Origin of the sequence: Roseibium sp. MMSF_3412, assembly GCF_030733265.1 — a bacterium.
In the GTDB taxonomy this organism is placed as follows: Bacteria; Pseudomonadota; Alphaproteobacteria; order Rhizobiales; family Stappiaceae; genus Roseibium.
In genome coordinates this window covers 56,677-140,111 of the sequence record NZ_JASHJI010000019.1, presented here as the reverse complement: position 1 = coordinate 140,111, position 83,435 = coordinate 56,677, and the positions used below count along the sequence as shown (strand labels likewise).

The 83,435-nt window shown below is 61.2% G+C and carries 71 protein-coding genes (1 of these 71 running past the window's edge); 40 read left to right on the top strand and 31 right to left on the bottom strand.

Going from position 1 to position 83,435, the window contains the following annotated elements:
* Window positions 1-375 precede the first annotated feature (375 nt).
* From RBB49_RS24760 to RBB49_RS24745, 4 genes are all read left to right on the top strand, one after another.
* Entirely contained in the window at window positions 376-1,359 is a 984-nt protein-coding gene (locus RBB49_RS24760; RefSeq protein WP_306145590.1) for a LysR family transcriptional regulator, read from the top strand.
* A 429-nt stretch (window positions 1,360-1,788) separates the two neighbouring features.
* The gene (locus RBB49_RS24755; protein WP_306145589.1) at window positions 1,789-4,968 is read left to right on the top strand and encodes an S-layer family protein; all 3,180 of its coding nucleotides are present in this window, start codon (window positions 1,789-1,791) and stop codon (window positions 4,966-4,968) included.
* Window positions 4,969-5,057: 89 nt separating this feature from the next.
* The gene (locus tag RBB49_RS24750) at window positions 5,058-6,797 is read left to right on the top strand and encodes a type I secretion system permease/ATPase (protein WP_306145588.1); all 1,740 of its coding nucleotides are present in this window, start codon (window positions 5,058-5,060) and stop codon (window positions 6,795-6,797) included.
* Window positions 6,794-8,164: an HlyD family type I secretion periplasmic adaptor subunit gene (locus RBB49_RS24745; RefSeq protein WP_306145587.1), complete on the top strand. Its 1,371-nt coding sequence runs from the start codon at window positions 6,794-6,796 to the stop codon at window positions 8,162-8,164. The genes RBB49_RS24750 and RBB49_RS24745 overlap by 4 nt, the downstream gene beginning before the upstream one ends.
* Window positions 8,165-8,508: 344 nt before the next feature.
* Here the strand turns inward: RBB49_RS24745 and RBB49_RS24740 are convergent, their stop codons facing one another.
* From RBB49_RS24740 to ltnD, 4 genes are read right to left on the bottom strand one after another with little or no spacing between them, the layout of a single operon-like run.
* Entirely contained in the window at window positions 8,509-9,270 is a 762-nt protein-coding gene (locus RBB49_RS24740) for a hydroxypyruvate isomerase family protein (RefSeq protein ID WP_306145586.1), read from the bottom strand.
* Window positions 9,267-9,914: an aldolase gene (locus RBB49_RS24735; protein WP_306145585.1), complete on the bottom strand. Its 648-nt coding sequence runs from the start codon at window positions 9,912-9,914 to the stop codon at window positions 9,267-9,269. The genes RBB49_RS24740 and RBB49_RS24735 overlap by 4 nt, the downstream gene beginning before the upstream one ends.
* A complete protein-coding gene (gene otnK / locus RBB49_RS24730) occupies window positions 9,911-11,149 on the bottom strand; it encodes a 3-oxo-tetronate kinase (RefSeq protein WP_306145584.1) in 1,239 nt (412 codons plus the stop codon). The genes RBB49_RS24735 and otnK overlap by 4 nt, the downstream gene beginning before the upstream one ends.
* Window positions 11,149-12,078 carry an L-threonate dehydrogenase gene (ltnD, locus tag RBB49_RS24725; RefSeq protein ID WP_336623439.1) on the bottom strand — a complete coding sequence of 310 codons (930 nt, stop codon included), beginning with the start codon at window positions 12,076-12,078 and terminating at the stop codon, window positions 11,149-11,151. The genes otnK and ltnD overlap by 1 nt, the downstream gene beginning before the upstream one ends.
* A gap of 144 nt (window positions 12,079-12,222) precedes the next feature.
* Between ltnD and RBB49_RS24720 the strand changes: the two genes are divergently transcribed.
* The 11 genes from RBB49_RS24720 to RBB49_RS24670 all read left to right on the top strand — a co-directional run bounded on the left by RBB49_RS24720 (window position 12,223) and on the right by RBB49_RS24670 (window position 25,593).
* The gene (locus RBB49_RS24720) at window positions 12,223-13,227 is read left to right on the top strand and encodes a LacI family DNA-binding transcriptional regulator (protein ID WP_306145583.1); all 1,005 of its coding nucleotides are present in this window, start codon (window positions 12,223-12,225) and stop codon (window positions 13,225-13,227) included.
* Between the two features lie 246 nt (window positions 13,228-13,473).
* Window positions 13,474-14,748 carry a hydroxymethylglutaryl-CoA reductase gene (locus RBB49_RS24715; protein ID WP_306145582.1) on the top strand — a complete coding sequence of 425 codons (1,275 nt, stop codon included), beginning with the start codon at window positions 13,474-13,476 and terminating at the stop codon, window positions 14,746-14,748.
* Window positions 14,745-15,677 (top strand): UbiA family prenyltransferase, encoded by a 933-nt coding sequence (locus RBB49_RS24710; protein WP_306145581.1) that lies wholly within the window; start codon window positions 14,745-14,747, stop codon window positions 15,675-15,677. The genes RBB49_RS24715 and RBB49_RS24710 overlap by 4 nt, the downstream gene beginning before the upstream one ends.
* Window positions 15,674-18,136: a PEP/pyruvate-binding domain-containing protein gene (locus RBB49_RS24705; protein WP_306145580.1), complete on the top strand. Its 2,463-nt coding sequence runs from the start codon at window positions 15,674-15,676 to the stop codon at window positions 18,134-18,136. Before RBB49_RS24710 ends, RBB49_RS24705 begins: the two co-directional genes overlap by 4 nt.
* The gene (locus RBB49_RS24700; protein ID WP_306145579.1) at window positions 18,133-19,224 is read left to right on the top strand and encodes a DUF3419 family protein; all 1,092 of its coding nucleotides are present in this window, start codon (window positions 18,133-18,135) and stop codon (window positions 19,222-19,224) included. The genes RBB49_RS24705 and RBB49_RS24700 overlap by 4 nt, the downstream gene beginning before the upstream one ends.
* Window positions 19,221-20,522, top strand: a complete 1,302-nt coding sequence (locus tag RBB49_RS24695) for a hypothetical protein (RefSeq protein ID WP_306145578.1) — start codon at window positions 19,221-19,223, stop codon at window positions 20,520-20,522. The genes RBB49_RS24700 and RBB49_RS24695 overlap by 4 nt, the downstream gene beginning before the upstream one ends.
* On the top strand, window positions 20,519-21,319 hold the full coding sequence (locus tag RBB49_RS24690) for a hypothetical protein (protein WP_306145577.1): 801 nt from the start codon (window positions 20,519-20,521) through the stop codon (window positions 21,317-21,319). Before RBB49_RS24695 ends, RBB49_RS24690 begins: the two co-directional genes overlap by 4 nt.
* Complete coding sequence (locus RBB49_RS24685; protein ID WP_306145576.1) at window positions 21,316-22,755, top strand: AMP-binding protein; 1,440 nt, start codon at window positions 21,316-21,318, stop codon at window positions 22,753-22,755. Before RBB49_RS24690 ends, RBB49_RS24685 begins: the two co-directional genes overlap by 4 nt.
* 130 nt (window positions 22,756-22,885) lie before the next feature.
* Window positions 22,886-23,782 (top strand): DUF5996 family protein, encoded by an 897-nt coding sequence (locus tag RBB49_RS24680; protein WP_306145575.1) that lies wholly within the window; start codon window positions 22,886-22,888, stop codon window positions 23,780-23,782.
* A gap of 24 nt (window positions 23,783-23,806) precedes the next feature.
* Complete coding sequence (locus RBB49_RS24675; RefSeq protein ID WP_306145574.1) at window positions 23,807-24,892, top strand: enolase C-terminal domain-like protein; 1,086 nt, start codon at window positions 23,807-23,809, stop codon at window positions 24,890-24,892.
* Between the two features lie 53 nt (window positions 24,893-24,945).
* Window positions 24,946-25,593, top strand: a complete 648-nt coding sequence (locus tag RBB49_RS24670) for an RraA family protein (RefSeq protein WP_306145573.1) — start codon at window positions 24,946-24,948, stop codon at window positions 25,591-25,593.
* 12 nt (window positions 25,594-25,605) lie between these two features.
* Here the strand turns inward: RBB49_RS24670 and RBB49_RS24665 are convergent, their stop codons facing one another.
* Complete coding sequence (locus RBB49_RS24665; protein ID WP_306145572.1) at window positions 25,606-28,041, bottom strand: FAD-dependent oxidoreductase; 2,436 nt, start codon at window positions 28,039-28,041, stop codon at window positions 25,606-25,608.
* A gap of 188 nt (window positions 28,042-28,229) precedes the next feature.
* On the opposite strand from RBB49_RS24665, the gene RBB49_RS24660 reads away from it, so the two are divergent.
* Window positions 28,230-29,747: a trimethylamine methyltransferase family protein gene (locus RBB49_RS24660; protein ID WP_306145571.1), complete on the top strand. Its 1,518-nt coding sequence runs from the start codon at window positions 28,230-28,232 to the stop codon at window positions 29,745-29,747.
* A 22-nt stretch (window positions 29,748-29,769) separates the two neighbouring features.
* On the opposite strand, the gene RBB49_RS24655 is transcribed toward RBB49_RS24660, so the two are convergent.
* On the bottom strand, window positions 29,770-30,744 hold the full coding sequence (locus RBB49_RS24655; RefSeq protein ID WP_306145570.1) for a LysR family transcriptional regulator: 975 nt from the start codon (window positions 30,742-30,744) through the stop codon (window positions 29,770-29,772).
* A 308-nt stretch (window positions 30,745-31,052) separates the two neighbouring features.
* Between RBB49_RS24655 and RBB49_RS24650 the strand changes: the two genes are divergently transcribed.
* Window positions 31,053-32,600 (top strand): ABC transporter substrate-binding protein, encoded by a 1,548-nt coding sequence (locus RBB49_RS24650; protein WP_306145569.1) that lies wholly within the window; start codon window positions 31,053-31,055, stop codon window positions 32,598-32,600.
* A gap of 324 nt (window positions 32,601-32,924) precedes the next feature.
* Here RBB49_RS24650 and RBB49_RS24645 read toward each other — a convergent pair whose 3' ends face one another.
* The 6 genes from RBB49_RS24645 to RBB49_RS24620 all read right to left on the bottom strand — a co-directional run bounded on the left by RBB49_RS24645 (window position 32,925) and on the right by RBB49_RS24620 (window position 38,718).
* Entirely contained in the window at window positions 32,925-34,232 is a 1,308-nt protein-coding gene (locus RBB49_RS24645) for a TRAP transporter large permease (protein ID WP_306145568.1), read from the bottom strand.
* Window positions 34,232-34,738 carry a TRAP transporter small permease gene (locus RBB49_RS24640; RefSeq protein WP_306145567.1) on the bottom strand — a complete coding sequence of 169 codons (507 nt, stop codon included), beginning with the start codon at window positions 34,736-34,738 and terminating at the stop codon, window positions 34,232-34,234. Before RBB49_RS24640 ends, RBB49_RS24645 begins: the two co-directional genes overlap by 1 nt.
* A gap of 57 nt (window positions 34,739-34,795) precedes the next feature.
* Entirely contained in the window at window positions 34,796-35,809 is a 1,014-nt protein-coding gene (gene dctP, locus RBB49_RS24635; protein WP_306145566.1) for a TRAP transporter substrate-binding protein DctP, read from the bottom strand.
* Window positions 35,810-35,894: 85 nt separating this feature from the next.
* Window positions 35,895-36,515 (bottom strand): 3-isopropylmalate dehydratase small subunit, encoded by a 621-nt coding sequence (leuD, locus tag RBB49_RS24630; RefSeq protein WP_306145565.1) that lies wholly within the window; start codon window positions 36,513-36,515, stop codon window positions 35,895-35,897.
* Window positions 36,512-37,918, bottom strand: coding sequence for a 3-isopropylmalate dehydratase large subunit (gene leuC / locus RBB49_RS24625; RefSeq protein ID WP_306145564.1), 1,407 nt, complete (start codon window positions 37,916-37,918; stop codon window positions 36,512-36,514). Before leuC ends, leuD begins: the two co-directional genes overlap by 4 nt.
* Window positions 37,915-38,718: a GntR family transcriptional regulator gene (locus RBB49_RS24620; protein WP_306145563.1), complete on the bottom strand. Its 804-nt coding sequence runs from the start codon at window positions 38,716-38,718 to the stop codon at window positions 37,915-37,917. Before RBB49_RS24620 ends, leuC begins: the two co-directional genes overlap by 4 nt.
* A gap of 146 nt (window positions 38,719-38,864) precedes the next feature.
* On the opposite strand from RBB49_RS24620, the gene RBB49_RS24615 reads away from it, so the two are divergent.
* Genes RBB49_RS24615 through RBB49_RS24590 form a run of 6 tightly spaced genes read left to right on the top strand, consistent with a single transcriptional unit; the run spans window position 38,865 to window position 46,022 of the window.
* Window positions 38,865-39,431 (top strand): nuclear transport factor 2 family protein, encoded by a 567-nt coding sequence (locus tag RBB49_RS24615; RefSeq protein WP_306145562.1) that lies wholly within the window; start codon window positions 38,865-38,867, stop codon window positions 39,429-39,431.
* Window positions 39,428-41,122 (top strand): hydantoinase B/oxoprolinase family protein, encoded by a 1,695-nt coding sequence (locus RBB49_RS24610; RefSeq protein WP_306145561.1) that lies wholly within the window; start codon window positions 39,428-39,430, stop codon window positions 41,120-41,122. The genes RBB49_RS24615 and RBB49_RS24610 overlap by 4 nt, the downstream gene beginning before the upstream one ends.
* Window positions 41,119-43,182: a hydantoinase/oxoprolinase family protein gene (locus RBB49_RS24605; protein WP_306145560.1), complete on the top strand. Its 2,064-nt coding sequence runs from the start codon at window positions 41,119-41,121 to the stop codon at window positions 43,180-43,182. The genes RBB49_RS24610 and RBB49_RS24605 overlap by 4 nt, the downstream gene beginning before the upstream one ends.
* Window positions 43,179-43,799: a cysteine hydrolase family protein gene (locus RBB49_RS24600; RefSeq protein ID WP_306145559.1), complete on the top strand. Its 621-nt coding sequence runs from the start codon at window positions 43,179-43,181 to the stop codon at window positions 43,797-43,799. Before RBB49_RS24605 ends, RBB49_RS24600 begins: the two co-directional genes overlap by 4 nt.
* Window positions 43,796-44,662 carry an oxaloacetate decarboxylase gene (locus tag RBB49_RS24595; protein WP_306145558.1) on the top strand — a complete coding sequence of 289 codons (867 nt, stop codon included), beginning with the start codon at window positions 43,796-43,798 and terminating at the stop codon, window positions 44,660-44,662. The genes RBB49_RS24600 and RBB49_RS24595 overlap by 4 nt, the downstream gene beginning before the upstream one ends.
* Window positions 44,643-46,022: an FAD-dependent oxidoreductase gene (locus tag RBB49_RS24590; RefSeq protein WP_306145557.1), complete on the top strand. Its 1,380-nt coding sequence runs from the start codon at window positions 44,643-44,645 to the stop codon at window positions 46,020-46,022. The genes RBB49_RS24595 and RBB49_RS24590 overlap by 20 nt, the downstream gene beginning before the upstream one ends.
* Before the next feature lie 34 nt (window positions 46,023-46,056).
* Here RBB49_RS24590 and RBB49_RS24585 read toward each other — a convergent pair whose 3' ends face one another.
* The gene (locus RBB49_RS24585; protein WP_306145556.1) at window positions 46,057-47,523 is read right to left on the bottom strand and encodes an aldo/keto reductase; all 1,467 of its coding nucleotides are present in this window, start codon (window positions 47,521-47,523) and stop codon (window positions 46,057-46,059) included.
* A gap of 9 nt (window positions 47,524-47,532) precedes the next feature.
* Window positions 47,533-48,183, bottom strand: coding sequence for a GntR family transcriptional regulator (locus tag RBB49_RS24580; RefSeq protein ID WP_306145555.1), 651 nt, complete (start codon window positions 48,181-48,183; stop codon window positions 47,533-47,535).
* Window positions 48,184-48,329: 146 nt separating this feature from the next.
* Here RBB49_RS24580 and RBB49_RS24575 point away from each other — a divergent pair, with 146 nt between their 5' ends.
* Genes RBB49_RS24575 through RBB49_RS24545 form a run of 7 tightly spaced genes read left to right on the top strand, consistent with a single transcriptional unit; the run spans window position 48,330 to window position 54,411 of the window.
* Window positions 48,330-48,707, top strand: coding sequence for a TIGR04076 family protein (locus RBB49_RS24575; protein ID WP_306145595.1), 378 nt, complete (start codon window positions 48,330-48,332; stop codon window positions 48,705-48,707).
* Complete coding sequence (locus tag RBB49_RS24570) at window positions 48,704-49,786, top strand: aldo/keto reductase (RefSeq protein WP_306145554.1); 1,083 nt, start codon at window positions 48,704-48,706, stop codon at window positions 49,784-49,786. The genes RBB49_RS24575 and RBB49_RS24570 overlap by 4 nt, the downstream gene beginning before the upstream one ends.
* A complete protein-coding gene (locus RBB49_RS24565; protein ID WP_306145553.1) occupies window positions 49,779-50,552 on the top strand; it encodes an ABC transporter ATP-binding protein in 774 nt (257 codons plus the stop codon). The genes RBB49_RS24570 and RBB49_RS24565 overlap by 8 nt, the downstream gene beginning before the upstream one ends.
* Window positions 50,545-51,273 carry an ABC transporter ATP-binding protein gene (locus tag RBB49_RS24560; RefSeq protein WP_306145552.1) on the top strand — a complete coding sequence of 243 codons (729 nt, stop codon included), beginning with the start codon at window positions 50,545-50,547 and terminating at the stop codon, window positions 51,271-51,273. The genes RBB49_RS24565 and RBB49_RS24560 overlap by 8 nt, the downstream gene beginning before the upstream one ends.
* Complete coding sequence (locus tag RBB49_RS24555) at window positions 51,270-52,184, top strand: branched-chain amino acid ABC transporter permease (protein WP_306145551.1); 915 nt, start codon at window positions 51,270-51,272, stop codon at window positions 52,182-52,184. The genes RBB49_RS24560 and RBB49_RS24555 overlap by 4 nt, the downstream gene beginning before the upstream one ends.
* Window positions 52,181-53,158: a branched-chain amino acid ABC transporter permease gene (locus RBB49_RS24550; protein ID WP_306145550.1), complete on the top strand. Its 978-nt coding sequence runs from the start codon at window positions 52,181-52,183 to the stop codon at window positions 53,156-53,158. The genes RBB49_RS24555 and RBB49_RS24550 overlap by 4 nt, the downstream gene beginning before the upstream one ends.
* On the top strand, window positions 53,155-54,411 hold the full coding sequence (locus tag RBB49_RS24545) for an ABC transporter substrate-binding protein (protein ID WP_306145549.1): 1,257 nt from the start codon (window positions 53,155-53,157) through the stop codon (window positions 54,409-54,411). The genes RBB49_RS24550 and RBB49_RS24545 overlap by 4 nt, the downstream gene beginning before the upstream one ends.
* Before the next feature lie 51 nt (window positions 54,412-54,462).
* On the opposite strand, the gene RBB49_RS24540 is transcribed toward RBB49_RS24545, so the two are convergent.
* The 3 genes from RBB49_RS24540 to RBB49_RS24530 all read right to left on the bottom strand — a co-directional run bounded on the left by RBB49_RS24540 (window position 54,463) and on the right by RBB49_RS24530 (window position 57,252).
* Window positions 54,463-55,356, bottom strand: coding sequence for an MBL fold metallo-hydrolase (locus RBB49_RS24540; protein ID WP_306145548.1), 894 nt, complete (start codon window positions 55,354-55,356; stop codon window positions 54,463-54,465).
* 154 nt (window positions 55,357-55,510) lie between these two features.
* Complete coding sequence (locus RBB49_RS24535; RefSeq protein WP_306145547.1) at window positions 55,511-56,173, bottom strand: aspartate/glutamate racemase family protein; 663 nt, start codon at window positions 56,171-56,173, stop codon at window positions 55,511-55,513.
* 65 nt (window positions 56,174-56,238) lie between these two features.
* The gene (locus RBB49_RS24530) at window positions 56,239-57,252 is read right to left on the bottom strand and encodes an NAD(P)-dependent oxidoreductase (protein ID WP_306145546.1); all 1,014 of its coding nucleotides are present in this window, start codon (window positions 57,250-57,252) and stop codon (window positions 56,239-56,241) included.
* Window positions 57,253-57,326: 74 nt separating this feature from the next.
* Here RBB49_RS24530 and RBB49_RS24525 point away from each other — a divergent pair, with 74 nt between their 5' ends.
* The 6 genes from RBB49_RS24525 (at window position 57,327) to RBB49_RS24500 (ending at window position 62,717) form a co-directional block, all read left to right on the top strand.
* On the top strand, window positions 57,327-58,391 hold the full coding sequence (locus RBB49_RS24525) for a LacI family DNA-binding transcriptional regulator (protein ID WP_306145545.1): 1,065 nt from the start codon (window positions 57,327-57,329) through the stop codon (window positions 58,389-58,391).
* 70 nt (window positions 58,392-58,461) lie between these two features.
* Window positions 58,462-59,409 (top strand): substrate-binding domain-containing protein, encoded by a 948-nt coding sequence (locus RBB49_RS24520; RefSeq protein WP_306145544.1) that lies wholly within the window; start codon window positions 58,462-58,464, stop codon window positions 59,407-59,409.
* Between the two features lie 97 nt (window positions 59,410-59,506).
* Window positions 59,507-60,478 (top strand): ABC transporter permease, encoded by a 972-nt coding sequence (locus RBB49_RS24515; protein WP_306145543.1) that lies wholly within the window; start codon window positions 59,507-59,509, stop codon window positions 60,476-60,478.
* Window positions 60,475-61,218 carry an ATP-binding cassette domain-containing protein gene (locus RBB49_RS24510; RefSeq protein ID WP_306145542.1) on the top strand — a complete coding sequence of 248 codons (744 nt, stop codon included), beginning with the start codon at window positions 60,475-60,477 and terminating at the stop codon, window positions 61,216-61,218. Before RBB49_RS24515 ends, RBB49_RS24510 begins: the two co-directional genes overlap by 4 nt.
* 9 nt (window positions 61,219-61,227) lie before the next feature.
* Window positions 61,228-62,082 (top strand): sugar phosphate isomerase/epimerase, encoded by an 855-nt coding sequence (locus RBB49_RS24505; protein WP_306145541.1) that lies wholly within the window; start codon window positions 61,228-61,230, stop codon window positions 62,080-62,082.
* Window positions 62,079-62,717, top strand: a complete 639-nt coding sequence (locus tag RBB49_RS24500; protein ID WP_306145540.1) for an AAA family ATPase — start codon at window positions 62,079-62,081, stop codon at window positions 62,715-62,717. Before RBB49_RS24505 ends, RBB49_RS24500 begins: the two co-directional genes overlap by 4 nt.
* 27 nt (window positions 62,718-62,744) lie before the next feature.
* Here RBB49_RS24500 and RBB49_RS24495 read toward each other — a convergent pair whose 3' ends face one another.
* The 8 genes from RBB49_RS24495 to RBB49_RS24460 form a co-directional block, all read right to left on the bottom strand.
* Window positions 62,745-63,509, bottom strand: a complete 765-nt coding sequence (locus RBB49_RS24495) for an SDR family oxidoreductase (protein ID WP_306145594.1) — start codon at window positions 63,507-63,509, stop codon at window positions 62,745-62,747.
* A gap of 5 nt (window positions 63,510-63,514) precedes the next feature.
* Window positions 63,515-64,546 carry a zinc-binding dehydrogenase gene (locus RBB49_RS24490; RefSeq protein ID WP_306145539.1) on the bottom strand — a complete coding sequence of 344 codons (1,032 nt, stop codon included), beginning with the start codon at window positions 64,544-64,546 and terminating at the stop codon, window positions 63,515-63,517.
* 8 nt (window positions 64,547-64,554) lie between these two features.
* On the bottom strand, window positions 64,555-65,652 hold the full coding sequence (locus tag RBB49_RS24485; RefSeq protein WP_306145538.1) for a mandelate racemase/muconate lactonizing enzyme family protein: 1,098 nt from the start codon (window positions 65,650-65,652) through the stop codon (window positions 64,555-64,557).
* Entirely contained in the window at window positions 65,649-66,626 is a 978-nt protein-coding gene (locus tag RBB49_RS24480; protein ID WP_306145593.1) for an ABC transporter permease, read from the bottom strand. The genes RBB49_RS24485 and RBB49_RS24480 overlap by 4 nt, the downstream gene beginning before the upstream one ends.
* Before the next feature lie 28 nt (window positions 66,627-66,654).
* Window positions 66,655-67,611, bottom strand: coding sequence for an ABC transporter permease (locus RBB49_RS24475; protein ID WP_306145592.1), 957 nt, complete (start codon window positions 67,609-67,611; stop codon window positions 66,655-66,657).
* A gap of 23 nt (window positions 67,612-67,634) precedes the next feature.
* Complete coding sequence (locus RBB49_RS24470; protein ID WP_306145537.1) at window positions 67,635-69,155, bottom strand: sugar ABC transporter ATP-binding protein; 1,521 nt, start codon at window positions 69,153-69,155, stop codon at window positions 67,635-67,637.
* Between the two features lie 161 nt (window positions 69,156-69,316).
* On the bottom strand, window positions 69,317-70,288 hold the full coding sequence (locus tag RBB49_RS24465; protein WP_306145536.1) for an ABC transporter substrate-binding protein: 972 nt from the start codon (window positions 70,286-70,288) through the stop codon (window positions 69,317-69,319).
* 55 nt (window positions 70,289-70,343) lie between these two features.
* A complete protein-coding gene (locus tag RBB49_RS24460) occupies window positions 70,344-71,816 on the bottom strand; it encodes an aldehyde dehydrogenase family protein (protein WP_306145535.1) in 1,473 nt (490 codons plus the stop codon).
* Window positions 71,817-72,042: 226 nt separating this feature from the next.
* Between RBB49_RS24460 and RBB49_RS24455 the strand changes: the two genes are divergently transcribed.
* The 4 genes from RBB49_RS24455 (at window position 72,043) to RBB49_RS24440 (ending at window position 77,125) form a co-directional block, all read left to right on the top strand.
* The gene (locus tag RBB49_RS24455) at window positions 72,043-72,756 is read left to right on the top strand and encodes an FCD domain-containing protein (RefSeq protein WP_306145534.1); all 714 of its coding nucleotides are present in this window, start codon (window positions 72,043-72,045) and stop codon (window positions 72,754-72,756) included.
* Entirely contained in the window at window positions 72,753-74,372 is a 1,620-nt protein-coding gene (locus tag RBB49_RS24450; protein ID WP_306145533.1) for a GMC family oxidoreductase, read from the top strand. Before RBB49_RS24455 ends, RBB49_RS24450 begins: the two co-directional genes overlap by 4 nt.
* Before the next feature lie 126 nt (window positions 74,373-74,498).
* Window positions 74,499-75,959, top strand: coding sequence for an NAD-dependent succinate-semialdehyde dehydrogenase (locus RBB49_RS24445; protein ID WP_306145532.1), 1,461 nt, complete (start codon window positions 74,499-74,501; stop codon window positions 75,957-75,959).
* Window positions 75,956-77,125: a mandelate racemase/muconate lactonizing enzyme family protein gene (locus RBB49_RS24440; protein ID WP_306145531.1), complete on the top strand. Its 1,170-nt coding sequence runs from the start codon at window positions 75,956-75,958 to the stop codon at window positions 77,123-77,125. The genes RBB49_RS24445 and RBB49_RS24440 overlap by 4 nt, the downstream gene beginning before the upstream one ends.
* A 5-nt stretch (window positions 77,126-77,130) precedes the next feature.
* Here RBB49_RS24440 and RBB49_RS24435 read toward each other — a convergent pair whose 3' ends face one another.
* The 6 genes from RBB49_RS24435 to RBB49_RS24410 form a co-directional block, all read right to left on the bottom strand.
* Window positions 77,131-77,934 (bottom strand): ABC transporter ATP-binding protein, encoded by an 804-nt coding sequence (locus RBB49_RS24435; RefSeq protein ID WP_306145530.1) that lies wholly within the window; start codon window positions 77,932-77,934, stop codon window positions 77,131-77,133.
* A gap of 8 nt (window positions 77,935-77,942) precedes the next feature.
* Complete coding sequence (locus RBB49_RS24430) at window positions 77,943-78,809, bottom strand: ABC transporter ATP-binding protein (RefSeq protein WP_306145529.1); 867 nt, start codon at window positions 78,807-78,809, stop codon at window positions 77,943-77,945.
* Entirely contained in the window at window positions 78,806-79,657 is an 852-nt protein-coding gene (locus tag RBB49_RS24425) for an ABC transporter permease (protein ID WP_306145528.1), read from the bottom strand. Before RBB49_RS24425 ends, RBB49_RS24430 begins: the two co-directional genes overlap by 4 nt.
* Entirely contained in the window at window positions 79,650-80,660 is a 1,011-nt protein-coding gene (locus tag RBB49_RS24420) for an ABC transporter permease (protein WP_306145527.1), read from the bottom strand. Before RBB49_RS24420 ends, RBB49_RS24425 begins: the two co-directional genes overlap by 8 nt.
* 103 nt (window positions 80,661-80,763) lie before the next feature.
* Window positions 80,764-82,290: an ABC transporter substrate-binding protein gene (locus RBB49_RS24415; protein WP_306145526.1), complete on the bottom strand. Its 1,527-nt coding sequence runs from the start codon at window positions 82,288-82,290 to the stop codon at window positions 80,764-80,766.
* 47 nt (window positions 82,291-82,337) lie between these two features.
* Window positions 82,338-83,435: the 3' portion of an NAD(P)/FAD-dependent oxidoreductase gene (locus RBB49_RS24410; RefSeq protein ID WP_306145525.1), read on the bottom strand. It continues 471 nt past the right edge of the window; 1,098 of the gene's 1,569 nt are visible here — the last part of the coding sequence; its start codon lies beyond the right edge, outside the window; the stop codon is at window positions 82,338-82,340.

Genomic DNA, 83,435 nt, shown 5'->3' with positions numbered 1-83,435 from the left:
GTTGGTAATGGATACAGATTTTAACATGACCGGGGTCCCCGGAAGGAGGACAAAGTCCGACGCAACGGGGCAGAAAAACACCAAATCCTGCGCACGAAACCAAAATCAGCCCGCACGCCAAATGCCTGCGGACTTTTTTTTAGAAATCAGCTAACGCCAGGACTGCCGCCAGCTCACGTTTGGGACACACACGGGTGATCGCCTGTCAGGGCGCGAAACCTCAAGATGTCCGGCCCTGCGACCACGTTTGGTGTTGCCGGCGTGGTTATGCGCAACTCACCAGGTTACAAGTTCTGTCAAAACATTGTCACTTTACCAAAGAGAGCGTGCAAAACACATTGGGGTCCAACGGCAACGGGGAAACTCTGAAAACCTATGAACCTTCGGGACCTGCAATATGTCGCCGCCGTCGCGCACCATAGGAATTTTACCCGTGCCTCGCGCGCCATTCATGTCAGCCAGCCGGCCCTTTCAAACCAGATCAAGAAGCTTGAGGCAGAGCTTGGCGTTCAGATTTTCGAGCGCACCCGCACCGAAGTCCTGCTGACGAAATTCGGCGAGCAGATCGTTGATATGGCGCTTGAGATCAACGGTCTGGTCGACCGGATCGCTGAGACCGCGCAGGAGCACCGAAAGCTTGAGGCCACACCCTTCCGTCTTGGGATGACACCGACGCTGGCCGCCTATCTCTCCGGTTATTTTCTCGACATGACGGCCGAACTCTTTCCGGACCTGAAGCTGGTGATCGTCGAGGAGAAGCCGCTCGAATTGTCCCGGATGGTCGAGCAGATGCAACTGGATGCCGCGCTGATTTCACGGAACAGCCACACGATGATCTTTGGTGACGGCGGTGAGGAGGCTCCTCGGTTCACCCCGCTCTGGCAGGAGCCGCTCTATCTCGGCATGCGGAAGGACCACGTTCTCGCAAAGCGGGACGGAATACGCGCCAAAGAGGTCCCGGCGGAATACCTTATCCGCTTCGATGTGCCCTTCGGATACGATCTTGAAAAAGACCTGCCGGCCTCTTCGCCTGATGCCGCAGAGCGTCTCGGTATCGATGTCAGGTCCGCGCGCTTTGAAACGCTTTGCCGCCACCTCGTGCACACCGATGCCTGCACGATCATCAATGCGATCGCGGCGGAGCAGTTCAAACGTGACAATCTTGACCTGACCTTCGTCCCGTTCGATGACGTGGGCAGGCTGCGCGAACTCGGCGCGATCACGCGGCAGAACTATTCCCGTTTCGGTGTCATTTCATCGATCAGGGAGTTCATCTCCCAGACGCCGCCGACCGGAACGATTGGTGCGGACCTTCGCGCCGTACGCGTGCCCGTCGAAAGCAGCGCTGCCATTTTGTGAAAGCTGCCCGGATCCGCCATCTTTCATCCGGTTCCCGAAATCAGCTCCTGAATTCTGCATTTTCCTCAAAACCAGGCAGTGTCCGCTGCGTCTGCGAGACCAAAATCCGCCAGCTGTCCTCGGTCCGCTGAAGGCGGTGCACCGCGACAAGGCCACTTGCACCTGTCTGCAAGTGCGAAATCACTTCACGTTTTTTCCATCTCAGTTGAACAAATAAAATCAGGGTTTCATCGATAGGCGCGCAACACATTGTAAGAAATAAAGAAAACGTCGAATGACAGTCACATGACCCGTGATTATTTCGAATGGTTATGGCGCGTATTGGCAATATGAATTTCAAGAAAGGGAGCGCTCACAACAGATCCATGAGCACCGGGCGCCATCGTGCAGAGGGTGTACCCGGGCCACAAAACTCATGGAGATTTCCAAATGGTATCTGGGATGCTTGCCGGTATTCGGGCGCGATTGCTCACGACGTCCACACTGGCCCAAGAAACTGCTCGTGATGGCCAGTCGCTGACGAACGGCGTTTTCAACAACGTGGTGGTCGACAACACACCGGCCTTCGTTCTCGACAACGATTTCACCCGTTTTCTGAACTTCGGTCAGGTGACCACCAACAATGCCGCCGCCGCTGTTGCCGTCGGTGGTGACGATGCGCAGGTGTTCAATTTCCGCAACGCCCGCATCGAAGCCAATAGCGGTCCGGACGCGCTCGCGACCGGCATCCAGGTCAGTGGCAGTGCCGACATCAGGAACTTCGGCATCGTTGACGGAGAGTTCAACGGCGTTCAGTTCGCCGGTGCACTGTCTTCCGGAAGGCTGGACAATTTCAGCGGCGGGGTGATCTCCTCCGACAGCCGCGCTGTCGACATCCAGGGCGAAGGCGTCAGCGTTCGTAACTTTGGCGACATTGTCGGCACAGGCGACCAGCGCAACGGCACGATCTACACCAACAGCACAGCGGAAGACTTTTCGATCAGCAACTTCACAGGCGGCACGATCGACGCCGGTGAAGGCAACCAGGGCGCCGGTATCTCGCTCCAGGTTGGCGATGAGCTGAACGATGTCGTTGAAGGCGCCATCTTCAATGGCTTTGGCGCCGTCATTCAGGGTCGCGGTGATGCAGCTGCCTCCAACACGCCGCTCGCCGGCGACGGCATCCGCATTGACGATGGCGCGGAGGGCGCCGTTCTGGAGACCGATATCTTCAACAGCGGCCTCATCAGCACGGAAAGCAATCAGGGCACGACAGCCGGCATTCGGATTGCCGATGGCGTTGCTGCCGAAGGCCGGATCTTCAACGCCAGCACCGGCACGATCGAGGGTCCGCGCAACGGCCTTTACATTGGCGATGCCGAGCACGATCTCAGTGTTCAGAACTTCGGCACGATCCAGTCCGGCAGCCGGGCGGTGAACATTGACGGGTCCGGTGTCGATCTGCTCAACGGTGGCGACATTCTCGGTACGGGCGACCAGCGCAACGGCACGATCTATGCTGATGACACGGCGCGTGACTATTCGATCACCAACCTGCCGACCGGTGTCATTGACGCAGGTGAACACAATGATGGCGCCGGTATCTCGCTGTCGCTGGCAGCAGACGGCAACGGCGACGTGGAAGTCGATAACGCCGGCACGATCAATGGCCGCGGTCAGGCGTCTGCCGGTGCAGGTACTGCCGGCGACGGCATCCGCCTGGAAGGCGTGCGCCTGAATGAAGGCGGATTTGCCGCTGCACTCTTTGAAGGTTCGATCACCAACTCCGGGACTGTCACGGCAGAAAGCCAGCAAGGGACTGCCGGCGCATTCCGTGCGGTCAACGGTGTGGACTTCCAGGGATCCCTGGTCAACGAAGAAGGCGGCGTATTTGCCGGTGCGCAAAACGGTGTCTATTTCGGCACAGGTGATCATTCCGGCGGCTCCTTCATCAACCAGGGTCTGGTTTCGTCCGACAGCCGGGCACTGAACATCGACGGCGAAGGCCTGGATGTCATCAACCAGGGGGCAATCTTGGCAACCGGCGCACAGCGCAACGGAACCGTCTATGCCGATGGGACAGCCGACAACTACACCTTTACCAACCAGGGAACCGTCGACGCAAACGGCAACGATGCCTCCGGTGTCTCGCTCCAGACCGGTGATGTCGACGGTGACATCGTCTCTGCCTCGATCCTCAACCAGGGCGCTATCTTTGGAGGCGGTGACGCAACCGAAGGAAACACGGTCGGCGATGGCTTGCGTCTGTTCTCGAACGTGGAAGATGCCGGGTTTGCCGGTCTTGTCGAAAACGAGGGTGTCATCGCCGGTTCGGATGAGTCTGATGCCGCTGCGGGTATCCGGATCGACGGTGGTCTTGATATCCTGGGAGCCATCATCAACGAGGGCGAGATTTCCGGCAAGGTCAACGCCATTGATGCGCGCGATGCCGGTGATGTCACAATCGTCAATGACGGTGGTATCATCGACGGCAATGTTCTGCTCGGTGACGGGGATGACATCTTTGTCGACCTCGGTCTTGTCGACGGCGTTCTCGATGGCGGGGCCGGACGTGATACGCTGATTGCCGGTGACGGCGACAATGTTCTCGTCGGCGGTCTCGGCAACGACTTCCTGGACGGCGGCGAGGGCACCGACACGGCTGACTTCTCTGATCTGGACGTCGCGGTCAACGTCAACCTCGGTGCAAACGGCAATGGAACGGCAACCCGGGATACCGGCTTCACCGTCCGTGTCGACAACGCCGTGGTTGCCGCACCTGCCCAGTTCGGATCTGCCATTGCCGACGGTGCTGCATTCGTTGATCAGGCGACCGCCGGAAACCTCTACTACAACATCCACACGTCGGACTTTCCTGGCGGAGAGATCAGGGGTCAGCTCCTCGTCGACAGCGATGTTACCGAGCACGGTATTCGCACGATCGAGCTTTCCGGCGGGCTTGATGCCGCGCAGGAGCCTGGACCGCTTTCCGACAGTGAGGCAACGGGCGAGGCAAGCGTGACAATCGTGCAGAACCTGGCGACGGGTGAAGTCACCTATTCGAGCGTTCTCGATGTTTCTGGCCTCAACGAAGCCGATCTGCAGACGCCGATCCCGGGTGTTGTTTCGGCCATCCATCTGCACAACGCACCTGCCGGCCAGAACGGTCCGGTCGTCCAGGATACGCTCGTGGATGCCGGGGCGACCGTCGATGCCGTGGAGCCGATCACCAACACAGGCGTCTTCGGGGAAGACGTTATCGAAAACCGCGTAGAGACGGATGTCCTCAACTCGATCGAAAACGTCATCGGTTCCAACGATGGCGACGTCATCACCGGCAGCGGTTTTGACAACGTCCTGAACGGTGCCGGTGGTGACGACCTGCTCGAAGGTGGCGATGGCTCCGACATCTTCGTTGCCAGCCTCGGTGCAGACACCGTTAGCGACTTCGAACTCGGCTCGGATCTGATTTCAGGGGGCGATTTCGCGCCTGACTTCGATGTGGCTGAAGTTCTTTCCGGCGCGATCCAAGATGGCTCGGATGCAGTCCTGTCCTTTGGGTCAGACAGCACACTGCGCCTTGTCAACGTCGACGCGTCGCAACTGAGCGAAGACGACTTCCTCGTCTAAGCCGGTTGCTCAGGGTGGCGGTGCCCGTCGTCGCCACCCTGTGCCTTTCCAAGTTTTTTGACCCAAACCCCGTGAATTGGAGCAAGCAAATGTTCCGCAAAACCTCTCCCGTCCGGCATGCCTGGTCTTCCCTCAGTGCCGGTTTCCTCGCAATCGCGCTCTTCAGCATGGCGCTGAACATTCTGGCCCTTGCCGCGCCGCTCTACATGCTTCAGGTCTATGATCGCGTTCTGACCAGCCAGAACATGGATACGCTCATCGCACTCACGCTGCTGCTGGGTGGTGTCTTTGTGGTCACCGGTCTGCTCGACTGGATCCGCCAGCGTATGCTGAACAGGCTGGGTGCCAAGTTCGAATTGAAGGTCGGCGTGCCGGTTCTCAATGCAGCCATGCGCCGGAAAGTCGACGGGAACCTCGCTTCGAGCGACAACTCGATTGAAGATGTCAATGGTTTCAGGGACTTCCTGTCCGGAATCACGCTGCTAGCCTTTTTCGACGCTCCCTGGATCCCGGTCTATATCGGCGTCCTTTACATCCTTCATCCCTATCTTGGTCACCTGGGACTGGCGGGGGCGATCGTCCTGACGGTCCTTGCGCTTATCAACAATGCGCGTAGCCACACCACGATGATGGAGGCCGCTGAAGCCCGCCGGCGCAGCGATACGCTCTACCGGGCGGGCGAGGCAAATGCGGAAATCGTTCATGCGATGGGCATGCGCAGCGATCTGGCGCACCGTTGGAGGGATCTTCAGTTTGAAGCGCATCGGCTGAAGACGCTTGTGAATGACCGCATCTCGACGTTTTCGGTCACGTCCAAAACCCTGCGCACCGGGCTGCAGTCGGCTATCCTCGGTCTTGGTGCGGCGCTTGCGATTAGCGGTGAAAGTTCCGCCGGCATCATGATTGCGGCGACGATTGTTCTCGGCCGCGCACTTGCGCCGATCGATCAGCTCATCGGGCAATGGCGAAGTTTTCTCGCCGCAACGGGATCCTATGGAAAGCTGAAACAACTTGTCCATGAGTACCCGGTCGAGCCGAAACGTCTTCGTCTGCCAAGACCGCAGGTTTCCGTAAGTGTCGCAATTCAAAAGGCAGGGCCACCCACGGCGCAAAACGCGACGCTTTCCGATATCCGCATGAACCTCCAGGCCGGAGATGCCGTTGCTGTGATCGGTCCGAGCGCTTCGGGGAAATCAACGCTCGCCAAGATGCTGGCCGGTGTCTGGGCACCCCAGCGCGGGACCGTGCGCCTCGACGGTAACCCGACCGCGAAATGGGATCCGGAAGAATTGGGCGGTCATATCGGCTACCTGCCCCAGGAAATCGCCCTCTTCGACGGCACCATCCGGGAAAACATCGCGCGGTTCGCCGCCGAGATCGACGATGAACTTGTTCTGGAAGCAGCACTTGCCGCCGATGTCCACGATCTGATCTCCAATCTGCCTGATGGCTACGAGACCAGGATCGGCAACGGTTTCTTCTTGTCCGGCGGACAGAGGCAGCGCATCGCTCTTGCCCGCGCACTTTACGGGAACCCGTTCCTGCTGGTTCTGGACGAGCCGAATTCGGATCTGGATTCCGCCGGAGAGGCCGCGCTTCACAAAGCCATCCGGTCCATGCAGGAGCGCGGCAGCATCGTTGTCATGATGACCCACCGTCCCAGCACGCTGCAGGTCGTCGACAAGGTACTGGTTCTCAATCACGGCGTTCAGACAGCCTTCGGAAACCGGGACGACGTCTTGCGTGACACGAAACGCAACGTTCTCCCGGCCAGCCGTCAACATGGCGGCAATATCGACAAACCTGCTCAGGAAAGGGCAGTCCAATGAAAGAACTGACACTTTCTCATCAAAACCGCCACGTCTCGCACCTTTCCCAGAAGAACCATGATGTGAAGGGGACGGCCGAACCGCGGATCGGTTTCCTCGTCTTCCTCGGGTTGATGGTGCTGGGCCTGTTCGTTGGAGGGGCTGCCTACTGGTCGCTGCAGACGAAACTGGACGGGGCGGTGATCGCCCAGGCGTCATTTGTTGTCGATGGAAATCGCAAGACTGTGCAGCATCTCGACGGCGGCATCGTGCGCGAGTTGTTCGTCTCCGACGGCGACGTCGTGGAAGCGGGCCAGCCTCTTGTTGTTTTCGACAGCACGGAAGCAGATGTCGACCTGACCGTTTTGAGCAGTCAGGTCGGCGAGCTCACCGCGCGGCGCGCGCGACTTCTTGCACAGATCAGCCAGGCGGAGACTTTTCGCCGAAGCGATGTTGAAGCCCTCATTGTGGCAGACGTTCCGGAGGTTCTTTGGGAAAGCGCTTACCTTACGCAGAAAAGGGTATTCGACACGGAGGCGCGCGCCCGGGCCAGCGAAAGGAATGTCCTGAAGCGGCGCATGACCGCGCTACGGGATGAAATTGCGGGCCTGGAAGAACAGCGCCGGTCCAACGAGCGCCAGCATGCGATCTCCAGCAGTGAACTGGAGTCCCTGCAAACCCTTTTTCAAAAAGGGCTCGTGACGGCGGCCAGGATCAATTCCATCCGCCTGGAAATTGAACGTCTGGTCGGCCTTGAGGCAGCACTGAGAACAGACCAGGCGCGGGCGCGCAACGAAATTGGCGAGCTGGAACTCAATGACGTCAGCGCGCAGCAGCAGCGACTGGAAGCGGCAACGGAGGGACTTGCTGCGGTCGAGGGACAACTCGCGGCCGTGGAACCACAATTCAAGGGCGCGGTGGAACGTCGGAAGCGTGTGGTCGTGAGCGCGCCTGTCAGCGGTACGGTCGTCAACATGGCGCTGCATACACTCGGCGGTGTGGTCAGGCCGGGACAGGATATTCTTGAACTGGTGCCACAGAGCGAAGAACTGGTTGTCGAAGCACGCATCAACACGGCGGACATCGAGAAGCTGGCAATAGGTCAGGCGTCCCGTATTCGTCTCAGTGCGTTTGACCGGGAAGAGATCCCCGAAGCAAAGGGGCGCATTTTCGACATCTCGGCTGATGCGGTCACGGATGAGCGGACAGGAGACGCCTTCTATGTGGCGCGGATCAGGCTCGACGCGAAACAGTCTGCCGATGTCGACAAACTGGAGCTTGTTCCGGGCATGCCGGCGGACCTCTTCATCAGAACGGGAGAGCGGACGGCACTCAGCTACCTCGCTCAACCACTCAGCGAAAGACTGTCGCGCACCTTCATCGAATAAAAGTGACCCGCCAGGGTCTGGCGAAAGGGCAGCGCAAGCTGCCCTTTCGCGTTCTGTTTGGACACCGTCGTGCTGCGGCTGTCACGTATTGATGCCATCCGGCAAGCTCGTGCTTCCGGCGCAAATCCACCGGGACCCTGTATTCCATAAATCTTCGACCGCAACCAAAAACAGCCCGCACGGCAAAAGCTTGCGGGCTTTTTCTATGGTGAACCAAAACAAGAACCGAAACCAACGGTCAATAGATGCGGAGGACTTGAGTCTGGTGGTGGCAAGACTGATAAGCGCAGGAGCGCCGAAGTGTGCGCAGTCTCGGACCCTAATGCAAAAGTAGCTTGCACGTCTCAGGTCGACTGCAGCCAGCCGAGCGTGTCTTCGGTCGCTTTCGCTGGCTTGTATTCCGCGCCAAGGGGCTTCGTCCAGCCCAGAGCCCTGATTTCCGAAAACACGGTCCGATAGTCGAGTTCGCCGCTGTCCGGGGTTCCCCGATCCGGGACCGAGGCGAACTGGATATGCCCGATGATCGGCAACAAGGTGCGCAACCGGGTGATCACGTCGCCTTCGGTCCGGCCCACATGGTAGCAGTCGAACATCAGCTTCAGATTGGATGCGCCGACATCTTGGATCAGATCTGCCGCCTGCTCGGTTGTTCGCAGGAAATATCCTGGAGCGTCATGCTCATTGAGCGGTTCAATCAGCATGGTCAGACCGTGTCTGGCGCCCCGGGTGCACGCATAATCAAGGTTGTCGATGAAGGTATGGCCGCCTGCGATGCTCTGGTCGAACCCAGCCATGACGTGGACACCATGTGCTCCGATTGCCGCCGCGTAGTCGATGGCTTCGTCGATTGCCGCGCGGGCTTCGGCTTCCCTGCCCGGAATGGCCGACAAGCCGTTGTCTCCGCGCGCCACATCACCGCGCCGCGTGTTCAGTCCCAGCATTTCAAGACCGGTTTCGGCAAGCGCCTGCTTAACCTCCCGTGCCGGGGTATCGTAGGGCCAGTGACATTCGACGGCGTGGAAGCCGGAGGCACCCGCCGCGCGGATAGCATCCGGCAGGGGCCGGTCCGCAAACAGGAAACCGAGATTGGCGGAGAACCTGATCATTCATCCCACTCCACATCGAACTTCGTGACAATCTTCCGGACCTGCCCGCCGCTGAGCGCCCGTGCTTCGACACCGCGCAGCATCATGGCCAGTCTCGCGGTTTCCTCAAGTTCCTCGATCGCGTTACAGGCGGCCGCGACATCTTTGCCGGCCACCACGGGACCGTGGTTCGCCAGCATGACGGCGCTCCGCTTTCCGGCCAGTCCGCGAACCGCCGCACCCATTGCGGGGTCGCCGGGCAGGAAGAAGGGCAACAGCTTGACCTTGCCGAGCAGCATGATCGCATAAGGTGTCAGCGGCGGCAGAAAATTGTCTTCGTCAACATCCGGCATCATCGACAAGGCGACGGAATGGCAGGAGTGAAGGTGAACCACGGCACCGGCCTTGCTGCGCGTATCGTAAAACGCGGTGTGAAGCGGCATTTCCTTGGTCGGCGGGTCGCCGGCAATCAACACGCCTTTTGCATCGAAGCGGCTGAGACGGCCGGGGTCGAGACGGCCAAAGCTGGTGCCGGTCGGAGACACCAGCAGGCCGCCGTCGCCGGTCCGGGCCGAGATGTTGCCAGTGCTGCCATGTGTCAGCCCCCGGTCGAACAGGGACCTGGCCAAAAGGCAAATCTGTTCACGAAGTCCGGCCTCGTTCATGTGTCACCCGCGAGCAGCCTGTCGGCCTTTTCGAAGAAACCCTCGGAGCCGAAATTCCCGGATTTCAGGGCAACCACCAGGTCGGGCCGGGCTCTGAGCGCAGGAACCCCGGGGTCGATTTCAGGTCCGATTTCGAGGCTGTTGAGACCAAGCCCCTCGACAACGGCTCCGGAAGTTTCGCCCCCGGCGGTAATGATGCGGCACACACCTGCCTGCACGGCCAGCCGGGCAATTTCGGCGAAAAAGGTCTCAAGCGCCTCGGACGACGTCTCGCGGCCGTACTTTTCCTGGACCCGGGCGACCTTGTCCGGATCGGCTGAGCTGTAGGCCAGTGGCAGTCCTTCTGTGCCGAGGAGCCAGTCGGCGATATCCCGCGGAGCGAGGCGTCCCTCGATGACATCGGCTGCAACGATTTCGCGGGCGGGATGCCGGGCGGCGTGGTGGGCGACCTGCGCCCGTGTTGCAACGGAGCACGATCCGGAGAGCACGATCGATTTTCCCCGCTGCGCATGCCAAGGGGGCGCGGAGGCCATGCAACCGAAATTGGCCGGAAGACCCAGAGCGACGCCGGATCCGCCTGTGATCAGCGGCAAGTCCCTTGCGGCACTTCCGATTTCAATCAGGTCTTCGTCGCGAATCGCATCGACGACGATATGCCGGTGGCCTTCACTGTGCTGCGCCTCAAGCGACTGCCTGATCTGCGCGGCTCCCGCGAAGACGTCTTCAGCGGAAACGTGCCCGACCGTATGCCGCGTCTGCGGTGCAAGCCAACGCCGGATATCCGGGTCGCTCATGGGCGTCAGCGGATGATTCTGCATACCGGATTCACTGAGAAGCCGGTCTTTCACGAACAGGTGTCCCTGATAGAGAGACCGGCCAGTCCCGGGGAATGCCGGACAAACGATGACAGGGGCAGCACCAAGGGCATCTGCCAAGGCATCGGCCACGGGTCCGATATTGCCGTCAGCCGTTGAGTCGAACGTCGAGCAGTATTTGAAGAAGAACTGCCCGCACCCCTGTTGCCTCAGCCATTCCAGAGCGGCCAGCGACTGCGCGACGGCCTTGCCGGGATCGATGGAACGGGACTTCAGCGCGACAACGCCGGCTTGAACATCATCCCCGGCAGGCGTGTCCGGAATGCCGGTATATTGAACCGTGCGCATGCCGCCCTTGGCTAATGTATTGGCCAGGTCGCTCGACCCGGTGAAGTCGTCGCCGATGCATCCCAACAGCATTATGCGTCTCCCGGCAGCGTGAGCCCGGCGTTGCGGGCATAGACCTTGGCCACCGCCGCGTCGTCCTCGCCGCCAAGCCCCATCCCGGCCGCCGCGAGAAATTGCTGAAGGGCCGCGGCCGTAATCGGAGCGCTGAAGCTGGCCGATTTTGCGATGTCCAGCACGATGCCCAGATCCTTCGGCCAGATATTCACCTGGCTCAGCGGCGTGTAGTCGCCGGTCACGATATGGGGCGCCCGGTTCTCCAGCATCCAGCTTGAGCCGGCACACTGGCTGATGACCTCAACGAATTTCTCCGGCGGCACACCCTGGGTCATCCCGAAGGTCAGCGCCTCGGCCATTGTTGCGATGTGCACGCCTGCCAGCAACTGATTGACGGCTTTCATCGCCGAACCGGCTCCGGCTTCCGTTCCAAGCTCGAAAACTGTCTCGGCTGCAGCGTCCAGAACCGGACGTGCGGCAGAAAACGCGTCCTGCGACCCGGCGGCCATGACTGAGAGCTGGCCCCTTGCCGCCTTGGCCGCCCCGCCGGAAATCGGTGCGTCGAGATAGTGGATGCCCCTTGCGTTGCATCTGTCCGCCATGTTGCGGGCAAAGTCCGGTGGGACCGTGGCACAGGCAAGAATGACTGAACCCTCGCGCATTTTGGGCACGACGCCATTGTCACCGAACAGGACATCCTCGGTCTGCGCGGCGTTCAAAACGACAATGACGGCGGCATCCAGCAGGCCGGCGATCTCGGCCAGCGACCCTGTGGCCCCGCCTTCCGACCGGAATTTCTCAACCTGCGCCGGGACAACGTCAAACCCGTGAGTGACCAGACCAGCCAGCAGGCAGGACTGGGCAATTCCGTACCCCATCGAGCCGAGGCCAACGACAGCTGTTCGGAACGTACCCGTCATTTCGAGAACCTCATTCAGCGTGAACATTTACATTTCAATCGGTCGCTGGTATCGGTACCGGTATCGATACCAGTTGTCAATCAACGATGATTGCACGAGCCTGTCGATTGTGCCCGGAGCTCCGGGACGGTAGACCCTGCAGGGGCAGAACCCATCGAGGGGGAACAGTCTTTGGACCAAAAGAACCGTATCACGCTGGCGGAAGTCGCCGTGGCGGCGGGTGTCAGCAAGATGACCGCATCGCGCGCGCTGCGCGGGGCAGGCGATGTGTCCCGGAGCAATATTGACAAGGTTCGGCAAGCGGCGAGGCAGATGGGCTATGTCGGCAATCATCTGGCCTCATCGCTATCGGGTCAGAGATCCAGCCTGATCGGCGTGATCGTTCCCAGCACGGCAAATATAGTCTTTGCGGAGGTCCTTGCCGGGATCGCCGAGGGCATTGAGGGCAGCGGTCTGCAGCCTGTTTTCGGGGTCACCGACTACGATCTTGAAAAAGAATACGAAGTGATCCGGAACATGCTGTCCTGGAACCCGGCCGGCCTGATTGTCACCGGGCTCGATCAATCGCGCGACGCGCGTTTGCTGCTGGAGAATGCGAAGATACCCGTTGTGCAGATCATGGACATGGACGGTGTTCCGGTCGATGCCTGTGTCGGCTTTTCCCAGCGTGCGGCCGGCGGGGCGATGGCGGAAGCCCTGCTGGGAACCGGCCGTAAGCGATTTGGTTATGTCGGTTGCGGTCTTGATGCCGACTTTCGCGCCAAAAAGCGGTTTGAGGGCTTCCAGGAAGCGCTTTCGCGGGCTGGCCGGACTTTCGAAACCACCCGGATCGCAGAAGGCTTTTCGACCGTGAAGGCCGGACGTGAGCTCACATCGAAAATACTCGAAGCTAATCCCGACCTGGACTGCATCTGCTATTCAAATGACGATCTCGCCGCCGGTGGCGCGTTTCACTGTATCTCGGCGGGGCTGTCTGTCCCGGAGGCGTTGACGCTCGCAGGGTTCAACGGGCTCGAATTCGTGAAAAGCCTCCCGGTCACGATCGCGACGACTTTGACCCCGCGCCGGGAAATCGGACATGCCGCCGCCAGGATCGTGCTTGGATCGAACCGGGACGAGCAGGTGGAAAAGCCCGCCCGGATCGAGTTTGAGCCCAAAATCGACCTCGGTGTCTGAAGTCGGGAGCAAATCGGCCCGGCCACGGGAGTGACCTGCTGTGTCACCGGATTGAGCCGGCCGTTGGAACGGGTCTCGCTTTTGCAATGAACGGATGACGGAGGTAATGCCTGAACTCCCTTATGGTCATCAGTTCTTTTGCTTTGGGGAATTTTTACAAAGATCCCCTAGGGTCGCAAACGAGTGACGATGCCCGTTATGGTATCGGTCAGCCGCCGACCAACCGATGGGAACACCTAGCGGAAAATGCCGATACCACCCAAGACCCAGCACTTTCTGAAAAAGCTGAAGGCAACTGCCGACCCAGTCGATATTGCCGCGCGCCTGGAACCGCGTGCCGACACGCCGCCGCCGCTGATGACATTGCCGAAGCCGTCCCGGTCTGCAATCGCCAGGATCTGGTCCCGCCTGATCAGGGCCGGCGTGCCGGAGACCGCCAGGACGATCCTCGCGGACGAGCAGACACTGACCGGGGCCGGGCACTATGTCGGCAATATCGAGAACATGATCGGGACCGTGAAGGTCCCCGTCGGCATTGTGGGGCCGCTTCGGGTCAACGGGGTCTTCGCACAGAAGGATTACTTCGTGCCGCTCGCAACGACGGAGGCCGCGCTCGTGGCATCCTATGCCCGTGGCGCCAAGGCGGTCGGCAAGTCGGGCGGGGTCAGTGTGGCGACATTGGGTGAAGGCGTTTTGCGTTCGCCGGCCTTCCGTTTCGCGTCGATCGCCGAGGCCGGTCTGTTCGTGGAATGGGTGATCGGGTCCGCGGAAAAACTTGTCGCCGCAGCCGAAAGCACGACCCGTCACGGCAGGCTTTTGTCGATCGACCCTGTGATCGACGGTGAACTTGTTTTCCTGATGTGCCGCTATGAGACGGGCGACGCTGCCGGCCAGAACATGGTGACGTTTGCAACGGAAGCCTTGTGCGAATACGCGCTGAAGTCCTCTCCTGTCGCACCGCGCTCCTGGTTTCTGGAAGCAAATTTCTCAGGTGACAAGAAGGCGAGTTTTCTCGGGGTCATGCTCGGCCGGGGACGCCGTGTCACGGCACAGGCCGACATTCCGGAGGATGTCGTTGAAGCGACGCTCGGGTCTCCAATCGACCTGATCCTGGAATATGGCCGTGTCGCCAATCTCGGTTCGCTCATGACGGGTCAGGTCGGGGCGCAGGCGCATTTCGCCAACGGACTGGCAGCTCTTTATCTGGCGACGGGACAGGACGTTGCCTGTGTTGCCGAATCCGCCGTCGGTTTCACCCGAATGGAGCGCAGCAGCACGGGTCTTCTTGTGACGGTGACCCTTCCCAATCTGATCCTCGGTACGGTCGGTGGGGGCACACAACTGCCGTCGCAATCCGCAGGCCTCGACATTCTCGGTCTGAAAGGGTCGGGCCACGCGCCGGCTCTGGCTGAAGTTGCAGCGGCCCTGTGTCTTTGCGGGGAGCTGTCGCTTACGGCTGCCGTGGCGGGCGGCCAGTTCGGCAGCGCACACAAACGCCTGGCGCGCGGAAAGACGCCATGACAGGCAGTCCCGAACGGGATGCGCCCCTTCTGGCGCGCTTGTGGATCTACCAGGGGGAGCGCTTTCCCCTGATCCAGACGGTTCCGCTCCTGGGCGCTTTTTCCGCAGCCTCCGTAACGGCATCGGCAAGGCTGGCCGGGCGGCCGCTGCCCGATATCGCAACCTATCTGGCCGCTTTCCTGATTGTCATGGTGTTTTTCTGGCAGATGCGGGCGCTGGACGAGGTCAAGGATGCGGAAATCGACCGGCGCTACCGGCCGGAGCGGCCGATACCGCGCGGCCTGGTGTCGCTGCGCCTGATCCTGTGGCTCGCTGCTCTGGCGGCAATACCTGCGGCCGCGGCCGCCTATGCGATGTCCCCGGGCGTGCTGATCCTGGTGATCATCGCCTGGGCATGGCTGGCTCTTATGGGGGTCGAGTTCTTTGTTCCGGCGTTCTTGAAAAAGAGCCCGGCGCTTTACCTGATTTCGCACATGGCGATCATGCCGTTGATCGATCTTGTTCTGACAGGATGCGAATGGGTGCCGGCGGGATCGGTGCCGGACGGCATCTGGACGTTTCTCCTGATGAGCTTCTGCAATGGCTGCGTTGTTGAATTCGGGCGCAAGATCTGGGCACCGGAGCAGGAGCGCGAGGGGGTCGAGACCTACAGTTCATCCTGGGGAATTCCCCGGTCTCTCACGGCCCTGGCGGCAATGACCGGGCTGGCGTTCCTGTCGCTCGTGATTTGCGGTTTCTATCTTGACCGGCCGTTGCTCACCACGCTTTGCGGACTGGTGTTTCTGTTGCCTTTCCTGTTTGTATTGGCCGACTTTTGGAAGACACCTGACAGCAGGCGGCAAAAACGGCTGGAGACCCTTTCCGGGGTTTGGGTGCTGGCATGCTATCTGATTGCTGCTTTCACACCGGTGCTTGGGGGGCAATCGTGACCGCTCTCGTCAGTTCGAAAGAGGCGCGCACAAAATCGTCGCAGGCCATTGGCGGCAAGGCTCTGGCCCTGGCCGAACTCGTCAGCGAAGGCTTCCGCGTGCCGCCTTTCTTCGTCATCCCCTCGGATCATTTCCAGGAAGGCGTTCTCGGCGAGGATCTGAAGTCCGCGATTGGCGATGCATGTGCCACGCTGGCTGGTTCGCGTTTTGCCGTCCGGTCCTCCGGTGCTGCCGAGGACGGGGTAGCCGAATCCCATGCGGGCCAGTTCCTGTCGCGCCTCGACATATCCGCCGCCGATGTTCCGGCCACAGCCGAGGAGGTTTTTGCATCCGGGCTTGGCGACGGCGTGACGGCCTATCGCGCCGCGCGCGGGATAACGGACAAAAACATGCCGTCGGTGATCGTGCAGGCGATGGTCGATGCCCGGGCGGCCGGGGTCGCATTTGCCGCCGACCCGGTGTCGGGCCGGCGCGACCAGATCCTTGTCACCGCCACCGAAGGCCTTGGCGATGCTCTCGTCTCCGGTGAAGTGAGCGGCGAGGTCTGGCGGTTTTCCTTTCCCCGGATGGAAACGCTCCATCGCCCAGGTGGCACAAGTGCCCTGTCGGAGGACGACGCACGCGAGATCGCCCGGCTCTGCGTCGCGGTGAGCGAGTTAAAGAACACGCCGCAGGACATCGAGTGGGCGTATGCGAAGGAAACGCAGGAGCCATACCTGCTTCAGGCCCGTCCGATCACGACCCGCATCCTGCCTGCCGGGGTTCCGGAAACGCGCCTGCTTGTCTTCGACAATTCCAACATCGTCGAAAGCTATCCCGGGATCGTGTCGCCGCTGACCTACAGTTTTGCGGTCGCGGCCTATGCGCGCGTCTACCGATCCTTCCTTCAACTGATCGGAACGCGTGCCACCGTGATCAGGGACCATGCCACGGAGCTGGACAACATGCTCGCCCGCATCGACGGGCGCATGTACTACAATCTGGGCAACTGGTACCGGCTGTTGTCGCTGCTGCCGTTCTTCTCCAGCAACCGCCAGCACATGGAAACGATGATGGGGGTCGCCGAGCCGCTGCCGGAAGAAGTCATGGCCGGCATCGCGCCTACGACGGGTCTGGCATCAGGGGCAAAGATGGTCGGGAAGCTGGCTCTGTCCGCTCTTCGCCTGAACGCGATAAAGTCCCGTTTCATGAGCCGGGTGACCAGTACGGTGCCGCCGCGCCGGCAGTGGACGGCATTGAAACAGCGCCCGCTCTCTGAACTCGCTGCGGAATACAGAAGGGTTGAAGCTGCACTTCTGGACGACTGGGACGCGCCCATCGTCAACGACTTTCTCTGCATGATGGCCTTCGGCGGATCGCGGTCGCTCCTGCTCCGGTGGGCGGGAGAGCCGGGTCTCGCTCTGCACAACGATGTCATGATCGGCCAGGGGGATATCGTGTCCGCCGAACCGGCCCGCCTTATCCGGCAGATGGGCGAGCGTGTACGCGCAACACCGGGCACTGCAGATATCCTGGCATCGGGCGACGGAGACGCGATCTTTGCCCTTCCAGAGATCGGAACGCTCCTGAAGGACTATCTGGACAAGTTTGGCGACCGGCGCATCGGCGAGCTGAAACTCGAGGAACCGACGCTTGATGAAGCACCCCTGCCTTTGTTCCGTGCAGTGACGGCGGCCGCGACCCGGTCCGGAGCGGAACCGGAACGGACGCAAGCGGATGCCGAACTGGACCGGCTGTTCAAGGGCCGTCCGCTGAAACGCCGTCTGGCGCGATGGGTGCTGGCTTATGCCAAGGCGCGGGTAAGGGACCGCGAGAACCTGCGTTTTGAACGGACACGGATTTTTGGCTATGCGCGCCGCGTGTTTCTTTCCATGGGAGATTGCCTGGCAGCAACCGGCCATCTGGAAGCGCCGGAGGACGTCTTTTTCCTGACGGTCGATGAACTGCTGGCCGCGGTCGAGGGTTCTGCCGTAAATTCAGGGATCGCCGATCTCGTCGCATTGCGGCGCAAGGATCAGGAAAATGCGGCCCGCCTGCCGGATCCGCCTGAACGTATTCTCGTTCGCGGATCGGTGCTCGATAGCGCGGGCCGATTGGCAGTGGTGACCGGTACCGGTGAGACGGGGATTGACGCGAATGACCGTCAGCGCAAGGGAACCGCTTGCGGGGGCGGCATTGTCCAGGGAACGGCGCGGGTCGTGCACGATCCGGCCGAGGAGCAGGTTCAGCCGGGAGAAATTCTTGTTGCACGCCACACGGACCCGGGCTGGATCTCCCATTTCGCCAATGCCGCCGCCGTAATCGGAGAACGCGGCAGTGTCCTGTCCCATTCTGCAATTGTCTCACGAGAGCTGGGTATTCCCTGCGTCGTCGCGGTGCCGGGCGCCTGCGACTGGATAAAAACCGGAGATCGTCTCGAAGTGGACGGTTCCGCAGGCTGGGTGACAAAGATCTCATGACCGCATCCATTGACCAGCGTGCCAGTTTCGAGGCGATCCGCTACGCCCAGGCGTGGGAAGATGCGGATGTTCTGCTTGGTGCCTTCCATAACCGGCCGGGGCAGCGCTTCCTCTCGATCTGCGCGGCCGGAGACAATGTTCTGGCGCTGCTGCTCATGGACCCGCGCGAAGTTGTGGCAGCGGATCTTTCCGACGCGCAGATTGCCTGCCTGCGCTTGCGCATCGCCGCCTGCCGAACGCTCCCGCATGAGGCGTTTCTGGAACTTTTCGGGGCGCGTCCGTCCTCGCGCAGGCGGGAAATGCTGAGCGACGTGCTGGCGGCATGCGACGCGCAGACCCGGGCCTTCTGGCAGGCGCTGGAGCCACAGGTCGTGGAACATGGTGCGGGCAATGTCGGCAAGTTCGAAAACTATTTTCGCCTCTTCCGCCGCTATGTTCTGCCGCTGATCCACGCAAGGTCGACTGTCGAGAGCGTGTTCGAAAAACGCGACAGGGCCGCACGCGTCCGGTTTTTCGAGGATCGCTGGAACAATCGCCGCTGGAACCTGTGTACCAGCGTGTTCTTTTCCAGGACCGTCATGGGGTGGCTCGGCCGCGATCCGGCTTTTTTCGATCATGTGGAGGGCAGTGCCGGCGCGCATGTCCGCAGCAAGGTCCGTTTTGCCGCCGTCGATCAGGATCCGAGCGAAAACCCCTATATGCGCACCGTCCTGACCGGCCGCAGCGCCGATGTCCTGCCGACGGCATGGCGCGGAGAAAACTATAAGGCGATCGCCGGTCGGGTCGACAGGATATCCGTCGTGAAGGGTCCTGTGCAGACAGCCGCCGACGGGCCCTTCGACGGCTTCAATCTGTCCGATATCTTTGAATACATGTCCGTCGACGAGACAGCGACGATTTACGCGGAGCTGTTCGAACAGGCAGCGCCTGACGCACGGTTTGTCTACTGGAACATGATGGCGCCGCGTTCCGCGCCATCGGCACTTGCGGGCCGTGTGGCAAGGCTCCCGGATCTGGAAGCGGAGCTCAAGCAGATCGACAAGGCCTTCTTTTATGCCGACCTGATTGTCGAGGAGAGGATGTCTTGACGGCTCAGGTCCTGATCGCCATTGCCTCCGTCGTCGCACTCTTCGCGCTGGCAACGGGCATTCGGCGGATTGCCGGCCGGTTTGTCATCGGCGCTGAAAGCCAGCGCAAGGCGGTTCATGTCGGCGTCGGCCTTCATGCCATGCTTTTGCCGCTTCTGCTCAATCGGGAGGGGTTTCTGGTCTTTGCCGCACTGGCTGCTGCAGCCCTGCTGGTGCTGCGCATGCCGGGGGTTGCGACGGACGGTATTGGAGCATCGCTCCATTCCGTGCAGCGCCGCTCCTGGGGTGACTTTCTGTTCCTCGTCGCCGTGACGCTGCTTTTTGTCCTGTCAGCCGGACACCCCGCTCTCTACACGCTGCCCATTGCCGTGCTCACCCTGTCGGATGCCGCCGCCGCTCTGGTCGGCACCAAATACGGCCAGCTCAGGTTTGGCGGCGACGACCGGATCAAGAGTGTCGAGGGCAGTGTCACTTTCCTGGTCGTGACCTGGATCGTCGCCGTTGTCATCTTGCAGTTCGGCACCGGGATCCCGCGTGCGAACGTCATCTGGCTCGCGACCCTCGTGGCGCTGTTCGCCACCTATGTCGAGGCCGACAGCTGGCGTGGACTGGACAACCTGTTCGTTCCCGTCGGCATCTTTGTGCTCCTGAGAACCTGGTCGGAGTCTGCCCCGGTCATGCTGGCGGTCATCACGCTTGTCTGGCTGTCACTTCTTGTGGCCGCACACGTTTATGCGCCGCGTGTCGGCATGACACCGCACGCGGCCAGAATTGCTCTGGTTGCGTTGATCCTGTCAACGATTGCCGCGTCCCCGATCAATTCCGTTTTGCCGGTCATGGCCTTCTTTGCGGCAATGATGGCAAGATCTGCCGTCGAGGACACCGAACCGGTTCTGGATTTCGTGGCGACGCTGGTTCTGACCGGTGTCATCTGGCTTTTGACTGGCAATGTCTTCGGGGATAATGCGGCCGCCTATTACTCGGCCACGTTCGCGGCGGTCGGGTCAGGTTATGTCGCATTTGCGCTAAGGGGTACCCGTTTTCGAATTCCGGGCGGAGCTGCAGCCGCTGCTGTGTTTCTTTGTGTTTTTTGGTTCCTGCTGCCCCACATCATCAACTTCATCGGCTGGGAACCCGAGATCCCCTTGCTGCTGGTTGCCGGAATTGTCACGATCGTCACGCTTTTGAGCGAAGTCCTTCGGCCGAAGTCCCTGGGCAATCGGAACCCGGGCCTTCGGCTGGCCATCACCGCACTGGTGATGCTTCTTCCCGTTTATGTCTATGAGGTCCTGTCATGACGACGCAGCCAGAGATCTACCGTGATGTGCCTGCCTGGAAAGACATGCGTACAGCCGCAATCGGAACGGGGGCATTTGCCGATGCTGAAAGCGGGGCCGCCTATTTGCAGGAGACCTGCGAGACGCTGCGCGCCGAGGGGTTCGAGGCGGTCGTCGGTCCCATGGACGGATCGACCTGGGGGACCTACCGCCTTCAGACCTGGTCGGACGGCAGCCCGGCATTCCTGATGGAACCCGCCGGTGGTCCCGATGATCTCATCGCATACGAAAAGGCGGGCTTCGAAATCGCCGAGCTGCATGTTTCAGCGACGGCAACGCCCGGGTCGCGTGGTTTCGAGGACAAGGTTCCCGGCGTCTCGGTCGAGAACTGGAACGGCAAGGATCCCGAAGCGCTGCTTGCCGGTGCGCATGCACTTGTGATGGAAGGCTTTCGGTCGACGCCTTTTTTCACACCTGTGCCGCAGACCATGTTCCTGGAGCGCTACGGGCCGCTGCTGGCGCATGCCGATCCGCGCTTTATCCTGCGTGCCCTCGACAAGGACGGAACCCTGCGCGGGCTGACCCTCGCGTTTCCCGATCCGATGCGACAGGGCGCGATCGTGTTGAAAACCTATGTCGGAACCGTTCCGGGCGCCGGGCGCGCCATGGCGGATCGTATTCACGCCCTGTCAGGTGAACTCGGCTTCACGGAAGTTGTCCATGCATTGATGCGCTCCGGGATCGCATCGGAAGCGCAAAGCCGGAAATTCGGCGGCACCGTGTTTCGCCGCTATGCCCTGATGGGCCGCCTGCTGTGAATCTCATTACCGACTTCCTGCGTGAGGCGCGGCACCATCCCGAACGCATCGCGATCATCGACAGGTCGGGCACGGCGATCAGCTACGCAGACCTTGAAAGAAGATCGTCGCGCCTGGCGGCAGCTTTTGCCGCAAAGGGTATCGGCAAGGGAGACAGGGTGCTCGTCGGAACCTTTCCCGGCATCGGTCTTTATGCAGGCCTCGCCGCACTCTGGCGGCTGGGTGCGGTGGCGGTCTTTCCGGAACCGGCAATGGGTCTTGCAGGTTTCCGGCATGCCGCAAGCGCCGCGCAACCGGTGGCACTCTTTGCGAACTGGAAAATCGGCCTGCTGTCTCGCCTCCTGCCGGAGACCCGGCGCATTCCGCAGAGACTGTCCCCCGATGCTCTCAATGCCGGCTCTCTTGACCACTGCGAAACACTTGAGCCGCCGGAGCCTGCGCTTATCTCCTTTACCAGCGGCAGCACGGGCCTGCCCAAGGCGATCGAGCGCTCCCATGGCCTCATGCGGGCACAGCACACGGCCCTGGCACCGCTGATTGCCCCTGGTGATGGTATCGAGACCGACATCGTCGCCTTCCCTGCCTTTGTCCTGACATGTATCGGGCATGGCGGCACTGCGGTGATGCCGAACTGGAACCTGCGCCGACATGACAGGACGCCTGCGGACACGGTCTTACGGCTGGCGGAAGAAACCGGGGCAACACGGCTTCTGGTTCCGCCGGTTGTCGTCGAGCGGTTGCTCCGGACCCGGTTGCCAAAATCCGTCAAGCGGGTGATGACCGGCGGCGGGCCGCTTTATCCGGACGTTGCGCGCCGCTTTCTCGATGCCAACCCGCACATGGGTCTGACGGTGGTCTACGGATCGACGGAAGCTGAACCCATTTCCCATGTGCATCTGGAAGAGCTGAGCGATGCCGACTGGGATACCGCAGCGTCCGGCAAGGGCCTGCCGGTCGGAACACCTGTTGACGAAGTGTCACTGAAATTCGTCGACAACGAGATCCTGGTCGCCGGCCCGCATGTCAATCGCGGTTATCTCGACCCGGCCCGGGACCGCGAAACCAAACGTGTCGAAGGCCAGACTGTCTGGCACCGCACAGGCGATGCCGGCCATCTGGACGAGCAGGGCCGCCTCTGGCTGCTCGGAAGACACAGCGCGTCGAACGAGGACTATTCCGCCTTTGCGATCGAAATCGCGGCACGCCTCTGGCCGGGCGTTTCCGGGGCGGCCTTTGCCGTTGATCCGGACGGAGCGCCGGTCCTGTTTCTGGCAGGAGAGGCGCATCATCAGGAGCTGTGGCGTGAGCGCCTCCAGCAGCTTGGAGACATCAAGTTGCAGATCGTCGGCAAGATACCCATGGATCGCCGGCACCGGTCCAAGCCGGATACGGCGAAGTTGCTCGCGCACCATTCACCGCGCTCCGGTCGGACCTGATCCTCTCCCGGTTGTCGCGTCAAAACACCTTGTCAAAAGTCTTCCATGATCTGGACCCGGGCAGATGACAATCTAGATGTGCATGGAAGACATGTTTCTATCGCGCCCTGAACGGCAGGAGATCCGCTCGATGATCACGCTTCCACCGCTTCCCTATGCTGACTGGTCCGATACCAGGGATACGCTCCATCTGTTTCTGCAAATCATCGGGAAAATCAGGCTGAAAGCCCATCCCAAGCTGAACCACTGGTGGCATGTCACTCTCTATCCGCATGTGCGCGGCCTGACGACGGGACGGGTTCCTTATGAGGACAGCGGATTTGAAATTCTCTATGACATGTTCGACCACGAGGTCATCGTCAGCCGGAACGACGGACGGCGATCCTCTTTTGCGGTTCCGGGCCTGACGGTGTCGCAATTCTACGAGACACTGTTTTCGCATCTGGGTGAACTCGGGATTACCGTCAGCATTGTCGCGGTTCCCTATGACAACAAGTCGAAGATCCCGTTCAGGGAAGATGACGCGCCACGTGCGTATGATGCGGCGGCGGTGTCCGCCTTCTGGCGTGCGCTGTGCGCGATCTCGGGCGTGTTTGAGGGCTACCGGTCCCGCTTCGTCGGCAAGCAGACCCCGGTCCAGCTCTACTGGCATTCCTTCGATCTGGTGGTGACGCGCTTTTCCGGGCGCGCCCATCCGCTCGAAGGCGGGACACAGTCGGACAGGGAAGCCTATTCGCACGAGGTCATATCAATCGGTTTCTGGCCGGGTGATGACAGCTTCCCCGAAGCCGCGTTCTACGGCTACGCCTATCCGGAGCCGGAGGGAATGAACGCGGCACCGCTCGAACCTGCAAACGCCTTCTGGGCGGACAAGAACGGTGGCGCACTCGCAATCCTCAAATATGACGACGCCCGCAGCGCAGCGGACCCGGACGAGGCAATCGCCGCATTCCTTGAAAGCCTCTACGACGGCGCGGCGCATAAGGCGCACTGGCCCGTTGAGGAGTTGAACCACATTTACCGCTGAAGCGCCTGATCATAGGATAACCCGATGAGCGAATCGCATCCCGTCATTTCGAGTTTCCGCGTCAGACCTGTGCTGGCACCGCTTGCAATTCCGCACAAGACCGCGTCCGGAACCCTGGAAGCCGCGCCCCTGGTGCTGATTGACATCACGTCAAATGATGACGTGACCGGCTCGGCCTACATCTTCGCCTATACGCCTGCGGCGCTTGAGCCTCTTGCGGTTCTGACACGGAACATCATCGACGGGTTGTCTGGTCAATCCGGTGTCCCGGCAGCCGCGAACACCCTGCTGGATGCACGGTTCCGCCTGATCGGCAATCAGGGCCTGGTTGCCATGGCGATTGCCGGGATCGACATGGCCCTGTGGGACGCAGAAGCGAAACGCGCCGGAAAGCCGCTGTCATTGCTGCTCGGGGGCAGCCATGATCCCGTGCGTGTTTATGACAGCCTCGGTCAAATGCCGCCGGACGAAACCGCACGGGAAGTGGAAACCTCATTGGAGCGCGGCTTTCGCGCTTTCAAGATCAAGGCGGGGCATCCCGACGTCGGTGTCGATGTTGCCGTGATCCGCGCGATCCGCAAGGTTGCTGGGCCGGAGGTCTGGGTCGCGGCCGACTTCAATCAGGCGTTCGGGGTGGACGAGGCGGTGCGCCGCATGAAGACGCTCGACGACGAGGGCCTTGCGTGGATCGAGGAACCCGTTCACGCGACCGACCACGACGGACATGCCGCCGTGCGCGCAGCGATCCGGACACCCGTTCAGACGGGCGAAAACTGGTGGGGTTTCCCGGATATGCGGAAATCGCTCGCCGCAGAGGCGTCTGATTTAGCCATGCCGGATGTCATGAAAATCGGCGGCGTCACCGGCTGGCAGGCAGCGGCCCGACTTGCGCAGGAGAAATCCGTTCCTGTCGCGAGCCATCTTTTCCTGGAGATTTCCGCCCATCTTCTGAATGCGACACCGACCGCCATGATCCTGGAATGGTTCGACGTTGCAGGAACCCTCCTCTCCAGCACACCGGCCGTGAAAGACGGTCATACCGTTCCGTGGAGCGAGCCGGGCATTGGCATCGTCTGGAATGAAAATGCGATTTCGAAACTGACCGGGTGATCCCACACCCGGCAAAAAATTGCCGCCGCGCGCGGCGCATCAGGAAAACCGGCATGAGCGTGACAATCAACACCGCAGCGGCGACGCTGACCTCCGAAGAAATCGAAGCCTGGCGGGAGATCGCCGTCAGCATTGCCGTTGATCTTTTGCCCGACTGTCAGATCGATCCGGCAATCCGCCCGCAAACATTCGGCGGCCAACCCTTGCGCCTTTTGGGAACGGCCCTGACCGTGGCCGTTTCACCGCCGGACTTTGGAGCCGTCATTCATGCGCTTGATCACGTGTGCCCGGGCGACGTTCTGGTGATCGCAGCCGGCGGCCAGACGGACAATGCGATGATCGGTGAAATTCTCGGAGGTCACCTGAGGGAAAAAGGGTGCGCCGGCATCGTGGTCGATGGCGCGGTACGCGACATAGATGTTCTGGGGAACTGGCCTGATTTTCCCGTCTTTTCGCGCAGCATCACGCCGCGCGGTCCGGTCGGGGCGGAGGCAGGTGAAGTCAACGGTTCCGTCAGTTTCGGCGGGTGCACGATCAACCCGGGTACCCTTGTCATGGGGGACCGCGACGGCCTGATTGCCATACCGCCGGAGCATGCGCGCGCACGCCTTGACGATGCCCGTGCGAAACTGGCTCTTGAAGACAACTGGATCAAGGGCCTCAGGAGCGGCACACCGGCAACGGAGGTTTTCGGGCTGTAGAATCTGCAGGCGTCAGCTCCGCAGGCGCGAGAAATCCGGATCGTAAGGGCTGGCAGGAATGACGGTCGCATCTGTCAGGTCGCCGCACAGATCGAGCTGCAACCGTGTTCCCGCCTCGGCCAGATCCGGATCCACAAAGGCATAAGCGAGGTTCATGCCCACCCGGTGCCCCCAGTCGCCGGACGTGACTGTGCCCACCACCTTGCCGTTCCGCATCAGCGAGGCGCCGCCCGGCGCAGGTGCGCGGGCCGTCTCCACCTGCAGCGTAACCATCTTCTTCGTCGGCCCCTTTGCCGCCAGAGCCTCCAGGGCAGACTTGCCGACAAAATCGCCTTTCGACATTTTGACGAAGCGGTCGAGACCGTTCTCGAACGGATCGAACTCTGTCAAGAGGTCCGCCTTCCAGTGGAAGAAGCCCTTTTCCATGCGCATGGACTCGACCGCTCGAGCGCCGAAGAGAGACAACTTGAACGGTTTTCCCGCTTCGCGGATCGCAAGATAGGCCGCGTAAAGCGATGCATTCGGGACGTGAATTTCGTAGGCAAGCTCGCCGGAAAAACTCACGGACATCACGGTTGCCGGCGCAATTCCGATGAAACATTCCCGCACGCTGAGCCAGGGGAACGCCTCCCTGGACCAGTCGCCGCGCGTGCAGGCTGACAGGACCTTGCGCGCATTCGGACCGGCGAGAACAAGGATCGTCTGATCGTTGGTCAGGCTCCGGATTGCAACGTCCTCGCCGTCGCGCAGGTGCGCCGTCAGCCAGTCCATATCGTGGGATTCGCTGGCGGCGGCCGACCCGTACCACACCCGGGCCGGGCCGCGGTCACTGGCGGGCAGATTGGCAAATGTTGCCTCGCATTTGATCCGGCCATGATGATTGAGCAGGTATCCAAGCCCGACCCGACCGTCGCGTTTCGGCACGGCGCCGCAGGCAAGCCTGTCAAGGAAGGCATGCCGGTCGGCTCCGGTGATCTCGAACCGGTTGAAGCCATTGACCTCGCACAGGCCGACATTGTCCCGAACGTTTTCCACTTCGCGTTTCACCATGTCGAACGCCTCGTCGAAATCGAAGCTCAAGCTGGGGTGAAAGTCGGCGCCGGGCTTGATGTAGTCGACGCGTTCCCAGCCATTCACCACCGTGAACTCCGCGCCTTCGGCGGCCAGCACCGGCGTAAGGGGTGTTGTTTTGGCCGGCCGGCCTGCCGGGCGATGCTCGTGGGGAAAGTGGAAACGGAATTCGTTCTGATAATCCTCGATCGCCTTGAGAGCGGTCAGCTCCACATTGGCGTGGCCGGTGAACCTGCGCGGGTCCAGGCACCACGTGTCGTAGCAGGCTTCGCCGTGGACGATCTGCTGGGCCAGCAGCCAGCCGTGACCGCCGCCTTCGCCGAGCCCGGCGCGCAGCCCGATGATGCAAAAGGCATTGCGCTTGCCCGGGATGGGTCCGACCAGCGGAGCGCCGTCGATCGTATAGGTGATCGGACCGTTGATCACCGACCGGATACCGGCCTCCATCAGCGCAGGCATGCGGGCAAAAGCCCCTTCCAGGACATCCGTGATGCGATCGAGATCGTCCGGGCAGAGCGCATTGACGAAATTCGGATCGATGCCGTCCATGCCCCAGGTCTTGCAGCCCTGCTCGTAGAAACCGATCAGCAGGCCGTTTTTCTCCTGTCTGCAGTAATAGTCGCTGATCGGGCAGCGGATGAGCGGCATGCGGTGCCCCGCCTGAACGATCTCCGGGATGTCCTCCGTCAGGAAATACTGGTGTTCCATGGACGCCACCGGATGATGAACCTGCATCATCGCCGCGACCTCGTTGACCCGGTAGCCACAGGCGTTCACCACGATGTCGCAGTCTATGTCGCCATGTTCGGTATGCACGGTCCAGGTGTCGTCCCGATGCTGTGTCAGTGCGGTAACGGGTGTGTTCCTGTAGACTTCGGCGCCGGCTTTTCTGGCGTGAAACGCCAGTGCCTGGCACAGTTGCGCCGGATCGATGTCGCCATCGAGCGGGTCCCAAAGCCCGCCCAGAAGGTTGTCCGTGGAGACCAATGGATGCCGCCTTGCGCATTCCTCGGCATTGATCACTTCGAAGTGCACATCCATCCCGCGGGCCATGGAGGCAAAGTGCCGGTAGCCCTGCATCTGCGCTTCCGTGTTGGCCATGCGGATGCCGCCGTCGCCGTGATGGTAGTTGATCGGGTATTCCGGGTTCTCGGCGAGTTCCTTGTAAAGCCGGATGGAATGCGATTTCAGGCCGACCATAGTCTGGTTCATTCCGAAATTCGTCACCTGGGCTGCGGAGTGCCAGGTCGTGCCGCTGGTGAGTTCGTTGCGCTCCACAAGAACGACGTCGTTCCAGCCTTCGCGGGTCAGGTGATAGAGGGTCGAACAACCGGCTATGCCACCGCCGATGACAACGACTTTGGTGCGGGATTTCATGAAACGTCACTCCGGGCTTTCAGTGAAGTCGCATAGAGCCCAAGACCGGGTCAGGTCACAATACGGTTTTCATCAAATTCGAAAATTTCGAAATATAGCGCTCAATTATTTGAAGTGACGCTATTTCTGTTGCGCGAAATCGGAGCATCACCTTCAGTGGCGCAGCAACTGATTTGGGAGAATGTCACATGAGCGGTGCCCGCGCGAAACGGGGAGGCAGGAAGGAACGCCTGGCGATGCGGGCCGCCAAGCCCCTGGTTGATCCGTGCCCGCCTGGCCAGGCGGGGGGCAGATACAAACCGCTTCTGGAAGATGAGCTGCAACAGGTCTACCGCACGGCTCTGGATCTCTTGAGCCGGCTCGGCATGGGTGAGGTTCCCGGTCGTCTGAAAACGGACCTCCTCGCGGCAGGGGCTCAAGAGGCAGGACATGACCGCGTCGTGATCCCGGTTGACCTTGTTAAAGACGCCGTCGCTTCGGCTGCCAGGACCTTTACGTTTCACGGCCGAGACCCGGAAAGGTCCATCACCGTCGGCGGCAGCAAGGTCTATTTCGGCACGGGCGGTGCGGCGGTCCAGACACTCGACATGGAGAGCGGTCTTTACCGACCGTCGACGCTTGAAGACCTGCACAATTTCACCCGGCTTCAGGACGTGCTGCAGAATGTCAGCTGGTTCACGCGCTGCTGCGTGGCAACGGACGTGCCCGACACCTACGATCTGGACGTGAACACGGTCTATGCGCTTCTCAAGAACACGACCAAGCCGGTCGCAACCTCGTTTACGCTTCCCGAGCATGTCGAGCCGATTGTCGGCATGCTCGACATTGCGGCGGGTGGCGACGGCGAATTTGCCAAGCGTCCCTTTTTGAAGGCGCATATCAGTCCGGTCATCTCGCCCTTGCGCTATGGCGAGGATGCCGTCGGTGTCGTCTACGAGTGCATAAAGCACAACATTCCGATGTCCTGTATCACCGCCGCACAGGCCGGGGCGACTGCGCCCGCAACGCTGGCCGGATTTCTGGCGCAATCGCTTGCTGAAACGCTTGCAAGCCTCGTGATGGTTCATGCAATCAGGCCCGGCTTTCCGATGATCTTTTCCAACTGGCCGCTTGTGATCGATCTGAGAACCGGCGCGTTTTCGGGCGGGGGCGGCGAGACCGCCGTTCTGAACGCGGCGTCTGCCCAGTTGACCAACTGGCTGGGTCTGCCTTCAGGCGTTGCCTCGTCAATGACCGACGCCAAGGCAATCGATGCGCAGGCCGGGGTGGAAAAGGGCATCACATCGCTCGCTGCCGCGCTGGCCGGGGGCAATCTCATCTATGAGAGCTCCGGCATGACGGCATCGCTTCTGGGGGCCAGCTTCGAGGCATTCGTGCTGGATGACGAGATGCATTCCCTGACCTATCGCGCCCTCAGGGGCATCGAGGTAAGCCAGGAGACGCTCGCCTTTGACGCGATCTGCGAGGCGGTGCTGGGCGAAGGCCATTTTCTCGGCGGGCAGAACACCTATCAGGCCATGGAGCGCGATTATTTCTATCCCTCGCTGGCTGACCGGGACGAACCGAGGACCTGGGCTCAAAATGGTGCACAGGACGCATGGTCGCGCGCGCGCATTCGCGCCGGCAAGATCCTGGCAAGACACCGCCCGGCCTACCTGTCGCCTGAGCAGGACAGAACCATACGGGACCGTTTCAACATCCTCTGACACCGTGAGACCGCTTGAGCGGTCAGTCGATCAGCTTCAGGCTGTCGTGCAGCCAGGGCGTCCTCTGGAAAAAGGGTTGCAGCAACGTGTCGTCGATGAGGGTCCTGATGCTCTCGTCGACAAGATTGAGCACCGATCTGGAGCAGTCGGCATTGGCGAGGATCGCCAGCGTGCGGGCAAATCCCTTTCCCGGAAACCGGTGCATCTCGACATCGGGGTGGAAGCGCCGGGCCCGTGAGAAAAGCAGCGGCGTGGTGATCGTCCAGCCCGTTCCTGCCGCCACCATCGCCAGCAGTGTCTGATTGTTGCCGCATTCGAAGCGGTGCGGCGGTGAAATATCCATGCGTCTCAGCTGGGCTTCGATATGCTTGGCCATGACAAGGTTGCTGGTGAACCTCAGAAACGGCAGATCTGCCTTGCCGTGAATGACGTCGGTCGGTGTCCTGTCCAGACCCTTGGGCACGACCATGACGTAAGGATCGCGCAAAAGCGGCCGTTCGATGAAATCGCGCAGGCGTTCGCTCGACGTTGCCGCGACACCGATGTCGAGCTGCCGGTTGCGCAGCATCTGCACGATCATGTGGCTGGAATCGGTGTGATAAAGGAAGTCGCAATTCGGCATCGCCTCGAACAGTGAAACCGCGAGTGCCGGAATGATGTCGCTGTCGAAGTCTTCGATGGTGCCAAGCCGCAGGTAGCTCGCCTCGGCCATGTTCCCGCCGGCAGCTTCCGCCCTCGCCCGGCGCAGCGCGTGCAATGCATCGTCAATGTCACGCAGGAAAATCTTGCCTTTCGGCGTCAGCACAAGGGGCCGCCGGGAGTGGTCGAACAGCTCTACGCGCAGCGTTTCTTCCAGATTGCGCAGATGGTGGGAAACAGTGCTCGCCGACAGGCCGGTCTCTGCCGCAACCGACTGAAGAGAGCCGCTGCGTGCGCACATCTGGAAAAGCTCCAGTCCCTTGAGACTGAGGTCCTTGATGTCAGGGCGTTGCGGCATGGGTGTTCCGGGCGCTCATCATTACAAAAATTTATGCTGATTTTTTCGAATTTGTACTGCAAACTTTTCGAAAATTCTTGGCGTTCCTGTTTTTGTTGGAGAAAATGGGGAAGCGTTGTAGGAATTATATTCACAGGGCCGAAAAGGTCTGAGCGAAAATCAGAGGTGAGAAAACAACAAGCAAAAAACAAATACGTTCGTCCTGTGATCAATCAGCAAAATGTCTGGGCGCGATTGGACTGGATAACGTCAGCAATAAGATCAAGTTCCGAGAGGGGAGCCATAATATGAGTGATGGAAAGTTTTCAATGAGTTCAATGAACCGCCGCCGGTTCCTGCAGACAACCGGCGCTGCCACCGTGATGGCCGGCAGCACGCTGTCGCTGACAGGCACCGCGAAGGCCGCACCCAAACGCGGCGGCACGCTGCGCGTCGCCAAGGGGCACGGACAGACCACTGACACGCTGGATCCGGGCACATGGGAACATGGCTTCGTGATCGCGCTGGGCTATGGTTATTGCGGTTACCTGACCGGCGTTGCGCCTGACGGTTCGGTCGAGCCGCAGCTTGCCGAAAGCTGGGAAGCGGACGATGAAGCAAAGGTCTGGCGCTTCAAGCTGCGCCCGGGCATCACCTTCCATTCCGGCAAGTCCGTCACGCCGGAAGACGTGATCGCGTCGATCAATTTCCACCGTGGCGAAGATTCGACATCTGCCGCCAAGCCGTTGCTGGCCGCCATTGACGATATCACCGCCGACGGTGACACGGTCGTCTTCTCGCTGTCGTCCGGCAGCGCCGACTTCCCGTTCACCTTCACCGACTACCATCTGCCGATCCAGCCGGCAAAAGACGGCTCCGTTGACTGGAAGTCCGGCGATGGCGCAGGCCCCTACAAGCTGACGAATTTCACGCCGGGTGTCTCCGCGACGCTCACGCGAAATGAAAACGACTGGAACAGCGATCGCGGTTACTTCGATAAGATTGAACTGCTGGCCATCGTTGACCTGAACGCGCGCACGACCGCTCTGATCTCCGGCGACGTGCATGTCATCGACAAGCTGGACCTGAAGACAATCGGTCTGATGGGGCGTCGCCCCGGCCTGACGATCCACGAGGTTGCCGGCAATCAGCACTACACGTTCGCCATGTCCACCAACAAGGACCCGTACACGGACAGAAACGTGCGCCTTGCGCTGAAGCATGCCGTCAATCGTCAGGAAATGGTCGACAAGATCCTCTTCGGTTACGGCGCGGTTGGTAACGACCACCCGATCGGACAGGGCCAGCAATACTTCAACAGCGAGCTGGAGCAGCGCACCTACGATCCGGACAAGGCCAAGTTCTACCTGAAGGAAGCCGGTCTCGACAGCCTGTCGGTAACCCTGTCTTCAGCCGACGCAGCTTTCCCGGGTGCGGTCGATGCAGCTGTTCTGTTCCAGCAATCGGCAAAGGATGCGGGGATCAATCTGGAAATCAACCGCGTGCCGAATGACGGCTACTGGTCGGATGTCTGGATGAAAGATCCGTTCACCGCTGTTTATTGGGGTGGCCGTCCGGTCGAGGATGCCATGTTCTCGACAGCTTACGCCAAGGGCGTCGCCTGGAACGACACCTTCTGGGACAATGACCGGTTCAACGAACTGCTGGTCACAGCACGCGCCGAGCTCGACCCGGACAAGCGCCGCACGATGTACTACGAAATGCAGTCTATCGTGAACGAGGACGGCGGCGTGATCATTCCGATGTTCGCGAACTACGTCTTTGCGACGTCGAACGACATCGTTGTCAGCGACAGCATGGCCTCGAACTGGGACATGGACGGCGAGCGCTGGATGGAGCGCTGGTCCTTCGCCTGAACCTGACAGCTTTGAATGAGAATGGGGCGGGATTTCCCGCCCCATTTTTTTGTCTTCGTCTAGGTGCTGGACTCATAAATGAGGCCGAAATGGTTTGAGGTGGCTTGCTTCTCGTCAAGGAGCGGAAGCGCAGGAAATGTGGAGGATTTTCAAGCCTTTCGCAACGCGGAGGAGGCGCAAGCCGGTCAAATCCGAAGGACATGGAAATGGCTTCCGCCCGTGGCGTCAGCGTGCTTGACCGGGCAAAAGCCCGCTCCGCACACCCTTCCTGACGGGATTTCGCCATTTCGCATGCCATTTCAGTCTCATTTATGGGTCCAACACCTAAAGCCCCGGCAGCCAAAGCGCGATTTGCGGGAACAGCACCAGAAGCGCGACGAGCAGCAGCGAACAGCCGATAAACGGGAATGCGGACGTATAGATCTCGCGCATGGTCGTTCCGGGTGGCGCCACGCCCTTCATCACAAACAGCAGCAACCCGAACGGCGGCGTCGTGAAGCTGATTTCCAGCGCGAGCAGCATGATCAGTCCGAACCAGATCGGGTCGTAACCGAGATTCATCGCCAGCGGGAAGAAGATCGGCACGGTCAGGAGCATCATGGAAATTTGCTCCATGAACATGCCGAGAAGCAAGAGCACCGCAAACATCACCAGCAGCATGGCAATCGGGGCCAGTTCGAAGGATATGGCCCAGTTCACCAGGCCGCGCGATGCCCCGGAGAACGCCAGCAACTGGCTGAATGTCGCCGAGCCGAACACGATCAGGTACGCCATCAGCGTCACCTTGAGCGCACCGGTCACGGACTTGCGCATCGCCTCCCATGTCAGGCACCGGAACACCGCCGCAAGGATCAGAACGCCGAGCGCGCCGAAAGCGGCCGCTTCCGACGGCGTTACGAAGCCATTGATCATCAGGATGATGATGACGACCATGACGCCGACCATCGGGACGACTTCACGCAGAAGCAGCGCAATCTTGCTCGCGAAGGACATCGGCTCGACGTCATAAGCGGGTGCCGCGGTCGGATCGAGTTTCGTCTGCAGCCAGATCGTGCCGATATAGAACCCGGCAAGGATCAGCCCGGGTATGACCCCGGCAATGAGCAGGGCGCCGACATCGATCTGCGCCAGCGTGGCGAGCAGGACCGCAAGCGCCGAAGGAGGAATGATGATCGCAAGGCCGCCCGTACCGAGGATCGGGCCGATGCTCATATGCGATTTGTAGCCGCGCTGGCTCATCTCCGGAACCATCAGCGACCCGAGCAGGGCCGTGGAGCCCATGGACGAGCCGGACAGGGTTGAAAAGGCCGTGCCGCCGAGCACGGTGACATAGCTCAGCCGGCCCGACAGCCGTCCGAGCAGCTTGTCGATGGCGTTGAACATGCGCCCGCCCAGGCCGGTATGAAAGAAGATCTCGCCCATCAGCAGGAAAAGGGGGATCGGAACAAGCGCGAATTTGGTCAGCGATCCGAGACCGTTGTTCAGGAGCTGACCGATCCCGCGTTCGCCGCCCATGAACACCCAGGCTCCAACGATATTGGCGGCCAGGAACGCAAGCGCGACCGGCATGCCCATCGCCATCAGAAAAACGATGACACCGAGCAGGAGGGCGAGAGCCTCGTACCATTCCATTATTCGTGTATCCCCGCTTCACCGGTATGCATCAGCTCAGAACCGACGACGAAGCGCATGAACTCGACCGCCATCAGGCCGAAGCTCAGCGGAAAGGTGACCGTCAGCAGCCAGCGCGGGTAGTAGTAGGCGCGGGTGTCGTAGTCGCCGCGCTCGATGTTCTTCAAAAACAGTTCCAGGCCCTTCCAGGCCAGGATGACGCAAACGAGCACGCAGGCCAGCGCGACGAGGCGGCTGACGACATGGCGGGGGCCTTCCGGCAGGGCGGAAGTAACCAGCTCGATATGCACGTGGCCCTTTTCGCGCACCAGCCACGGGGCGCCGAGCATGGTCATGTAAAGGAGTCCGTATTCGGACGATGTGAACAGCCATGCGAAGGGCTGCAGCCCGAGATTGCGCATCAGAACGGAGATGACGACGGACACCATCAGCCAAACCAGCGTTGCGCCTGCAAACACCGCCATGGCGTCAATCACATGCCCGTAAATCCTGGAAACAGCCTTCATGCATCAGCCCCGGGGTCACGCGTGATCAGGCCCGCCGGAGGCGGGCCTTTCATTTCCTTATTTTGCTGAATCGAGATCGTAGAAGAGTTCGATCAGCGTGTCGTAATTGTCGGTCCCGCCCGGCTGTTCCGCCATGAGGCCCTTCATGCGTTCCCAGGTCTTCTCACGCGCGGCGGCCAGGTAATTGGCTTTCGCCTCGCCTTCCAGGGAGACGACCGTCATGCCGGCGGCTTCCAGAGCGGCGAAATCCTCGTCGCGCTTGGAGCGCAGGGCCTCAACGCTGTCCTTCTCGTGCTGGATCGCGACGTCCTGCAGGATCTTCTTGGATTCGTCCGACAGCGAGTCCCACTTCTCCAGGTTGACGATCACGCCAAGGTCCGTGGAAAAGAAGCAGGGCTCGATCCGGTAGTTCAGGAATTCGTTCCATTTCAGGTCGATCAGGCCGATCTGCGTCCAGCCGGTCGCATCGACGACGCCACGCTGAAGGGCGGAATAGACCTCACCGGTCGGCAGGTCGATCACCTGTGCGCCGAGGTAGTTGGTGAAGAATGCGTTGTAGACATTGTTGCCGCGCAGCTTGAGGCCTTCGACTTCCAGGTTGCCGTCCGCGTCGAACGTCGGCGCGTTGCGGGTCCACAGGTTGTAGCAGACGCCGCTGTCAAACCAGCCGAGATACTTCAGGCCCATCTTTTCCTGATGGATCTTGTCGATCAGTTCCGTACCGCCATTCTGGCGGGTTTCGACTGCGGTCAGGTTGGACGCGACCATGGCGTCCTTTTCCGGCAGCGCACCGCCATAGAACGAGCCCGGCGTGTAGACCATGTCGACGATGCCGTCCCGAACGGCGTCGGGCTGCTGGAACATGCCGATGGCTTCCGGTCCGCCGCGCACCTCGATCTGCACGACGCCCTTGCCGGCCTCGTTCACCTTGTCGACGAAGGACAGGAAGCTTTTGGTGTAGATCAGCGTTTCGGGAAACGCGTGAACGGCGGTGATCTTGTCTTCCGCCTGTGCGGACGCTGCCATCAGCGCCGATCCGGCAACAAGGCCGGCGAATATCATCCTCATCATTTTCTCTCTCCACTTCACAGGATGGCTTTTTGCCTTTTTCCTCTGGTTGTTCAGGCTGTGCCCTGATGCATTGCGCTCTTTCTTTTCAAGAGCCGGTTCGTTCCGTGACTGGCCGGACCCATGGTGCATGGCTGTCCAGCCTCCGTTTGTGTTGCCCGATCGCCGCTGCATGCTGCATCGTCAGGTCGATGTCGTCCCAGCCGTTGATCAGTTTTGTGCGCCGGCCCGGGTCGATCTGAAAGCCGATCGTTGTGCCGTCGATGCTGATGTGACGGGCATCCAGGCACACATGCGCGGGTCTGGAAGCGTCCCCCAGCGCGCGCAGCAGCAATTCGAAATCCGCGTCCTGGATGAGCGCGGGCAGGAGCCCGTTGTTCACGGCGTTGCCCGAAAAAATGTCGCCGAAACTCGGCGCGAACACAGCCCGGATACCTGCATCGACAAGTGCATAGACAGCCGCTTCGCGCGAGGACCCGCTGCCGAAATTGCGCCCGGCAACGACAATTGACGTGTCCTTGTGCCGGTTCAGCGGGAAATGAGGATGCTCACTGCCGCTCTCGTCCCTGCGCAGATCATGCAGCAAAAACCGCCCGTAGCCCTCGCTGCGTGGTGTCGACATGAAACGCGACGGGATCAGTTGATCCGTGTCGATGTTGTGAAAGGGCAAGGCAACGGCCTGTCCGCTGTGCTTTGTCCAGCCGCTCATATCGCCCGTCCCTTCAAAAGAGGACGCACGTCCGTGATCGTGCCGGTGACGGCCGCAGCGGCCACCATGGCAGGAGACATCAGATGGGTCAGTGCCCCGGGGCCTTGCCGTCCCCGGAAATTCCGGTTTGTCGAGGACGCGCAGCGCTTGCCCGGTTCCACGAGATCGCCATTCATGCCGACGCACATGGAACAGCCGGACGCGGCCCATTCAAGACCGGCATCGATGAAGATCCGGTCGAGTCCTTCCTGCTCTGCCTGTGTCTTGACGAGCGCGGACCCGGGCGAAACTAGGCCGGAAACCTTGGCCCTGCGTCCGGACAAGACGGCTGCGGCATGCCGGAGGTCCTCGATCCGTCCGTTTGTGCAAGAGCCAATGAATACCTGATCCACGGGCGTGCCTTGGATCGGATGTCCCGCCGGAAGTCCCATATAGTCCAGTGCATCGCGGACCGCCTGTGCCTTGCCATTGGCGAGCGTTTCCGGATCAGGGATGGTGGATGTCACCGGGATGGCGTGTTCCGGGCTGGTTCCCCAGGTAACGGTCGGCGCAATCTCGCTTCCGTCAAGGTGGATGTCCCGGTCGAACTCCGCATCCTCGTCCGATGCCAGTTCCGACCAGTCGTTGAGGGCGGCTTCCCAGGCCAATCCGCGCGGGGCATGGGCGCGTCCCTTGACGTAGGCGAAGGTTGTTTCATCCGGCGCGATCATCCCGAAGCGCGCACCGCCTTCGATCGACAGATTGCACAGGGTCATACGGCCTTCCATCGACAGGCTGCGAACGGCACTGCCGGCGTATTCGATGGCATGTCCCTGGGCACCATCCGCGCCGAGCCTGGCGATCCAGTTGAGCGCGATGTCCTTTGCGCTCACGCCCGGGCCAAGCTCCCCGTCGATGCTGATGCGCATTGCGGCGGGCTTTTTCTGCCAGATCGTCTGTGTCGCCAGGACATGGGCAACTTCCGTTGCGCCGATCCCGAAAGCGAGCGCGCCGAACGCACCGTGGGTGGACGTGTGGCTGTCGCCGCAATTGATCAAAAGGCCGGGCAGGGTCAATCCCTGCTCAGGTCCGACCACGTGGACGATCCCCTGTCCGGGATCGCGAAGATCGAACAGCTTCAAGCCGTGATTTGCTGCGTTCTTGCGCAAGGTGTCAATCATGTACGCAATCTGTGGCGCAAGTCCCTTGTCCCGTTCCCGCGTGGGGGCGTAGTGATCGACGACCGCGAAGGTCAGCTCCGGTTCGGCCACTGAGGCCTTGCGTGCCGCCAGCTTGGCGAAGGCATGATGCGAGCCTTCGTGAACGAGATGCCGGTCGACCCACAACAGGGATGACCCGTCTTCGCGCAGCACGATTTCATGCGCAGACCACAGCCTGTCCAGAAGTGCGCGCGGTGCCGTCATGCGCTCTCACCCGCCGGTTTGCCGATTGCGGGTTCCCAATGGCGGGTGTTGCCGTCACCGACCCTGGTGAGCGGCATTTCAAGCCGGAACATGTCGGGCCGGTAGAGCCCTGACAGATATTCGACACCGTTGCCGTTGATGTCCCTGACCACCCGTCGCAGCGACAGCAGGGGCGAGCCGACGGCAATCCCGAGTGCTTCGGCAACATCGGGGCCGGCGAGCGTTGCCGAGACCGATTGGTGCGCGTCCTTGATCTGGACCCCGCTCAGCTCCAGCAACTTGAAAAGAGGTGTTGTTGCCAGATCGTTTTCGGAATAGTTCGCGGCGATCGTGGCAGGCACATAGGTTGTCAGATGCGAGAACGGGGTGCCGTCGGTGCTGCGCACGCGCGTTGCGATCTGCACCTGCTCCTTTGCGTCGAGCCTCAGCGCGCTGGCAACGAATTCGGGCGCGGGTCCGTAGGAGAACGACAACAGCCGCGCTGTTGTGGTCTGCCCCATTTCCACCAGCTGGGGCATCAGCGTGGCAAGGTTCATGGCCATCGGCTTTTCCCGCTGGCCCGACGTGCGCACCGTCGTACCGCTGCCGGCGCGGCGGACGATCAGCCCGGCTTCGGAAAGCGAATCCAGCGCCTTGCGAATGGTCACGCGGGAGACGCCGAACAGTTCGGCAAGCTTTTGTTCGGGGGGAAGGTTCTTGCCGTCTTCCAGCCGCCCGTCCGCGATCTGATCGCGCAGGGACAGATAGACCTGCCGCGCCTTGGCCCCTTCCGGAAGCAGCGATTTTGCAGGCTTGTTCACGACGGAATTTCCTCCCTGATCCTCGCATAATGTTATCGCCGGTTTTAAAAAGATCAAGCTTCGGTACGATTGATTTGTCTTTTTCTGTCTTAACAACATATACAAATTAGTATTATAAAAAATACAAATATCGGGAGGAAGGCGGAGTGCCGATTGTTGAACTGCATCTCTTGAAAGGCTACGGGGCCGAAGAGAAACGCCGCCTGCACGAGGCGTTGACGGATGCTGTCCGCCTCGTCGTGCCCGCCGGGCCGGATGCCATCACGGTCATGGTCCATGAGATGGAAAGCGAAAACTATTCCCGTGGCGGAAAGCAGAGAAGCGGAGCGGCTGCCCTGCCTGATCCCGTCGATATCGTCCGCCGGTTCCTGGCTGCCATGGAAGCCCGCGAAGTCGACAGGGCGGAATCGATGCTGGCTGCCGGATTCTCGATGCGCTTCCCGGGTACGAAACCGATGAACACCCTGGCGGAGCTGCTGGACTGGGCCAGGCCGCGCTATCGCTTCATCCGCAAGACCTATGACGGCTTTGACGCCATGCAGGGACCGGACAGGGCGGCGATCGTGTATTGCCGGGGCACCCTGTCCGGAGAGTGGCCGGACGGGACGCCTTTCGATGGTATTCGTTTCATCGACCGGTTTGAAATCGAGGCGGGCAGGATCACGCGGCAGGACGTGTGGAACGACATTGCAGAGGTTAGGGCGCAAGCATGAGCGAGATCGATGCCATTACACTCTCGGTCCTGTCCGGCCGCATGGAGCAGATTGCCGACGAGATGGACGCAACACTGTTCCGGGCTGCCTTCAACCCGATCATTGCCGAGGCCCACGACGCAAGCCACGGGCTCTATAGCGCGGCGACCGGCGACACGCTGGTTCAGGGCAAATCCGGATTGCCGATTTTCGTCGGTGTGATGTCCTTTGCGGTCAAGGCCGTCATTGAAAAGGCCGCCGCCGACGGTGACCTGCAGGACGGTGACATCTTCATCTTCAACGACGCCCATATCGGCGGCACCCATCTCTCCGACATGCGCCTTGTCCGGCCCTATTTTCGCGATGGAGAACTGTTCTGCTATCTCGCATCCGTCGGCCACTGGCATGATGTCGGCGGTGCGGTTCCGGGCAACTACAATCCGGCTGCGACAGAAGTTTTCCAGGAAGCATTCGTCCTGCCGCCGGTGCGTCTTGCCCGGGCCGGCGAGATCAACCAGGACATCATCGACATCCTGCTCAGGAACACGCGGCTGCCGCAATCGGCAATGGGGGATCTCAACGGCCAGCTCGGTGCCCTGGATCTCGGTATCAGGCGCATGGACGAGTTGCTCGACGAGTACGGGGCCGGAACGGTTTCCGCAGCACTTGATGCTCTGGGTCACCGGGCCGAGGCGCTGATGCGTTCAGAGCTGCAGGAGCTGCCGGACGGCCGCTGGGAGGCGGAAGACTTTCTCGACAATGACGGCATCACCGACGAACCCCTTGCGATACGTGTCGCACTTGAAATCAAAGGCGACCGCATGACGCTTGATTTTGAAGGTTCCGCGCCGCAATGCGCCGGACCGGTGAACATTGCCTTGCCGACGACCGTTGCGACGGCCTATGTCGCGATCAAGCACATCTTCCCGGCGCTGCCTGCAAATGCCGGCGTGATGCGCCCGATAGAGGTGAAAGTTCCGGAAGGGTCATTGCTGTCGGCAGAATTTCCAAGTCCGACGGGCGGTTACACGGAAACCATCCTGCGCATGATCGACGTGATTTTCTCCGCCTTCGCAAAGGCGGCACCGGACCGGGTTGTCGCCAACGCCTACGGCACGATCAATGCCCTGTCGATCGCGGGCAAACGGAGCAATGGCAAGCCGTGGGTCATGTTCAGCTTCTATGGCGGCGGTCATGGCGGTTCACCGGAAAGCGACGGGCTCAATCACGGCAACGCACCGATTTCCACGGCGACGATCCCGCCGATGGAAATCCTGGAGGCTGCCTATCCGGTGATGTTCCGCACATGGGCCCTGCGTCCGGACAGCGCCGGTGCAGGGCAGCACCGTGGCGGGTTGGGCGCGATCTATGAAATCGAGGTTCTGGAAGAAAACGGCGCGGAAGCGTTTCTTTTCGGAGAACGTGGCAGGTTCGCACCCAAGGGGATCGCGGACGGCGGCGACGGTGCCATGAACCGGTTCACCTTTGAACAGGACGATGGCTGGGAAACACCGCCGCTCGCCTCGAAGATGCGCGGCATCAGGCTGCGCCAGGGACAGGCTGTCCGCCTGGAGACACCGGGTGGTGGTGGCTATGGCCGGGCCGAAGACCGTGCGCCGGCGGACGTCGCCCGTGATGTTGCACGGGGCATGATGGACGCAGGCAGCGCCGACCGTCTCTATGGCACGGCCTGGCGGGAGGCATCCCAATGAGCGCGCGCATGATCGGGGTCGATGTCGGCGGCACCTTCACGGACGTATTCGTTCTGAACGAAGAGGACGGAACCGCGGAAGTCGCCAAGGTTCCGACGACCCGGCCGGACCAGTCCGGCGGTTTCCTCGACGGGATTTCGCAGCGGGTATCCGATCTGTCGGAGATCTCCGTCGTGATCCACGGAACCACGGCCGGAACCAACGCCTTGCTGGAACGCAAGGGCGCGAAAACCGGTGTCATCTGCACGCAGGGACTGCGCGACGTTCTGGAAATGCGCCGCCGGGACAGGCCGCGCACCTGGGGTCTTCGCGGCGATTTCGAGCCGGTTGTCGACCGGCGGGACAGACTTGAAGTTCCCGAAAGAACCCTCGCGGACGGATCGATCCGAACACCGGTCGATCTGGATGCCGTACGCAGCGCCGCGCAACAGCTGCGCGCTCAAGGCTGCGAAGCAGTGGCGATCCTTTTTGCCAATGCCTATGCCAATTCCGCCAACGAAACCGCCGCGGTGAAGGCCGTGCGCGAGATCTGGCCGAACCCGCATGTATCGGCCTCGTCCGAGATCCTGCCCGAAATCCGTGAATTCGAACGCTTTTCGACAACAGCGCTCAATGCCTATCTGCAGCCGGAAGTGTCCGGCTATCTGCACCGGCTTGAAAACGCTTTGAAATCCGATGGTTTCGATGGCGAATTCATGATTGTCCAGTCCAATGGCGGTGTCATGGCGGTCGACACGGCCTGCCGCCTCCCGGTGCGCACGGCGCTGTCGGGTCCGGCCGCGGGCGTGATCGCCGCCGGTTACATTGCCTCTTCCGCCGGTTTTCAGAACGTCATCACGGGCGATATGGGGGGCACCAGTTTCGACGTATCGCTGATCTCGGACGGTCATTCTGCACTGTCGCCGCAGACGTCGATCGATTTCGGAATGGTGGTGCGTACGCCGATGATCGAGATCACGACGATCGGCGCGGGGGGCGGTTCGATCGCCTGGGTCGACAAGGGCGGGTTGCTCAACATCGGTCCGGAAAGCGCCGGGTCGGATCCCGGTCCGGTCGCCTACGGTCTTGGCAATACCCGTCCGACTGTCACCGATGCCAATGTTGTTCTCGGCCGGATCGATCCGGATAATCCGATTGGCGGAAAGCTGACCCGGTTGGATGTCGAGGCGGCAGCTGCGGCCATCGACACGCATGTCGGACACCCGCTGTCACTGGACACGGTTCAGGCGGCCGAGGCGATCCTCAGGGTCGCCAATTCCAGGATGGCCGGCGCCATCCGCCTCGTGAGCATTGAACGCGGCTTCGATCCGAAACACTTCGCCTTCATGCCGTTCGGCGGCGGCGGCGCCCTGCATGCCGGCGCCATGCTGCGTGAAGTCGGCATCGCGCGCGCCATTGTTCCGCGCTATCCGGGCGTAACCTCGGCCATGGGCTGCGTCATCGCCGACATGCGTCAGGATTTCGTGCAGACGATCAATGCGCTGGTGGACACGCTGGACGAGTCTGCGCTGGGAGCATTCATGCAGACGCATGCCGATCAGGGCATGTCGCTGCTGGATGCCGCCCGGACGCGATTTGACGCGCGTAAACTGACATTCGAACTCGACATGGCCTATGTCGGCCAGACCCACACCGTGTCGGTCCCGCTGAGTGTTTCATCGCAGAACGGCACAGTGACGCCGCCGACGCGCACAGAAATCGAAGCGGCATTCGATGCAGCCTATCAGGCAACGTTCGGCCGGCTTCTCAAGGGCGGTGTCAGGCGGATCCTGAACCTGCGCAGTTCGGTGACCGGCCTGCGTCCGAAGTTTGATCTCAGGGCGCTTGCGCCGGTGGAAACCGGTACGCCTGACCCCAAGGCGCTGCGCAAGGTGCATTTCGGCGATGAATGGCACGAGACGCGGATTTTTGACCGGCTGGCGCTTCCGGTCGGAACCGTCATCAAGGGCCCGGCCATCCTGGAACAGCCGGATACGACCGTGCTTGTGGAGCCGGAACTGCAGGCACGGGTCGACGCCTTCGGCAATACCATTATCGAGCCTTCGGAGGGCCTTTCATGAGTGAACCGAGCCAATGGGATCTGTCCAGAACGGCCCTTCTGACCATTGATCTGCAAAATGACTTCATCCATCCGGAGGGCGCCTATGGCCGCGCCGGTCAGCGGGCGGAGAGCATCGCGGCTTTGCCGGCCCGCATCAGGCCGCTTGCCGACGCCCTGAGACAGCACGGGGGACACTATATCTCCGCCCAGTTCACGCTGGTGCCGGATGCCAATGGCGAGCCGTTGATCGCACCGCACCTGAAGAAGCTGAGACCATTTCTGGGCAAGGGTGACTTCGCGCCGGGCAGCTTCGGCAACACGCTGGTCGACGCGCTCTTTCCGGCGGATTTCGTCGTCGAGAAAGTCGCCTATTCCGCTTTCTACCAGACCCGGCTGGAATACATCATGCGTGCTGCCGGTATCGACAATCTCATCGTCGGCGGCATCGTCACCAATGGCGGTGTCGCATCCACTTTGCGGGATGCGCATTTGCGGAACATCGACACGGTTCTTCTCACTGATGGAAGCGCGGCCTTTGACAGCACGGTGCATGAGGCAACGCTTCTGTCGCTCGGAACGGTGACCGCTCAGATGACATGTGCTGATGCGTTAGACTGGTTGGAGAAAACCTCATGAGCCTGAAGACCCGTCTCCAACAGAACAGGATCCTTGTTGCACCCGGCGTCTATGATGGCCTGACGGCGGCAATCGCGGCCTCGGCAGGTTTCGAGGCGCTTTATCTCAGCGGGGCTGCAGTCGCCTATACGCGTCTCGGACGGCCCGACATCGGGCTGACCTCCGTGACGGAGATGACGGAAACCATGGGCCTGATCGCGGACCGGACCGACCTGCCCGTCATCATCGATGCGGATACCGGTTTCGGTAACGCGCTCAACGCGCAGCGCACCATGGGGCTTTACGAGCGTGCGGGTGCATCGGCGCTCCAGGTCGAGGACCAGACCTATCCGAAGCGCTGCGGACACCTGTCGGACAAGTCGCTTATTCCCGCAGCCGAGATGGCCGGCAAGGTGAAGGCGATGGCGGATGCCCGCCGGTCGCCGGAAACACTGATCATCGCGCGCACCGATGCAATCGCCGTGGAGGGTTTTTCCGCGGCAATCGACCGGGCGGAAACCTACCTTGAAGCCGGTGCCGATGTTCTGTTTGTCGAAGCACCGCAATCCCGCGACCAACTCGCCGGCATCGCGCAGCATTTTGAAGGCAGGGTTCCGCTTCTTGCCAACATGGTGGAGGGCGGAGCGACACCGATAACCGGGGCGGACGATCTTGAAGAGCAGGGCTACTCCATCGTGATTTTCCCCGGTGGGATCGTGCGCGCCATCGCACGCACGGCGGGCGAATATTACCAGAGCCTGCGCGAGAACGGCAGCAACAGGCCGTTTGCCGGCAGGATGTATGATTTCGACGGCCTCAACGGAGTGATCGGAACAGCGGATATGCTGGCAAAAGGGGCCGCTTATGACCGCGACGAAAGTTGAGGTCGCGCCGCCGCCGGGGACATTTGATCTGGATTGCGAGACCCTGATCATCGGAGCAGGTGCCGCCGGGCTGGTCGCGGCGCTTGCCGCCCATGAAGCCGGGCAATCCGTCCTGGTGATCGAGGCTGATCCGGTGCCCAGGGGATCGACCGCTCTTTCCGCCGGCCTGATTCCGGCTGCCGGAACGAAGGCACAGGCACAAGCCGGGATCGCGGACGACCCGGTCCTGTTTGCCGCCGACATACAGGCGAAGGCCGCCAACGAGAACGAACAGGTCCTCGTTGATCGGCTGGCGGTCAACGCCGCTTCTGTAATCGACTGGCTGACCGACACCCACGGATTGCCGTTTTCGGTGATCACCAATTTTGACTACCCCGGACACAGCCGGAGGCGCATGCACGGCCTGCCGACGCGCTCGGGCGCTGAACTGATCGACACGCTTCGCGCGACCTGCGAACGGAACGGGATCGATATCGTCTGCGAAAGGCGGGCGATGCGCCTCTTTTTCCGCGGCAACCGCACGGACGGTGTCGAGGTGATAGGCCCTGACGGTGGGACTGAAACCATCGGCTGCCGGAAGCTGATCCTGGCCTGCAACGGTTTTGGCGGCAATCGGGCGCTCGTGACGAAGCATCTGCCCGAAATCGGCAACGGGCTCTGGTTCGGTCACGACGGCAATCGCGGCGAGGCGGTCTTGTGGGGAGGAGAGATCGGTGCGGATCTGGTTCATCTCGGTTCCTATCAGGGGCACGGAAACGTCGCTCATCCGCATGGAATTCTCATTAGCTGGGCGGTCATCACAGAAGGCGGTGTACAGGTGAACCGGGCCGGGGTCCGGTTCTGGAACGAGGCACAGGGTTATTCTGAAGCCGCGCGGGCGGTTCTGTCGCAGCCCGGCGGCGAAGCCTTCGCGGTTTTCGACAGCCGCATTGCGGACGTGGCGCGCCAGTTCGAGGACTTCAAACAGGCGGAGGCCGCCGGGGCGATCAGGACGAGCGCGACGCTTGAGGGTCTCGCCTCGGAACTGGGTCTTCCCGCCGATGCGTTTGTTGAGACGATCAGCGGTCTGCCGCAAGGTGGCTCGGATGCATTCGGCCGGACGTTCGGTGCAGGCAAGCTCGAAGCGCCCTATTGCGGTGTGCGGGTTACCGGAGCACTGTTTCACACCCAGGGCGGTCTTCGCACCGGTGATCAGGCGCGTGTGATGCGCACGGACGGAACGGCTTTTTCCAATCTGTACGCCTGCGGCGGCGCCGCGTGCGGCGTGTCGGGCACATCCGACAGCGGCTACCTGTCGGGCAACGGCCTCTTGAGCGCGCTCGTTCTGGGGCGTTTGGCGGGGGCTGCACCAATTGTATGAGCATCAAAAAAGCCGCGCATAACCGCGTAGACATTCAGCCGTCCGCCAGAAGCGCCTCGGCCTCGATTTCCACCTTGTGATCGCCGATCAGTCCAGCGACAACAACGAGTGTGTTTGCCGGCTTGATCTCGGAGAAGATGCGTCCGTGCGCTCTCGAAATGTCGAGCACATCCGCCTCGTCGACAATATAGATCCGCGTTCGCACCACATCGTTTGCGCTGGCACCCAATGCAGTCAGGGCTGCCAGGATCTTGTCGAGAATATAGGTCGTCTGGGCACCGGCATCCCCCGGTGCAACGGCCCTTGCGGCCCCGGCAACGGCGGTCGTTCCGGAAACGAGGATCCTGTTGCCGGTTTTCTGGGCGCGGCAATAGCCGGCGATTTCTTCCCAGTCGGACCCGGTCAGCACCTTGGTCGCATCCGGGCGATGCGGTGCTGCAATCGCGTTGTGGGCGAGCGGCATTTCGGCAAGATGGTGGCTGAGGTCACCCGATGCGGTCAGGAACGGGGGCTTGCGGTATTCGTCCCCGCAATCTCCAGGTACATCGTCGGTTCCGGCGAAGGCGTCTTCGAGCCGCGCACGGTCTTCCTGATCCAGCGCGAAGGAGAAGAGCTTCCGATTGTCGGCGATATGCTCTGCTTCCCCGATACGGGCGCCGACTATGATCCCGGCGACAGCGTCCTGTTCCAGCACCCAGCGCGTCGCCACATTCGCAATCGAGACGCCGTGCTTTCCGGCAATCTCGCTTGCGGCGCTCAGGATGCCCTGAAAGCCTGACCAGCCGCCGGCAGCGTCGATGAAGCGCTTGTATTTCATCTTCGACCAGTCGGAGATGTCTTCGGGTTCAGGTTTTCCAAGCCACCGGTCCGACAGAAAACCGCCGCACAGCGTGCCGTAACCAAGCAGGCGGACACCCCGCTCAGCGCAGAGCTGCGACAGCGGACCGCGCGCACGGCGGTCGATCATGGAAAAGGACACCTGGTTGGTGACCAGCGGAATACCGTCCGACAGGGCCAGCCGCAGGTGCGCGGCGTCGAAGTTGGTAACGCCGAGGGCCTTGATCAGTCCTTCATGCTGCAGCCGCGTCATTTCGTGCAGGGCATCCAGCCAGGCGGGATGCTCGAAGCTCCACCAGTGGAATTGCAGCAGGTCGATGCAGTCCGTGCCGAGACGGTCGAGCCGCTCCTGCACGCCCCGGCGTACGACATCCGCGGTCATGGGGCCGGGTTCGGGGCACCATTTGGTGAAGATCTGCGGGCGCTCGCCCGCGCCGTGTCTTGCCAGCAGGCGGCCGGAGATAATCTCGGCGCTGCCGTAGTGATCGGCCATGTCGAAGGTGGAAAAGCCGGCGGAAAAATAGGCGTCGAGGTCGTCCGCGGCCTTTTCCGGATCGAGGGTAGCCCCGTCTTTTTCCATGTCGGCGACCTGCCAGAGACCGGTCAGGATGCGGCTGATCTCCAGTCCGTCTGCAAGTGTCTGGCGTGGCGGCACGGTGGTCATGCGGGTCCTTCAGCTTTCCGGCAAAAGCAGTTTGAAACTGCGCTCGATGTCCAGCGCGAGCGCCCCTTGCGCGCCCTTGCGGTCGGATTGTCTCAGGGCCGCGATGATCTCTTCGTGATGAATATGCTCCGGAATTTCATTCGCGGCCCGTTCCTGGACCACCAGGTTCAGGAATGCGCCGTATTGAAGCCAGAGCGCTTCGACAAGCGGCAGGATCACGCGTGAGCGCGCATACCCATAGAGCGTGAAGTGAAAGTCGTAATTCTGCTTGAGATCCGGCATGCCGCTGTCTGTGCGCGGCGCGGAAATGATGGCCTCCAGCGTGTCGATGCCATCGGCATCGAGGTGATCCATGGCTTCTTCGAGCAACAGCGCCTCAAGAGCAAGACGTGCTGATTTCAGCTCACGCATCCGTTCCGGATCGAATGGCGGCACCTCGAGCGTCCGGCTTGGCGTATCGACCAGGGCGCCCTCGGCAACAAGGCGTCTGACCGCTTCCCGTACCGGCGTCATGGACGTGCCCAGCTGGTCCGCGAGCGTTCTCAGGCTGACCGTCTCCCCTGGCGCAAAGGCACCGCGCGTGAAAGCCTCGCGCAGGGCGTCATAGGCGCTCTCGCGCAGTTTCGACTGGTCTATCCTTGCGATCTTCGGCGCACTCATCTCCGCCCCACGGACCCGTGCCGGGTTTCTTTCCTTGACAACCTCATTTTGTGACATGGTATAAAATATCACAGATCACACGCAAGGCACCAAGCCTAAAAAAGTTGGGAGCGGTGGCTGGCGAGGGGAACGCATATCTGGATGAAATGATGTCCGAGCGCGAAGACGGATTCTGGCTTTATGACCTGAAGGTCGAAACGGTTCTCGATGGCCGGACACCGGTCTGCCGCCACATTGAAGGCGAGAGTTTTTCCGTCGAGGGTGAAGCGCTTGTGTTTGACAAGTGCCAGCGCGTTTCCATGTACGCGCTTGCCGCGGTTCTGCCGCTCCTGCCGGCAAAGCAGCGCGATACGCATCCCAATGACTGGATGTCGACCGATGCCGAAGTCGCCTGCGCCGACCCGCATTGCGGTGGACGCTTTCGCATAACGCGCACCGGAAAACGCTGGTTCTCACACTCCGAAACGTCAGGACTGCCGGAGAGCCGCAGCACGCCATATTGGCAGAAGGAAGAGACCGAATGAGCGTGGAAAGGGCAGCGCTGCGTCCGGGCTACGACATATCCCGCGTCATCAAGGGAGGCTGGCAGCTCGCCGGCGATCATGGTCCGGTTGAACGGCAGGCGGCCATTGCCGATATGGAAGCCTTCGTGGACGACGGCATCACGGCATTCGATTGCGCAGACATCTACACCGGTGTCGAGGACATGATCGGAGCGTTCATTTCGGATTTGCGCAAGCGCCGAGGGTCTGAAGTTGCCGAAAGGGTGCAGATCCACACGAAACTTGTTCCCGACCTTGAACGTCTGGGAACGCTTGCCGATGCGGATGTCGAAGCGATTGTCGACCGGTCCCTGAAAAGGCTCGGGATCGAACGTCTGCATCTGGTTCAGTTCTATTGGTGGGACACGTCCATCGGCAGCCCCGTCCGCGCGATGGAGGTTCTGAAACGCTGCCAGGAAAAAGGCAAGATCGCGCATCTCGGCGTAACCAACTGGGACGTCGCCGAGACGGCTCCCTTTCTGGATGGCGGCATCGATCTCGTATCGACCCAGGTGCAGTATTCACTGCTCGACCGGCGACCGGCGAAAACGCTCGTGCCCTGGTCGGCGGCAAACAATATCAGTCTTCTGTGTTACGGCACCCTGGCAGGCGGGTTCCTGACGGACACCTGGCTCGGGCGGCCCGACCCGGGTTTCACGTTTGAAAACAGGTCCCTGGTGAAGTACCGGCTGATCATAGACGAATGCGGTCCGTGGTCGTCGTTTCAGACGCTTCTGCAACTCCTCAAGGAGATCGGCGACAGGCACGGCGTCTCGCTCAGTTCTGTCGCGACCCGCTGGGTTCTGCAGCAGCCGCAGGTCGCGGCCGCGATCGTCGGCGCGCGCTACGCGCGGCATTTGCCGAAAACACTGGAGGTTTTCCGCTTCAGGCTTGATGAGCAGGATCTCGCGCGCATCTCGGATTGGCTCGACGCCGCACCGGGTCCGGCCGGACCGGTCTTCGCGCTGGAGCGCGACAGAACCGGTCGTCACGGGCGGATCATGAAATACAACCTGAACACACGGCCGGATGACGCCGTGCTGGCGGCGTCCAATGGATGACGCGATCCTAAAGCTCAGCGGCGTTAGCCGGTCCTTTGGAGACTTCACGGCGGTCGATGATGTCACGCTGGAGATCCGGGCAGGCTCGATCACCGGACTGATCGGCCCGAACGGCGCCGGCAAATCGACCCTTTTCAACGTGATAGCTGGCGAATTGGCTCCGTCGTCCGGGTCCGTCAGCCTGTCCGGTACGGACGTGTCCCGGCTTCCGCCGGATCAGCGCTTTGCACTGGGCCTCGGCCGGACCTTCCAGATCCCCCGTCCCTTCGCCCGCATGAGTGTCCTGGAAAACGTCATGCTTGCACCGCTGCAGCAAACGGGAGAAACGCTGCTGGGGGCCGTGTTCAGCAAGGCGCGCATTCGCGAACAGGAGGAAGCCATCCGCAGCCGCGCACTCGAGGTGCTCGACTTTCTGACGTTGCGGCCTGTCTCGGATCAACCCGCCGGCAAGATCTCGGGAGGTCAGATGAAGCTGCTCGAACTCGCACGCGTTCTCATGGGCGATCCGAGGCTGATCCTGCTCGACGAACCCGCGGCCGGGGTGAATCCCGCCTTGACCGAAGTGCTCATCGAAAAGATCGAAGAGTTGAACCGGGGCGGCAAGACCTTTCTCATCATCGAACACGACATGGACTTCGTGATGCGCCACTGCGATCCGGTGATTGCGCTCGCCGAGGGCAAGGTCGTGTTCCAGGGAACATCGGCTGAAGCGCAGTCCAATCCGGTTCTGCTGGATGCATATCTGGGGGCGCCGGTCGATGCCTGAGGCCTTGCTGAGGATCGAGTCGCTGACGGCCGGATACCGGCCGGATCTTCCAATCCTGCGCAGCGTGTCGCTGGAGGCCAAAGCAGGAGAATTGACGGCGATCATCGGTCCGAACGGGGCCGGAAAGTCCACCCTCATCAAGGCCGTTGCCGGTCTCCTTTCGATCACCGAGGGCCGTGTCCTGCTCGAGGATACGGACATCACCGTACTGGCGCCGGATCGCCTGTCGCTGGCCGGGATCGCCTATGTTCCACAGAACGATAACGTGTTCCGCACGCTCACGATCCAGCAGAATCTCGATCTGGTTCTGAAATCGCATCGCGATCCCGCAAAGCGTGTCCAGGCACTTTTCGAGCGCTTTCCGGTGCTTGCCGAAAAGCGGCGCGACAAGGCCGGATCGCTCTCCGGCGGCCAGCGCCAGTTCTTGGCGGTTGCGCTCGCACTTGCGGTCGAACCTCGGCTGATCCTGATGGATGAACCATCCGCCGGCCTTTCCCCAAAGGCCGCCGAAGAGGTACTTGATCACGTGAAGCAACTGACCCGGCAGGGTGTTTCCGTGCTCCTTGTCGAGCAGAATGTAAAGCAGGCGCTCAGACGCGCCGACCATTGCTACGTTCTGGCCGAAGGCCGGAACCAGATCGACGGCCCGGCACGGGATCTGCTGGACGATCCGGCGCTCGGCCGGATCTATCTCGGCGGCGAACGGAAGGGGGCGGCATGATCCAGCATCTTGTCGACGGCATTCTCGTCGGTTCCTTCCTGTCGCTCGGTGCCATCGGGCTGACGATGGTGATGCACATCCTGCGTTTCGCAAATTTCTCGCACGCGGAACTTCTGTCCATCGGCGCCTATTGCGCGCTTGTGTTTGACAGGCTGTTCGAAAGCCTGCTGCCCGTGCTGGCGGAAAAGATCGGCCCCCTGTCGATGACGGGCGCGCTCTTGGTCTCGATCCTCATCTCCATGGTGGTGACGGGCCTGTCCGCGGTTCTGATCGACAAGCTGGTCTTTCGCAGGGTTCGCCAAAAGGGCGGCGAACTGTCGATGGTGTTCGCCTCCTTCGGAATGTCGCTTGTCATCCGCAATGTCATCGGGCTTGTCTTCGGTCTCTCCAGCGAGCTTTACTCCCGCGACATTGCGTTTGCCATGGTGCTGTCCCGCGACCCGCTGTTGCTGGTAAAGCCCGACCAGGTCTTTGTTCTGATCGCCGCACTGGTGATCATGTTCGCGCTTTACCTTCTGTTCTCGCGCACGACCATCGGGTTTGCGCTCAGGGCCATCGCCGAGAACCCGAGCCTTGCCCAGGTGCACGGCGTGAACCTGAAGAAAATGATCGCGCTTGTCTGGATCATGGGCGGTGCACTGGGTGCGATCGCCGGCGTCTTTTACGGTCTCAGCTACCAGATCACGCCCGTCATGGGCCGGGACCTCGTGCTGCCGATATTCGCGGCGACGATTGTCGGCGGGATCGGCAGCGTCTATGGCGCGGTGCTGGGCGGGTTCATCGTCGGCGTCGCCTCAAATATTGCGCTGGTGGTTCTGCCGTCCGGCTACAGCCCGTCGGTGCCCTTCCTGATGATCCTTCTTATACTCCTCATCCGGCCGAACGGTCTCTTCGGGGAGGCACGGGCATGATCGGCGTCATCTCCTATCTGGTGTTTTTCACCACGGTCGCCGCCATTCTGGGCATCGCCGTGCTCGGCCTGAACCTGCAATGGGGCAATACCGGTCTCTTCAATGGCGGTGTCGTCGCGTCCTTCGGGGCCGGCGCCTACGGCACGCTCATCCTGGGCGGCGCACCACAGGAAAGTCAGCTGGGCGGGTTCGAGCTGTTCTATCCGCTGGCACTTCTGGGGGGCATGGCCGCCGCCGGAATTCTGGCCTGGGCGGTGGGCAGGCTCACCTTGCGGCTGCGCCACGACTATCTGGCGATCGCCACATTCGGCGTAGCAGTCGCCTTTGAAAACGTGATGCGCAACGCGACCACCATCACCGGGGGCGCGCAGGGAATTCGTGGCTTCGAACGGCCGTTCAGACAGATGCTCGGGGACGGCTTCACCTATAATCTGGTCTTCCTGATCGCGGTTCTCGTCATTTTGTGCGCGGTCTACATTTTCCTCGAACGGTTGACCGTCTCCCCGTTCGGCCGTTTGCTGCGCGCGATCCGGGAAGATGAAACCGCGGCAAGATCCCTGGGCAAGTCGCCCGACAGGGTCCGGTTGATTTCCTTCGTGACCGGTTCGGTTATCATTGGCCTGGCCGGTGGCCTCTATGGCACATTTTATGCGTTTGTCAGCCCGCAGGACGTTCTGCCCATCCTAACGTTCCAGATCTGGGCCATGCTGATCGTCGGCGGCGCCGGAAATGCGAAGGGAGCGCTTGCCGGCGCTTTCCTGATCTGGGGAGCCTGGACCTTTTCCGGCTGGGCGCTCTCCCGCTTCGCGCCTGTCGAAGCACAACTCTACACCGGGTCGATCCAGTTCGTGCTGATTGGCATGGTGATTGTCGGCATGCTGCTCTGGAGGCCTCAGGGCCTGTTCCCCGAGCGGCTGATTGTTTCCCAACCCGGCCGGAGCCGGGAGAAAACACAAGCAGAGGGGTTCACATGAGAACGTTACTTACGATTGCGGCCTTCGCGGCCGGAGTGTCGGCTCTGGGTACCGGAGCGCACGCACAGGACTGCACGACCAAGATCGGCGCGACCTTGCCGACATCGGTCGACTGGGGCCGGCCGATTGCCGAAGTGGCACAGTTCGCCGTCGACCAGGTCAACGAAGCCGGCGGTGCTGCGGGATGTCAGATCGAAATGGTTCTGCGCGACACCCAGGTCGATCCCAAGGTCGGTGTCGATGCCGCCAAGGCATTGGTCGATCTGGAAGGCGTCAACGTCCTTCTCGGTGCGGTTTCCTCGGGTGTTTCGATGCCTATCCTGACCTCCGTCACTGTCCCGGGCGGCGTCATGCAAATGTCCTGCTGTTCCTCTTCGACGGCGTTTACCAAGCTCTCCGAGGAAGGCAAGACCAACGGTCTCTGGTTCAGGACCTTCGCAACGACGGCGGTGCAGTCCGCGATGGCTGCGAAAGTGGCCGCCGACAAGGGCTACAAGAAGATCGCCGTTCTCTACAAGAACGACGACTGGGGCCAGGACATGGCGCGCCTGATCGCGGCCGACTTTGCCGCTGCGGGCATCGAGGTGACGTCGTCTGTCGCCATCAATGACGCACAGCCCTCCTACCGTGCCGAGGTGACCGAGGCAATCGGCGGTCAGCCCGAAGCGCTCTATCTTGCGCTTTACCCGAATGAAGGCACCTCTGCGGTTCGCGAGTGGCTGTCCCTCGGCGGAACCCAGGACATGATCCTGGCGAATTCGCTCAAGTCCGACGAGTTCCGGGACAATGTCGGCCTGCAATATCTCGGCAACGCGCTCGGCACCGACACTGCTTCGCCGCGTGTCGCCAGTGCGGACGCTTTCAAGGCGGCCTATGTCGAGAAATTCGGTTCCGAGCCGAACGGACCCGGTCTTGCCAACAGCTTTGACGCTGCAATGCTGGCCCTCCTGGCCATGGAAGCGGCAGGCAAGGATGCGTCCGGTGCCGACATCGCGGCTGCAGTTGCAAAGGTGACAGACCCGAACGGTACGCCGATCACGGCGGATGTTGCCGGCTTCACAGCCGCCAAGGAAACGCTCGCCGGGGGCGGTACGGTCAAGTATCAGGGCGCGACAGGTGATGTGCGTTTCGATGCGAACGGCGACGTCTCTGCACCCGCCGTTGTCTGGAAATTCACCGACAGCGGCACCGAGGAAGTCGAATATCTCTCCCTCGGTGATGTCGATGCGTTCATCGCGTCGTTGAAGAAGTAACCAGACCCAATGCCGGTACCCGCCGCGACAAGCGGCGGGTATCGAACATCTTTACAGCTCGTTCACAGGCACTTTCAGGAAGGTCTTTCCGCTGTCATCGGCAGGTGGCAGCTTGCCGGCACGCATGTTGACCTGGATGGACGGAATGATGAGCTTGGGCATGGAGAGCTGGGCATCGCGTTCGGTGCGGAACTTCACGAACTCTTCCCGGGTCTTGCCGCCGCCGACATGGATGTTGTGTTCCTTTTCGTCGCCGACTGTGGTCTCCCACTGAATGTCCCGCCCGTTCGGGCCGTAGTCGTGGCACATGAACAGGCGCATGTCCTCCGGCAGGGCGAGCACCTTCTGGATCGAATCGTAAAGCATCGCCGCGTCGCCGCCGGGGAAATCCGCACGCGCCGACCCGCCGTCGGGCATGAACAGCGTGTCGCCGGCAAAGGCGGCGTTGCCCATCACGTGCACCATGCAGGCCGGCGTGTGGCCGGGTGTGGCCATGGCAAAGGCGGTCATCTCTCCGATCCGGTAGGTGTCGCCATCCTGAAACAGCCGGTCGAACTGGCTGCCGTCACGCTGGAATTCCGTGCCTTCATTGAAAACCTTGCCGAAGGTTTCCTGGATGACGGTGATCTGGTCGCCGATACCCAGTTTGCCGCCAAGTTTCTGCTGGATGTAGGGCGCTCCGGAGAGATGGTCGGCGTGGACATGTGTTTCGATCAGCCATTCGAGCTCAAGCCCGTTTTCCTCGATATAGGCGATGATCTCGTTTGCGTTGTCATAGGTGATGCGGCCGGCCGCGATATCGATATCCATGACGCTGTCGACGACGGCGCAGGCCTTTGAGGACGGATCCCTGACCACGTAGCTGATCGTGTTTGTCGCCGGATCGAAGAACGCCTTCACCTCCGGTACGACCGCCATGTCGACAGGATAATTGGACCTGATCATCTGTGTCTCCTCTGACAGGTGCCTGCCCCAACGATATCTTTAAAAATCGCCTATCCGCTGCTTCGATGCAACGGCTTTCGCCGGTCACCAGGCATCAATATCGTCACAGGAGAGCGTGAATTTTCAACGCCGCTGTTGCCTGCATCGGGCCCTTTCAAATGAACCGCGCGATGTCTTCTGCGTGTATGCCGGCGCAATCGATCACCGGAAACGCCGTCTCCTTGGCTGTGAAAACCGCGTTCAGATCGGTGCCTCCTAGCAGCACGGCTTCCGCACCCCGTTCGACAAGCGCGCGCCCGGTGCGAACGAAGACGTCTTTCAGGTCCCGGCTCGGCACATCCGACTGCACCAGCGCCACATAGGCCTCGTGGACCTGTTTCAGGTCATCGCCCGCGGGGGCCAGGACGTCAACGGGCGCAAGTTTTCCGTACATGCCGGAACGCATGACGGTTTCGGTTCCCAGGATTCCCACACGGGTCATTCCCTTGTCCCGTAACCAGACCGCAAGGCTTGTGGTGAGATCGAGGATCGGCAACGGCGATATCTCCGCAAACGCGTCGATGCAGAAGTGTCCCGCAATGGAGGTGACCGCAACTTTTTCGGCACCGGCGGCCTTCAGGCGCTCCGTCAGGCGCAGATAGATCTCACACTGCGCAGCACCGTTATCCGCCGTGAGATTGGCAAGCAGGGTTGGTGCGTCGGCATGCGCGATGGTCAGGTCCAGGTCGCGGCGCTTCTCTGCGGCCAGGCTGATCAGCCGGCGGTAATAGAAGTCGGTGGCGGCCGAGCCGATGCCGCCGATCAAGCCTATGTGCAAGAGATGCCTCTCGATCTGATTGTGTCCGGTTGCAGAACCTTATCGAAGCGCGTCACAATCGCAAGTCAGGTTGTTTCGATCGGTTTGCTTCGCAGCCGTCCGACGGTTTCCGGCTCCGCGCGCCGGCAGGCAACGGGTGGAAGGCCCTTGGCGATCTGGCTCATATCTTCCAGAACAAGCGCGCCGATCTGCTGGAGGGCGGAGGTCAGGGCACCCGCGCGATGGGCTGAGAACAGAATGCCCGGAACCTTCCGGATCGGATCGTCGGCTGCGACCGGTTCCTCCGGGAACACGTCCGTCGCGATGCGCAGACGGCCCTGGGCTGCCTCGTTTGCGAGTGCGTCGAAATCTGCAATTGCCGCCCGGCTCAGGAGAACCAGCATCGCCTGGTCCTGCATCAATGACAGTTTTTCAGCATCCAGCAGATGCGCATTCTCGGTCGTGATGGAGGCGACAACGAACACCACGCGGCTTTGCCGCAAAAGGTCGTCCAGCGAGGAAGGTTCGACACCCAGGCGGCGCAGGTGATTGTCGGGCAGCCACGGATCGAACGCGGCAACCTTCGCCTGGAAAGGAGCAAGCAGCTTGTGAAGGGCACGCCCGAGATCTCCGAATCCGACGAAGCCGATCCTGCTGCCGGTCAGCAACTCGGCGTCCATGTTGCCTTCAAGTCCGTATTTTTCGTTTGCCGAGAGAAAGTCGCTGTGGCTGGAGTGAACACCCCGCGCCAGCGACAGCGCCATGCAGAGACCCATCTCGGCAACGGGCAGAGCAAACACCGAGGCCGGTGTCAGCACGTGCACCCCCCGCCGCAGGCAGGCGTCATAGTCCACATTCGGGAGGAAGTTCGTTTCGACATTGATCAGCGCCTTGAGCTTTGCCGCACGCTGCAGCCTGTCCGCTTCCATCGCCTGCTGACTGATGACGATGTCGGCCTCCGGCAGATGGCGCGCGTAGGCCGCCTCCCGCTCGGCAGGATCTATCTCGATCACGTCGAACTCGGAAAAGAACCTCTCCCGGTCGTCGGCACTGAAGATCTCCTCCGTCTGGCGCGGGTCGGGATCGTAAAGGACACGCATGTTTCGTTTCTCCCAAAAAACGATTTACAACATAAAACGTTTTTTCTAGCATTGGTGCAAGGAGGAGTTTGTCGATGCCCGACAAGGCTGCGCAAAAGCAGCGGGGGTCGAGGCCGTCCATCCGCGATGTTGCGCGGCGGGCGGGCGTTTCACCCGGTTGCGTTTCCAATGTGATCAACGGCCGCCGCAAGCTGGACGACCCGATCGGCCGTGCCGTGCTGCAGGCAGTGCGCGATCTCGGATACCGCCGCAACACCATGGCCTCCAACCTGCGCCGCAGTCAGAGCCGCATCATCGGCCTTGTCATTCCCGACTTCGAAAATCCGTTTTTCGCCGAACTGGTCGCAAAACTCGAGCATCGCGCAGAGGCCACGAACTACCGAATCGTTGCCACGTCAAGCCGCGAAGACGCGGATATCGAGGCGCGCGAGATCGACGAACTGGTGGGATGGCGCGTGGCGGGCGTCTTCGTGATCCCCTCGCTCTATTCCCGGGCAGCAGAACTCGTTGAAGCCAGTGAAACCCCTTTCGTCTTTCTGGATCGCATCCAGCAGAACGCGGCCACCGACGGTGTCGGTGTCGACAACGCCGCCGCCAGCGCGGCACTCATGCAAAAGCTGTTCGATGCCGGGCATCGCCGCATTGTCGTGGCCTATCTGGGAGACGGCATCGCCAATGTCGCCGAGCGGCTGGACGGGGTTCGTGCCGCCGTCAACGCTCATGCGGCAAAGGTCCTTGTCGACTACGTACCGACCGGGGACAGCATCGAAGGTGCACGCGCCGCACTGGCGGCCTATCTCGACGAGAACCCGCCTCCCGATGCCGTGTTCTGCCTGTTCAACACGGCAACGCTGGCCGCCTATGGCCTGTTGCAGGAGCGCGGACATGTCATCGGCAAGGATACGGCCCTGGCGGGCTTCGATGACAGCGCCTGGATGGCCCACGTTCACCCGCCGGTTGCCGCCATTGTGCAACCGACGGAGGAAATCGCCCGGGTCGCATGGGAGCGGCTCCTGGCAAGGATCGAGGGCGGCGATACGCCGTCTGAAACGATCCGCATAAATTGCCGGCTCGAGGCAAGGGAGTCGCTCGGTCCGCTGGCGGAGCCAGCGGGCGCAAGCAGCCGCACCGGTGCCTGAGTGCCGGTCCGAAAACTGAAGGTGACGAAGAAGCGCCGGTACAGCAGAGACGAAAAGTGGAGGAAAGCAAATGTTCAAGCAATTGACTGTAACTGCCCTCGTGGCGCTGCTGGCCGTGCCAGCACAGGCCGAAACTTACGGCGTACTCATGAAAACCCTGTCAAATCCGTTCTGGGGAGCGATGGAACTCGGCGTTCGCGACGGGGCCGGCGAGGCAGGCGTGGAATACTATCTGCAGGCTGTCGAGAGCGATCAGGCGGCGGAGCCGCAGCTCAACGTCTGCAACACGATGCTGGAGCGTCAGCCTGACGCGATGATCACTGCGGCGATCAACTCGACCATCCTGCTGCCGTGCCTGAAACGGGCAACGGAGATGGGCATTCCGGTCGTCGATCTCGACGGCAATCTCGATCACAAGATCGCAACGGATGCCGGTGTCGACATCGCGTTTTCCATCGGCTCCGACAATGTTGCCGCCGGAGCGCAGGGTGCCGAGTGGCTCGTCAGCCAGGTCGGTGCGGACGCCAAGGGACCGGTTCTGGTGATCGAGGGCCTGTCCGGCAACGTGACCGGGCAGAAGCGCGCCAACGGGTTTTCCGAGAAACTCGCCGAACTGGCACCGGGGCTCGAAATCGTCGCCTCTCTCCCGGGGGACTGGGACCGTGGCAAGGCGGCCAACATCACCAATGACATCCTGACATCCAATCCGGAACTCGTCGCCATTTTTGCGGCCAATGACGGCATGGCCCTTGGCGCGGTCGAAACGGTTTATGCAGCCGGAAAGGGCGATCAGGTGACAGTCATCGGCGTCGACGGCAATTCGGATGCGGTGAAGTCAATCAAGTCCGGCCGCCTGAACGCATCGGTCGCGCAGTTGCCCTACCTTGTCGGCAAGCAGGCCGTTGAAATGGTCAAGGCGGGCGGTGACCAGCCGGACTGGGTCTATGTCCCGACTATGGTGCTGACCAAGGAGGTGCTGGAAAACGGCTCCGACCCGATGCTCGAATACGTCAAGTAACAGCAGCAAGGCGGGCCGCCGGATCAACGGACGTTCAACCGGAACCGGTTGTACTTCCGGGAGCCGATCCGGCGGTCTGCATTTTCCGGGTGGGCAAATGCTGAAAATACTCGAAAGAACACACGTTCGCGCGGAATCGCTCGCGGTTCTTCTGGTGCTGGTTGTTGTCATGGCGATCCTGTCGCCGGTGACCGGCTCCGGGGTGCGGGTCTTTCTGACCGCGAACAACTTCTTCAATATCATTCTCGCCAGTGCCACCTTCGGCATTCTGGCCATCGGGGCAACCTTCGTCATCAGTGCGGCGGGCATCGATCTTTCGCTCGGGTCCGTTCTGGGGCTGGCGTCGGTGACTGGCGCTGCCCTCGTCGTCACGCTTGAGCTGCCCTGGTACTTCGCTATTCTAGGCGCGCTTGGCGCGGGCGCGGCTGCCGGTGCGGTCAACGGTTTCATCATTACACGCGGGCACGTGCCCGCCTTCATCGTCACCCTGGGTATGCTTGGCATCGCCCGCGGCCTGGCGCTGATTATCTCCAGCGGGCGCGGCATTTACGGCCTGCCGGAAGAAATTCTGTTTCTTGGCCAGGCGCGCCCCTTCGGTGTACCGACACCCGTCTTCATTCTTTTGTTCGTCGCTCTGGCCTCACACTACGTTCTCGCCCACACGCCGTTCGGGCATCACACTCTGGCGCTCGGCGACAATGAAAATTCAGCGCGCGCGACCGGGATCAACATCCGGCGTCAGCGCATGCTGCTCTATACGATCTCGGGATTGATGGCCGGCATCGCCGGATTGATCTTCACGGCACGCGTCAATACCGGCGATCCGACCGCCGGGCTCAACTACGAGCTCCTTGCAATCACCGCCGCGATCATCGGGGGGACGAACCTCTTCGGCGGGCGGGGCTCGATCCTTGGAACCATGATCGGTGCACTCATCATGGGTGTCCTGCAGAACGGGCTCAACCTCATGGCCGTTCAGGCTTACTACCAGCAGATGGCGATCGGTGCCGTCCTGATCGCGGCCGTCTGGCTCGACCAGATCCGGACACGGGGGAGGTCGCTGCAATGAGCCTTCTGGAGCTTTCGGGCGTGGAGAAGAGTTTCGGTCCCGTTCAGGTCCTGCACGGGGTCAACCTGACGGTTGATGCGGGCGAGGTGATCGGTCTTGTCGGCGACAACGGCGCCGGCAAATCCACGCTCATGAAAACCATCACCGGTGTCTATACGACAGACAAGGGACGCATCAGTTTCGACGGGAACGATGTTACCGGCCGGAACCCCGGTGAGCGCCGCGAAAGCGGCATCGAGATGATCTACCAGGATCTTGCGCTTGCGCCGCAACAGGATGTTGCCAACAACATCTTTCTCGGGCGCGAACCGACGAAACGCTTTCTCGGCCTGCTGCCGGGCTTTGTCGACAAGTCGAAGATAGATGCCGAGGCCCAGCACATGATCGACCGGCTGGGCGTTCATGTGCCCTCGATCCACCTGCCGGTCGGCATGCTGTCGGGTGGTCAGCAGCAGACCATCGCGATCGCGCGTGCGCTCACCTTCAAGCCGAAGCTGGTGATCATGGACGAGCCGACGGCGGCGCTCGCGGTGCGCGAGGTGGAAAGCGTATTGAACCTGATCCGGCAGATGCGCGATGAGGGCATCGCGACAATCCTGATCAGCCACCGCCTCAACGATGTCTTTGAAGCCTGCGGCCGTATCGTGGTACTCCGCCGTGGAAATGTCATTGCCGATCTGAAACGGGACGAAACCGACATGGCGGAAGTCGTCTCCTATATTGTCGGCGCACACGGATAGGATTGCGATATGCCCCGATTGGGACTGCACGGCCTCGCCTTCACACCGCTCTGGGATCCTTCGGAGGCGGACCGTCTGCTTCCGCCGATCACGGCGCATGGCGTCACGGTCATCGAGACGCCTTTGCTTGATCCGAAAAATTACGACAGCGTCGGCACCCGGCGTGCGGCCGAGCGCAATGGTGTGGAAATCGTCTGTTCGCTCGGTCTTCCGGCGGAGATCGATATCCTGCGCAATCCGGGCGACGCGGTCGACTATCTGGGTTTTGCCCTTCAGGTGGCACGGGATGCCGGCGCCGCTGCACTGTCCGGCGTGACGTACGGAACCATCGGCAAGACCAGCGGTGCGCCGGTCACCGGGGCCGAAGGCGATGCCATCTGCCGGCTGGTTGACCGTGTCGCCCAGAAGGCGCGCGACCTCAACATGCGCCTCGGCCTTGAACCCTGCAATCGCTACGAAACCCATTTGCTGAACACGGCCCGGCAAACGGCCGAAATCATTGAGCGCGTCGGCGCGCCCAACGTTTTCATTCATCTCGACACCTATCACATGAACATCGAGGAAGCCGGCATGGCCGAGGGGTTTGCCGATGCGGGCGAGCATCTTGGATATGTCCACCTGTCGGAATCCAACCGGGGCGTGCCGGGCAAAGGCACGATGGATTGGGAGGCCACGTTCAAGGGGCTGGCCGACGTTGATTTCGAGGGAGCGATGACTTTGGAGAGCTTTGTCTATCTCGCACCGGAGATCGCATCCGGGCTGGCGGTCTGGCGGCCTGTTGCCGACCGCGCGGAGGATGTCATCGACATTGGCCTGCCGTTCCTTAAAGAGCAGGCAGAAGCAGCGGGGTTACGGTTGTCGTGACAACCACGCAGGAAATTTCGGTTGAAGACCTCGCGGCCCGGATCGTGGACCGCGGGCGTGCGCAGCGAAGCATAACCGCCGTCTGTGGCCCACCGGGCGCGGGCAAGTCCACACTTTCCGACGAACTTGCGGCACAGCTGAACGCAAGAGACGATGGCAGCGCCGCCGTCTTCCCCATGGACGGCTATCATTTCGACGATCTGATCCTGAACGCCCGTGGCTGGCGTCCGCGAAAAGGGGCGCCGCATACATTCGATGTCGGCGGCTTCCGGCACATGCTGATGCGGCTCAAGCGAAACGAGGAAGACGAAATCGCCGTCCCCGTCTTTGATCGCAGCATCGAGATCGCGCGCAACAGTGCGCGCATCATTCCGCGGTCGGTCCGGCACCTGATCGCGGAGGGAAACTATCTGTTGCTCGACGAAGCGCCCTGGCGCGACCTGGGCCCCCTCTTCGACACAACGGTTTTTCTGAACGTGCCGCTTGCCGAGCTCGAGCGGCGTCTTGCCGAGCGCTGGCGCGATCTGCCGGAGACGGACCGCAAGGCAAAGCTGGAAGAAAACGATCTTCCGAATGCGCGGAAGGTTGTCAGCGGCAGCCTGCCGGCGGAATTCCAGATCGTCTTCGAGCCCTGAAAAGGGCTGTATTTCCGCAGCCCGGGCCTAGCGGCCCATCCAGCCCCCGTCGACGGTCATGACGGTGCCGTGCATGTAGTCCGAGGCGGATGAGGCGAGGAAGACGGCCGGACCGGCAAAGTCCTCCGCATTGCCCCAGCGCCCCGCCGGGATGCGTTCCAGGATGGACTTTGACCGCACGGGATCGTTGCGCAGGGCTTCGGTGTTGTCCGTCGCGATATAGCCCGGCGCAATGGCGTTGACATTGATCCCCTTGGCGGCCCATTCGTTTGCGAAGGCCTTGGTCAATTGTCCGATCGCGCCCTTGGAAGCCGCGTAGCCCGGAACGGTGATGCCGCCCTGGAAAGTCAGGAGCGACGCGGTGAAGATGATCTTGCCGGAGCCGCGTTCCACCATGCGCGCACCGATCTCGCGGGTCAGCACGAACTGCGAGGACAGATTGACCTCGATCACCTCGTCCCAGATATCGTCGCCGTGCTCTGTCAGCGGCGCACGTTTGATCGTGCCGGCATTGTTGATGAGGATGTCGATGACCGGATGCGCCTCGTTGACCTCGGCCGCGAAGGACTTCAAGGCGTCCCTGTTGCCGAAATCGCAACTGTAACCGGAGAAATTCCGTCCCAGTGCGCGCACCTCCTTCTCAACCTCGCTGCCCGAGCTTTCAAGGCTGGCGCTGACCCCGATGATATCCGCGCCGGCATCGGCGAGGGCGACCGCCATTGCCTTGCCGATCCCGCGTTTGGCACCTGTGACAAGCGCTGTCTTTCCGGCGAGGCTGAAACTGTCCAACACACTCATTATGCGTTCTCACTGATCTGGATCATGGATTTGATGGCGCTCGGGTTCTGTGTCAGGGCTTCGAATGCCCCCTGAATGTCCTTGAGCGGCTGGATATCGGTTATGAAGGAGGAACAGTCCACGACACCCTCGGCAAGAAGTTGCATGGCCTGATCGTAGTCCTCGGGCCGATAGACTCGAGCACCGAAGAGTTCCAGCTCGCGCCAGAAAAACCGGAACATGTCGACTTCCGGCTTCTTGGCGTGGATCGCCACCATGACGATGCGCCCGCGCACCGCGGCCGCGTCGGTCATCAGGTCGACACCGGGCTGGCTGCCCGACACTTCAAACACAACATCCGCGCCCTTGTTTCCGGTCTGGGCATTGACCTGCTCGGCTGCGTCGGTTGTTTTCGGATTGATCGTGGTGAACCCGAGCTTGTCCGCGTAGGCAAGGCGGCTTTCGCTGATCTCGCTGATCGTGACCTTGCCGCCCGCATGCCGCGCGACGAGCGCGACGAGAAGACCGATCGGACCACCGCCGATCACGAGAACGTCTTCCCCGGGTTTGACCTGCGCGCGGCTGACGTCGTGGCAGGCCACCGCAAGGGGTTCGATCAGCGCCGCATGCGCCAGATCAAGGCCTTCGGGAAGAACGTGGATCGTGTGGGCGGGCACGTTCCAGTATTCCTGGAACGCGCCTTCGGTATCGATGCCGATGAATTTCAGGTTGTGACAGATATGCTCGTGACCGGCGAGGCAGGCAGGACATTCGCCGCAATGGTCCAGTGGCCGCACAACAATCCGGTCGCCGGATATGAGGCCGTCCACGCCTGCGCCAACGGCGGAAATGACGCCGGACATTTCGTGTCCGATCGTGCGTTCAAAACCGACCCGCTGGTCCATGTGGCCAAGGAAGATATGCAGATCGGTCCCGCAGATGCCGCAATAGGCGACCTTGATCTGAACTTCGCCGGGGCCTGGATCGGATACCTGCTTCTGTTCGACGGAGAACGTCTTGTTGCCGCGATAGACGGCAGCGTTGCTGAGCATAAGGACCTCTAGAGTGTCAGGATTTTATGGGGTTCAAGGAGCGTCCAGTCGAAGACGACGCCTGTCCCGGGTGTGTCCGGCGCGACGGCAAGGTGATTTTCCACCCGCAGCGGACGCCTTGTGTACTGGTCGATGGGAAACGAGTGAACTTCAATCCACCCGGCGTTCACCTGCGCGGAAACGAGACTGACATGTAACTCCTGCATTCCGTGACTGCATACCGGGATCTTGTGTTGACGCGACAGATCAGCGACCTGGAGAAAGCCGGTCACGCCACCGCAGTTGGACGCGTCCGGCTGGATGAAGCTGAGCTTGGACTGATCGAATGCATATTCGAATTCATGGATAGTATGAAGATTTTCGCCCATGGCAAGGGGACATCCGGTTGCATCCGCAATCTCGCCATAGCCTTTGTAGTTGTCCGGGATCGTCGGTTCCTCGAACCAGAGAATGTCATAGGGTGCGAACGCCCGTGCCGCCGCGATGGCCTCTTCCACGGACATTGAGTAATTGGCATCGACCATGAAGGCGACGTCAGGACCGATCAGTTCGCGCACGGCCGCAATGCGGGCGATATCTTCTGCGAGCGTCGGCTGTCCGATCTTGATCTTTACACCGTTGAAGCCGCGCTCCAGGTAGCTCCGGACGCTGTTGAGCAGTTTCGGTAGCGGGAAATTCAGATCGATACCGCCGCAATAGGCCTTGCACCTGTCATCCGCCCCACCGGCCAGCTTCCACAGCGGCCAGCCGCGTTTCTTGCCGCGGATGTCCCACAGGGCAATGTCGACGGCTGAAATGGCGAAGGAGGCGATCCCGCCGCGTCCGACATAGTGGATGTGCCATTGCATGCCGTCGTAAAGGCTTTCCACCGCACCCGCATCCTGACCGATCAGGAAAGGTGCGAGATCATGGTGGATCATCGCCGCGATCGCCGGGCCGCCCTTTCCGCCCGTGTAGGTGTAGCCGGTGCCCTCGGTACCGTCGGTCAGGACGACCGTTGCCGTAACCAGTTCGAACAGGGTGTGGTCGCCATGTTTGGCGTCCACCAGAACTTCTGCCAGCGGAACGTGGAACAAGTGCGTACGGATCTCCCTGATCGCGGTCATTTGGCGAACTCCACGCCTGACTGCCGGTTCATGACCCGCGTCTGGAACAGGATCACAGCGAACAGGAAGGCACCCCGGATGACCATTTGCCAGTAGGCGCTGAAGCTGATCCAGCCCTTGCCGTTTTCAAAATTCAGGATGTTGAAAACCAGGCCGAGAAGGAGTGCACCCGCGACTGTCGCCGGGATCGACCCGAGGCCTCCGGTCAGAAGGGTTCCTCCGACGACCACCGAGGCAATGGCCGAAAGCTCCCAACCGACCCCTTCGAGCGGCTGGCCGGCTCCGAAGCCGGAGGCCAGAAAGACACCGGCCAGCCCGGCGCAGCCGCCCGACAGCGCGTAGGCGAAGATCTTCGCCCGGTTGACCTTAAGGCCCATCATCACGGACGCGTCCTCGCCACCGCCGACGGCCAGGATTGTCCGCCCCAGGCTGGTCATTTCCAGAACCACCCAGAGACAGACCACCAGGATGCCGACAAGGACGATCGTCCAGGGCACGATCCCCATGGCCTTTTCCATGCCGAGCTGCGTGAAGTTCGACCCCCAGTCGACGGAAATCGTCTGGGCACCGGAGATCACCAGCGAGCCGCCCTTGGCACCGAGCATCGTGGCCAGCGTCGCGATGAAGGGCGGAATGCGCCCGAAGACGATGCAGACTGCGTTGAAAAGCCCGAAACCGACGCCGGAAAGCACGGCAAGCGGGAGCGCGACTTCGATGCCGTAGGGGCTGAGATAGGCAGCAATGACGGAGGTGAACGCCGCAACGGAGCCGACCGAGAGATCGATGCCGCCGGTTAAGATCACGAAACACATTCCGACCGAAATCGCGATGAACATCGCGTTGTAGTTCAGGAACGAGGTGATGTTGTAGGCGCTGCCGAAATTGTCGTATCGCAGCAGGCCGAACACGATCAGCACAAAAAGAGCGATCCAGACCGCGACGGATTGCGGATTGCGCGAAATGTATTTCCGCATGTCGAAAGCATTTTGATCAAGCACGGTTTTATTCCTTTCGCGCTTGCTGAATGTAGACGGCAGCAAGGATAATTGCGGCCTTGGCAATGAGTGCGACTTCGTCTTCCACTCCGTTTGCCAGCAGCGTGTATTTCACCAGCTGGATGATGACGGCTCCGAGGATGGCACCGAATATCGGCGCCTTGCCGCCCTGAAGCAGAGCGCCGCCGACGACGGCAGCCGCGATGGCGTCGAGTTCCATCAGGTTGCCGTTGCGGGCCGCGTCGGAGGCGGAATTGATTGCGACGACGATCAGGCCGGCCAGGCCCGACAGGATCGAGCAGATCACATAGGCCCCGATCTTGACCCGGCGCACCGGACCGCCGGCGAGTTTCGCCGCCCGCTCGTTGCCGCCGATTGCCAGCAGGTAGCGCCCGAAGACAGTCCGGTTCACCACCCAGAAGAGGAAGCAGGCGATGGCAAGCGCCAGCCATCCCTGGAAGGGGAAGCCGAGGATCTTGCCCGTGCCGAGATAGCTGAACTCCGGATAGGAGAAGGTCTGCAGGTTGCCGTTTGTCAGCACCTGCGCGATGCCCCGTCCCGAGATGAACAGGATCAGCGTTGCGATGATCGGCTGCACCCGCAGCACCGCCACGATGACCCCGTTGAACAGCCCGCACAAAAGCGCCGCGACAAGCGGAAAGAAGAGTGCGCCGATCAGTCCCAGCACCGGGTAGGCCTGGCCGAACTCCGACATGAAGATCAGGGGCGCCAGCGCACCCGACAGGGCCATCACCGCACCGACCGAAAGATCGATTCCGCCCGTTGCGATGACAAGCGTCATGCCCATTGCAACGATGGCAATCGTTGCGACCTGCGAGATATTCACGGCCAGCGTCTGCGTGTGCAGGAAGTTGGGCGTCACGATGATGTTGAAGACGAGGATAAGTCCGAGCGCGATCAGGCCGCCGTGGCTCTTCAGCTTCGTGGCAACGCCGGTGCGCATTGTGTGTTCTGATGTCAGGCTGGTCATGCAGTCGCCTCCTCGTGGTGGGCAAGCGCCTTGACCAGGGCGTTTTCGGTGATCCCGGGATTGGTCAGCTCGGACACCGCCTTGCCCTCATGCATGACAACGATGCGGTTGGCACCTTCGACCAGCTCCTCGAATTCGGAGCTGATCAGGATGACGGCGTGTCCGTCGTCGACGAACTTCCGGATAATGGTCTGGATTTCGCGTTTGGCACCGACATCGACGCCGCGTGTGGGTTCGTCGAGGATCAGGATATCCGGCTTTGTTGCGAGCCAGCGCGCCAACAGAACCTTCTGCTGGTTGCCACCCGAAAGCTCCCGGATCGGCTGATCCATGTGGGACGTCTTGATCCCGAGTTTCTGGATGAATTCGCCGACCAGTTCCTTTTCGCGGTCCCGGTCGATCTGTCCGTTCCTGCGCAGGTTCGGCAATAGCGCGAGCGTGAGGTTTTCGCGGACCGACATGTCCGGCACGATCCCTTCGGCTTTACGGTCCTCGGTCAGGAACCCGATCCGCGCTCGGATCGCCTCTGACGGTTCGGACGGCTCGAATTCGCGGCCCATCAGGTGCATGGCCCCCGATGTCAGATGATCCAGACCGAAGATGCTTCTGGCGGCCTCGGTGCGTCCCGACCCGAGCAGGCCGCCGAGACCGACGATTTCGCCGCGGTGAAGCGTCATGGAAAAATCGCTGAGACGCGGCCCGGTCGCGACCTTGTCGACTTCAAGGACAACCTCGTCATAGGCGGCGCGTCCGCCTGCCAGTTCCGTCAGGCCTTCGGCGGCAATCTCTTCCGCGTTGCGCCCGAGCATGCCTGCGATCAGATCGAGCTTCGTCGTCTCCGCGATGGCCCGGCAGCCAACGGTCTGACCGTCGCGCATGATCGTGACCCGGTCGCAGATCTGGAACAGTTCGTCGAGAAAGTGGGAGACGTAGAGAACCGAGACCCCCGACGACTTGAGTTCCCGGACGACACCGAACAGGATTTCCACTTCCGAGCTGTCCAGTGAAGAGGTCGGCTCGTCCATGATGACGAGTTTTGCGTCCATGGAAACCGCGCGCGCAATGGCGACAAGCTGCTGGATCGCCGTGGAATAGCTGCCGAGAGGGGCGGTCACGTCAATCTCGATGCCGAACCGCGCGAGAATTTCCCGGGTGCGCCGGTGCGCTTCGGGCCAGTTGATCATGAAGCCGAAGGATCTCGGTTCCTGTCCCATCACGACATTTTCGCTGACCGACCGGAGCGGGACCAGGTTCAGCTCCTGGTAGATCGTGGCGATCCCGGCGTTCTGTGCCTCGCGCGGTGACGTGACGTGGCTGGGTTTGCCGGCAAAGTCGACCGTACCTTCATCGCGGCGGTAAAGGCCCGTCAGGATCTTGATAAGCGTTGATTTTCCTGCACCGTTCTGGCCGATAAGTGCGTGGACTTCGCCGGGTTCGACCTCAAGAGATGCACTTCGAAGTGCGGGCACGCCGCCAAAGTGTTTCTTGATCCCGGCCATGGAGAGCAGAGGTGCCATAATGGCTCCTGTCAGCACGTGAGCGCCCGGCGTATGAAACGCGTCAGGATGCCCGATTACTTCAGAACCGATCAACTTTTGGATGTTCAAGCGGTTCGGCTTGAACATCCGTTGATCTGGGAGAAAGAAGCCGGAAGGGAATTCCCCTCCGGCATTTGGCCTTAATAGGCTTCGTCGATATGCTTCGCGGCGTTGTCGGCCGTGAAGATCCGGTCCTTCACCTGCACCCACGGCTCGATGGTCTCGCCGGCGGCATAGCGTTTCATCGTTTCGCATGCGAGCGGTCCGAAGAACGGTGAGCTTTCGACCGTGACGCCCATCTTGCCGTCGATGATGGCCTGCAGCGCATCGCGTGTTCCGTCAATGGAGACAACCAGCACGTCTTCACCCGGCTTGCGTCCGGCAAGTTCGAGTGCCTGGATGGCGCCGATGGCCATTTCGTCATTATGCGCATAGACGATGTTCACGTCCGGATGGGCCTGCAGCAGCGTTTCCATGACCTGACGGCCGAGATCGCGGGCAAAGTCGCCCGACTGGGACGCAACGATTTCAAAACGTTCGTCCTGAACGATGCGGTCGTCGAAACCGCTCTTGCGGTCATTGGCCGGCGAAGAACCCGTGGTTCCTTCCAACTGGACGATGATGCCCTTGTCGCCCTTGAAGTTCTCGATGGTCCATTCGGCAACGCGCTTGCCCTGGTCGATGAAGTCGGAGCCGAGGAAGGCGACGAAGTCCTCGCCCGGCTTGGCCGCATTCGGGTCAACGGAACGGTCGACAAGGAAGGTCGGAATGCCGGCAGCCTTGGCTTTTTTGACGGCAGGAATGAGCGGCTTTTCCTCGCGCGGCGGCAGGAACAGCACATCGATGCCCTGTGCGATCATGCTGTCGACATCGGCAACCTGCTTTGCCGCGGAGCCGGCGGCATCGGTCGCGATCAGATCCCAGCCGCAGCTTTCGGCCGTGTCATGGAAAGACTTGGTCTCGGCAATCCGCCATGGATTGTTGGATTCCATCTGCGCAAATCCGACCTTGTAGCGGTCTTTCTGCTCAAGCGGCGGCAGCCCGGCAGCCGAAGCGATCGATGTCACTGCGCCAAATGCAATCGCAGTAGCCAGCAAGAGAGTACGTTTCATCATTTCCTCCACTTTGGTGCGACCAGAATCCCCCCGGTCGCGAGAGTTTGAGGCGTTAACCCCAATTCAGGTAGGCGGTCTGCTTGCGCAGATAGCCATCGAAGCCGTAACGGCCGTCTTCTCCCCCCAGTCCGGACAATCCCCACCCGGTGTGGAAGCCTTGAACGGCCTCTCCGTTGGAGCGGTTCAGGTAGAGTTCTCCGAACTTCAGGCGATAAGGAGCTTGTGCGAGACGCTTGTGGTCCCGCGTGAAGAGATAGGCGGACAGCCCGAACGGCGTGTCGTTGGCGAACCGGACCGCCATGTCGTAATCATCGACCCTGACGGCCGTTGCGACGGGTCCGAACACTTCGTCCTGGACGGCCGGGTTGTCGTTCTTCGACGCTTCCAGAACCGTCGGTGCAAACCAGTGTCCTTTGCTGAACGCGCCGTCTTCCCGTATGCCGCCCTTCAGCAGCACGGCCGCGCCTGCACCTACGGCGCTGGCCACGATATCGGCGACCTTGTCCCGTTCCACGCGGTTCACCTTGGGGCCCAAGTCGGCATTTTCGAGCGGGTCTCCGAGGGTGAGTGCCTTGGAGGCGGCAACAAACTTCTCCAGGAATTCGTCGGCAATCGCACGGTGCAGATACATGCGTTCGTTGCATGTGCAGATCTGGCCGCAATTCGTGTAGCGCGCTGCGACGGCGGCCTGAACGGCCCTGTCGATATCGGCGTCCTCCATCACCAGGAATGGCGCCTTGCCGCCCAGTTCCAGGCGCACGACCTTGATAGCGTCCGCGCCGGCCCGGTAAATTTCGCGTCCTGCACGGGTGCTGCCCGTCATTGTGACGAGGTCGGACATCGGGCTCTGGACGAGCGCGGCACCGACCACCGGGCCGCGGCCGGTGACCACGTTGAAGACTCCTGCCGGAAGCCCGGCCTTTTCGCTCAGACTTGCAAGCGCAAGACCGGAAAGCGGCGTCGCCTCGTGCGACAGCAGGACGAATGTGTTGCCCGCCACAAGGGCAGGTCCGAGTTTTCTTGCCGCCAGAGCGAACGGGTAATTCCACGCCGTGAGTCCAACCACGACACCATAAGGGTGCCGGCGGATGTGAATTTCCTCGTCCCGGTTGTCGGAGGTGACGATGTCGCCTTCGATCCGGCGCGCATTTTCCGCCGCATATCTCAGGAAGGTGATGCCGGCGTCGATCTCCTGTGTCGCATGGCCGAGCGGCTTGCCCTGCTCAAGCGTGACCAGGCGCGCAAGATGATCCTTGTGTGCGTCGATTTCGTCTGCGAGCGCTGCGATCAGCCGACCGCGTTCGATTGCAGGACGGCCTGCCCAGGGGGCAAAGGCACGGCGAGCAGCGTCAAGCGCCTCGCCTGCATCGGTCTCGGTCCCTTCCGTGATCGTTGCGACAACGTCTTCATTTGCCGGGTTCTCCACCTCAATCGCTGCCGAAGCCGGTCCGCGCGAGAGCCACTGGCCGTTGACATACATCCCGGCCGCGATGGGGCGTTCTGAGGTGAGGGTGAAATCAAACACGAATGATTTGCCTTTTGGTATGACCAAACTTTACAAAGTAAGTTAGTAAAACGGACCAAAGTCAATCCTATTATCAAAAAATCAGTACGTAAAAATAATAAACATATGAAAAATAAAGAAAAACAGCGATAAATTTTTGGTTTGCGGAAAAAATCACTTTACGGGTGGCAAATTTATGTCGTACCAAAATGACATGAAATTGATGGCAAGGGAGCGTTGATGCCCAATGGACATCGGGAACGAAACGGGTCGGGCGGCGGACAATGTGGTCGCAATGCTGGAAGCGAAAATCGTTTCGGGTGAGTTGGAGGATCAAACGCCATTGCCGGCTGAACGGGAGCTGATGGAACAGTTCGGGGCAAGCCGGACCGTGATCCGCGAGGCAATCTCCAAACTGTCCAGCCGCGGGCTGATCGAGACGAAGCCCCGGTTCCGTCCGATCGTGCGCAAGCCGGACTACGCGACCGTCCTGCATGCCTGCGGCAATGTCGTGCAGCATCTCCTGACGGACAAGACAGGCATCAAGAACCTTTACGACAGCCGTGTTTTCATTGAGCGCGCTCTGGTACGCGAAGCAGCATCGTCTGCGCGCAAGGAAGATATCGTGAGTCTCAGGGAAGCGCTTGAGGAAAACCGGAAGGCCATCCCGGACTCGAACGAATTCTATCGCACGGATGTTGCCTTCCACGGGGTTCTTTACCGCATACCCAGAAACCCGATTTTTCCGGCCATGCACGAGGGTTATACCTCCTGGCTGGCGCCCCAGTGGGATCGGATGCTGCGCTCGCCCGAGCGCAACGAAGTGAACTACCTGGCGCACAAATCCATTCTCGACGCCATTTTGGAGCGCGACCCCGTGGCCGCCGAGGAAGCGCTCAACAACCACCTGAAGGCGGCCTGGGAATTCGTTCGCGTTACCTTCGACTGGGGGGACGAATGACCTCGGGATACGACTATATCGTCATCGGCGGAGGCTCAGGCGGAGCGGTTGCCGCAGCGCGGCTCGTGAGCGAAGGTGGCGCGCGGGTCCTGTTGCTGGAAGCAGGTTATTCCCATCGCCACCCGCTGCTTGACATGCCCCCCGGCATTTTCAAGATGATCAATGGATCCAAATACATGCGGTATCACAAGACGACACCGCAGCCGCATCTGGACGGACGGGTTCACGATATTCCACAGGGCAACGTTCTCGGCGGCGGGTCTTCCGTCAACGCACAGGTCTACATGCGCGGGCGTCCCGGTGATTACGATGCCTGGAACGATGTGCTGCGGGCGAACAACGACAACCCGGGCTGGGGCTGGGCGGATGTGCTGCCGCATTTCAGGGGCATGGAGGCAAACAACCGCCTTGCGGGTGATCTTCATGGAACCGACGGAGACGTCATGGTGTCCGATCCGGGCTATGTCGACACCATGTCCCGCTGGTTCGTGCAGTCGGTTCAGTCGCTGGGCGAGCCTTACAACACGGACTTCAACGGCCCCTCGCAGCGCGGTGTCGGTTTCTATCAGTTCACCAACAGGAACGGCCGCAGAAGTTCGACGGCCTATGCTTTCCTTGAACCTCTTCGCAGCGACCCGAGACTGACGATCAGGCTGCAGGCCGCGGTCGAAAAGATCATCGTGGAGAACGGCCGCGCGGTCGGTGTTACCTACACCGATCCGTCCGGAACCCATACCGTCAACACGTCGGCGGAGATCATTCTGGCGGCGGGTGCGCTGGTCTCCCCAAAGATCCTCATGCTGTCGGGGGTCGGGCCGGCGGATCATCTGGGCGAAAACGGCATCACGGTTCACGCCGACATGCCTGGCGTCGGTCAGAACCTGATTGACCATCCCGAAGTCCCCATCACCGCCTATGCAAGCGGGCCGCACGGCTATTATCGTCAGGGCGAAGGCTGGCGCATGCTCCTGAACGGGCTTCAGTTCAAGCTTTTCGGAAGCGGTCGCATCACCTCCGCCGGTGTCGAGGCCGGTGCCTTCGTCAACCCGCGAAACCGGGACGGCGAACCGACGATCCAGGCTTTTTGCGTGCCCATAGTCTATCTGGATCGCGATGCGCAGTCAGAACTGAAAGACGGCTACGGCGTCACGGTCACGACGGTAGTCGTCAAGCCGAAGTCGCGAGGCGAAGTGCGGCTTGCCTCCGCATCGCCGGCGGATATGCCGATCGTGTGTCCGAACCTTCTGAAGGATGAAGACGACATGCAGGAGATGATGGCCGGCCAGCGCTTTTTCCTTGAGGCGCTGCAGTCGAACCCGATTGCCTCCAGGCTGGAGAAGGTCGCCATCCCAGATCCTCAGAAGTGCTCCGATGACGAGCTCAGGGCCCATTGCAAGCGGTTCGTCAAGACCAACTACCATCCGGCCGGAACGGCGCGTATGGGTGCGGATGGCGATGACATGGCCGTGCTTGACGGCAGGCTCAGGGTCCGGGGTGTTGAAAACCTGCGCGTCTGCGACATGTCCGCCGTCCCCGACATCAACGCGGGCAACACCAATGCGCCGGCCATGATGCTGGGTTCCAGATGCGCGGAATTCATTCTTCAAAACGCCTGACGGTGTTCTGGCGAGACCGGAGTCGTATGCCGGGCAGTCAGGGATGGGTGACGGAGCGGAAAAATCCGTTGTGAATGCCTTGGCACGCTGCCACGATGGCGGCAACATGTTTGATTGAGGCGTGTCATGGATTTCCCGACGAGACTTTATATCGATGGTGCCTTGTCCGAGGGAAGTGCTCGGCAGGAAGTATTCAATCCTGCAACGGAAGACCACGTCGCGACGGTTTACACCGCCGGATTTGACGATGTGCAGCGCGCGCTGGAAGCCGCCCGGGACGCCTTTCCAACCTGGTCGGCAACACCGATTGCCGAGCGTCAGTCCTGGATGCGCAAATTGCGTGATGAAGTGATCGCGCATGAGGAGTTCCTGCGCGATTGTGTCCACCATGAGATGGGCAAACCCTGGGCGCAGACCCTTGAGGACTGGGACCGGCTGGTCGTATCACTTGAGTTCTACACAGAGGAAATCGCGCGCATCTACGATGTCGGGCTCGCGGACCGGGCGGGAACCCACACACACCGGATGGTGCACGAGGCCGCAGGGGTGGCCGTCGCATATCTCGCCTGGAACTTCCCGCTTCTGAACCTGGCTTTCAAGATCGGGCCGGCGATGGCGGCCGGTTGCCCGATCCTCATCAGACCGTCAGAGAAGACTCCGATATCTGCATACGCGGTCGGTCAGCTTTGTGAGCGGATCGGCTTGCCGCGCGGTGTTGTTCAGATCCTGTGCACGGACGGTTACGAGGTGGCTGACGCGATGACCGCGTCAACGATCCCCCAGGTGATCACCCTGATCGGTTCAACCGGAACCGGACAGCACATCATGCGCACCGGAGCAACGTCGATCAAACGCTACTCCATGGAACTGGGCGGCAACGCGCCGGTGCTTGTATTCGAGGACGCGGATCTGGACCTGGCCGCCGACATTGTCTGCGGTGTGAAGTTTTCCAACGCCGGGCAGATTTGCGTTTCCCCGAACCGGGTCTTTGTCGCAAGCGCCGTTCACGCGGTTTTCGCTGAAAAGGTGACGGCGCGTGCACGGGCCGCCAAAACCGGCTTCGACAAGACCGCCGATATCACCACCGGACCGGTGATCGACGGGCCTGCCTGGGCGCGCATCAAGGGGCTGATCGATGACGCGGTTGCAAGCGGGGCAGAGCTTTTGGCCGGTGGAGACCGGCCCGCGCATCTGAACAAGGGATATTTTCTGGCGCCGACCGTTCTGGACCGTGTCACCGAGACAATGGCGGTTTACCGCCAGGAGACATTCGGACCGATCGTCAGCCTGATCCCGTTCGACGGCGAGACGGATCTGACCGCAATGGCCAATGATTGCGAGGAAGGCGGTCTGACCGCCTATATCTTCACGCGCGACCTTGCCAGGGCAGAGGCTTATGCGGCAAAGCTGCGCTACGGGGAGATCCAGATCAACGGCGTGAAGTATGACATCGACCTGCCGCATGGCGGCATCGGTCAGTCCGGCATCGGCCATGACTGTTCGGCGCTGGCACTGAGGGACTACCTGATCGAAAAGAGAATAACCCGTGCGCTCGACGACACGGACTTCGAAGGGTTGAACGCATGAAGATAACAGGCGTCAAAAGCCATGTGCTGCAATATGACCTCCCCGGCGAGCTGGGCTACTCCCAGCAATATTACGAGAAGCGCACGGCCCATCTGGTCGAGGTTCAAACCGACGAGGGCGTGACCGGTTGGGGGGAGTGTTTCGGTCCGGGCAATGTCGCGATCGCGAACAAGGGGATCGTCGAGAAGGTTATCCAGCCGATCATTCTCGGCAGCGACCCGATGGATCGCGACGCGCTCTGGCACAGGGTCTACAATCTCATGCGCGACCACGGCCAGAAGGGCATGCCCCTGCAGGCGCTTTCCGGTGTCGATATCGCCCTTTGGGATATTGCCGGCAAGGTTGCCGGCCTGCCGCTTCACAAGCTGATCGGCGGCGCGCATCGCGACCGCATCCAGGCTTACGGATACGGCATGATGCTCAAGCGCGAAAGTGTCGACGATCACGTGGCGCGCTTCCGGGAGGAAGCCGCGCAGATCATGGATATGGGGTTCGCCGCGGCAAAGATGAAAACCGGCCTCGGACCGAAAGAGGATGTCAGGCTCTGCCAGGCGGTCGCGGAAAGCGTGGAAGGCCGCGGCAAGTTCATGGTCGACGCCAACCATTGTTACACCACGTCCGACGCCTTTTTTGTCGGCAGGGCTCTGGAGGAGCTGGGCGCCTACTGGTTTGAAGAACCCGTCGCGCCCGAGGATCTCGATGGATACCGGGAGCTGCGCAGCGGGCTTCGCGTCAACATTTCCGGGGGCGAGGCTGAGTTCAATCGCTGGGGCTGGCGCCAGATCCTGGAAAACCGAGGCCTTGATATCGCCCAGCCCGAGGTCTGCGCGCTTGGCGGCGTAAGTGAATATCTGCGCGTGCTCGCCCTTTGCCATGCGCACTTCACACCGGTGATCAACCACGTCTGGGGATCGGCCATCGCGGTTGCCACCAACATTCAGCTTCTGGCGGCGATGCCGGCCCTTCCCGGCGGCCTCCACCCATGGGAGCCGATGCTTGAGTTCGACACGACGGACAACAAGTTCCGCGACGACCTGCTGCAGCAGCCGCTGGACATTCAGGGCCAGGTGAAATCATCGGGCGGCTACGTCTCCATTCCGAAAGGTCCCGGGCATGGCGTCACACCCGATGCGGACTTCATCCGGCGGTTCGAGCTCGATCTCTGAGAGTGTCAGGCCCAGACCTGGTCGGGATCCGGCAACGGAATGGCATCCAGCAGCGTGCGCGTGTACTCCGCCTGCGGATTTGCGAAAAGGTCGGCCGTTGCCGCGTTTTCGACGATCTCGCCATGGTGCATGACAAGAATGCGCGAGCACAGTCTTCGGATGACCGACAGGTCGTGACTGACAAAGGCAAGCGTCAGACCGAGGTCCCGCACCAGCTGCTCCAGAAGGTTCAGCACCTGGGCCTGCGAGGAAACGTCCAGGCCCGACACGATTTCGTCGGCCAGAATGAAGTCGGGTTTGAGGGCGATCGCGCGGGCAATACCGACCCTTTGCCGCTGGCCGCCCGACAGTTCGTGCGGATACCGTTCGGAAAAGCTCTTCGGCAGGCCAACCATTTCCAGGGCATCATCGACGCGCCTCGGTATGTCGTCGAAGCCTTGCAGGCGAAGCGGGCCGGCAATGATGCCGCCCACACGGCGGCGCGGGTTGAGCGAGGACATCGGATCCTGAAAGATCATCTGAAACCGTTTGCGCAACGGGCGCAGGTCGTCTTCGCCGAGCTGCGCGATCTCCGTTCCCTCGAACAGGATCGATCCGGAGTCCGGCCGGAGCAAGCGGATCATGGCACGCCCGAGCGTCGATTTTCCGGACCCGGAGCCGCCGACAATGCCGAGCACATCGCCCCTGGCAACATCGAAAGTGAGGCCTTTGAGGACACTCGTGCGCGGCGCGGCACCGAAGAGAGGTTTGTGCGCCAGGTCGGGAAAGGAAACTTTCAGGTCTTTGACACGGTAGATGAGGTCGCTCATGGTGCCGCTCACCTCTTCAACTGCGCATCGAAGGCGGCAACTTGCTGCTCCACCTGGGAAATAATGCTGTCCGGAACGGGCATGAGCGAGCCGTCGGGGTCGGTGTATTTCGGCGTCGCCGCAAGCAATGCCCTTGAGTAGGCGTGACCGGGTTCCGCGAAGAAGGTTCTGACATCCGTTTCCTCGATGACCATTCCGGCATAAAGAACCGTCAGGGACTGGCTGATCTTGGAGACAACACCGAGATCGTGCGTCACGAAAAGCAGCGCCGTGTCGTGCCGTTCCTGCATCTCGCGGATCAGTTTGAGGATCTGTTTCTGCACCGTGACATCGAGCGCTGTCGTCGGTTCGTCGGCGATGATCAGCTTGGGTTCGGCCGCAAAGGCCGAGGCGATCAGAATGCGTTGGCGCATACCGCCGGACAGTTCATGCGGATAGGATCTCATCACCCGCTCCGGCGACTGGATGTGCACCTCGTCGAGGAGTTCAGCGGCGCGGTCTTCCGCCTGCTTGCGCTTCCATCCGAGAATGTCGACGAGCCGGTCCGTGATCTGCGGGCCGACCCTACGGGACGGATTGAGTGCGGTCAGCGGGTCTTGCGGGATCAGCGCCACCTTTGCACCGATCTTGGCCCGCCGGGCTTTTGGCGGCAATGTCAGCAGGTCCTCGCCATCGAGCAGGATTTCGCCGCCGGTGAGTTTCGCCGCGCGCGGAAGGATGCCGAGCACGGCCTTTCCGATCATGCTCTTGCCTGCGCCGCTTTCGCCGACTAGCGCCCGGACTTCGCCTGATTTGACCTCGAGCGAAACCTTGCGCAGCAAGGGAACGCCGTTCTTGAGCCGGACCGTCAGGTCCTTGATCGTGAGATAGCTCATCGCAGCACCGGATCGAAATAGTCTTTCAGGCCTTCGCCGAGTTGCGAAAAACTGAGCACAGTGAGGAACAGGGCAACAAGCGGGAACACCAGGACCCACCAGGCCTGATAGATCGATGTGCGCCCCTCGGCGATCATGCCGCCCCAGGTCGGCTGGTCGGTCGAGATCGACAGGTTGACGAAACTCAGGATCGCTTCGACGATCACCGCGATGCCCATTTCAAGGGTCAACAGGGCGACGATTGTCGGCAGCACGTTGGGCAGAATTTCGGCAAGCGCGATGCCGAGACGGCTGCGTCCGGCAACCTGCGCGGATGCAACGTAGTCCATCGCGCCCTGGCTCATGGCTTCCGCCCGCACCACGCGCGAGAACCGGGTCCAGTCGATCACGACGATCGCCACAATAATCGAGGTCAGGCCTGTTCCGAGAACGGCAATCAGCAGGATCGCGAACAGCACGGGCGGAAACGCCATCCAGATGTCGACAAGGCGGGAGATGACGAGGTCTGCCCAGCCCCGGAAATAGCCGGCGATCAGCCCAAGCGTCGCGCCGACCAGGCAGGTCAGGGTTCCCGCAACGAGCGCGACTGTCAGCGCCAGCCGTGCTCCGTAAAGCATCCGGCTCAGGAGGTCACGGCCGAGGGAATCGGTGCCAAGCAGATAGGCGGGGTCGGCGCCTTGCTGCCAGAAGGGCGGCAGCCTTGCTGCGAAAAGGTCCTGCTCCAGCGGATCGTGCGGACTGATCATCGGCGCGAACACTGCAGCCAGAACGAGAAGGAGCAACCAGCCGCCGCTGAGCCAAAGACGGAGGCCGGGGAGGCGGCGGATCTGTCCGCGGGCGTCATGCATGGCGAAGCCTCGGATTGAGCGCAGCGTAGGTCATGTCCACCAGCAGATTGACGAGCGTGAACAGAAGCGCAAACACCAGGACGATGCCCTGGATCAGCGGCAGGTCGCGGTTGATCACCGCATCGATCGCCATGTTTCCAAGGCCTTCATAGGAGAACAGCCGCTCGATGATGACGGTTCCGCCGATGAGGAAGGTGAACTGGACCCCAACGAGGGTCAGCGTCGGCAGGATGGCATTCGGCAAGGCGTCCCGTGCGATGATGGACGTTTCGGAGTAACCCTTGGTCCGCGCCAGCGTGATGTAGTCGTCGTGCATGCATTCCTTGAGCGATTGTTTCAGGAGCTGGAGAATGATCGCCGCCAGCGGGATTGCCAGCGCGAGCGCAGGCAGGAACATGTGCCCCAGCAGATCAAGCACCACGTCGAAGCGAAAGCGCACCAGCGCTTCGATCAGGTAGAAGTCGGTGTTGAACTCGAAGCCGAGGGAAGGTGAGACGCGCCCGGAAATGTGAAACAGCGGCCAGAGAACGCCAAGCACGAGAATGAGCGCGAGGCCCCAGAGAAAATCCGGCAGCGAAAGCGCGACACCGCCGGCAACATCGATGCCGCCTTCGACCTTCGTGCCCCGGTAGAGCGTCGCGGTGAGCGCGGCCGAACCGCCGACGACGATCGCGATCAGGAGCGCCATCACCGAGAGTTCCAGTGTCGCCGGAAGCCGGCCGATCACAAGATCGAAAACAGGCTGGCGGGTCGTGATGGAGGTTCCGAAGTCGCCTTGCAGGACGTTGCCAATCCAGATCAGGAACTGTTCAAAGATACTTTTGTCCAGGCCATAGAGCGCTTCCAGGCGCGCGATGTCGGCCTCGGTCGCGCCGGGGGGCAGCATCATCGCGATCGGGTTCCCTGGCACCACCCGGATCACGACGAAAACGATGATGGCAGCTCCCAGGAGGGTGATGATTGTCGTCGCCAGGCGCGTCAGCAGCGTACGCACGATTTGCATGAAAAGATTCGCAGCCCTTCATTCAGGAAAAAGAGCCGCCGCAGCACCCTAAGGAGCAAGCAGGAAGGGCACTGCGGCGAAGGTGAGGTAACGTTTTCCTGACTTAAGAACGGGTCATCAGGTGCGGCAGCAGCGCGCCCGATGCGTGTGGTGTGACCTTGACCTGATCGCTGTGCAGGATCGGCTGCACATACTGGATCAGCGGCAGCACGAGCGCGTTCTCGGCGATGTGCTTGTCGACCGCCTTCCAGCCCGCGATGCGCTTCTCCTCATCCGCCTCGCCCCAGAGTGGCAGGATCATCTGCATCAGGTCTTCGCCGTCCCAGACGGAATGCGGCGATGGGCCGAACATGGCAAATCCGGTGGACGTGGTCGGATCGCCGATTGCGTTGCCCCAGTTGTAGAAGGCTGCCGGAGCCAGTTGATCCGCTGCCCGCAATTCGAAGTGCTTGGCGATTTCGTAGACTTCGATCTCGGCCTCGATACCGACCTTGCGCCACAGGCCGACGATCACCTGGATGATCTCGTAGTCCTTCGGCTTGAAGCCGCGCGTCGTCTGGATCTTGAATGTGACCGGGTTGTCCGGACCATAGCCGGATGCGGCCAGCAGTTCCTTGGCCTTTTCAGGATCGTAAGGAACGGTGATGGACGGGTCATAGGCAGCGTAATCCGGCGTCTGAAGCGTATCGATGGCAACGCCGTAACCCGACAGCAGCCGCTCGATGATGGTTTCCTTGTCGATGGCATGCGCCATGGCCATGCGCACATTCGGATCGTTCATCGGTTCGACATCGTTGATGAAGATCATGCCGATGTCGGAAATCGGAGCTGCGGTGCCGACAATGCCGTCCTGTTCCTTGAGGCGGTCGAATTCCTCATAGGGCATTTCCAGCGTCACGTGCGAGTTGCCCGAGCTGACCTCGAAGGTGCGGCTTGAGGCATCGGTGACGAACTTGATGGTGACGGTCTTGAACTCGGGTGCGCCGCCCCAGTAATTTTCATTTGCCTTGAGGCGCACGAACGCATTGCGCTCGAAATTGTCGACCATGTAGGGGCCGGTCCCGATCGGCGCGGCTTCAAAGCCTTCCGGACCGACTTCCTCGTAATACTTCTTCGGCAGGACATAGCCGGTCAGGAAGCTCATCCACTTGAAGATCGTCGGCTCGTATTCCTTGACGTCCGCGGTGACGCGGTTGCCGTCGATCTGGAAGTTTCCGATCTTGCCCCAGATGAACTGGATCGGGTTCCCCGTGTCCGGATTGCCGGCCCGTTCAAGTGACCAGGCAACGTCTTCGGGTGTGAGCGGATCGCCATTGTGCCAGGTGACGCCTTCGCGGATTTCCAACCAGATCTTGGATCTGTCTTCGGTCCATCCCCATTCGCTGACGATGCCGGAGCCGAAGCTGAGATCCGGGTTCTGGTGGATGAACATGTCGAACACCGACTGGTAGATACCCTGGATGGTCGGGTTGACCGCGGACGGGCCGACCGTCGGGTCCCAGCTGGGCAGATTGACGTTATAGGCAATCACCAGTTCATCGATCTCATTCGCAAAAGCGGGCGTTCCAACGGCTGTCAGCACTCCGCTGGCGGCCGCACTTTTCAAAAGCGTGCGTCTTGATACCTTCATTGTCCTGTTCCCCATGTTTGCGTTGGCCGGATGTGTTTTCGTTATCGCTATCCGGCGAGCTTTTGCGCGAGCTGATATCCGGGCCCGGCACCGGTGCCCGCGCCCGGCCAGACGGCGGCTCCGGTGTGGAACAGGTTCCCCACCGGTGTGCTGCCGTCGGCAAAGCCGCGAACGGGCCTGAACATGAAATGCTGTGTCAGGTGATGGCTGCCGCAGATCTGATCGCCGCCGACCAGATTTGGATTGTCCGCCTCCAGCATCAGCGGTGTAACAACGTGTTGACCGAGGATCTTTGAACGTGTGCCGGGCGCATATCCCTCCAGAATATCCAGAACCCGTTCGGCGTATTTGTCCGCGACCGTCTCCCAGTCGGTCTCCTCGATCTGCCCCGCAGCATCTCCCTTAATGACCGCCGGAACCATGCGCACCTGAAGCCAGAGCACATGCTTGCCTTCCGGCGCGCGGCTCGGGTCGATGACGGTGGGCTGTCCGCAGACGATCACCGGTTCGTCCGGCAGCAGCCCCGCCTGCGCCTGGGCATAGGTGCGCGCCATCTGGTCGACCTCCGGTGCCAGATGAATATAAGCGAAGTTTTTCAGCTCATCGCCGGCGCTCCAGTCGGGCAATCCATCGACGGCCAGGTGGATCATCATCGTGCCGGGCGCGTGAGAGAAGGTCTTCAGGCCGTCATTATAGCGTGTGTCTGCGGTCTCCCCCGCGAGCTTCAAAAGAGCCTTTGGCGCGACGTTGGCAATCACGGCATTGCGCGCCATGACCTTGCGCCCGTCGGCGAGTTCGACGCCCTTTGCCTCGCCGTTTTCGACAAGAATGCGCGTGACCTCTGCATTCAGGGTGACGCTTCCGCCCCGCGCCTCGAGCGCAGACACCATTGCCGAGATCGCGGCACCGGCACCACCCTTGCCCAGAACCATGCCGAATGCCTGATTGGCCATGCCTTCCAGGTACGGAAACAGCGCGCCGCCGGAAATGTCCGGGGCGAAATCCAGATGCATGCCCCACGCGCCGAGCAGGGCGCGCACTTTCGGCGACCGGAATGTCTCGTTCAGCCAGTCGCGTGGCGATGACATCAGGAAGCGGCTGAGATCGAGCACGCCGTCCGTGCCGGACTTTCGCCAGTGCTTGTA

What these genes read in the sequence shown, in the direction of transcription:
- RBB49_RS24760 (WP_306145590.1), top strand. Translation starts at nt 376, where the DNA reads ATGAACCTTCGGGACCTGCAATATGTCGCCGCCGTCGCGCACCATAGG.
- RBB49_RS24755 (WP_306145589.1), top strand. Translation starts at nt 1,789, where the DNA reads ATGGTATCTGGGATGCTTGCCGGTATTCGGGCGCGATTGCTCACGACG.
- RBB49_RS24750 (WP_306145588.1), top strand. Translation starts at nt 5,058, where the DNA reads ATGTTCCGCAAAACCTCTCCCGTCCGGCATGCCTGGTCTTCCCTCAGT.
- RBB49_RS24745 (WP_306145587.1), top strand. Translation starts at nt 6,794, where the DNA reads ATGAAAGAACTGACACTTTCTCATCAAAACCGCCACGTCTCGCACCTT.
- RBB49_RS24740 (WP_306145586.1), bottom strand. Translation starts at nt 9,270, where the DNA reads ATGATCAGGTTCTCCGCCAATCTCGGTTTCCTGTTTGCGGACCGGCCC.
- RBB49_RS24735 (WP_306145585.1), bottom strand. Translation starts at nt 9,914, where the DNA reads ATGAACGAGGCCGGACTTCGTGAACAGATTTGCCTTTTGGCCAGGTCC.
- otnK (WP_306145584.1), bottom strand. Translation starts at nt 11,149, where the DNA reads ATGCTGTTGGGATGCATCGGCGACGACTTCACCGGGTCGAGCGACCTG.
- ltnD (WP_336623439.1), bottom strand. Translation starts at nt 12,078, where the DNA reads ATGTTCACGCTGAATGAGGTTCTCGAAATGACGGGTACGTTCCGAACA.
- RBB49_RS24715 (WP_306145582.1), top strand. Translation starts at nt 13,474, where the DNA reads ATGCCGATACCACCCAAGACCCAGCACTTTCTGAAAAAGCTGAAGGCA.
- RBB49_RS24710 (WP_306145581.1), top strand. Translation starts at nt 14,745, where the DNA reads ATGACAGGCAGTCCCGAACGGGATGCGCCCCTTCTGGCGCGCTTGTGG.
- RBB49_RS24700 (WP_306145579.1), top strand. Translation starts at nt 18,133, where the DNA reads ATGACCGCATCCATTGACCAGCGTGCCAGTTTCGAGGCGATCCGCTAC.
- RBB49_RS24690 (WP_306145577.1), top strand. Translation starts at nt 20,519, where the DNA reads ATGACGACGCAGCCAGAGATCTACCGTGATGTGCCTGCCTGGAAAGAC.
- RBB49_RS24680 (WP_306145575.1), top strand. Translation starts at nt 22,886, where the DNA reads ATGATCACGCTTCCACCGCTTCCCTATGCTGACTGGTCCGATACCAGG.
- RBB49_RS24675 (WP_306145574.1), top strand. Translation starts at nt 23,807, where the DNA reads ATGAGCGAATCGCATCCCGTCATTTCGAGTTTCCGCGTCAGACCTGTG.
- RBB49_RS24670 (WP_306145573.1), top strand. Translation starts at nt 24,946, where the DNA reads ATGAGCGTGACAATCAACACCGCAGCGGCGACGCTGACCTCCGAAGAA.
- RBB49_RS24665 (WP_306145572.1), bottom strand. Translation starts at nt 28,041, where the DNA reads ATGAAATCCCGCACCAAAGTCGTTGTCATCGGCGGTGGCATAGCCGGT.
- RBB49_RS24660 (WP_306145571.1), top strand. Translation starts at nt 28,230, where the DNA reads ATGAGCGGTGCCCGCGCGAAACGGGGAGGCAGGAAGGAACGCCTGGCG.
- RBB49_RS24655 (WP_306145570.1), bottom strand. Translation starts at nt 30,744, where the DNA reads ATGCCGCAACGCCCTGACATCAAGGACCTCAGTCTCAAGGGACTGGAG.
- RBB49_RS24650 (WP_306145569.1), top strand. Translation starts at nt 31,053, where the DNA reads ATGAGTTCAATGAACCGCCGCCGGTTCCTGCAGACAACCGGCGCTGCC.
- RBB49_RS24645 (WP_306145568.1), bottom strand. Translation starts at nt 34,232, where the DNA reads ATGGAATGGTACGAGGCTCTCGCCCTCCTGCTCGGTGTCATCGTTTTT.
- RBB49_RS24640 (WP_306145567.1), bottom strand. Translation starts at nt 34,738, where the DNA reads ATGAAGGCTGTTTCCAGGATTTACGGGCATGTGATTGACGCCATGGCG.
- dctP (WP_306145566.1), bottom strand. Translation starts at nt 35,809, where the DNA reads ATGATGAGGATGATATTCGCCGGCCTTGTTGCCGGATCGGCGCTGATG.
- leuD (WP_306145565.1), bottom strand. Translation starts at nt 36,515, where the DNA reads ATGAGCGGCTGGACAAAGCACAGCGGACAGGCCGTTGCCTTGCCCTTT.
- leuC (WP_306145564.1), bottom strand. Translation starts at nt 37,918, where the DNA reads ATGACGGCACCGCGCGCACTTCTGGACAGGCTGTGGTCTGCGCATGAA.
- RBB49_RS24610 (WP_306145561.1), top strand. Translation starts at nt 39,428, where the DNA reads ATGAGCGAGATCGATGCCATTACACTCTCGGTCCTGTCCGGCCGCATG.
- RBB49_RS24605 (WP_306145560.1), top strand. Translation starts at nt 41,119, where the DNA reads ATGAGCGCGCGCATGATCGGGGTCGATGTCGGCGGCACCTTCACGGAC.
- RBB49_RS24600 (WP_306145559.1), top strand. Translation starts at nt 43,179, where the DNA reads ATGAGTGAACCGAGCCAATGGGATCTGTCCAGAACGGCCCTTCTGACC.
- RBB49_RS24595 (WP_306145558.1), top strand. Translation starts at nt 43,796, where the DNA reads ATGAGCCTGAAGACCCGTCTCCAACAGAACAGGATCCTTGTTGCACCC.
- RBB49_RS24590 (WP_306145557.1), top strand. Translation starts at nt 44,643, where the DNA reads ATGACCGCGACGAAAGTTGAGGTCGCGCCGCCGCCGGGGACATTTGAT.
- RBB49_RS24585 (WP_306145556.1), bottom strand. Translation starts at nt 47,523, where the DNA reads ATGACCACCGTGCCGCCACGCCAGACACTTGCAGACGGACTGGAGATC.
- RBB49_RS24580 (WP_306145555.1), bottom strand. Translation starts at nt 48,183, where the DNA reads ATGAGTGCGCCGAAGATCGCAAGGATAGACCAGTCGAAACTGCGCGAG.
- RBB49_RS24575 (WP_306145595.1), top strand. Translation starts at nt 48,330, where the DNA reads ATGATGTCCGAGCGCGAAGACGGATTCTGGCTTTATGACCTGAAGGTC.
- RBB49_RS24570 (WP_306145554.1), top strand. Translation starts at nt 48,704, where the DNA reads ATGAGCGTGGAAAGGGCAGCGCTGCGTCCGGGCTACGACATATCCCGC.
- RBB49_RS24565 (WP_306145553.1), top strand. Translation starts at nt 49,779, where the DNA reads ATGGATGACGCGATCCTAAAGCTCAGCGGCGTTAGCCGGTCCTTTGGA.
- RBB49_RS24560 (WP_306145552.1), top strand. Translation starts at nt 50,545, where the DNA reads ATGCCTGAGGCCTTGCTGAGGATCGAGTCGCTGACGGCCGGATACCGG.
- RBB49_RS24555 (WP_306145551.1), top strand. Translation starts at nt 51,270, where the DNA reads ATGATCCAGCATCTTGTCGACGGCATTCTCGTCGGTTCCTTCCTGTCG.
- RBB49_RS24550 (WP_306145550.1), top strand. Translation starts at nt 52,181, where the DNA reads ATGATCGGCGTCATCTCCTATCTGGTGTTTTTCACCACGGTCGCCGCC.
- RBB49_RS24545 (WP_306145549.1), top strand. Translation starts at nt 53,155, where the DNA reads ATGAGAACGTTACTTACGATTGCGGCCTTCGCGGCCGGAGTGTCGGCT.
- RBB49_RS24540 (WP_306145548.1), bottom strand. Translation starts at nt 55,356, where the DNA reads ATGATCAGGTCCAATTATCCTGTCGACATGGCGGTCGTACCGGAGGTG.
- RBB49_RS24530 (WP_306145546.1), bottom strand. Translation starts at nt 57,252, where the DNA reads ATGCGTGTCCTTTACGATCCCGACCCGCGCCAGACGGAGGAGATCTTC.
- RBB49_RS24525 (WP_306145545.1), top strand. Translation starts at nt 57,327, where the DNA reads ATGCCCGACAAGGCTGCGCAAAAGCAGCGGGGGTCGAGGCCGTCCATC.
- RBB49_RS24520 (WP_306145544.1), top strand. Translation starts at nt 58,462, where the DNA reads ATGTTCAAGCAATTGACTGTAACTGCCCTCGTGGCGCTGCTGGCCGTG.
- RBB49_RS24515 (WP_306145543.1), top strand. Translation starts at nt 59,507, where the DNA reads ATGCTGAAAATACTCGAAAGAACACACGTTCGCGCGGAATCGCTCGCG.
- RBB49_RS24510 (WP_306145542.1), top strand. Translation starts at nt 60,475, where the DNA reads ATGAGCCTTCTGGAGCTTTCGGGCGTGGAGAAGAGTTTCGGTCCCGTT.
- RBB49_RS24505 (WP_306145541.1), top strand. Translation starts at nt 61,228, where the DNA reads ATGCCCCGATTGGGACTGCACGGCCTCGCCTTCACACCGCTCTGGGAT.
- RBB49_RS24490 (WP_306145539.1), bottom strand. Translation starts at nt 64,546, where the DNA reads ATGCTCAGCAACGCTGCCGTCTATCGCGGCAACAAGACGTTCTCCGTC.
- RBB49_RS24485 (WP_306145538.1), bottom strand. Translation starts at nt 65,652, where the DNA reads ATGACCGCGATCAGGGAGATCCGTACGCACTTGTTCCACGTTCCGCTG.
- RBB49_RS24480 (WP_306145593.1), bottom strand. Translation starts at nt 66,626, where the DNA reads ATGCGGAAATACATTTCGCGCAATCCGCAATCCGTCGCGGTCTGGATC.
- RBB49_RS24475 (WP_306145592.1), bottom strand. Translation starts at nt 67,611, where the DNA reads ATGCGCACCGGCGTTGCCACGAAGCTGAAGAGCCACGGCGGCCTGATC.
- RBB49_RS24470 (WP_306145537.1), bottom strand. Translation starts at nt 69,155, where the DNA reads ATGGCACCTCTGCTCTCCATGGCCGGGATCAAGAAACACTTTGGCGGC.
- RBB49_RS24465 (WP_306145536.1), bottom strand. Translation starts at nt 70,288, where the DNA reads ATGAAACGTACTCTCTTGCTGGCTACTGCGATTGCATTTGGCGCAGTG.
- RBB49_RS24455 (WP_306145534.1), top strand. Translation starts at nt 72,043, where the DNA reads ATGGACATCGGGAACGAAACGGGTCGGGCGGCGGACAATGTGGTCGCA.
- RBB49_RS24450 (WP_306145533.1), top strand. Translation starts at nt 72,753, where the DNA reads ATGACCTCGGGATACGACTATATCGTCATCGGCGGAGGCTCAGGCGGA.
- RBB49_RS24445 (WP_306145532.1), top strand. Translation starts at nt 74,499, where the DNA reads ATGGATTTCCCGACGAGACTTTATATCGATGGTGCCTTGTCCGAGGGA.
- RBB49_RS24440 (WP_306145531.1), top strand. Translation starts at nt 75,956, where the DNA reads ATGAAGATAACAGGCGTCAAAAGCCATGTGCTGCAATATGACCTCCCC.
- RBB49_RS24435 (WP_306145530.1), bottom strand. Translation starts at nt 77,934, where the DNA reads ATGAGCGACCTCATCTACCGTGTCAAAGACCTGAAAGTTTCCTTTCCC.
- RBB49_RS24430 (WP_306145529.1), bottom strand. Translation starts at nt 78,809, where the DNA reads ATGAGCTATCTCACGATCAAGGACCTGACGGTCCGGCTCAAGAACGGC.
- RBB49_RS24425 (WP_306145528.1), bottom strand. Translation starts at nt 79,657, where the DNA reads ATGCATGACGCCCGCGGACAGATCCGCCGCCTCCCCGGCCTCCGTCTT.
- RBB49_RS24420 (WP_306145527.1), bottom strand. Translation starts at nt 80,660, where the DNA reads ATGCAAATCGTGCGTACGCTGCTGACGCGCCTGGCGACGACAATCATC.
- RBB49_RS24415 (WP_306145526.1), bottom strand. Translation starts at nt 82,290, where the DNA reads ATGAAGGTATCAAGACGCACGCTTTTGAAAAGTGCGGCCGCCAGCGGA.